This is a genomic window from Nocardia vermiculata NBRC 100427 (assembly GCF_001613265.1).
GTDB classification, from domain to species: domain Bacteria; phylum Actinomycetota; class Actinomycetes; order Mycobacteriales; family Mycobacteriaceae; genus Nocardia; species Nocardia vermiculata.
In genome coordinates this window covers 1-115343 of record NZ_BDCA01000017.1, presented here as the reverse complement: position 1 = coordinate 115343, position 115343 = coordinate 1, and the positions used below count along the sequence as shown (strand labels likewise).

At 67.8% G+C, this 115343-nt stretch carries 104 protein-coding genes and 1 tRNA gene (1 of these 105 running past the window's edge); 71 read left to right on the top strand and 34 right to left on the bottom strand.

Translation table 11 applies throughout. The features are described 5' to 3' along the window. The 4 genes in view from hisD to hisH are tightly spaced (each overlapping or abutting the next) and all read left to right on the top strand, a layout consistent with a single transcriptional unit that may run on beyond the window. Positions 1 to 908: the 3' portion of a histidinol dehydrogenase gene (gene hisD, locus NV2_RS18660; protein ID WP_067875753.1), read on the top strand. The gene continues 430 nt to the left of window position 1, outside the view; 908 of the gene's 1338 nt are visible here — the last part of the coding sequence; its start codon lies beyond the left edge, outside the window; its stop codon occupies positions 906 to 908. Continuing rightward, positions 905 to 2038: a histidinol-phosphate transaminase gene (locus tag NV2_RS18655; protein ID WP_067875751.1), complete on the top strand. Its 1134-nt coding sequence runs from the start codon at positions 905 to 907 to the stop codon at positions 2036 to 2038. The genes hisD and NV2_RS18655 overlap by 4 nt, the downstream gene beginning before the upstream one ends. Next, positions 2035 to 2667 carry an imidazoleglycerol-phosphate dehydratase HisB gene (hisB, locus tag NV2_RS18650; protein WP_067875748.1) on the top strand — a complete coding sequence of 211 codons (633 nt, stop codon included), beginning with the start codon at positions 2035 to 2037 and terminating at the stop codon, positions 2665 to 2667. Before NV2_RS18655 ends, hisB begins: the two co-directional genes overlap by 4 nt. Next, entirely contained in the window at positions 2658 to 3293 is a 636-nt protein-coding gene (gene hisH / locus NV2_RS18645; RefSeq protein ID WP_067875745.1) for an imidazole glycerol phosphate synthase subunit HisH, read from the top strand. Before hisB ends, hisH begins: the two co-directional genes overlap by 10 nt. Positions 3294 to 3322: 29 nt before the next feature. Here hisH and NV2_RS18640 read toward each other — a convergent pair whose 3' ends face one another. Beyond that, complete coding sequence (locus NV2_RS18640) at positions 3323 to 3796, bottom strand: hypothetical protein (RefSeq protein ID WP_067875742.1); 474 nt, start codon at positions 3794 to 3796, stop codon at positions 3323 to 3325. A 230-nt stretch (positions 3797 to 4026) separates the two neighbouring features. Between NV2_RS18640 and priA the strand changes: the two genes are divergently transcribed. The 4 genes from priA to hisI are packed head-to-tail and all read left to right on the top strand — an operon-like array spanning position 4027 to position 6759. Next, entirely contained in the window at positions 4027 to 4758 is a 732-nt protein-coding gene (priA, locus tag NV2_RS18635; RefSeq protein WP_067875739.1) for a bifunctional 1-(5-phosphoribosyl)-5-((5-phosphoribosylamino)methylideneamino)imidazole-4-carboxamide isomerase/phosphoribosylanthranilate isomerase PriA, read from the top strand. A gap of 2 nt (positions 4759 to 4760) precedes the next feature. Then, positions 4761 to 5603, top strand: coding sequence for an inositol monophosphatase family protein (locus tag NV2_RS18630; RefSeq protein ID WP_067875736.1), 843 nt, complete (start codon positions 4761 to 4763; stop codon positions 5601 to 5603). Beyond that, positions 5600 to 6373 carry an imidazole glycerol phosphate synthase subunit HisF gene (gene hisF / locus NV2_RS18625; RefSeq protein WP_067875733.1) on the top strand — a complete coding sequence of 258 codons (774 nt, stop codon included), beginning with the start codon at positions 5600 to 5602 and terminating at the stop codon, positions 6371 to 6373. Before NV2_RS18630 ends, hisF begins: the two co-directional genes overlap by 4 nt. Before the next feature lie 38 nt (positions 6374 to 6411). After that, positions 6412 to 6759 (top strand): phosphoribosyl-AMP cyclohydrolase, encoded by a 348-nt coding sequence (hisI, locus tag NV2_RS18620; protein ID WP_067875730.1) that lies wholly within the window; start codon positions 6412 to 6414, stop codon positions 6757 to 6759. 10 nt (positions 6760 to 6769) lie between these two features. Here the strand turns inward: hisI and NV2_RS18615 are convergent, their stop codons facing one another. Then, entirely contained in the window at positions 6770 to 7279 is a 510-nt protein-coding gene (locus NV2_RS18615) for a MarR family winged helix-turn-helix transcriptional regulator (protein ID WP_157102964.1), read from the bottom strand. A 335-nt stretch (positions 7280 to 7614) separates the two neighbouring features. Then, positions 7615 to 8091, bottom strand: a complete 477-nt coding sequence (locus NV2_RS18610; protein WP_067875724.1) for a peroxiredoxin — start codon at positions 8089 to 8091, stop codon at positions 7615 to 7617. A 158-nt stretch (positions 8092 to 8249) separates the two neighbouring features. Here NV2_RS18610 and NV2_RS18605 point away from each other — a divergent pair, with 158 nt between their 5' ends. The 9 genes from NV2_RS18605 to NV2_RS18565 all read left to right on the top strand — a co-directional run bounded on the left by NV2_RS18605 (position 8250) and on the right by NV2_RS18565 (position 18222). After that, positions 8250 to 9827 carry an anthranilate synthase component I gene (locus NV2_RS18605; protein WP_067875721.1) on the top strand — a complete coding sequence of 526 codons (1578 nt, stop codon included), beginning with the start codon at positions 8250 to 8252 and terminating at the stop codon, positions 9825 to 9827. Next, positions 9824 to 10765, top strand: coding sequence for a TIGR02234 family membrane protein (locus NV2_RS18600; protein WP_084475030.1), 942 nt, complete (start codon positions 9824 to 9826; stop codon positions 10763 to 10765). The genes NV2_RS18605 and NV2_RS18600 overlap by 4 nt, the downstream gene beginning before the upstream one ends. Positions 10766 to 10916: 151 nt before the next feature. Beyond that, a complete protein-coding gene (gene trpC, locus NV2_RS18595; protein ID WP_067875718.1) occupies positions 10917 to 11741 on the top strand; it encodes an indole-3-glycerol phosphate synthase TrpC in 825 nt (274 codons plus the stop codon). Next, positions 11738 to 13015, top strand: a complete 1278-nt coding sequence (trpB, locus tag NV2_RS18590; protein ID WP_067875715.1) for a tryptophan synthase subunit beta — start codon at positions 11738 to 11740, stop codon at positions 13013 to 13015. Before trpC ends, trpB begins: the two co-directional genes overlap by 4 nt. Then, positions 13012 to 13803, top strand: a complete 792-nt coding sequence (gene trpA / locus NV2_RS18585) for a tryptophan synthase subunit alpha (protein ID WP_067875713.1) — start codon at positions 13012 to 13014, stop codon at positions 13801 to 13803. Before trpB ends, trpA begins: the two co-directional genes overlap by 4 nt. Before the next feature lie 63 nt (positions 13804 to 13866). Beyond that, entirely contained in the window at positions 13867 to 15189 is a 1323-nt protein-coding gene (lgt, locus tag NV2_RS32845; RefSeq protein WP_084475049.1) for a prolipoprotein diacylglyceryl transferase, read from the top strand. 31 nt (positions 15190 to 15220) lie between these two features. After that, entirely contained in the window at positions 15221 to 15700 is a 480-nt protein-coding gene (locus NV2_RS32300; protein ID WP_067875709.1) for a TM2 domain-containing protein, read from the top strand. Positions 15701 to 15805: 105 nt separating this feature from the next. Then, positions 15806 to 17227, top strand: a complete 1422-nt coding sequence (gene pyk, locus NV2_RS18570; RefSeq protein WP_084475028.1) for a pyruvate kinase — start codon at positions 15806 to 15808, stop codon at positions 17225 to 17227. 83 nt (positions 17228 to 17310) lie between these two features. Further along, on the top strand, positions 17311 to 18222 hold the full coding sequence (locus tag NV2_RS18565; protein WP_067875706.1) for an acyl-CoA thioesterase: 912 nt from the start codon (positions 17311 to 17313) through the stop codon (positions 18220 to 18222). Positions 18223 to 18264: 42 nt separating this feature from the next. Here the strand turns inward: NV2_RS18565 and NV2_RS18560 are convergent, their stop codons facing one another. Together NV2_RS18560 and NV2_RS18555 are read right to left on the bottom strand one after the other, a co-directional pair. Next, positions 18265 to 18666, bottom strand: a complete 402-nt coding sequence (locus NV2_RS18560; protein ID WP_067875704.1) for a hypothetical protein — start codon at positions 18664 to 18666, stop codon at positions 18265 to 18267. Between the two features lie 221 nt (positions 18667 to 18887). Next, positions 18888 to 18974 (bottom strand) — tRNA-Leu (locus NV2_RS18555). A gap of 196 nt (positions 18975 to 19170) precedes the next feature. Here NV2_RS18555 and NV2_RS18550 point away from each other — a divergent pair. The 4 genes from NV2_RS18550 (at position 19171) to NV2_RS18535 (ending at position 24496) form a co-directional block, all read left to right on the top strand. Continuing rightward, a complete protein-coding gene (locus NV2_RS18550) occupies positions 19171 to 19797 on the top strand; it encodes an ANTAR domain-containing response regulator (RefSeq protein ID WP_067875701.1) in 627 nt (208 codons plus the stop codon). 54 nt (positions 19798 to 19851) lie between these two features. After that, positions 19852 to 22650: a DNA polymerase I gene (polA, locus tag NV2_RS18545; protein WP_084475025.1), complete on the top strand. Its 2799-nt coding sequence runs from the start codon at positions 19852 to 19854 to the stop codon at positions 22648 to 22650. Positions 22651 to 22994: 344 nt separating this feature from the next. Continuing rightward, entirely contained in the window at positions 22995 to 23657 is a 663-nt protein-coding gene (locus tag NV2_RS18540) for a class I SAM-dependent methyltransferase (protein ID WP_067875695.1), read from the top strand. A gap of 410 nt (positions 23658 to 24067) precedes the next feature. Beyond that, a complete protein-coding gene (locus tag NV2_RS18535; protein WP_245662665.1) occupies positions 24068 to 24496 on the top strand; it encodes an alpha-isopropylmalate synthase regulatory domain-containing protein in 429 nt (142 codons plus the stop codon). A 70-nt stretch (positions 24497 to 24566) separates the two neighbouring features. Here NV2_RS18535 and trxA read toward each other — a convergent pair whose 3' ends face one another. Both trxA and NV2_RS30930 read right to left on the bottom strand, forming a co-directional pair. After that, positions 24567 to 24944: a thioredoxin gene (trxA, locus tag NV2_RS18530; protein WP_067875688.1), complete on the bottom strand. Its 378-nt coding sequence runs from the start codon at positions 24942 to 24944 to the stop codon at positions 24567 to 24569. After that, positions 24892 to 25530, bottom strand: a complete 639-nt coding sequence (locus NV2_RS30930) for a 2'-5' RNA ligase family protein (protein WP_245662664.1) — start codon at positions 25528 to 25530, stop codon at positions 24892 to 24894. The genes trxA and NV2_RS30930 overlap by 53 nt, the downstream gene beginning before the upstream one ends. 164 nt (positions 25531 to 25694) lie before the next feature. Between NV2_RS30930 and NV2_RS18515 the strand changes: the two genes are divergently transcribed. The 4 genes from NV2_RS18515 to NV2_RS18500 all read left to right on the top strand — a co-directional run bounded on the left by NV2_RS18515 (position 25695) and on the right by NV2_RS18500 (position 29675). Next, positions 25695 to 26780 (top strand): isocitrate/isopropylmalate dehydrogenase family protein, encoded by a 1086-nt coding sequence (locus NV2_RS18515; RefSeq protein WP_067875904.1) that lies wholly within the window; start codon positions 25695 to 25697, stop codon positions 26778 to 26780. Between the two features lie 238 nt (positions 26781 to 27018). Further along, a complete protein-coding gene (locus tag NV2_RS18510) occupies positions 27019 to 27924 on the top strand; it encodes an ABC transporter substrate-binding protein (protein ID WP_373863584.1) in 906 nt (301 codons plus the stop codon). Between the two features lie 6 nt (positions 27925 to 27930). Next, positions 27931 to 28887, top strand: coding sequence for an amino acid ABC transporter permease (locus tag NV2_RS18505; protein WP_067875679.1), 957 nt, complete (start codon positions 27931 to 27933; stop codon positions 28885 to 28887). Continuing rightward, positions 28884 to 29675: an amino acid ABC transporter ATP-binding protein gene (locus tag NV2_RS18500; protein ID WP_281198545.1), complete on the top strand. Its 792-nt coding sequence runs from the start codon at positions 28884 to 28886 to the stop codon at positions 29673 to 29675. The genes NV2_RS18505 and NV2_RS18500 overlap by 4 nt, the downstream gene beginning before the upstream one ends. A 19-nt stretch (positions 29676 to 29694) precedes the next feature. Here the strand turns inward: NV2_RS18500 and NV2_RS18495 are convergent, their stop codons facing one another. Both NV2_RS18495 and NV2_RS18490 read right to left on the bottom strand, forming a co-directional pair. After that, positions 29695 to 30531, bottom strand: a complete 837-nt coding sequence (locus NV2_RS18495) for an oxidoreductase (RefSeq protein ID WP_067875676.1) — start codon at positions 30529 to 30531, stop codon at positions 29695 to 29697. 129 nt (positions 30532 to 30660) lie between these two features. Next, positions 30661 to 31572 carry a LysR family transcriptional regulator gene (locus NV2_RS18490; protein WP_067875673.1) on the bottom strand — a complete coding sequence of 304 codons (912 nt, stop codon included), beginning with the start codon at positions 31570 to 31572 and terminating at the stop codon, positions 30661 to 30663. A gap of 71 nt (positions 31573 to 31643) precedes the next feature. On the opposite strand from NV2_RS18490, the gene NV2_RS18485 reads away from it, so the two are divergent. From NV2_RS18485 to NV2_RS18470, 4 genes are all read left to right on the top strand, one after another. Beyond that, the gene (locus NV2_RS18485) at positions 31644 to 33023 is read left to right on the top strand and encodes an FAD-binding oxidoreductase (RefSeq protein ID WP_067875894.1); all 1380 of its coding nucleotides are present in this window, start codon (positions 31644 to 31646) and stop codon (positions 33021 to 33023) included. Positions 33024 to 33072: 49 nt separating this feature from the next. Then, positions 33073 to 34014 (top strand): SPFH domain-containing protein, encoded by a 942-nt coding sequence (locus NV2_RS18480; RefSeq protein ID WP_067875670.1) that lies wholly within the window; start codon positions 33073 to 33075, stop codon positions 34012 to 34014. After that, positions 34014 to 34196, top strand: a complete 183-nt coding sequence (locus tag NV2_RS18475; protein ID WP_067875667.1) for a type II toxin-antitoxin system antitoxin — start codon at positions 34014 to 34016, stop codon at positions 34194 to 34196. Before NV2_RS18480 ends, NV2_RS18475 begins: the two co-directional genes overlap by 1 nt. A 97-nt stretch (positions 34197 to 34293) precedes the next feature. Next, a complete protein-coding gene (locus tag NV2_RS18470) occupies positions 34294 to 35049 on the top strand; it encodes a hypothetical protein (RefSeq protein ID WP_174550604.1) in 756 nt (251 codons plus the stop codon). Here NV2_RS18470 and NV2_RS18465 read toward each other — a convergent pair. Next, positions 35024 to 35917: a class I SAM-dependent methyltransferase gene (locus NV2_RS18465; RefSeq protein WP_067875665.1), complete on the bottom strand. Its 894-nt coding sequence runs from the start codon at positions 35915 to 35917 to the stop codon at positions 35024 to 35026. The genes NV2_RS18470 and NV2_RS18465 overlap by 26 nt on opposite strands. A 444-nt stretch (positions 35918 to 36361) precedes the next feature. Between NV2_RS18465 and rpsA the strand changes: the two genes are divergently transcribed. Together rpsA and NV2_RS18455 are read left to right on the top strand one after the other, a co-directional pair. Continuing rightward, positions 36362 to 37831 carry a 30S ribosomal protein S1 gene (rpsA, locus tag NV2_RS18460; protein WP_067875662.1) on the top strand — a complete coding sequence of 490 codons (1470 nt, stop codon included), beginning with the start codon at positions 36362 to 36364 and terminating at the stop codon, positions 37829 to 37831. Between the two features lie 186 nt (positions 37832 to 38017). After that, positions 38018 to 39547 (top strand): phospholipase C, encoded by a 1530-nt coding sequence (locus tag NV2_RS18455; protein ID WP_067875891.1) that lies wholly within the window; start codon positions 38018 to 38020, stop codon positions 39545 to 39547. 14 nt (positions 39548 to 39561) lie between these two features. Here NV2_RS18455 and NV2_RS18450 read toward each other — a convergent pair whose 3' ends face one another. Further along, the gene (locus tag NV2_RS18450; protein WP_067875659.1) at positions 39562 to 39768 is read right to left on the bottom strand and encodes a hypothetical protein; all 207 of its coding nucleotides are present in this window, start codon (positions 39766 to 39768) and stop codon (positions 39562 to 39564) included. A gap of 292 nt (positions 39769 to 40060) precedes the next feature. On the opposite strand from NV2_RS18450, the gene coaE reads away from it, so the two are divergent. Continuing rightward, entirely contained in the window at positions 40061 to 41254 is a 1194-nt protein-coding gene (coaE, locus tag NV2_RS18445; protein WP_067875656.1) for a dephospho-CoA kinase, read from the top strand. 2 nt (positions 41255 to 41256) lie between these two features. On the opposite strand, the gene NV2_RS18440 is transcribed toward coaE, so the two are convergent. Both NV2_RS18440 and NV2_RS18435 read right to left on the bottom strand, forming a co-directional pair. After that, the gene (locus tag NV2_RS18440; RefSeq protein WP_067875653.1) at positions 41257 to 41799 is read right to left on the bottom strand and encodes a ribonuclease FAU-1 family protein; all 543 of its coding nucleotides are present in this window, start codon (positions 41797 to 41799) and stop codon (positions 41257 to 41259) included. 40 nt (positions 41800 to 41839) lie between these two features. Next, entirely contained in the window at positions 41840 to 42394 is a 555-nt protein-coding gene (locus NV2_RS18435; RefSeq protein ID WP_067875888.1) for a DUF402 domain-containing protein, read from the bottom strand. 868 nt (positions 42395 to 43262) lie between these two features. Between NV2_RS18435 and uvrB the strand changes: the two genes are divergently transcribed. The 3 genes from uvrB to NV2_RS18415 all read left to right on the top strand — a co-directional run bounded on the left by uvrB (position 43263) and on the right by NV2_RS18415 (position 47190). Continuing rightward, positions 43263 to 45446, top strand: a complete 2184-nt coding sequence (uvrB, locus tag NV2_RS18425) for an excinuclease ABC subunit UvrB (RefSeq protein WP_067875647.1) — start codon at positions 43263 to 43265, stop codon at positions 45444 to 45446. Beyond that, entirely contained in the window at positions 45443 to 46339 is an 897-nt protein-coding gene (locus tag NV2_RS18420) for an AraC family transcriptional regulator (RefSeq protein ID WP_084475016.1), read from the top strand. Before uvrB ends, NV2_RS18420 begins: the two co-directional genes overlap by 4 nt. 398 nt (positions 46340 to 46737) lie before the next feature. Further along, positions 46738 to 47190 (top strand): universal stress protein, encoded by a 453-nt coding sequence (locus NV2_RS18415; RefSeq protein WP_067875644.1) that lies wholly within the window; start codon positions 46738 to 46740, stop codon positions 47188 to 47190. 22 nt (positions 47191 to 47212) lie between these two features. Here NV2_RS18415 and NV2_RS18410 read toward each other — a convergent pair whose 3' ends face one another. Beyond that, positions 47213 to 49579 (bottom strand): HelD family protein, encoded by a 2367-nt coding sequence (locus NV2_RS18410; RefSeq protein WP_067875641.1) that lies wholly within the window; start codon positions 49577 to 49579, stop codon positions 47213 to 47215. 217 nt (positions 49580 to 49796) lie between these two features. Beyond that, entirely contained in the window at positions 49797 to 51137 is a 1341-nt protein-coding gene (locus NV2_RS18400; protein ID WP_245662663.1) for a diguanylate cyclase domain-containing protein, read from the bottom strand. 198 nt (positions 51138 to 51335) lie between these two features. Here NV2_RS18400 and NV2_RS18395 point away from each other — a divergent pair, with 198 nt between their 5' ends. Both NV2_RS18395 and uvrA read left to right on the top strand, forming a co-directional pair. Next, complete coding sequence (locus tag NV2_RS18395; RefSeq protein WP_067875634.1) at positions 51336 to 52526, top strand: beta-ketoacyl synthase N-terminal-like domain-containing protein; 1191 nt, start codon at positions 51336 to 51338, stop codon at positions 52524 to 52526. Between the two features lie 105 nt (positions 52527 to 52631). Further along, positions 52632 to 55637 carry an excinuclease ABC subunit UvrA gene (uvrA, locus tag NV2_RS18390; protein ID WP_067875632.1) on the top strand — a complete coding sequence of 1002 codons (3006 nt, stop codon included), beginning with the start codon at positions 52632 to 52634 and terminating at the stop codon, positions 55635 to 55637. Between the two features lie 54 nt (positions 55638 to 55691). Here the strand turns inward: uvrA and NV2_RS18385 are convergent, their stop codons facing one another. Next, positions 55692 to 56993 carry a hypothetical protein gene (locus tag NV2_RS18385; protein ID WP_067875629.1) on the bottom strand — a complete coding sequence of 434 codons (1302 nt, stop codon included), beginning with the start codon at positions 56991 to 56993 and terminating at the stop codon, positions 55692 to 55694. After that, positions 56990 to 57217: a hypothetical protein gene (locus NV2_RS18380; protein ID WP_157102963.1), complete on the bottom strand. Its 228-nt coding sequence runs from the start codon at positions 57215 to 57217 to the stop codon at positions 56990 to 56992. The genes NV2_RS18385 and NV2_RS18380 overlap by 4 nt, the downstream gene beginning before the upstream one ends. Positions 57218 to 57429: 212 nt before the next feature. Here NV2_RS18380 and NV2_RS18375 point away from each other — a divergent pair, with 212 nt between their 5' ends. The 3 genes from NV2_RS18375 to NV2_RS18365 all read left to right on the top strand — a co-directional run bounded on the left by NV2_RS18375 (position 57430) and on the right by NV2_RS18365 (position 59985). Beyond that, entirely contained in the window at positions 57430 to 58398 is a 969-nt protein-coding gene (locus NV2_RS18375; protein ID WP_067875623.1) for an NAD(P)H-dependent flavin oxidoreductase, read from the top strand. A 142-nt stretch (positions 58399 to 58540) separates the two neighbouring features. Next, positions 58541 to 59368, top strand: coding sequence for a class I SAM-dependent methyltransferase (locus NV2_RS18370; RefSeq protein WP_067875619.1), 828 nt, complete (start codon positions 58541 to 58543; stop codon positions 59366 to 59368). 5 nt (positions 59369 to 59373) lie between these two features. Further along, positions 59374 to 59985 (top strand): TetR/AcrR family transcriptional regulator, encoded by a 612-nt coding sequence (locus NV2_RS18365; RefSeq protein ID WP_067875616.1) that lies wholly within the window; start codon positions 59374 to 59376, stop codon positions 59983 to 59985. Between the two features lie 37 nt (positions 59986 to 60022). Here NV2_RS18365 and NV2_RS18360 read toward each other — a convergent pair whose 3' ends face one another. After that, entirely contained in the window at positions 60023 to 60397 is a 375-nt protein-coding gene (locus tag NV2_RS18360) for a DUF1844 domain-containing protein (RefSeq protein ID WP_067875613.1), read from the bottom strand. A gap of 404 nt (positions 60398 to 60801) precedes the next feature. Between NV2_RS18360 and infC the strand changes: the two genes are divergently transcribed. The 4 genes from infC to NV2_RS18340 all read left to right on the top strand — a co-directional run bounded on the left by infC (position 60802) and on the right by NV2_RS18340 (position 63110). Further along, positions 60802 to 61458: a translation initiation factor IF-3 gene (infC, locus tag NV2_RS18355; RefSeq protein WP_245662668.1), complete on the top strand. Its 657-nt coding sequence runs from the start codon at positions 60802 to 60804 to the stop codon at positions 61456 to 61458. 69 nt (positions 61459 to 61527) lie between these two features. Then, the gene (gene rpmI, locus NV2_RS18350; protein WP_067875876.1) at positions 61528 to 61722 is read left to right on the top strand and encodes a 50S ribosomal protein L35; all 195 of its coding nucleotides are present in this window, start codon (positions 61528 to 61530) and stop codon (positions 61720 to 61722) included. Positions 61723 to 61811: 89 nt separating this feature from the next. Further along, complete coding sequence (rplT, locus tag NV2_RS18345) at positions 61812 to 62192, top strand: 50S ribosomal protein L20 (RefSeq protein ID WP_067875610.1); 381 nt, start codon at positions 61812 to 61814, stop codon at positions 62190 to 62192. 12 nt (positions 62193 to 62204) lie between these two features. Continuing rightward, positions 62205 to 63110 carry a TrmH family RNA methyltransferase gene (locus NV2_RS18340; RefSeq protein ID WP_373863583.1) on the top strand — a complete coding sequence of 302 codons (906 nt, stop codon included), beginning with the start codon at positions 62205 to 62207 and terminating at the stop codon, positions 63108 to 63110. A gap of 117 nt (positions 63111 to 63227) precedes the next feature. Here NV2_RS18340 and NV2_RS18335 read toward each other — a convergent pair whose 3' ends face one another. Continuing rightward, entirely contained in the window at positions 63228 to 65684 is a 2457-nt protein-coding gene (locus tag NV2_RS18335) for an MFS transporter (protein ID WP_067875607.1), read from the bottom strand. Positions 65685 to 66005: 321 nt separating this feature from the next. Between NV2_RS18335 and pheS the strand changes: the two genes are divergently transcribed. From pheS to NV2_RS18310, 5 genes are all read left to right on the top strand, one after another. Then, positions 66006 to 67109, top strand: coding sequence for a phenylalanine--tRNA ligase subunit alpha (gene pheS, locus NV2_RS18330; protein WP_157102962.1), 1104 nt, complete (start codon positions 66006 to 66008; stop codon positions 67107 to 67109). A 45-nt stretch (positions 67110 to 67154) separates the two neighbouring features. Beyond that, positions 67155 to 69656, top strand: coding sequence for a phenylalanine--tRNA ligase subunit beta (gene pheT, locus NV2_RS18325; RefSeq protein ID WP_067875601.1), 2502 nt, complete (start codon positions 67155 to 67157; stop codon positions 69654 to 69656). A 24-nt stretch (positions 69657 to 69680) separates the two neighbouring features. Then, positions 69681 to 70463 (top strand): alpha/beta hydrolase, encoded by a 783-nt coding sequence (locus tag NV2_RS18320; protein ID WP_067875598.1) that lies wholly within the window; start codon positions 69681 to 69683, stop codon positions 70461 to 70463. 85 nt (positions 70464 to 70548) lie between these two features. After that, positions 70549 to 71052 carry a PspA/IM30 family protein gene (locus NV2_RS31480; protein ID WP_157102961.1) on the top strand — a complete coding sequence of 168 codons (504 nt, stop codon included), beginning with the start codon at positions 70549 to 70551 and terminating at the stop codon, positions 71050 to 71052. Positions 71053 to 71096: 44 nt separating this feature from the next. Next, complete coding sequence (locus tag NV2_RS18310) at positions 71097 to 72137, top strand: hypothetical protein (RefSeq protein WP_067875595.1); 1041 nt, start codon at positions 71097 to 71099, stop codon at positions 72135 to 72137. A 20-nt stretch (positions 72138 to 72157) separates the two neighbouring features. Here NV2_RS18310 and NV2_RS18305 read toward each other — a convergent pair whose 3' ends face one another. Then, on the bottom strand, positions 72158 to 72460 hold the full coding sequence (locus tag NV2_RS18305; protein WP_067875591.1) for a hypothetical protein: 303 nt from the start codon (positions 72458 to 72460) through the stop codon (positions 72158 to 72160). A gap of 198 nt (positions 72461 to 72658) precedes the next feature. Here NV2_RS18305 and NV2_RS18300 point away from each other — a divergent pair, with 198 nt between their 5' ends. Together NV2_RS18300 and NV2_RS18295 are read left to right on the top strand one after the other, a co-directional pair. Continuing rightward, positions 72659 to 74167 carry an amino acid permease gene (locus NV2_RS18300; RefSeq protein ID WP_245662662.1) on the top strand — a complete coding sequence of 503 codons (1509 nt, stop codon included), beginning with the start codon at positions 72659 to 72661 and terminating at the stop codon, positions 74165 to 74167. 99 nt (positions 74168 to 74266) lie between these two features. Then, entirely contained in the window at positions 74267 to 76003 is a 1737-nt protein-coding gene (locus NV2_RS18295) for a pyruvate dehydrogenase (protein ID WP_067875585.1), read from the top strand. Positions 76004 to 76007: 4 nt separating this feature from the next. On the opposite strand, the gene NV2_RS18290 is transcribed toward NV2_RS18295, so the two are convergent. Continuing rightward, a complete protein-coding gene (locus tag NV2_RS18290; protein WP_067875583.1) occupies positions 76008 to 77540 on the bottom strand; it encodes an acyl-CoA synthetase in 1533 nt (510 codons plus the stop codon). 247 nt (positions 77541 to 77787) lie between these two features. Here NV2_RS18290 and argC point away from each other — a divergent pair, with 247 nt between their 5' ends. From argC to NV2_RS18260, 6 genes are read left to right on the top strand one after another with little or no spacing between them, the layout of a single operon-like run. Then, complete coding sequence (argC, locus tag NV2_RS18285; protein ID WP_067875580.1) at positions 77788 to 78885, top strand: N-acetyl-gamma-glutamyl-phosphate reductase; 1098 nt, start codon at positions 77788 to 77790, stop codon at positions 78883 to 78885. After that, a complete protein-coding gene (argJ, locus tag NV2_RS18280; RefSeq protein WP_067875578.1) occupies positions 78882 to 80099 on the top strand; it encodes a bifunctional glutamate N-acetyltransferase/amino-acid acetyltransferase ArgJ in 1218 nt (405 codons plus the stop codon). Before argC ends, argJ begins: the two co-directional genes overlap by 4 nt. After that, on the top strand, positions 80096 to 81031 hold the full coding sequence (gene argB / locus NV2_RS18275; protein ID WP_067875575.1) for an acetylglutamate kinase: 936 nt from the start codon (positions 80096 to 80098) through the stop codon (positions 81029 to 81031). The genes argJ and argB overlap by 4 nt, the downstream gene beginning before the upstream one ends. Continuing rightward, positions 81028 to 82221, top strand: a complete 1194-nt coding sequence (locus tag NV2_RS18270) for an acetylornithine transaminase (RefSeq protein ID WP_067875573.1) — start codon at positions 81028 to 81030, stop codon at positions 82219 to 82221. The genes argB and NV2_RS18270 overlap by 4 nt, the downstream gene beginning before the upstream one ends. Before the next feature lie 2 nt (positions 82222 to 82223). Continuing rightward, complete coding sequence (gene argF, locus NV2_RS18265; RefSeq protein WP_067875571.1) at positions 82224 to 83162, top strand: ornithine carbamoyltransferase; 939 nt, start codon at positions 82224 to 82226, stop codon at positions 83160 to 83162. Beyond that, on the top strand, positions 83159 to 83692 hold the full coding sequence (locus NV2_RS18260) for an arginine repressor (protein WP_067875568.1): 534 nt from the start codon (positions 83159 to 83161) through the stop codon (positions 83690 to 83692). Before argF ends, NV2_RS18260 begins: the two co-directional genes overlap by 4 nt. Before the next feature lie 24 nt (positions 83693 to 83716). On the opposite strand, the gene NV2_RS18255 is transcribed toward NV2_RS18260, so the two are convergent. Continuing rightward, positions 83717 to 84634, bottom strand: a complete 918-nt coding sequence (locus NV2_RS18255; protein WP_067875565.1) for a helix-turn-helix transcriptional regulator — start codon at positions 84632 to 84634, stop codon at positions 83717 to 83719. 146 nt (positions 84635 to 84780) lie between these two features. On the opposite strand from NV2_RS18255, the gene NV2_RS18250 reads away from it, so the two are divergent. Next, complete coding sequence (locus tag NV2_RS18250) at positions 84781 to 85683, top strand: MBL fold metallo-hydrolase (protein WP_067875867.1); 903 nt, start codon at positions 84781 to 84783, stop codon at positions 85681 to 85683. Positions 85684 to 85703: 20 nt separating this feature from the next. Continuing rightward, positions 85704 to 87158: a carboxylesterase/lipase family protein gene (locus tag NV2_RS18245; RefSeq protein ID WP_067875562.1), complete on the top strand. Its 1455-nt coding sequence runs from the start codon at positions 85704 to 85706 to the stop codon at positions 87156 to 87158. Here NV2_RS18245 and NV2_RS18240 read toward each other — a convergent pair. Further along, positions 87131 to 87937, bottom strand: a complete 807-nt coding sequence (locus tag NV2_RS18240; RefSeq protein ID WP_067875559.1) for an SAM-dependent methyltransferase — start codon at positions 87935 to 87937, stop codon at positions 87131 to 87133. The genes NV2_RS18245 and NV2_RS18240 overlap by 28 nt on opposite strands. 369 nt (positions 87938 to 88306) lie before the next feature. Between NV2_RS18240 and NV2_RS18235 the strand changes: the two genes are divergently transcribed. The 3 genes from NV2_RS18235 (at position 88307) to NV2_RS18225 (ending at position 91530) form a co-directional block, all read left to right on the top strand. Then, on the top strand, positions 88307 to 89509 hold the full coding sequence (locus NV2_RS18235; protein WP_067875556.1) for an argininosuccinate synthase: 1203 nt from the start codon (positions 88307 to 88309) through the stop codon (positions 89507 to 89509). A gap of 248 nt (positions 89510 to 89757) precedes the next feature. Further along, positions 89758 to 91173, top strand: a complete 1416-nt coding sequence (argH, locus tag NV2_RS18230; RefSeq protein WP_067875552.1) for an argininosuccinate lyase — start codon at positions 89758 to 89760, stop codon at positions 91171 to 91173. A gap of 33 nt (positions 91174 to 91206) precedes the next feature. Continuing rightward, complete coding sequence (locus NV2_RS18225) at positions 91207 to 91530, top strand: DMT family transporter (RefSeq protein WP_067875549.1); 324 nt, start codon at positions 91207 to 91209, stop codon at positions 91528 to 91530. A 46-nt stretch (positions 91531 to 91576) separates the two neighbouring features. On the opposite strand, the gene ilvA is transcribed toward NV2_RS18225, so the two are convergent. Next, positions 91577 to 92797 carry a threonine ammonia-lyase gene (gene ilvA, locus NV2_RS18220; RefSeq protein ID WP_067875546.1) on the bottom strand — a complete coding sequence of 407 codons (1221 nt, stop codon included), beginning with the start codon at positions 92795 to 92797 and terminating at the stop codon, positions 91577 to 91579. 172 nt (positions 92798 to 92969) lie between these two features. Between ilvA and NV2_RS18215 the strand changes: the two genes are divergently transcribed. Both NV2_RS18215 and NV2_RS18210 read left to right on the top strand, forming a co-directional pair. Further along, complete coding sequence (locus tag NV2_RS18215) at positions 92970 to 93452, top strand: RrF2 family transcriptional regulator (protein WP_067875543.1); 483 nt, start codon at positions 92970 to 92972, stop codon at positions 93450 to 93452. Positions 93453 to 93691: 239 nt separating this feature from the next. Continuing rightward, positions 93692 to 94930 carry a globin domain-containing protein gene (locus tag NV2_RS18210; RefSeq protein ID WP_067875540.1) on the top strand — a complete coding sequence of 413 codons (1239 nt, stop codon included), beginning with the start codon at positions 93692 to 93694 and terminating at the stop codon, positions 94928 to 94930. 9 nt (positions 94931 to 94939) lie between these two features. On the opposite strand, the gene idi is transcribed toward NV2_RS18210, so the two are convergent. After that, positions 94940 to 95503 carry an isopentenyl-diphosphate Delta-isomerase gene (gene idi, locus NV2_RS18205; RefSeq protein WP_245662661.1) on the bottom strand — a complete coding sequence of 188 codons (564 nt, stop codon included), beginning with the start codon at positions 95501 to 95503 and terminating at the stop codon, positions 94940 to 94942. Positions 95504 to 95689: 186 nt separating this feature from the next. On the opposite strand from idi, the gene NV2_RS18200 reads away from it, so the two are divergent. Beyond that, on the top strand, positions 95690 to 98638 hold the full coding sequence (locus NV2_RS18200) for an AMP-binding protein (RefSeq protein WP_067875537.1): 2949 nt from the start codon (positions 95690 to 95692) through the stop codon (positions 98636 to 98638). On the opposite strand, the gene rffA is transcribed toward NV2_RS18200, so the two are convergent. Together rffA and NV2_RS18190 are read right to left on the bottom strand one after the other, a co-directional pair. Continuing rightward, entirely contained in the window at positions 98593 to 99783 is a 1191-nt protein-coding gene (gene rffA / locus NV2_RS18195; protein WP_067875534.1) for a dTDP-4-amino-4,6-dideoxygalactose transaminase, read from the bottom strand. The genes NV2_RS18200 and rffA overlap by 46 nt on opposite strands. Beyond that, positions 99773 to 100858, bottom strand: a complete 1086-nt coding sequence (locus tag NV2_RS18190; protein ID WP_084475010.1) for a glycosyltransferase — start codon at positions 100856 to 100858, stop codon at positions 99773 to 99775. The genes rffA and NV2_RS18190 overlap by 11 nt, the downstream gene beginning before the upstream one ends. Before the next feature lie 287 nt (positions 100859 to 101145). Between NV2_RS18190 and NV2_RS18185 the strand changes: the two genes are divergently transcribed. Genes NV2_RS18185 through NV2_RS18175 form a run of 3 tightly spaced genes read left to right on the top strand, consistent with a single transcriptional unit; the run spans position 101146 to position 104043 of the window. Further along, positions 101146 to 103359, top strand: coding sequence for a putative glycosyltransferase family protein (locus tag NV2_RS18185; RefSeq protein WP_157102965.1), 2214 nt, complete (start codon positions 101146 to 101148; stop codon positions 103357 to 103359). Beyond that, positions 103356 to 103811 carry a GtrA family protein gene (locus NV2_RS18180; protein WP_067875531.1) on the top strand — a complete coding sequence of 152 codons (456 nt, stop codon included), beginning with the start codon at positions 103356 to 103358 and terminating at the stop codon, positions 103809 to 103811. Before NV2_RS18185 ends, NV2_RS18180 begins: the two co-directional genes overlap by 4 nt. Positions 103812 to 103821: 10 nt before the next feature. Then, entirely contained in the window at positions 103822 to 104043 is a 222-nt protein-coding gene (locus tag NV2_RS18175; RefSeq protein WP_067875528.1) for a Trm112 family protein, read from the top strand. Between the two features lie 96 nt (positions 104044 to 104139). Here NV2_RS18175 and NV2_RS18170 read toward each other — a convergent pair whose 3' ends face one another. The 4 genes from NV2_RS18170 to NV2_RS18155 all read right to left on the bottom strand — a co-directional run bounded on the left by NV2_RS18170 (position 104140) and on the right by NV2_RS18155 (position 107888). Then, positions 104140 to 104760 carry a TetR/AcrR family transcriptional regulator gene (locus tag NV2_RS18170; protein ID WP_067875525.1) on the bottom strand — a complete coding sequence of 207 codons (621 nt, stop codon included), beginning with the start codon at positions 104758 to 104760 and terminating at the stop codon, positions 104140 to 104142. Further along, the gene (locus tag NV2_RS18165; RefSeq protein WP_067875522.1) at positions 104757 to 105545 is read right to left on the bottom strand and encodes an ABC transporter permease; all 789 of its coding nucleotides are present in this window, start codon (positions 105543 to 105545) and stop codon (positions 104757 to 104759) included. Before NV2_RS18165 ends, NV2_RS18170 begins: the two co-directional genes overlap by 4 nt. Continuing rightward, positions 105542 to 106270, bottom strand: a complete 729-nt coding sequence (locus tag NV2_RS18160; RefSeq protein ID WP_067875519.1) for an ABC transporter ATP-binding protein — start codon at positions 106268 to 106270, stop codon at positions 105542 to 105544. The genes NV2_RS18165 and NV2_RS18160 overlap by 4 nt, the downstream gene beginning before the upstream one ends. A gap of 109 nt (positions 106271 to 106379) precedes the next feature. Next, positions 106380 to 107888, bottom strand: coding sequence for a multicopper oxidase family protein (locus NV2_RS18155; RefSeq protein ID WP_067875517.1), 1509 nt, complete (start codon positions 107886 to 107888; stop codon positions 106380 to 106382). Positions 107889 to 108048: 160 nt separating this feature from the next. On the opposite strand from NV2_RS18155, the gene NV2_RS18150 reads away from it, so the two are divergent. Next, positions 108049 to 108672: a DNA-3-methyladenine glycosylase gene (locus tag NV2_RS18150; protein WP_084475035.1), complete on the top strand. Its 624-nt coding sequence runs from the start codon at positions 108049 to 108051 to the stop codon at positions 108670 to 108672. A gap of 187 nt (positions 108673 to 108859) precedes the next feature. Here the strand turns inward: NV2_RS18150 and NV2_RS18145 are convergent, their stop codons facing one another. Continuing rightward, entirely contained in the window at positions 108860 to 110605 is a 1746-nt protein-coding gene (locus NV2_RS18145; RefSeq protein WP_084475008.1) for a 2-isopropylmalate synthase, read from the bottom strand. Positions 110606 to 110770: 165 nt separating this feature from the next. Here NV2_RS18145 and NV2_RS18140 point away from each other — a divergent pair, with 165 nt between their 5' ends. Then, positions 110771 to 111475: a FadR/GntR family transcriptional regulator gene (locus tag NV2_RS18140; RefSeq protein ID WP_067875852.1), complete on the top strand. Its 705-nt coding sequence runs from the start codon at positions 110771 to 110773 to the stop codon at positions 111473 to 111475. 63 nt (positions 111476 to 111538) lie between these two features. Here NV2_RS18140 and NV2_RS18135 read toward each other — a convergent pair whose 3' ends face one another. Together NV2_RS18135 and NV2_RS18130 are read right to left on the bottom strand one after the other, a co-directional pair. Continuing rightward, positions 111539 to 112507, bottom strand: coding sequence for an AraC family transcriptional regulator (locus NV2_RS18135; RefSeq protein WP_067875849.1), 969 nt, complete (start codon positions 112505 to 112507; stop codon positions 111539 to 111541). 105 nt (positions 112508 to 112612) lie between these two features. Further along, on the bottom strand, positions 112613 to 113551 hold the full coding sequence (locus NV2_RS18130) for an NAD(P)H-binding protein (protein ID WP_084475005.1): 939 nt from the start codon (positions 113549 to 113551) through the stop codon (positions 112613 to 112615). A 192-nt stretch (positions 113552 to 113743) separates the two neighbouring features. On the opposite strand from NV2_RS18130, the gene tyrS reads away from it, so the two are divergent. Then, positions 113744 to 115027 (top strand): tyrosine--tRNA ligase, encoded by a 1284-nt coding sequence (gene tyrS, locus NV2_RS18125; protein WP_067875511.1) that lies wholly within the window; start codon positions 113744 to 113746, stop codon positions 115025 to 115027. The last annotated feature ends 316 nt before the right edge of the window (positions 115028 to 115343 follow it).

Here is a 115343-nt window from a genome sequence, read left to right as displayed (position 1 = left end):
CCAGCGTCGTGATGAACGTGGTGCCGGCGCAGACCGCCGGGGTGGACTCGCTGGTGGTCGCCTCGCCACCGCAGGCCCAGTTCGGTGGCCTGCCCCACCCGACGATCCTGGCCGCGGCGAAACTGCTCGGTGTCGAGGAGGTGTGGGCGGTCGGCGGTGCGCAGGCGGTCGCCCTGCTGTCCTACGGCGGTACCGATACCGACGGCGCCGCGCTCGCGCCGGTCGACATGATCACCGGCCCGGGCAATATCTACGTCACCGCGGCCAAGCGGCTGTGCCGTGGCCTGGTCGGCATCGACGCCGAGGCCGGCCCGACCGAGATCGCGATTCTGGCCGACGCCACCGCCGATCCGGCGCATGTGGCCGCCGATCTCATCTCGCAGGCCGAACACGATGTGCTCGCGGCCAGTGTCCTGGTCACCGACAGTGTGGCGCTGGCCGATGCCGTCGACACCGCGATCAACACCCAGCTCGGGGTCGTGAAGCACCGGCAGCGGGTGTCGGAGGCGTTGGCGGGCAAGCAATCCGGTGTGGTGCTGGTCGACGACATCGCCCAGGGCCTGCGGGTGGTGAACGCCTACGCGGCCGAACACCTCGAGATCCAGACCGCCGACGCGGCTGCGGTCGCCGCGCGGGTGCGCAGTGCCGGAGCGGTGTTCGTCGGTGCGTGGTCGCCGGTGAGCCTGGGCGATTACTGCGCCGGCTCCAATCACGTGCTGCCCACCGCGGGCTGCGCCCGCCACTCCTCGGGGCTGAGCGTGCAGACCTTCCTGCGCGGTATCCACGTCGTGGAGTACAACCGGGCGGCGCTCGAAGATGTGGCCGGTCATGTGGTTTCGCTGGCGAACGCCGAGGATCTGCCGGCGCACGGTCAGGCCGTGCAGGTGCGCTTCGAGGCGCTGTCATGACCGCGACCGCCCGCATTCCCGGCGCGAACACCACCCTCGCCGAGCTACCGCTACGGGAGAATCTGCGCGGTAAGAGTCCCTACGGTGCGCCGCAACTGAGCGTTCCGGTGCAGCTGAACACCAACGAGAATCCGCATCCGCCGACTCGTGCGCTCGTCGACGACGTGGCCGAATCCATTCGCGCCGCCGCCGCCGATCTGCACCGCTATCCCGACCGTGACGCGGTGGCGCTGCGCACCGATCTCGCCGCCTACCTGAGCGAGCAGACCGGTGTGCAGGTCACCAGTGCGAACGTGTGGGCCGCCAACGGCTCCAACGAGATCCTGCAGCAGTTGCTGCAGGCCTTCGGCGGGCCCGGCCGCAGTGCGCTCGGGTTCGTGCCGTCGTATTCGATGCACCCGATCATCTCCGAGGGCATCGATACCGAATGGGTCGAGGCGAAGCGCGGCGCCGACTTCTCCCTCGATATCGACTACGCGGTGGCCGTGATCGCCGATCGCCGCCCCGACGTGGTGTTCGTGACCAGCCCCAACAATCCGACCGGGCATTCCATCGACCTCGCCGACCTGGAAGTACTACTCGACGCCGCGCCCGGCATCGTGATCGTCGACGAGGCCTACGGCGAATTCTCGGCGGCGCCCAGCGCCCTCGCCCTGATCGATCGCTATCCGGCGAAGCTGGTGGTGAGCCGGACGATGAGCAAGGCGTTCGCCTTCGCGGGCGGCCGGCTCGGTTATCTGGTGGCCGCGCCCGCGGTGATCGAGGCGATGTTGCTGGTGCGGCTCCCGTATCACCTGTCGGTGGTCACCCAGGCCGCGGCCCGCGCCGCGTTGCGGCACGCGGCGGAGACCCTCGCCAGTGTCGCCGAGCTCGCCGCCCAGCGGGAGCGCGTCGCGAAGGCGTTGGGCGAGCTCGGTTTCGAGGTGGTGGCATCGGATGCGAACTTCCTGCTGTTCGGATACTTCGCCGATGCCCCGCGCACCTGGCAGCGGTATCTGGATGCCGGCGTCCTGATCCGGGACGTCGGCATTCCCGGATATCTGCGCGTCACCGTGGGCCTGGCCGCCGAGAACGACGAATTCCTGCGAGTGAGCGCGGAACTGGCGCCCACCGAGGTGATGTCCCGATGAGTACGGAAGCGAGTATGAACCGAACCGCACGGGTGGAACGCACCACCCGCGAATCCAGCATCGTGGTCGAGTTGAATCTCGACGGCACCGGCCGCACCGACATCTCCACCGGTGTGCCGTTCTACGATCACATGCTCACCGCCTTCGGACAGCACGGCAGTTTCGATCTGACGGTGCGGGCCCAGGGCGATATCGAGATCGAAGCGCATCACACCGTCGAGGACACCGCGATCGTGCTCGGTCAGGCGCTGGGTGAGGCATTGGGCGACAAGAAGGGCATCCGCCGCTTCGGTGACTGCTTCATCCCGATGGACGAAACCCTCGCGCATGCGGTGGTGGACGTGTCGGGCCGGCCGTACTGTGTACACGACGGTGAGCCGGAGCGCCTGCTGCACACCGTGATTCCCAGCGCCGGGCCCGGAGCGTCGTATTCGACTGTTCTCAATCGCCATGTCTTCGAGTCGATTTCGCTCAACGCGCGCATCGCGCTGCATGTGCGGGTGCTCTACGGACGCGATCAGCACCACATCACCGAGGCCGAATTCAAGGCCGTCGCACGCGCCCTGCGCGCGGCGGTGGAATCCGATCCGCGGGTCACCGGGGTGCCGTCCACGAAGGGATCGCTGTGACATCGGTCGCGCTGCTGGACTACGGCTCCGGCAATCTGCACTCGGCGGCCCGGGCGCTGGCCCGCACCGGTGCGGAGGTCACCGTCACCGCTGATCCGGCGATCGCACTCGAGGCCGACGGGCTGGTCGTTCCCGGCGTCGGAGCCTTCGCGGCCTGTATGGCGGGGTTGCGTGCCGTGCGCGGGGAACGGATCATCGGTACCCGGCTCGCCGGCGGCCGTCCGGTGCTGGGTATCTGCGTGGGTATGCAGATCATGTTCGATCGCGGTGTCGAGTTCGGTGTCGAAACCGAGGGTTGCGGGCAGTGGCCGGGCACGGTGGATCGGCTCCCGGCCCAGGTACTGCCGCATATGGGCTGGAATACGGTGCAGGCTCCGGCGGACAGCATGCTGTTCGCCGGCATGGATCCCGAGACCCGTTTCTACTTCGTGCACTCCTACGCGGCGCAGAAGTGGGAATGGGAGGACGACGGCCGTCTGGCGCCGGCGAAGCTGATCTGGGCCGAACACGGCGGCCCATTCCTCGCGGCGGTGGAGAACGGGCCGTTGTGTGCCACCCAGTTCCATCCGGAGAAGTCCGGTGACGCCGGTGCGCAGCTGCTGCGCAATTGGGTCGGCTCGCTGTAGCGGCCCGAGTCCGGCGGCGCGGGCGTCGCTCAGCCGGGCGGGAGGATGTCCACCCGCTCGGTCAGCCACCGTCCGTCCACATTGTCGAGGTGCACCCGCAGTACCGCACGCTCCGGTCGCGGTAGGCCCAGGGTGGCGTCGCTGCGAGTGGACTGGTCCACCGTCACCACCAGCTGGGGATGTTCGGGATCCTCGACATCGGTGCGACACTCCACCGTCATGGCTTCCGAACGGGTGTGTGTCGCCGCTACCCGGGCATGCCGGTCGGCCGCGGACGCGGAGAACTGCTCGTGGAACTCGCCGGTCGACAACTCCAGGACCCGGCGGTTGTACTCCTCGTACCCGGCCCAGTCGAACGTGGTGTACTGCCGTCCGAAATCGCAGGCGGCCAACTGGATCGGATCGGTCGGGGTGGCGCCGGCGGAGGGCGTGGGGACGAACGCGGCGCCGACCGCCGCACACGAGAACGCGAAGAGGGCGGGCCGCAACGTGATCGGGGACATGAGATCGGATCCTGTTCGTCGATGGCGTTGGCAGTTCGTGCATCCGCCCTGGGCGCTGCGCCGGGGCCGCAGCGCAGCGGCTCTCCCGCGCACAGTGACACGCGCACTGTTCTGATTTCCCAGTCCGGGCCGGGTCAAACGTGTGACACGCGTCGCCGAAGCCGCGACCGGCGTCCTGCATGCGCCATCCCGGCACCGCGACGCCCACCGGTTGCCAGTAGGCTGCATTCGTGAGTCTTGTGCTGCTACCCGCCGTCGATGTCGCCAATGGTGAGGCCGTGCGCCTGGTTCAAGGGGAGGCCGGCAGTGAAACCGGCTACGGCGCTCCTCGTGAGGCCGCGCTGGCCTGGCAGGAAGCCGGCGCCGAATGGGTGCATCTGGTCGATCTGGATGCGGCCTTCGGCCGCGGATCCAACCGCGACCTGCTCGCCGCGGTGGTCGGTGAGCTGGATGTGAAGGTCGAGCTGTCCGGCGGCATCCGTGACGACGACTCGTTGAAAGCCGCCATGGCCACCGGGTGTGCGCGGGTCAACCTGGGCACCGCGGCGCTGGAGGATCCACAGTGGTGCGCCCGCGCGATCGCCGAATACGGCGACCGGGTCGCGGTCGGCCTGGATGTCCGGCACATCGATGGCAGCTATCGGTTGCGGGGCCGTGGCTGGGTCAGCGACGGTGGCGACCTGTGGGAGGTCCTGGAGCGGCTCGAGCGCGACGGCTGTGCCCGCTACGTGGTCACCGACGTCAGCAAGGACGGCACCCTGCAGGGCCCCAACCTCGACATCCTGCGCGAGGTGAGTGCCGCGACCGAAGCGCCGGTCGTGGCGTCCGGTGGGGTCTCCACACTCGACGATCTGCGTGCCATCGCGAGCCTGGTGCCCGTTGGGGTGGAGGGTGCGATCGTCGGAAAAGCCTTGTACGCCGGGCGTTTCACCTTGCCCGAGGCGCTGGACGCGGTTCGCTGATCGTGAGTGCCGCCGCCTCGGACCCAGCCGCGCTGCTCGCGACGGCGAGTGAGATCTTGGACAGTGCGGCACCACGTTTCGCCGAAGGAGTCGGTGCGCCCAGTGCGGTGCAGAAGGGCCGCGGTGATTTCGCCACCGAACTGGATCTGGAACTCGAGCGCACGCTGTCGCAGGAGTTGGTCGCCCGCACCGGAATCCCGGTGCACGGCGAGGAATTCGGAGGCCCCGAGCTGAGTTCGGGTACCGCGTGGGTACTCGACCCGATCGACGGCACCTTCAATTATTCGGCAGGTCATCCGCTGTCGGGCATGCTGCTGGCGCTGGTTCGTGACGGCCAGCCGGTACTGGGACTGACCTGGCTGCCGCTGCTGGATCGCCGCTATGCGGCGATCGCCGGCGGCCCGCTGCTGTTGAACGGAAAACCGATGCCGGCCTTGGAACGTGGCCGTCTCGCGGAGGCGATGATCGGTTTCGGCGCCTTCAACATCGATGCGCACGGCCGGATCCCGGGCCGGTTCCGGTTCGACCTGCTGGGCGCCCTGAGTCGATTGTCCAGCCGGGTCCGGATGCACGGCTCCACCGGAATCGACCTGGCCTACACCGCATCCGGTGTGCTGGGCGGTGCAGTCGTGTTCGGTCATCATCCGTGGGACAACGCGGCCGGGGTGGCCTTGGTGCGGGCCGCGGGTGGTGTGGTCACCGATCTTCGCGGCGAACCGTGGTCGATAATGTCGCGGTCGGTGCTGGCAGCTGCCCCCGGCGTACACGAGCAACTGCTGGAAATGATCGACAGCGCCGTCGACCGCGCGCAGGAGCACGACGAGAATTCGGAAGGGACGCAATGACTCTGGCGGTACGCGTGATTCCGTGCCTGGATGTCGACGCCGGTCGCGTGGTCAAGGGCGTGAATTTCCAGAATCTGCGCGATGCGGGTGATCCGGTGGAACTGGCCGCCGCCTACGACGCCCAGGGCGCCGACGAACTCACCTTCCTCGACGTCACCGCGTCGAGCGGCGATCGCGGCACCATGATCGACGTGGTCACCCGCACGGCCGAGCAGATCTTCATCCCGTTGACCGTCGGCGGTGGCGTACGCACGGTCGAGGATGTGGACAGGCTGCTGCGCGCGGGTGCGGACAAGGTTTCGGTGAACACCGCCGCGATCGCGAATCCGGAGATCCTGCGCGAGATGTCGCAGCGGTTCGGCTCGCAGTGCATCGTGCTGTCGGTGGATGCGCGCCGGGTGCCCGAATCCGGGACACCGACGCCGTCGGGCTGGGAAGTGACCACGCACGGCGGTAAGCGCGGGACCGGGATCGACGCGGTGCAGTGGGCGGTGCGCGGCGCCGAACTGGGGGTCGGTGAGATCCTGCTCAATTCGATGGACGCCGACGGCACCAAGGGCGGCTTCGATCTGCCCATGATCAGCGAGGTGCGTGCCGCGGTGTCGGTGCCGATCATCGCCAGCGGCGGTGCCGGACAGGTCGATCACTTCCCGCCGGCGGTGCACACCGGTGCTGATGCGGTACTCGCCGCGAGTGTCTTCCACTTCGGCGACCTCACCATCGCGCAGGTGAAATCCGCCATGCGTACCGCGGGCATCACCGTTCGCTGACCGCCGGACCGCACCCGCTGATTGGTATAACGATGAGTATGAGTTTGGATCCCGCTATCGCCGCGCGCCTCAAACGCAACGAGGCGGGCCTGGTTGCCGCGATCGCTCAGGAACGCGGCACCGGTGCCGTGCTGATGATGGCGTGGATGGACGACGAGGCGCTGGCACGGACGCTCGCCACGCGCAAGGCCACCTACTATTCGCGCTCCCGGCAGCAGTACTGGGTCAAGGGGGAGACCTCGGGGCACACCCAGCACGTGCACGAGGTGCGGCTGGACTGCGACGGCGATGCGGTGCTGCTGATCGTGGATCAGGAGGGCGCCGCCTGCCACACCGGTACCCACACCTGCTGGGACGGCGATCTGCTGCTGTCGCCCGCCTCCTGAGCGACCGCGGTCAGGACGGCGCCGGGGCCGGTGGATCGGGGACGCCGTCGGCGCGGCCGATGCCGCGTGACAGGCCCTCGTCCAATTGTGAGACCAGGGTCTCGGTGAGGCTGAGCAGCTGTTCGACCTGCTGGTCGTTGATTCCGTCGAAAACCAGGCCGCGAACGCCCTCCAGATAGGACGGTGTGGCGTGGTCGACCTGGGCGCACCCGGCCTCGGTGAGAACGGCGTAGGCGCCGCGCCGGCCCCGCATCACCTCGCGGCGGGCCCAGCCCAGCCGCTCCATTTTCGTGATCACGTGCGACAGCCGTGACAGCGACGCATTCGCCTTGCCGGCGAGTTCGCTGAGCTGCAGCCGATGGCCGGGTTCCTCGGACAGCAGCGCCATCAGGAGGTATTCGAAATGTGTCATTCCCGCTTCGCGCTGCAGCTGCGTATCCATCGCGGCCGGTAATCGCGTGGTCAATGCGACGAGGGTGCGCCACGCTCGTCGCTCGGTGGGATTGAGCCATTCCGTCACTTCGCGCCCTTTCTGCAACCCAGTGACGTGATCGTTGACTTGGTTGATCGCCCGATTTGAAACTTCAATGCACCGTCACTCGCGATCAATAAGTTTGCCACGACTTCGCTCGCGGGTCACCCTGCCGCCCGGGCGGGGTGATGGTCCTCACGTTCGGCGTGCGTGTGGTATGACGCGATCGGCGCGGTATATCGAGAGGTGGTCAACGGTAGGCGAGGGGTCGGACTGGTTGGTTTGTTGCGGTGAAAACTGAGTGCAATGACCACGGCCGATGGTTTGCGTAGCGGTAGCGCGGGTGTCGCCGGTTGGCGTGCTCGTCCCGATGTGGCGCCGGCTCAGCGCCGCCGTTCACGCAGGGTCCGCAGCGCCGCGTCGGCATGGACCTGGGCGCGCAACTCACCCGAGATCACCGCCAGCACGGTGCGATCGGTATCGATGACGAACGTCTGCCGCTTGACCGGCATGAACCCGGCCAGCAGGCCCCCTATCGGGCCGGAACGCTTCACCCCGAAGCGTTCGGCCACCGCCCCGTCGCGATCGGAGAGCAGCGGATATCCCAGTGACTGCGCCTGCGCGAATCCGGCCTGGGTGTCCACCGCGTCGGTGCTGATCCCCGCGCAGCTCGCTCCCAGTGCGGCGAACTCACCGGTCAGATCGCGGAAATGGCAGGCCTCAGCGGTGCATACGGGTGTATTCGCAGCCGGGAAGAAGAACAGGGCGAGCGGCCCGTCCGTCAGCAGGGAGTCGAGAGACCGAACCGTGCCGTTCTGATCGGGCAGTTCGAACCCGGGAACCCGCTGGCCTTTTTTCACAATCGCGAGCGTACCGGGCGGTGAGTATGTACCGGTCGGAGCGAGCAGGAAAGTTCGAGGACGAGGGGGTCGAAGGACCTGCAGCGAAGCGATGACGACGGACCTGCAGCGAAGCGCAGGCGAAGGACCTGCAGCGAAGCGAAGACGAAGGACCTGCGATGATGGCGGGCATGCACGGCGCTGCCTTCGACCGTCCGGAATCCGCAACCACCACCACCCGTGAGCAGTTCCGCATGCTCGCGGCCCAGCACCGCGTGGTGCCGGTGACGCGCAAGGTGCTGGCGGATTCGGAGACTCCGTTGTCCACCTACCGCAAGCTCGGCGCGGATCGTCCCGGCACATTTCTGCTGGAGTCGGCCGAGAACGGGCGTTCGTGGTCGCGATGGTCGTTCATCGGTGCCGGTAGCCCGACGGCGTTGACAGTGGTGGACGGTGAAGCTGCCTGGCTGGGTGCTACTCCCGCCGGCGCCCCGGCCGGTGGTGATCCACTGACCGCATTGCACGACACTCTGGAGCTGCTGCGAACCGAGCGGCTGCCGGGCCTGCCGCCGCTGACGGGCGGCCTGGTCGGGTATCTGGGGTACGACATCGTGCGCCGGATCGAGCGGCTACCGGAGCTGACCACCGACGATCTGCGGGTTCCGGAGATGGTGATGCTGCTGGCCACGGATCTGGCCGCATTCGATCACCACGAGGGCGCGATCACGTTGATCGCGAACGCCGTGAACTGGAACGGTACCGACGAGCGGGTCGACGAAGCATACGACGATGCGGTGGCCCGGCTGGATCGGATGACTGCGGCGTTGGCGGCACCGGCCGATTCCACGGTGGCGGTGTTCGACCGTCCCGAACCGGACTTCGTGCGCCGCCGATCCAGTGCCGAGTTCGGTGCGGCGATTCGCCGGGTGGTCGGCGAGATCGAGGCCGGCGAGGCGTTTCAGGTGGTGCTGTCGCAGCGGTTCGAGATGGATTACGACGGTGCCCCGGTGGACGTGTACCGGATGCTGCGTGCGTCGAACCCGAGTCCGTACATGTATCTGCTCCATGTCCCCGACGGCGCGGGCGAAACCGCGTTCTCGGTGGTCGGTTCGAGCCCGGAATCGCTGGTGACGGTGCAGGACGGGGTGGCCACGACGCATCCGATCGCGGGCACCCGGTGGCGTGGTGCCACCGAGGAGGAGGATGTGCTGCTCGAGAAGGATCTGCTGGCCGACGAGAAGGAGAACGCCGAGCATCTGATGCTCGTCGATCTGGGTCGCAACGATCTGGGCCGGGTGTGTGAGCCGGGTTCGGTGCGGGTGACCGAGTACCGCCATATCGAGCGCTACAGCCATGTGATGCACCTGGTGTCGACGGTGACGGGCCGGCTGGCGGCCGGGCGGATCGCGCTGGACGCGGTCCGGGCCACTTTTCCGGCCGGCACCTTGTCCGGCGCCCCGAAGGTGCGGGCGATGGAGTTGATCGAGGAGAACGAGCCGACCCGCCGTGGCGTGTATGCCGGTGTGGTGGGCTATCTGGATTTCGCCGGCGATGCCGATACCGCGATCGCGATCCGTACCGGCCTGCTGAAGGACGGTGTCGCCTACGTGCAGGCGGGGGCCGGTATCGTGGCTGATTCCGAGCCCGGATACGAGGACGAGGAGTCGCGCAACAAGGCGATGGCCGTGCTCAAGGCCGTCGCCGCCGCGCGCACTATCCGGACCTTCACCCCACAACCCGACGGCACATTGCTATGACCAATTCGGAATCCGAACCAGTACAACAGAATCCGTCCGAGGTGGCGAAGCCGCACGGTGCGGCCGGCACCGGCTCACCGGTGGTGGTCGGCGGCGCCGCCGACCCCGATCGTTTCGTGCCGGACGCGGACGGCGAGGCGTCCGCCGCGGCGGGACGCACCCGCAGTGCGCGCCCGGTGCTGCCGGTGGTCCTGCTGGCGGTCGGTGCGGCCGCGCTGTGGGGTTCGTCCCGGATGACCTGGGTGACCTTGCACTCCTCGGACGGGCTGACCGAGCCGCGCACGCAGGATCTCAACGGTGGGCTCTGGTTCGGCGCGCTCACTCCGCTGGCGCTGGTGCTGCTGGCGTCGATCGCCGCTGTCTTCGCCACGAAGGGGTGGCTGCGCCGGTTGGTCGGGGTAGTGGTGGCGCTGGTGGCCGCGGTCGCGGCGGTGCCGGGCCTCGCGCTGCTGGCAGACCGCGGCGACGTCGCCGGGCGGGCCGCATCGCTGGCCGAGCTTCCGGCGCGTGCGCACGTGGACGAGGCGCTCGCGGCGACGTTCCCGGCGGTGCTCAGCGTGCTGGGTGCGGTCGCGGCGTTCGTGGCGGGTGTGCTGCTGGCGCGGATGCCGGAGGCGACGGCCCGGATGACGGGGAAATACGACAACCCGGTGTTCCGCCGGGCGGAGGCCGCCGAGCAGGTCGCGGAAATGCGTCGCGCCGATTCCGCGCCGCAGCCGGCCGGGGGCGGCGCAGCGACCGAGCAGCCGGACCCGGGTGAACTCTCCCAGCGGGTGCTGTGGGATGCGCTCGACGCCGGAGCCGATCCGACCGACGACGGTGGCGATCGAGGCGGCGACACCGGGTATCCGGGCGGCAACGGCACGGGTCCGGCCGGTCGCGCCGAGGACGCCGACGGCGCCGGTTCCGATCCGGGCGGCACCGGGCGGGCACGATGACGCGCCCGTGCAGGCCGCGCGGGTGCGCGGCGCCACACCCCGCCGTCGGCGGTGCGAACAGCTCCCTTTACCCTTTAACAGCATCGGTGAGACAGCGCCTGGGGGGATTCTCAGGTAATAAGTCCGTCTCCCCAGAAAGGATTCGAGCCAGATGACGGTACTCGACTCGATTCTCGACGGGGTCCGTGCGGATGTCGCCGCGCGGGAAGCCCTCCTGGATTTCCAGGCCGTCAAGAAGGCCGCCGCGGCGGCGCCCTCGCCGCGCGACGCCCTCGCCGCGCTGCATGCGGACGGGATCGGAGTCATTGCCGAGGTCAAGCGTGCCAGCCCGTCCAAGGGAGAGCTCGCCGATATTCCGGACCCGGCGATCCTGGCGAAGGCGTACGAGGACGGTGGCGCCCGGATCATCAGCGTGCTGACCGAGGGCCGGCGCTTCCACGGTTCGCTTGCCGACCTGGATTCGGTGCGCGCGGTGGTTGACCTGCCGATCCTGCGCAAGGATTTCGTGGTCGGCCCGTACCAGATTCACGAGGCCCGCGCCCACGGCGCGGACGTGATCCTGCTGATCGTGGCCGCGCTGGAGCAGGATGTGCTTGCCTCGCTGATCGATCGCACCGAATCGCTCGGGATGACCGCGCTGGTGGAGGTACATACCGAGGAGGAGGCCGACCGTGCGCTGACCGCGGGCGCCTCCGTGATCGGCGTGAACGCCCGCAATCTGAAGACTCTCGAGGTGGATCGCGACGTGTTCGCGCGCATCGCTCCCGGCCTGCCCACCGAGGTCATCCGGATCGCCGAGTCCGGTGTCAGCGGTACCGCGGACCTGCTCGCCTACGCGGGCGCCGGTGCCGATGCCGTTCTGGTCGGTGAGAGCCTGGTGACCAGTGGAGACCCGCGGGCAGCGGTGTCGGAGCTGGCGACCGCCGGCACACATCCGTCCTGCCCGCGCCCGCTGCGGCGGGGGGTCAACCGATGACCGGTGCGCCCGATACCGCGCTGCCGCAGGCCAGCGAGGGGGTCACCCATCGCAGCCACGAACCCGACCCGGGTGGCCATTTCGGTGTCTACGGTGGCCGGCATGTGCCGGAGGCGTTGATGGCGGTGATCGAGGAGGTCACCGCCGAATACGACAAGTCCCGCGTCGATCCGGATTTCCTGGCCGAGCTCGACCGTCTGCAACGTGACTACGCCGGCCGGCCGTCGCCGGTGTTCGAGTGCACCCGGTTGTCCGAACATGCCGGTGGCGCCCGCATCCTGCTCAAGCGTGAGGATCTGAATCACACCGGTTCCCACAAGATCAACAACGTGCTCGGTCAAGCACTGCTGGCCAAGCGGATGGGCAAGACCCGCGTCATCGCCGAGACCGGCGCCGGTCAGCACGGTGTCGCCACCGCGACGGCGTGCGCGCTGCTCGGGCTGGACTGCGTCATCTACATGGGTGCGGTCGACACGGCCCGCCAGGCGCTCAATGTCGCGCGGATGCGTCTGCTCGGCGCCGAGGTCGTGTCGGTGACCACGGGGTCGCAGACGCTGAAGGACGCGATCAACGAGGCGCTGCGGGACTGGGTCACCAACGCCGAGCAGACCTACTACTGCTTCGGTACCGCCGCGGGGCCGCATCCGTTCCCGCTGATGGTGCGCGACTTCCAGCGCATCGTCGGACTGGAGGCGCGCGTGCAGGTGCGGTCCCACACCGGCCGGCTGCCCGATGCGGTGGTGGCCTGCGTAGGCGGCGGTTCCAACGCGATCGGCATCTTCCACCCGTTCATCGACGACGAAGCGGTCCGGCTGGTCGGTTACGAAGCCGCCGGTGACGGTGTCGAAACAGGTAGGCACGCGGCGACTTTCGCCGGTGGCCGGCCCGGAGCCTTCCAAGGCGCCTACTCGTACCTGCTGCAGGACGAGGACGGTCAGACCATCGACTCGCACTCGGTGTCGGCCGGGTTGGATTATCCGGGCGTGGGCCCCGAGCATGCGTATCTGAAGGATATCGGTCGCGCCGAGTACCGGCCGGTGACCGATGCCGAGGCGATGGACGCGCTGCTGCTGCTCTCGCGCACCGAGGGCATCATTCCCGCGATCGAGTCCGCGCACGCGGTCGCCGGCGCCCTGCAGTTGGGGCGTGAATTGGGCCCGGGCGCAATCATTCTGGTGAATCTGTCCGGACGCGGCGACAAGGATATGGATACCGCGGCGCGCTGGTTCGGGCTGTTCGACGACAACGGATCCGCCGAGGAGAATCGCTCGTGAGCCGTCTGGAATCCACCTTCGCGGCGTGTCGTGACGAAGGGCGAGCGGCGCTGGTCGGGTATATGCCGGCCGGGTATCCGGATCTCGCCGGTTCCATCGAGGTCTGCACCGCGATGGTCGAATCCGGTTGCGACATCGTCGAAGTCGGGGTCGCCTACTCCGATCCGGTGATGGACGGACCGACCATTCAAGCCGCCGCCGATCAGGCCCTGCGCGGCGGGGTGCGGGTCCGCGACGTGTTCTCGGTGGTCGAGGCGATTACCGCGGCCGGTGGTGCGGCAGTGGTGATGACCTATTGGAATCCGGTGCTGCAGTACGGAGTCGACCGGTTCGCCCGCGATCTGTCCGCCGCCGGCGGTAGCGGACTGATCACACCGAATCTGATTCCGGAGGAGGCGGGGGAGTGGCTCGATGCCTCCGCCGCCCATGATCTGGATCGCATCTTCCTGGTCGCGCCGTCGTCCACCGAGGAGCGGCTGGTGCAGACCATCGAGGCCAGCAGCGGCTTCCTCTACGCGGCCTCCACCATGGGAGTCACGGGCGCCCGTGATGCGGTGTCCTCGGCCGCCCCGCAGCTGTGCGCGCGGGTACGCAGCCACTCCGACATTCCGATCGGGGTGGGGCTGGGCGTCCGCAACGGCGCACAGGCCGCCGAGATCGCCTCCTACGCCGACGGTGTGATCGTCGGTTCCGCGCTGGTCACCGCCGCCGGGCAGGGGCTCGATCAGGTGCGTGCGCTGACTTCCGAACTGTCGCAGGGCGTTCGTTCGGCAACCGTCGCCGGGTAGTCGGGGCCGGCGCAACCGACCACCGGGTGGGCGCGGCGAGCGACCTCCGTTACGGTGGGGCGCGTGACCTTTCCAGTCCTGGCAGACGGCGTCGGTGTGCACAGTGGGGCGGTACTGGCCTATATACCCAGTCCGCCGCGCGGAGTATGGGATGTGGGGCCCTTCCCCCTCCGGGCGTACGCGCTGTGCATCATCGTCGGCATCATCGTCGCGATCTGGTGGGGTGAGCGCCGCTGGCGCGAGCGTGGTGGTCAACCGGGCGCGGTGCTGGACGTGGCCATGTTCGCGGTGCCGTTCGGTCTGGTCGGTGGCCGCCTCTATCACGTGGCGACCGACTGGGAGAAGTATTTCGGTGCCGGCGGCCATCCGATCGACGCGCTGAAGATCTGGGAGGGCGGCCTCGGTATCTGGGGTGCGGTGCTGCTCGGCGGCATCGGTGCCTGGATCGGATGCCGGGTGTACCGAATTCCGTTGCCTGCCTTCGGTGATGCCATCGCCCCGGGGATTCTGCTCGCGCAGGCCGTCGGCCGGCTCGGTAACTACTTCAATCAGGAACTCTACGGTCGTGCGACCGATCTGCCGTGGGGACTGGAAATCGACCTGCGGTTCGACTCCAACGGTCAGCTCGACATGATGAACGGTGTCTCGACCGGTGTGGTCGAGAAGGTGGTGCAGCCGACCTTCCTCTACGAACTGATCTGGAACCTGCTCGGCGTCCTGGTGCTGGTGCTGGTGGACCGGCGTTGGAAGGTCGGCCACGGCCGCCTGTTCGCCCTGTACGTCGCGATCTATACCTTCGGGCGGTTCTGGGTCGAGCTGCTGCGCGACGACGATGCCACCCATCTGTTCGGTATCCGCATCAACTCCTACACCTCGGCGATCGTATTCCTGTGCGCGGTGGCGTATTTCATTTTCGCCACCAAGGGACGCGAGACCGCCGCGCAGCTGGCGCCCGCCGGTGACCGGCCGTGGCCGTGGCAGTGGGGCGCGTTGCGTCGCCGCGCTGCTGCCGAGCAGGCCGCCGCGGACAGTGGCGACGCGGTGATCGGGGACGCACCAGCGGCGAACGGGGGCACCACCGGGGTCCCCGGTGGTGATGCGGGCGAGCGGGCTCCCGACGGCGACCCGGCACCGGAGGACGCTGCCGCGGAGAAGGAGGAGACCGAGCCGACCACGGACCGGGACGCCGCATCGGCACCGGTCGACGAGACGGCAGGGGCCGGCGAGCAGGCAGCGGAGGGCACATCGGCAGCGGCGGGGACGACGACCGCCGCGGACACGGGCGCGCCGGCGAGCAGCGCGTCGGAGGCGGACGAGGTCGCGCCCACGGACGCAGCGGGTAAGGGCGCACGCAAGCGGGGCCGCAAGCAGGCGGACAAGAGGTGAGCGGGCATCCGCCCGAACGAGGAGGAGCGTCGTGACCGATCCCTATCAGCCCCATCCGGGCCCGCAATACGGTGCGCCGGGTACCGGCCCCGGTGGGTACGGCCAACCGGGGCCCTACACTCAGCCGGGCTACAGCCAGCCCCAGCCCTACGGCCCGCCCGCCGACCCGTATGCGCAGCCGTACCCCGGTGGCTATCCTCCCAGCGCTCCAGGTCCTTACGGCATGAATGCTCCGGGGCCCTACGGCGCGGATCCGGAGGCACCGTACGGCCGCAACATGTACGGCGAGCCACTGTCGGACAAATCCCAGTTGACCGCGGGACTGCTGGAGTTGTTCCTCGGTGGACTCGGCGTCGGCCGGTTCTACCTCGGCTACACCGGCATCGGCATCGCGCAGCTTCTGGTCACGCTGTTCACCTGCGGATTGGGTGGGATCTGGCCGTTCATCGACGCGATCCTGATCCTCACCGGCAAGGTGCGTGACCCGTACAACCGGCCCTTGCAGGAGTGAGGCCCACTCGACCGCAGCGGCTGTGATATCCGTCATATTTTGGCCGTTTCCCCGGTACGGGTGTGCCGATCGGCGGTGCGTTTCCGGCAGGACTAGGCTCGAGCCGTGATGCGACGGACAAAGATTGTGTGCACCCTCGGGCCGGCGACAGCCACCGAGGACCGGATCCGTGAACTTGTCGACAGTGGCATGGACGTGGCCCGGTTGAATTTCAGCCACGGGGAACACGCCGATCACGCCGAGAACTATCACAAGGTGCGGCACGCGGCCGAGCAGATGAGCCGTGCCGTAGGAATCCTCGCCGACCTGCAGGGGCCCAAGATCCGGCTCGGCAGGTTCATCGAGGGCCGCACCGTGTGGGCGACGGGCGAGGAGGTGCGGATCACGGTCGAGGACGTGGAGGGCACCCACGATCGCGTCTCGACCACCTACACCAAGCTGGCCCGCGACGCCAAGGCCGGTGACCGCCTGCTCGTCGACGACGGCAAGGTCGGGCTGACCGTGCTGCGCGTCGAGGGGCCCGATGTGGTGTGCCGGGTGACCGAGGGCGGCCCGGTATCCAACAACAAGGGCGTATCGCTGCCCGGTATGGACGTGTCCGTGCCGGCGTTGTCCACCAAGGACATCGAAGATCTGGAATTCGCACTGAAGCTGGGCGTCGACTTCATCGCGTTGTCGTTCGTGCGCGCACCCTCGGATGTGGAGCTGGTGCACGATGTGATGGACCGGGTGGGCCGCCGGGTGCCGGTGATCGGCAAACTGGAGAAGCCGGAAGCCATCGACAACCTCGAGGCGATCGTGCTGGCCTTCGACGCGATCATGGTGGCCCGCGGCGATCTCGGCGTAGAACTGCCGCTCGAACAGGTGCCGCTGGTGCAGAAGCGGGCCATTCAGATGGCAAGGGAGAACGCCAAACCCGTCATCGTCGCTACCCAGATGCTGGAGTCGATGATCGGCAATTCCCGCCCCACCCGCGCCGAGGCCTCCGATGTCGCCAATGCGGTACTCGACGGCGCGGACGCGGTGATGCTGTCGGGGGAGACCTCGGTCGGCCAGTACCCGATCGAGACGGTGCGCACCATGGCACGCATCGTGCACGCCGCGGAATCCGAATCCTCCACCCGGGTGCCGCCGCTGACCCACGTGCCGCGGACCAAGCGCGGTGTCATCTCCTACGCCGCCCGCGATATCGGTGAACGACTCAATGCCAAGGCGCTGGTGGCATTCACCCAGTCCGGTGACACGGTGCGCCGGCTGGCCCGGCTGCACACCACGCTGCCGCTGCTGGCGTTCACCCCGCTGCCGGAGGTACGCAGCCAGCTCGCGCTGACCTGGGGCGTCGAAACATTCATCGTGTCCCCGGTCGGCACCACCGACGAGATGATCGGCCAGGTGGACAAGGAACTGTTGTCGCTCAACCGCTACGTCAAGGGGGACCTGGTCGTGATCGTGGCCGGCTCCCCTCCGGGTACGGTCGGGTCCACGAATCTGATTCACGTGCACCGTATCGGCGAGGAGGACCACTGAATCGTGAGTGAGCGCAGCGAGCGAAAGATGAACACAGCCGCTATTGCGGTCATGCTGTGTCCGAGCGTCAGCGAGGATGCAGTATGAGCGCATCACTGGGCGAATCGGTCGAGACCGGCCGCGAGAGCGAGGACCGTGGTGATCTCGCGGTACTGCTCGGCCTGCTCGACCTCGACGAGATCGGTGAGGACGTCTTCCTCGGCCACCACCCGGAGAAGGTGTGGAGCCGCACCTTCGGCGGGCAGTTGGTGGCGCAGGCGATCGTCGCGGCCGGTCGCACCGTCGGCGCCGGCCGCCCGGTGCATGCGGTCAATGCCCATTTCGTCCGCGGTGGCGATGTGCGTAAACCGATCGAATACCGGGTCGAGCGCCATCGTGACGGGCGGAACTTCGCCAATCGCACGGTGACCGCCTATCAGGACGACCAGGAACTGTTCGTCATGCTCGCGGCGTTCCAGGACGGGGCCAAAGGCCTCGAACACTCGGCGGCACAGCCGCAGGTGCCCGATCCCGACGGGCTGCCGCGCGTCGAGGAATCGTTCACCGGCCTCGAGGACCGGCTGCAGATGTTCGTCCAGGCGCCGCATCCGATCGATATGCGTTACACCAACGACCCGGCGTGGGTGCTCAAGGAAACCGGTGGCACCCTCGACCACAATCGGGTCTGGATGAAGGCCGACGGCACCCTCCCCGACGATCCGCTGATTCACGTTGCGACGCTGGGCTATTCGTCGGATACCACGGTGCTGGATTCGATCATCACCACGCACGGGCTGTCGTGGGGCTTCGACCGGATCGTCGCGGCGACGGTGAATCACTCGATCTGGTTCCATCGCCCGTTCCGGTTCGACGACTGGGCGCTGTACGCGACGCAGTCGCCGGTGGCCGCCGGGTCGCGCGGCCTGGCCACCGGACACTTCTACTCGCGAGCGGGTGAGCTGCTCGCGACCGTCGTCCAGGAGGGCGTGATCCGGCACTTCCCGGCCCGCAAGTAGGTGGTGACCATCCGGGAACGCCTCTGAAGCTCTGCACAGAGCTCAGAGGCGTTCCCGGTTCTCGTCGAACTCGTAGCTGTCGCGGTGCAGCGCGTGGATCGAGTAGGGGACGGCGTCGGAGATGGCGATCCCCAGCACCAGGCGGTGTTCGAGTGCGGCCAGACCGGATTCGGTCAGCTGTTCGGGCTCACCGACCAGACTGAGCGCGATCTCGTAGGTGCGCCGGGTTCCGGTGGAGCGCTCGGGATGATCGAGGCGCCACTGGGTTTCCAGCACGGTATGCGCGGGCTGGTCGGGGTCGACGGGCAGGGTGAAACGCCAAGCGAAGATGTCGTGCTCGGCGATGTGGTCGTCGACCACGCGGCGCACGGTGTGCACGACGCGGTCGAGAGTTTCCGGTGTCACGTAAACATGGAGTGAAACATCCGAAATGCGTTTCGGCATGTCTGTGTCCTGTTCCGGTGTCGAACCATCGGCGTCGGCAATTTCCGCGGGGAGTCTAACTCGGCGACGGGATCAACGGGCGCGCGGCATGCCTGTGGCGGAAAACATCGGAATCTTCACGGAAGACCTGGGATTCGCCCGGAACACTCGCAGTGGACGGAAGGCCTGCGGACCGGGTGAACAACAGGTCCCAGGTGGCAGCGACGAAACACTGCCCGAAATGGTGCCGAGTGTGGGACTCGAACCCACACGTCCGTGAGGACAACGGTTTTTGAGACCGTCGCGTCTGCCAGTTCCGCCAACTCGGCGCACCGGGTGCAAATGATAGCGGGTCGGGGCCCTGGTTGCCGAATCGGTGTGATGTCTGCGGGTTCGCGCTGGGTAGATGGGTTGTGAACGCGGTCGACCGGTACGCTTTAGGCACTCTGGTGTGCACGAGCGGCGACGGGTGGGGCCGTGGCGGGTGCGCCGGATATCGGCATCGGAATATCGAGGGGTCTGTCTATGGGAACGAATGCAGGAGGCGCGGGCGCGAACCATGATGCGCCGGCTGCCGCGAAGCGTGTCGTGGTGGCCGAGGACGAGGCGCTGATCCGGATGGACCTTGTGGAGATGCTCTCCGAAGAGGGCTACCAGGTGGTGGGCGAGGCCGGTGACGGTCAGCAGGCCGTCGATCTGGCCGTGGAGTTGCGTCCCGATCTGGTCATCATGGATGTGAAGATGCCGCGGCGTGACGGGATCGACGCCGCCGGTGAGATCGCGACCAAACGTGTTGCGCCGGTGGTGATCCTGACTGCGTTCAGTCAGCGGGACCTGGTCGAGCGGGCTCGCGACGCCGGGGCGATGGCGTATCTGGTGAAACCGTTCACCAAATCGGATCTGGTGCCCGCGATCGAACTGGCGGCGAGCCGCTTCCACGAGATCACGGCACTCGAGCGTGAGGTCGCGAGCCTGTCGGACCGGCTCGAGACCCGCAAGCTCGTCGAGCGGGCGAAGGGGGTGCTGATGCAGACCCAGGGGCTCTCGGAACCGCAGGCGTTCAAATGGATTCAGCGCACCGCCATGGATCGTCGCACGACGATGAAGGCGGTGGCCGAGGTAGTCCTGGAGAATCTGGCGCCGAAGTCCTGATCGGCCGGGGCCGGTGTGCCCCGATCGCCGCGGCGGTGCGCCCCGTGGCCGCGGATGTCGGTGCCTGTCCCTAGACTCTGTGCCGTGACTCCAGCCCCGACCGATCAGCGCCAAGGCAGTGTGTCGACCAGCAAGGGCGCGGGAGCGCCGTCCACGGGTGGCGGTGCCTCCGGGGAGCGCCCCACGCTGCTGCTGCTCGACGGCCATTCGCTGGCCTATCGCGCCTTCTACGCGCTGCCGGCGGAGAATTTCAAGACCGTCACCGGTCAGACCACCAACGCGGTCTACGGCTTCACGTCCATGCTGATCAATCTGTTGCGGGACGAGCGGCCCACCCATGTGGGCGCCGCCTTCGATGTCAGCCGCAAGACGTTCCGTACCGAGGCGTTTCCCGAGTACAAGGCCAACCGCATCACCACACCGGACGAGTTCCGCGGCCAGGTGGACACCACCCAGGAGGTGCTGGGCGCCCTCGGTATCCCGGTGATGGCGCTCGAGGGGTACGAGGCCGACGACATCATCGCCACCCTGGCGACCCAGGCCGTCCCGGAGGGTTTCCGGGTACTGATCGTGACCGGCGACCGTGATTCGCTGCAGCTGGTCAACCCCGATGTGACGGTGCTGTATCCGAAGAAGGGCGTGTCCGAGCTCACCCGTTTCACGCCCGAGGCGGTCGAGGAGAAGTATGGCCTGACCCCGGCGCAGTATCCGGACTTCGCGGCGCTGCGCGGTGACCCGAGCGACAATCTGCCCGGCATTCCGGGGGTGGGCGAGAAGACGGCCACCAAGTGGATCAAGGAGTACGGCGATCTTGCCACCCTGGTCGAGCGGGTGGACGAGGTACGCGGCAAAGTCGGTGACGCACTGCGCGCGAATCTGTCCGGTGTGGTGCTCAATCGGCAGCTCACCGAGATGGTCAAGGACGTCGCGCTGCCCTACACGCCCGAGCAGCTGGCGCTGCAACCGTGGGACCGGGACAAGATCCACCGCCTGTTCGACGATCTCGAGTTCCGGGTGCTGCGGGATCGGCTGTTCGACACCCTGGCCCCGCCCGAACCCGAGGCCGAGGGCGGGTTCGAGATCAACGGTGGCCCGATCGCACCGGGTGCGGTGGCCGATTGGCTGGCCGACCACGCGCCACGCGGTACTCGCCACGGAGTCTCGATCGTCGGCACGACCACCCCCGTGCACGGCGATGTGCAGGCGATCGCGATTGCCGCCGCCGACGGCGAGGGCGGATATTTCGACATCGTGGGGCTGACACCCGAGGACGAGCTGGCGCTGGGGGCCTGGCTGGCCGACGCCGAGGTGTCGAAGGCGGTCCACGAGGCCAAGGCGGCGATCCACGCCCTGCGTGGGCGCAACTGGCGGCTCGCCGGTGTGACCAGCGATACCGCGTTGGCGGCATATCTGGTGCGGCCGGGGCAGCGCAGTTTCAATCTCGACGATCTGTCGCTGCGCTATCTGTCGCGGGAGTTGCGCGTCGAGGCGGCGGCCGATGCTCAGCTGTCGCTGCTGGACGACGAGAATCAGGTGGACACCGAACTCGCCCAGGCGGAGATCCTGCGCGCCAGCGCGGTGGCCGACCTCGCCGGGGCATTCGATACCGAACTCGAGCGCATCGAGTCCACCCCGCTGCTCACCGAGATGGAACTGCCACTGCTGCAGGTGCTGGCCGAACTCGAGCAGGCCGGCATCGCCATCGATACGGCCGAATTGGAGCAGTTGCAGCGCGAGTTCGCCGATCGGGTCGCCGCCGCCGCGAATTCGGCCTACGAGGTGATCGGTAAACAGATCAACCTCGGTTCGCCCAAGCAGCTGCAGGTCGTGCTGTTCGACGAGCTGGACATGCCCAAGACCAAGCGGACCAAGACCGGCTACACCACCGATGCCGATGCCCTCGAGTCGCTGTTCGAGAAGACCCAGCACCCGTTTCTGGAACATCTGCTGGCCCACCGGGACGCGACACGGCTCAAGGTCACCGTCGACGGCCTGCTGAAGTCGGTCGCCGACGACGGGCGCATCCACACCACCTTCAACCAGACCGTCGCCGCGACCGGGCGCCTGTCCTCCACCGAACCGAACCTGCAGAACATCCCGATCCGCACCGATACCGGCCGCCGCATTCGGGATACCTTCGTCGTCGGTCCCGGTTACGAGTCGCTGATGACCGCGGACTACAGCCAGATCGAGATGCGGATCATGGCTCATCTGTCCAAGGACGCCGGGCTGATCGAGGCGTTCAACTCCGGTGAGGACCTGCACAACTTCGTCGCCTCCAAGGCATTCGACATTCCGATCGGCGCGGTCGACCCGGAGCTGCGGCGCCGGATCAAGGCGATGTCCTACGGCCTGGCCTACGGACTGTCCGCCTACGGTCTGTCGCAGCAATTGCGGATCAGCGCGGAGGAGGCGAAGGCACAGATGGAGGTGTACTTCTCTCGTTTCGGCGCGATCCGTGACTATCTGCGCGAGGCCGTGGACGAGGCCCGTAAGGTCGGCTACACGCAGACCTTGTTCGGGCGCCGTCGCTATCTGCCGGACCTGGATTCCAGCAACCGGCAGCGCCGCGAATCCGCCGAGCGGATGGCGCTCAACGCACCCATTCAGGGCACCGCCGCCGACATCATCAAGGTGGCGATGATCAACGTGCAGAACGCGATCGCCGAGGCCGGTCTGCGTTCCCGGATGCTGCTGCAGATCCACGACGAACTCGTCTTCGAAGTCGCCGCCGGGGAACGTGAGGTGCTGGAATCGCTTGCCCGGGAACAGATGTCGAACGCGATCGAGTTGTCGGTGCCGCTGGACGTCTCGGTCGGCGTCGGCCGCAGCTGGGACACCGCCGCGCACTGAGCCCGGACCTTCGGTGCCGGTTGTCCCGAGTGTCGCCGGTGCTACGGCCGCCGGGCGGGAGCCGACTCCGCGCACCGCCCCCTTCCGCTGCGCGACGACCTGGTGCGGATGCTGACCCGTCCGACCGCACCGGCGGCGGGGCCGATCTGCTCGACGCGCATCGAGCAGATCACCCGCACGGTGGGCAATCTGTTCGCCACCGGACCAGCGGCTGAGGCCGCCGGGCATCGTGACGTGGCCGGCAATCCGTCACCCGGTGAGTGTCCGGCGCCCGGCGGGTTGTGCACGCCGAAGGCCGGGGCCGATCGGTCCGTTCGTCCCGGCGGGCCTGGTACTGTGCCGGCATGGGCGCGCTCGACTGGGATCACAATGCCTACTACCATCGGTTGCTGCTTCGGCAACTCCCTTCGCACTGTGAGCGGGTGCTCGAGGTGGGCTGTGGGGCAGGCGCTTTGGCGACCGAGCTGGCTGTGCGCGCCGATCGGGTGGATGCGTTCGATCGTGCGCCGGAGATGATCGCGGCGGCCAGGCAGGTGGTACCCGCGAATGTGACGTGTACCGATGCCGACATCCTCGAGTACGAGTTGCCGGCGGCGGCCTACGACGCGGTGGTCTCGCTCACCGTGCTGCACCACATGCCGCTCGACGAGGTGCTGCCGCGCCTGGAGCGGGCGCTGCGCCCGGGCGGCGTGCTGGCCGTGATCGCGTTGCCTCGTGCCGATCCGGCGCGTGAGTGGCCGGCGGAGATCGCCGCTGCGCTCGGCCACCGGGTCTTCGGCGGGGCCTTCGCCGCTTTGCGGGCGACGAACACCGCCGCCGCCGGGTCGGCCGCGTGGTTCGCTCACGAGCCCACCCACGCCGATATGCCCATGGTTCTCGACCCGCCACTCACTACCCGGGACGTCGCCCGTTGCGCGGCCGCGGTGCTGCCGGGCGCGCGGGTCCGGAGACTGGTGTTCTGGCGCTATCTCCTGCTCTGGCGCAAACCGCCGCAGCCGCACCGATGACACGCCGAGCGCTCGGCATGCACGGCCGTGCCGAGCGGCCGTGGCCTGCGAAAATGTGCCCCCGACCGCGGCACGAGCCGTTGGTTCGCCGTTCACCGGGAAATGTGACGAAGTTACCCATGGGTTCCGCGGCAATAGTGTTGCTATCGCTGCGCGGAGTCCATAGTCTCGTAGACGTGCCGAATCCCGCCACAAGCCACAGCACCACGCGTCGAGTCGCCGACCGCGACCGCATGGTGCTACTTCCGCTTACCGCGATGGTGGCTGCGGCGCGACTTCTCGTAGTACCTCGCCGTAGCGGGAGCTGATTCGGACCGGCCCCCTCGCTGCGGCCGTTGAAGATTGTTTGCGCTGGTCCCCTCTGTCATCCGACCAACGACAAAGCTTCGGGAAGACCTAGTTCAATGACTATGACCATCAATGCCCATGCCTTCATCTCGGCCGCTCCCAAGGGGTTGCGCGCCGAATCCGCCGACCTGTCGCCCGCGGAGTTCTACGACCGCTACTGCGCCGATACCGGCCCCATCAAGCTCAGCGAATGGGTCCCGGCACCGCAGCGGTCGATGCCGAGCTACACCGCGACCCTCGAATTCGCAGGTCACCTGCGTACGGTCGTGGCCGCGGGCAACCCGGTCGCGGCGCTGACCTCCGCGCTCTACGACGAGGGATATCCGCTCGAGATCCTGCAGTTCCATCAGCGCTCCACCGATGCCGGCACCGCCACCTTCGTGCAGTGCGAATGCAACGGCCGCCGTGGCTGGGGCGCGGCATTGGCCGGCGACGGTCCGGAATCGACCATGCGTGCCATGGTCGCGGGCATCAACCAGCTGGGGGACTGACCGCCGAAACATGAGCACCGCATCGTGATTCGTCGTGAATCACGATGCGGCGCTTGTGTGAGCGCGGTGCTCAGCTCTGCTGCTGTTGCTGCTCCTGCTCGGCGAGCTGCTTACGCACGTCGTCCATATCGAGCCCCTTCACCTGGGAGACCAGATCCTCGAGGGCCGCCGGAGGCAACGCGCCCGGCTGCGCGAAGACCAGTACTCCCTCGCGGAAGGCCATGATCGTGGGGATGGAACGGATGTTGGCGGCGGCAGCCAAGCTCTGCTCGGCCTCGGTGTCGACCTTGCCGTGGACGACGTCGGGATGCTGCTCCGAGGATGTCTCGAACGTGGGCGCGAACGCCTTGCAGGGCCCGCACCAATCCGCCCAGAAGTCGACCAGAACGACATCGTTACCGGTGACGATCTCGTCGAAATTCTGTGATGTCAGGGTCTGGGTGGCCATGGGTTCCTCTCGTGTCGTTGTCTGCGGTACAACGCGGGATACTGTGCATATCTTCCGCGGGGCCGGCATCCGCGGGTCGATCGTGGACCCCGCTCCCTCGGGCGATCAGCCGTTCGGTGCGCCGATCGCCGTCCCACCGCCGAATACCCACCACCGTAGCCGCAGAATCCCGGTCGGCCGCCACGGCATCGATCGCGGTCTCGATCTGCCCTGGCTGCAGTCGTCGGGCCAGCGTCACGTGTGGCGTCCAGGCGCCGGGCCGCGTGGTCGCCGGAATTCCCGGGCACCCGGCGACGACCTCGGCGACGTCGCGCTGCAGGGCCAGTAACTCCGCAGTGGGTACCACCAGCCGTACCAGAACGAGCCGGCGGGCGCCGAACACCAGCAACCCACCCAGCCGGACCGGCAGCGGTGGCAGTGACAGCGCGGCCAGTGGCCGGTCCAGCCGCGGCCATACCTCGCGCGCCACCGCGGCAGTGATGTGCGGTCGGTGATCCGGTGCGGGACTATGTATTCCGGCGTTCGCGAGCGAGCGCCACTGCCGGCGGACCTCGGCTTCGGCCGCCTCGTCGAGTATCAGTTCCACCGACTGCACCATGTCGGCGCCAACATACGCCGTGCTCGGCTGCTCGTGGGCCGATCGCGGGTCGCCGGTGTGCCCGGCGGGCGGACCGGCGGTGAAGCCATAGTGTGTGCGCTGTCGGTACGACAGCGGCGGAGGAGCGGATGAACACGGTGGATTCGCGGCGGATGAGCCGGACGAAGCGGACACTTCGGCTCGGGCTGATCGAGGGTGACGGGATCGGGCCGGAAGTGGTGCAGGCCACCCGCGCGGTCGTCGACGAGGCGCTGCAGGCCGCCGGTGCCCCGGCATCGGAGTGGGTCGAGGTTCCGATCGGGCATGCTGCCATCGCCGCGTGTGGTGAACCGCTGCCGGAGTCCACCCTGGCCGCTCTCGACGAGCTCGACGCGTGGATCCTCGGCCCGCACGACAACGCCTCCTATCCGAGCGAACATCGCCTCGGGGCCCCGCCGGGCGGGGCGATCCGCAAGCGCTTCGGCCTGTACGCCAATATCCGTCCGGCTCGTTCCTTCCCGGGCGTGCGTGCCGCGGCACCCGATATCGACCTGGTGATCGTGCGGGAGAACAGCGAGGGCTTCTACGCCGACCGCAACATGTTCGCCGGATCCGGTGAGTTCCGGCCCACCCCGGATGTGGCGATGGCGGTCGGGGTGGTCACCCGGTCGGCATGCGAACGGATCGCGCATCAGGCATGCCGGCTCGCGACCGGCCGGCGCGGCCGGGTGACGATCGTGCACAAGGCCAACGTGCTACCGATGACGATGGGTTTGTTCCGTGACGTCTGTGCCGAGGTGGCCGCCGGATACCCCGGCCTCGAGATCGACGACGAACATGTCGATGCGGCCGCCGCCCATCTGGTGCGGTCGCCGGGCGACTACGACGTCGTGGTCACGGAGAATCTGTTCGGCGACATCCTGTCCGATCTCGCGGGTGAGCTCGCCGGATCATTGGGTTTGGCGGCCTCGCTGAACTGCTCCACGGACCGGGCCATGGCGCAAGCCGTGCACGGTGCCGCGCCCACCCTCGCCGGGCGGAATCGGGCGAATCCGGGCGCCCTGCACCTGTCCGCGGCGATGTTGTTGCGCTGGCTCGGTACCCGTGCCGACGACCGCACGCTGATCGGCGCGGGAGATCGGATCGACCGTGCCGTGGCGGCCACCCTGCAGGCCGGTATCGCTACCGCCGATCTGGGCGGGCTCGCGTCCACCAGCGAATTCACCGAGCAGGTCCGGGCGCGCGTACATCGTCGGTGACGCGAGTGTGCGGGCAGGCCGGGCGGACGGGCCGTGGCGCTGGTGAGCCGCGTGCACAGCGGGTCTCCCTCGTCGCCTGCCGAATCGGCGTGTAAGGCCTTCGACAGGTCGCGGTGCGCATTAATCTTCGATGACCGATCGGTGCCGACCGTACCGATCGAGTGTGTATATCCGCACTCTCGGATCGGTATGTCGCGCCCCGCCGGCGGGGCACGGGGCTGCGGTGGAAGGGGTCGTGGTGTCCGGTCGGCTCGGTGTCCGCGGGATCGTGCTGTGGGCCGCGGTGATCCTGCTCGGGACCACGGTGCTCGCCGGATGTGTGGACAACACCGACGACGAGTCGCCGAAGGTGCCGAAGGTGGCCGTGGCGAAGGTCGAGGCGATCGCGGCGCAGCTACCGCCGCCGATCGCGGCGGCCCGACGGCTGGTGGTGGGCGTGAACGTGCCCTATCAACCGAACGAGTACCGCGATCCGCACACCGGCGAGATCATCGGATTCGATGTGGATCTGATGGATGCGGTGGCGGCGGTACTAGGGGTGCGGGCCGAGTACCGGGAAGCCGATTTCGAGAAGATCATTCCGCAGGTCGAGGCCGGAACCATCGACGTGGGCATGTCCTCGTTCACCGACAACCGCATCCGGGAGGAGACGGTCGATTTCGTCGACTACTTCTCCGCCGGAATCCAATGGGCCCAGCGCAAGGGGCACCCGATCGATCCGAACAACGCGTGCGGCAAGAAGGTCGCCGTACAGCGGACCACGGTCGAGGACATCGAGGAGATTCCGGCCAAATCCCGGGCCTGTGTCGACGCCGGGAAAGCACCGATCCAGAAGATGGCCTACGACGAGCAGAGCGCCGCCGCCACCGCCCTGGTCCTGGGCCAGGTCGACGCCGCATCGGCCGACTCCCCGGTGACCGCCTACGCCGTTAAACGCAATGCCGACACCATCGAGCTCGCCGGCCCGCTGTTCTCGGCCGAACCCTACGGCTGGCCGGTGGCGAAGGGCTCACCGCTGGCGCCGGTTCTGCAGGCCGCGCTGCAACATCTGATCGATTCCGGCGCCTACCTCGATATCGCCCGGAATTGGGGTGTGCAGGACGGCGCGATCACCACCGCCTCGATCAACGGTGCGAAAGGCTGAGTACGTATGGCATCCGCTGTATCCGGCACGGGTGAGACACCCGAGAACCCTCCTCCGCCGTCGGAACCCGAGACGATCGAGGCGGTGCCACTGCGCCGCCCGGGACGCTGGATCGCCGCGGCGGTGCTGCTGGTGCTGCTCGGACTGTTCGTGTACGGCGCCGCCACGAATCCGGCCTATCGCTGGGGCACCTACTGGAAGTACCTGTTCGATCGGCGGATCTCCGAGGGGGCACTGGTCACCCTCGAATTGACGGTGCTGTCGATGGTGATCGGCGTGATCCTCGGCGTACTGCTGGCGATGATGCGGCTGTCACCGAACCCGGTGCTGCGTGCGGTGTCCTGGGTGTATCTGTGGATCTTCCGTGGCACTCCCGTGTATATCCAACTCGTCTTCTGGGGCCTGGTCCCGTCGCTGTATCAGACCGTTCAGCTGGGTATCCCGTTCGGCGGACCCGCTGTCGTGCACTGGGACGTGCAGGACTGGTCGCAGCCGTTCCTGTTCGCGATGATCGGCTTGGGTCTCAACGAGGCCGCGTATATGGCCGAGATCGTGCGTGCCGGGGTGAACTCGGTGGACGAGGGACAGCGCGAGGCGTCGGTGGCGCTGGGGATGTCGTGGGGGCAGACGATGCGGCGCACGGTGCTGCCGCAGGCCATGCGAGTGATCATCCCGCCCACCGGCAACGAGCTGATCTCCATGCTGAAGACGACCTCGCTGGTGGCCGCGATCCCGCTGACCACCGATCTGTACGGCCGCGCCCGCGACATCTACGGCATCAACTTCCAGCCGATTCCGTTGCTGCTGGTCAGCGCCACTTGGTACCTGGCGATCACGAGCATTCTGATGATCGGCCAGTTCTATCTGGAGCGGTACTACTCGCGAGGCGCGACCCGGAATCCGACCCCGCGCCAGTTGCGCGCCCTGGCGACCGCACAGAACATCACGGAGGCGGGGAAATGACCTCGGAAACGGCCACCGCATCGACCGACGTACCGATGATCCGGGCCGAGCAGGTATGCAAGAACTTCGGCGATCTGCGGGTGCTCCGAGGCGTCTCACTGGAGGTGGCGCGCGGGCAGGTGATGTGCCTGGTCGGCCCGTCCGGTTCCGGTAAGTCGACGTTCCTGCGCTGCATCAATCACCTGGAGCAGGTGAACGCCGGACGGCTGTACGTTGACGGCGAACTGGTCGGCTATCGCGAACGAGGCGGCAAACTCTACGAATTGCATCCGCGTGAATCGGCCCGGCAGCGGCGCGATATCGGCATGGTCTTCCAGCACTTCAACCTGTTCCCGCACCGCACCGTCCTGGCGAATGTGATCGAAGCGCCCACCAGGGTGAAGAAGGTCGCCAAGTCGGCGGCGCTGTTGCGAGCGCGAGAACTGCTGGATCGGGTGGGCCTGGCCGACAAGACCGACGCGTATCCGGTGCAGCTGTCGGGTGGTCAGCAGCAGCGGGTCGCGATCGCCCGCGCCCTCGCGATGGACCCCAAGCTGATGCTGTTCGACGAGCCCACCTCGGCACTGGACCCGGAACTGGTCGGTGAGGTGCTGTCGGTGATGCGGGAACTGGCTCGTTCCGGAATGACGATGGTGGTCGTCACCCACGAGATGGGATTCGCCCGTGAGGTCGCCGATCAACTGGTGTTCATGGACGGCGGAGTAGTCGTGGAGGCGGGGCCCCCGGACACGGTGCTGACGAGCCCGCAACACGAGCGCACCCGTGCCTTTCTGTCTCGAATCCTGTGATTGGGGCCGGGGGTCCGTCCTACTCGAACGACGTTGCGCGCGAAACCTTCTCCCAGGTGAGGAGGTCGTGGCGCACGGTGTCGAGATGATCGAGGACAGTGTCGACCGCGTCGGCGCCCAACGGCAGGCGTAGCGGCGTGCGCTCGGCCTCCAGTGCGGCGCGGATGGCCGTGGCCGCCTTGGCCGGATCGCCCGGCTGGGTGCCGTCGCCGCCCTCGATCATGCGCCGGGTCCTGCCCGAGGTGTCGGCGTACACCTCTGACTCGGCGCTGAAATATGCTGCGCCGGTGCCGAACAGGCCGGTGCGGAAGGCTCCGGGTTCCACGACGAGTACTCGGATCCCGAACGGTGCGACCTCGTCGGCCAGGGCCTCCGACAATCCCTCCAGCGCGAATTTGGTAGCGCTGTAGGCGGAGAAGCCCGCAAAGGAGGCCTGCCCACCCACACTGCTCATCATGACTACCGCGCCGCTGCCCTGCGCGCGCATCTGCGGCAGCACTGCGCGGGTCAGCGCGGCGGGCCCGAAGACGTGCAGGTCGAACAGCTCGCGCAGCTCCGCGTCCGTGGTTTCCTCCACCGCACCGACCTGAGTGCGGCCGGCATTGTTCACCAGCACATCGATCCGGCCGTGGCGAGCGATCACCTCGGCGACCACGGCGGAAGTGCGTTCGGTATCGGTGACATCGAGTGCGATCGCCTCGACCCGGCCCGGATGGGCGGTGACCAGGTCGGCCAATGCGGCGGTGCGGCGGGCGACAGCGACGACGATATCGCCGGATGCGGCCGCATCCTCGGCGATGGCACGGCCGAAACCGCTGCTCGCGCCGGTGACCAGCCAAACCTTGGTGGTGCTCATTGCGAATTTCCTCCTGGGACGACGAGGGATGGGTGGTGGAAACGTATTCGATCTTGACGTGCTCCCAGAGGCGGGGATGTGTCGCGGCCTCGATACCGGCCACAGCCGAGCGGCAGGGAGTGCCCCACCTCATTCCGGCGCGGTTGCCCACTGGCCGAGGGCGATACGGAGCTGACCCAGCAGTACTTTCGCCGCCGGCGCCGGCGCCCGGTCGTTGCGCCACACCAGGGCGAGCTGTCCGCGGATCTCGGGGTCGGTGATCTCGACCAGGCGCACTCCGGCCGCCGCGGCGTCGGCATCGGTCAGGGCCGGTACCACGGCGATGCCGAGGCCGCCGGCAGCCAGTTGGATCAACAGCGGGGGTGCGGCGGCTTCGAAGTCGATCCGTGGTTCGAATCCGACGGTGGCACAGGCTCGTTCGAATACGCCGCGAATGCCGGTGCCGCGTGGCAGGCAGATCAGGGGGCGATCGCGCAGCTGTGCCGCCGCGATGCGGGATCCGAATTCCTCGTCGTCACGGGCGACGGCGGCGCACAGTCGGGTGTCGAAGACGATGTCGACGCCGAAGGTCGCATCCAGTGCCGCGCCGGTCAGTCCGACCAGGGCGATATCGAGCGCGCCGCGCGCCACCGCGGCGAGCATCCGATCGGTGGTGTCCTCGGTGAGACTGATACCGACCTGCGGATGATCGTGGTGGAAGGCCGCCAGCACCGTGGCGACGTCGAACTCCTCGGTGGCGGCACCGGAGATGAGCCCGATCCGCACCTGCCCGCGCAGCAGCCCGGTGAATTCGTCCACGGTGTGTGACACACGTTGTGCTGCTTCCAATGCGGCGCGGGCGTGCGGGAGGACGGCGGCGCCCGCCGCCGTCGTGGTGACGGAACGGCCCGAGCGATCCAGGAGCGGCTGGCCCAGTTCGCGTTCCAGCTGCCGGATCTGGGCCGACAGGCCCGGCTGTGCCAGATGCAGCCGCTGTGCGGCCCGGGTGAAATTCGCCTCCTCGACGACCGTGACGAAGTAGCGCAACTGCCGCAGTTCCATAACTGTTGATTCTAGTATCCAGAAGAACTATCTGTTTCACTTCTCGTCATATGAGCGGCAGTGTGGTCGGTATGACGAATTCGACCTTCCCCACCGAACGTCCCGCGGTCACCGGTCCGGTCTTCGAACCCGGCGACCCCGGCTACGACGCCGAAGTTGCCGGCTTCCAGACCGCCTACACCCATCGTCCGGATCTGGTCATCGGTGCCCGGCACGCCGAAGACGTGCGTGCCACCGTGGAATACGCTGCCCGCTACCGGATTCCGATTGCGGTACAGGCCACCGGGCACGGGTTGTCGGTGGCCGCCGACGGCGGGGTGCTGATCAGTACCCGTCGCATGGACGAGGTGCGTATCGATCCGGTGGCCCGGACCGCGCGGGTCGGTGCCGGGGTCCGGGCGGAGGCGCTGATCTCCGCTGCCGTGGCGCATGGGCTCGCACCGCTGAACGGCTCCGCGCCGTCGGTGGGCGTAGTCGGGTACCACCTCGGTGGCGGCCTCGGCATTCTGGCCCGCACCTTCGGCTACGCCGCCGACCATGTGCGCTCGCTGGAACTGGTCACCGCCGACGGGCGCTTGCGAGTACTCGGACCGAAAGACGACTTGTTCGGTGCCGCATTGGGTTCCGGAGGAAACTTCGGAGTGGTCACCGCGATGGAAGTCGACCTGTTTCCGATCACCGAGGTCTACGGGGGAACGCTCGTGTTCGGCAGTGCCCTGGTGGAACCGGCGCTGGAGGCGTGGCGGCAGTGGACCGTCGATGTTCCGGAGGAGATGACCTCGGCGATCACCATGATGACGATGCCCGATGTCGAGGCGCTGCCGGAACCGCTGCGCGGCCGCTACCTCGCGACGATCAATATCGCCTACCTGGGGTCGGCCGAGGCGGGGGCGCACCTGGTCCGGCCGCTGCGCGAGGTCGGCGAGCGCCTCACCGACGATCTGCGCACGATGCCCTACGGCGATACCCACAGCATCTATCGCGATCCGCCGTTCCCGCACGCATACACCGCGACCAACGCGCTGCTGTCGGATCTGACGGCGGATGCGTCCGCGGCCTTCCTGGACAGCACCGGTCCCGAGGCGCCCGTGGCCGCGGTGGCCGGTTTCCGTCATCTCGGCGGTGCGCTGCGCCGGCCCGGTCCGGCCGGAATCGCGGTGGACCACCGCGACGCGGCGTACAACGCGCGGGTGATCACCGCGCCGGACGCACCCGGGGTGCGCGACTGTCACGCACAGGTCGCGAAGACCTTGGCGCCGTGGACGATCGGCCATCACCTCAACTTCCTCTACGGAGCCGGTGACTGGTCGGGCCGAGCGCAGACCCGCGCCGGGTACGCCGCGGACACCTATGCGCGCCTGCGGGACCTGAAAGCGCAGTCGGACCCCGCGAATCTGTTCCGCTACAACCGCAACATCACGCCGTCCCGGACCGGGGGACTCGACGGATAGCCGATCTCGAGCTATCGTCGTGATATCACTTCGATATTGGGAGGATGTCATGACATTGCGTCCGGCCTTCCGGCTGAACGGGTTCTTGATGCTGCTGGTGCTGCTGGTGGTCGGTGCCGCGGGCTTGATCGGCGGTATCGCCGCGGCCGCCTCGGCGAAGCAGGGGGGTGGTGTCGGGGTCGTGGTCGGATGTGTGGCCGGTTTCGTAATTCTGGGCATCGCTGTGGTGCTGCTGACCGGTCTGGTCGCGGTGAGCCCGAACGAAGCCAAGGTGCTGCAGTTCTTCGGCCGCTACATCGGCTCGGTAAGTGAGCCCGGCTTCTTCTGGGTAGTTCCCCTCACCGTGCGCCGTCGAATTTCGTTGCGGGTACGCAACTTCGAGACGCAGAAGCTGAAGGTCAACGATTCCGACGGCAATCCCGTCGAGATCGCGGCCGTGGTCGTCTACCAGGTCGTGGACAGCTTCAAATCCGCGTTCGCCGTGGACGACTACGAGGAGTACGTGCAGACCCAGTCCGAGGCCGCGGTGCGGCATCTGGCCACGGTGCATCCCTACGATGCGACCCCCGACGCGGCGCCCGCGCTGCATGCGGGAACTGCTGGATCCGCCGCCCCGGTCGCCGAGCCGGCCCGCACCAGTCTGCGGGACGGAGCCGAGGTCGCCGAGGAGCTCACCGTCGAACTGCGTGAGCGCACCGCGCTGGCGGGGATCGAGATCATCGAAGCCCGCATCACCCACCTGGCCTACGCGCCCGAGATCGCCCAGGCCATGCTGGTGCGTCAGCAGGCCGCTCAGGTGGTCGCCGCGCGCAGCCGGATCGTCGAGGGTGCGGTCGGCATGGTGGGTATGGCGCTGCAGCGGCTGACCGACGAAGGCATGGTCGAGCTCGACGAGGAACGCCGAGCGGCGATGGTGTCGAACCTGCTGGTGGTGCTGTGCGGGGATCGTTCCACGCAGCCGGTCGTCAACACCGGAACCCTGTACTCCTGATGGTCAAGCGCGAGCCGAAGAAGGTGCTCGTGCGGCTCGATCCGGCCGTCCACGAGGCCGTTGCCAAGTGGGCGGCCGACGATCTGCGCAGCATCAACGCCCAGATCGAGTACGCCCTGCGTAGAGCACTCGAGCAGGCGGGTCGTTCCCCGCGTCGCACCGGGGACGAAGAACAAACCTGACACCCTGTTACCTGGGTATTTATTACCACTCGATCACGCCTTGAATACAAAACGCGACAGGATGTGCGAAAAGATCACAGATGGGTAGCTTGGATGGGTGCCAATCGTGTTCGAAACCGGGGGATTACAGCAGCTCGACCAGTCCACGTGGGGGAATCCCGCCACTCGTGACATCGTCACGTTGAGCTATATCGATCTGGTTCCGGACTTACCCGCCCCGCTCGCCGACATCGACACGATGCGCCGCCGGCTGACCGAACTCCAGGCCGAGTTCGGCTGCCTGATCGAAGCTCACACCCTCACGGTGGACTCCCAGCCCGCGCTGCTGCGCCTGGAGAAGTTCCCACTGGCCGATCAGGAGACCGGCCTGGGCTTCACCGCGGGGATCATCGTGCCCAAGGCGAGCTGCAGTGCGATCGTGAAGATCATGTGCCCCGAGACCGGCCGTTCCGGGGTGCGGGAAGCCGCGGTGGTACCGAAGGTCGGATTCGCCAACATGTTCCCCCCGCACCCCTATGCGCCCGGGGTCAAGGGCAAGCTGCCCTACAACGTCGCCGACGATGCGCGGTGGGATTCGCAGTTCCCCAATCATCCGCTGTCGCGGGCGCGGCGCTGGATCTCGCACCTGAGCCGCACCGCGCGCATCGATCCGCGCTTCGCGGCGCTGCCGCCGTTCACCGGGCCCGCCGGCGCGGTGCGGTCGGCCGGGGCCGCGAAGCCGGCAGCGGTGGCGACCGATCCCGGCGCGACGACCCCGATCCCGGCCCGCCCCGTAGCTGTGCAGCCGGAACCGGTGACCCCGCCGCCGCTGCCGCGAGCTGCGCGAGCTAGCGCCGCGGCGGCTTCTCGGTGACGAAAATCGCTGTGCCGGGGAATATCTCACCGCGTAGCGGGCTCCACTGACCCCATTCGCGTTCCAGCCACTCCGGCCATTCGGGCTCGATGACGTCGAGTAGGACCAGGCCCGCGCCGACGATGTCGCGGACCCGGTCACCGACGGTGCGATGGTGTTCGACGTAGATCGGCTCGTCGTGCTCGTCGAGTTCGACATAGGGGGTGCGGTCGAAGTAGGGAATCGTGGCGTACAGCCCGTCGGGTCCCGGATCGTCGGGGAAGATCCAGCGCATCGGGTGATTGACCGAGAAGACCCAGCGGCCGCCCGGGCGCAGGACCCGCGCCACCTCCCGCATCACGCCCGCGGCGTCGGCGACGAACGGGACGGCCCCGAACGCCGAGCACGCCAGATCGAACGACTCCGCCGCGAAGGGCAGCGCCTCGGCACCGGCCTGCACCAGCGGCACCTGCGGCCCGCCGCGCGCCATGGCGGCGCGGCCACGATCGAGCATGGCGCGCGACACGTCCAGACCGACCGGGTGGGCGCCCTGTCCGGCCAGCCATCGTGAGCACGGGGCCGATCCGCAGCCGATCTCGAGGACCCGCTTGCCGGCCACCTCGCCGAGGAGTCGCCAGTCGCCCTCGTGCAGTCCCTCCGGGCACCAGACGAATTCCCCGGTCTCGGAGTCGACGCCGAGGAAGTCGGCGTGCGTGTCGTGATACTGCCCGGCATCGGCATCCCACCACCGGCGGTTCGCGCGCTCGCTGGCCGCCGAATCGATCGTGGTGCGGGTGACGCGTGCGGTGCCGAGCACGGCTTCGGCGTGGGCATGGCGATCGTCGGCGGCGCTCGGGTGGGCGCCCACCGGGTGCTGGAGGTCGGGCATGCTCGCAGCGTATGGCACCGACGTGAGGTTGCGGCCGAGGCAGTGCAGCCGAAGTGTGGCCGGACGGCGGCCGGAACTTCGGGTGATCGACTTCGGGTGATCGCTGCCACAGCAGCGGAGTTCGGTACTACACTGCACGGGAACGTCGTTCAGCGCCGAACGGGGGATCGGGGTGCGGGCGCGGCCCCGTGTTGCTCGGCGTCAGTCGTGTCGCGTACGCTGTTCCCGCGAGTGTCTTCGGCATTTGCGTAGCCGCTGTCGGTACTGTAGCGCTCGGTACTGCGGAGTCTCTGGTGGTACCCGACCAGGGGACAAGGGCTACGGAGCCTGTCCGGAGGTCACCCGCAGGCTGTGGCCGCACAGCCGAGAGACTGTGAGTTTCTGCCACAACCGAGAGTTCCAATGTCCACTACCGACCACAATCCGTCCGGAGCAACCCAACATATGCCCACCACCGTCACCTCGCCGCAGGTAGCCGTCAACGACATCGGCTCCGCCGAGGACTTCCTCGCCGCCATCGACAAGACGATCAAGTACTTCAACGACGGCGATATCGTCGAAGGCACCATCGTCAAGGTCGATCGCGACGAGGTCCTGCTCGACATCGGTTACAAGACCGAAGGCGTCATCCCTTCCCGTGAGCTGTCCATCAAACACGATGTCGACCCCAACGAGGTCGTTTCCGTGGGCGATGAGGTCGAGGCCCTCGTTCTCACCAAGGAGGACAAGGAAGGCCGCCTGATCCTGTCGAAGAAGCGTGCGCAGTACGAGCGCGCGTGGGGCACGATCGAGGAGCTCAAGGAGAAGGACGAGGCCGTCAAGGGCACCGTCATCGAGGTCGTCAAGGGTGGTCTGATCCTGGACATCGGCCTGCGTGGCTTCCTGCCTGCCTCCCTCGTCGAGATGCGTCGCGTCCGCGATCTGCAGCCGTACGTCGGCAAGGAGATCGAGGCCAAGATCATCGAGCTCGACAAGAACCGCAACAACGTGGTGCTGTCGCGTCGCGCCTGGCTGGAGCAGACCCAGTCCGAGGTCCGCAGCGAGTTCCTGCATCAGCTGCAGAAGGGCCAGGTCCGCAAGGGCGTCGTGTCCTCGATCGTCAACTTCGGTGCGTTCGTCGATCTCGGCGGCGTCGACGGTCTGGTGCACGTCTCCGAGCTGTCCTGGAAGCACATCGACCACCCGTCCGAGGTTGTCGAGGTCGGCATGGAGGTCACCGTCGAGGTTCTCGACGTCGACCTGGACCGCGAGCGGGTTTCGCTGTCGCTCAAGGCGACTCAGGAAGACCCGTGGCGTCAGTTCGCCCGCACCCACGCCATCGGCCAGATCGTGCCCGGCAAGGTCACCAAGCTGGTTCCGTTCGGTGCGTTCGTGCGCGTCGAAGAGGGCATCGAGGGTCTGGTGCACATCTCCGAGCTGGCCGAGCGCCACGTCGAGGTGCCGGACCAGGTCGTCGCCGTCGGCGACGACGCGATGGTCAAGGTCATCGACATCGACCTGGAGCGTCGTCGGATCTCGCTGTCGCTGAAGCAGGCCAACGAGGACTACCACGCCGAGTTCGACCCGTCGAAGTACGGCATGGCCGACAGCTACGACGAGCAGGGCAACTACATCTTCCCCGAGGGCTTCGACCCCGAGACCAACGAATGGCTCGAGGGCTACGACAAGCAGCGGGAAGAGTGGGAGAACCGCTACGCCGAGGCCGAGCGTCGTCACAAGATGCACACCGCTCAGATGGAGAAGATGGCGGCCGACGCCGCCGCCGAGGCCGCCAGTGGTGCCGCCTCCGGCAACTACTCCTCCGAGAGCGGCGCGCAGAGCGCGTCGACCAGCTCCTCCGAGTCGACCGGCGGTTCGCTGGCCAGCGATGCGCAGCTCGCCGCGCTGCGGGAGAAGCTGTCCGGCAACGCGTAAATTCGCCTAGCTGAAACGAAGGCCCCGGTCCGAATGGACCGGGGCCTTCGTTTGCCTTCTGCCTCGGGTCGAGCCACTGCTACCAGCCGCTGCCGCGCGCTGCGCCAGCGCGGCGGGCGCCGGTGCATTATCCTCGGCGAGGATCTGGCAATCCTCCTGGTCATCTACGTGGAAGGTCTCGGCCGCATGGGTCTGTTCGACGGCATCAATAGACGCGATTTCCTGGCCAAGGCCATGGCGGCGGGAGGGGCGGGAGCACTTGCGGCCTGGGCGAATCCGATCATCGAGCGGGCGCACGCCGCCGATCCGGCCGGTATGGGCGGGCTCGGCGATATCGAGCATTTCGTCTTGCTCATGCAGGAGAACCGCTCCTTCGATCACTACTTCGGAACTCTGTCCGGGGTGCGCGGTTTCGGCGATCCGTCCGCGGCCTGGCAGCAGTACGGCTACACGCCGGGGGTGGGGCCCGACCCCGGCGGTTACCAGCTTCCGTTCCGGCTCGACACCACCCGCGGTCCGACTCTCGACGGCGAATGCGTGAACGATCCCGACCACTCGTGGGCGGGTATGCACGAGGCCTGGAACGGTGGCGCCAACGACCGCTGGATGCCGATGTCGATCGCCAGTGTCGGGGCCGCCAACGGGCCGGCCGCCATGGGATATCACACCCGGGCCGATATCCCCGTCCATCACGACCTGGCCGATGCGTTCACCCTGTGCGATCACTATCACTGCTCGGTTCTCGGCCCTACCGACCCGAACCGGCTGTACTGGGTGTCGGCGACCATCGATCCCGACGGCGTGGCCGGTGGCCCGCTGGTCGAAACCCCCACGCTGATACCGCAGAACGTCTACAGCTGGCGCACCTATCCGGAGAACCTCTCGGAGGCGGGGGTCGACTGGAAGATCTACAACAACCGTGACGCCGGGCCGATCTCGTCGGTGATTCTGGACGGCATGATGGGATGTTTCACTCAGGCCGCCGACCCGGCCTCCGAGTTGGCGCGGCGTGGAAAGGCGCCGGTCTACCCGCAGGACTTCGCGGCCGATGTCGCGGCCGATCGGTTGCCGGCCGTGTCGTGGGTGATTCCGCCGCTGTTCAATTGTGAACATCCTGCCCTGCCACCAGCTCTGGGGGCAGTCGGGATCATGCAGGTGCTCGACATCCTGACCTCGAACCCGCGGGTGTGGGAGAAGACGGCGCTCATCGTCAGCTACGACGAGAACGGCGGGTTCTTCGATCACGTCACCCCGCCCACCCCGCCGCCGGGGACGCCCGGAGAGTTCCTGACCGTGGACCTTGCCGGGGTTCCGGCCGCGAAGGGCATCGCCGGACCTATCGGATTGGGTTACCGCGTCCCGTGTTTCGTTATTTCGCCCTATTCACGGGGTGGTCTGGTCGCTTCACAGACCTTCGACCACACCTCGCAATTGCGTTTGCTCGAAAAGCGTTTCGGGGTGGAGGTTCCGAACCTCACAGCATGGCGGCGTGGCGTCACCGGAGATATGACCTCGGCCTTCGATTTCGGCTCCGCACCCGATTCCGTGCCGCCACGAATTACCGACCCGCGGGCGAAAGTGGATGCGGCACTGGCGCAATGTGGCCCGAATATCGCACTCGGCACCGCCGGGGCCGGAGTGCCGTATCCGGTGCCGCCGAATGCGATGCCCGTGCAGGAACCGGGAGTGCGACGTAGTCCGAGTGGCGCAGTGTGAGTGTGCGGTGCCGGTCAGCTCGCGGTGGCCGGCACCCAACGGGTAGCGATACCACGGTTGCGCAGGGCGGCGAGACTGTGCCGGGCCGGGAGCAGCAGCGCGGTCAACCAGGAACGGCGATGTTCGGCCAGTGCGGCGGCGACAGCGGGAATTCGGATGCAGTGCACGGTGCCTGCGGTACCCAGCCGGTGGCGGCCCGACTGGATGGTCGTGGTGCTCAATGAACTTCCTTCGCTAGCTTCGTCGGCCGTGGCTCGCCTGCCGCGAAACTTTAGCGGAAGAAATGGATCGACTACGGATTTTGGGTGTCGTTTTGCCGGGCGTGTCGGAAACTTGTCGATAAAATGCGCCACCCGATCGGAAAAAGTTGCGGATTGATATCGCAGCCGTCACGGAATGGGAAATACCGTCCTGTCGAGGTGAGAAGAGTTCGGATGCTGGGTAATCCCCTCGGTCGTGCGGTCCGGGCGGGGCGCGGGCTCGGTGGGTGCCGGGAAATGCGAGACTGGGGAGATGTTGCGTATCGGTCTCACCGGAGGCATGGGAGCGGGTAAGTCGACGGTGGCGCGGCTGCTGGTGGAGTACGGAGCGGTGCTCGTCGACAGCGACGCCATCGCTCGTGAGGTGGTCGAGCCCGGCACCGAGGGGCTGGCGGCGCTGGTGGAGGCATTCGGATCCGGCATCCTCGCCGCCGACGGCAGTCTCGATCGGCCGGCACTGGCTGCGGTGGCCTTCGCCGACGACGATTCCCGGGCAACCCTCAATGCGATCACCCATCCGTTGGTCGGTCGCCGCACCATGGAACTGATCGGTGCTGCGCCCTCCGATGCTGTTGTGGTGCAGGATGTTCCCCTGCTGGTGGAGAACGGCCTCGGGGCGATGATGAATCTGGTGGTCATCGTCATGGCAGACGAGCAGACCCGGGTGCAGCGACTGGAGGAGTTCCGCGGGGTGAACCGCGCGGACGCCCTGGCCCGGATCAAGGCTCAGGCGAGTGACGAGCAGCGGCGGGCGGCCGCGGATGTGTTGCTGGACAACAATGCCGGCGCCGATGACCTGGCCCCGCAGGTGCGCCGGCTGTGGGAGGAACGTCTGGTCCCCTTCGAACGAAACGTGCGCGACCGGACGCCCGCGCACCGGCCGGGCCCGGTACGGGTGTCCGACCCGGATCCGCGCTGGGCCGATCAGGCGCAGCGGGTGATCGCACGGTTGTGGCTCACCTGCGGTGCGGACGCACGGAGTATCGATCACATCGGCTCCACGGCGGTGCCCGGACTCGCCGCGGTGGATGTGATCGATATTCAGATCACCGTCGCCGACCTCGCGGTCGCCGACGCACTGGCCGATCGACTGGCCGACGCGGGATTCCCGCGCGCGGAATCCGTGCGCGGGGAAGATCCGGAATTCGCCGTGGCGGACCCGAACACGGCGGAACCCGGTGGCGAGCGGCGGCACGGCAGCGCCGATCCCGGGCGGCTCGCCGATATTCGGGTGCGCGTGGAGGGCGCGCCCGAACAACGATTCGCGCTCGCGTTCCGGGACTGGATGCGCACCGACGACCGGGCGCGCGCGGAGTACGCGGCCGTGAAAACGAAGGCCGAAGCCGCGGCTGCCGGTCTGGAGGGTGCGGCGGCGCGCGCTGCGTATCTCGCGGCACGTAATCCGTGGTTCGACGAGGTTCGAGACCGCGTGCCGGGCGGCCGGTAGCGCTATTTTCGGTCGATGTCGATGTCGATGTCGATGTCGATGTCGAGCGAACGCAGCCACGCCACGAAATCGTGGCCGTGTGCGGCGATTCCGTCGATGGTGGTGGTGGCGATCTCGATGGCTCGCTGTGCCTCGGACAGGCTCAGGTAGCCGGCCGTATGTGCGGCGAGAAGTTCGTCGACGTCGAGCAGGGTGGCGTCGCGGCCGGTGCGGACGACGATGTCGAGGTAGTGGTCGACCGATTTCCAGCGCTGTGGTCCGTGCGGACCGAATTCGCCGATGTCGAGGTAGTAGTCCTGATCGCGTTCGTGGGCCGGGCGGAAGTGGAAGATGGTGGCACGCAGCGACAGTCGCGGCAGCAGCCAGGACTGGATGTAGTGGAATTGCGGATGGTCGGCGGTGCGGGCCATGTACAGCCCCCAGGGCTCGACCCGGTACTGCTCGACCGGCCGCACGAACCCCTTCGGGTCGGTGTTCGTCGAACGTGTCAGATCGAAGTATTCGATTTTCGGTCGATGCAGATCGACCACATGCCCCTCGGTCATGCCCCGAATCTACCGTCGGTGCCGCCGCGGTTCGGTCGGATCACAGCCAGTGCAGGGTAACGCCCTCGGCGATGAGCCAGCGTTCGAAGTGGTGGTCGTGGGAGGCGATGCCGTCGACGACGGCAGTGGCATGTTTGAAGGCCCGCTGTGTGGCATCGGAGGAGATGAGCCCGGCGGTCTGTGCGGCGAACAGTTCCTCGACGCCGTCGAGTTCGCAGGGGTGGCCGTTGCGGGCGACGATATCGATGTAGTGGTACTCGGCCCGCCAGCGCTTCGGCCCGGTCCGGGCGAAGTCACCGATATAGATGTGATAGATCGGATCGCGGTCGTGCGCGGCGTTGACGTGATGCATCGTGACCCGTAGCGACTGCTGGGGTAGCAGCCAGGTCTCGGTATAGCGGTACGGCGCGGTGTCGGCGGCCCGCACCAGATACAGCCCCCACGGTTCCACCTTGTAGCTGTCGACGGAATGCACGAAACCGCGCGAATCGGTTCTGGTGAGATCGGCGATATCGAAATATTCCACCCGTGGTTTACGCGGCGCGGCCGGAATATTGTTTTCGTGACCCGCAGGATTGGTGGGATTCGGTGACATGCGGCTGACTCCATTGGATGCGGCAGTGCGCAGACTTCGGGCGACACGATCAGCGAGGAAACCGGCCATGGTACTTGCCCCTCTCGACTCCGATCGATTCAGCCTACACCCGGAGCAACCTCGCGTGCAGGTGTGAAAACGGTACGGAAGCCGCCTGTTTCGGCCGTTTCGTTATCTTCGGACTGTATTGCGCTGCCGGACATTTCGGACAAAGTGCGGGTGTATCGGTGGCCGCGACGAAGGGTTGCCGGTGCAGTGCTCGCACCGATCCGGCAAACGGGATTTCACCGCCGCTCGATGCACTCGGCGCCGGGGTCCGGCATCGGGCGGTGCATGGCATTTGTCGGATCTATACGAAATTCTCCGAACTGCGGATAGCGGGTGTGTGCGGTGGTATCGGTATCCGCGATACTTCGGATTGTTCGAATAGTCCGGCTTTCTGCGATGTGGTGTGCCCGGGCGCCGCGTGCGCGAAAAAGATCGAATTCGGTGCGGTGCAGGCTATTACATTTCACTCGGGTGGCGCTTCGATCTCCGGGGTGTCGGGAGGGGTGTGTGGCGGGGGAAGGGGCCGCCTCGATCGTCGGTGTGGGGCGATGCGGGTGGCAGTGCCGGGTCGGCCTCGGCCGCACTTGCGGCGCGGTTGCCCGGCGCCGAACCGGAGCCGGAGGAGACCGTCCTCCGGTCGTCGCACCGGCCGTCGGGACGCGGTCCATTTCAGTGGCGTGAGTCACAGTGATGTGTGTGGGGTTGTCCTGCGCGTGATCGTCGGGAGTCGTGTTCGAGACCGGATCCGACAGCGCCGGGCGTGTCGCGGCGGGCAACGCGTCGCCGGAACTTGTCGGTGGTCGGGCCTACCCTGGTGACCATGGCTTTCGCAACGGAGATCCCCGCGGACTCGGACGAACCCGGTGGGCAGCCGCTGGCACATTCGGAGTTCCGGCCCATCGGGGCGATCGAGCGCTCCGATGGGCATTTCGAGGTGGTCAGTGAGCACAAGCCCGCCGGTGACCAGCCCACCGCGATCGCAGAGCTGGAACACCGGTTGCGGGTGGGGGAGAAGGATGTGGTGCTGCTCGGCGCCACCGGCACCGGTAAGTCCGCGACGGCCGCGTGGCTGATCGAGAAGGTGCAGCGCCCCACGCTGGTCATGGCACCGAACAAGACCCTTGCGGCGCAGTTGGCCAACGAACTGCGCGAGATGTTGCCGCACAACGCGGTGGAGTACTTCGTCTCCTACTACGACTACTACCAACCCGAGGCCTACATCGCCCAGACCGACACCTATATCGAGAAGGACTCCTCCATCAACGACGATGTGGAGCGGCTGCGGCACTCGGCCACCTCGAGTCTGCTCTCGCGCCGTGACGTGGTGGTGGTGGCCTCGGTGTCGTGTATCTACGGCCTCGGTACCCCGCAGTCCTATCTGGACCGGTCCGTCCAGCTCGAGGTGGGCGCCGAGGTGGACCGCGACCGGCTGCTGCGACTGCTGGTCGACGTGCAGTACACCCGCAACGACATGTCGTTCACCCGCGGGTCGTTCCGGGTCCGCGGCGACACCGTGGAGATCATCCCGTCCTATGAGGAACTCGCCGTCCGCATCGAATTCTTCGGCGACGAGATCGAGGCGTTGTACTACTTGCACCCGCTCACCGGGGATGTGGTGCGTCAGGTCGACACGCTGCGAATCTTCCCCGCCACCCACTATGTGGCCGGACCGGAACGGATGGAGCGCGCGGTCGGCGATATCGAGACCGAACTCGAGGCACGCCTGGCCGAACTGGAACGCCAGGGCAAGCTGCTCGAGGCGCAGCGGCTGCGCATGCGCACCCAGTACGACCTGGAAATGATTCGGCAGGTCGGGTTCTGTTCGGGTATCGAGAACTACTCGCGGCATATCGACGGCCGTGCGGCGGGTTCGGCACCGGCGACCCTGCTGGACTACTTCCCGGAGGACTTCCTGCTGATCGTCGACGAGTCGCATGTGACCGTCCCGCAGATCGGCGGAATGTACGAGGGCGACATGTCGCGCAAGCGCAACCTGGTCGAATACGGTTTCCGGCTCCCGTCCGCGGTCGACAACCGCCCACTGACCTGGGAGGAGTTCGCCGACCGGATCGGCCAGACCGTGTACATGTCGGCGACGCCGGGACCGTACGAACTCGGCAGTACCGGCGGCGAGTTCGTCGAACAGGTGATTCGACCGACGGGGCTGGTCGATCCGCAGGTCGTGGTCAAACCCACCCAGGGGCAGATCGACGATCTCGTCCACGAGATTCGGGCGCGCACCGAACGCGACGAGCGGGTGCTGGTCACCACGCTCACCAAGAAGATGGCCGAGGACCTCACCGACTATCTGCTCGGGCTCGGTGTGCGGGTGCGCTATCTGCATTCCGAAATCGACACGCTGCGCCGCGTCGAACTGCTGCGCCAGCTTCGCCTGGGCGAATACGACGTGCTGGTCGGTATCAACCTGCTGCGTGAGGGGCTCGACCTTCCGGAGGTATCGCTGGTGGCGATTCTGGACGCCGACAAGGAAGGGTTCCTGCGCAGTAGCACCAGCCTGATCCAGACCATCGGCCGCGCCGCCCGCAACGTCTCGGGTGAGGTGCACATGTACGCCGACAAGATCACCGACTCGATGCGTCAAGCGATCGACGAGACCGAACGGCGCCGCGCGAAACAGGTCGCCTACAACGAGGAACACGGGATCGACCCGCAACCGTTGCGCAAGAAGATCGCCGACATCCTGGATCAGGTGTACCGCGAAGCGGACGAGACCGAAGTGGAGATCGGCGGTTCCGGCCGCAATGCCAGCCGGGGCCGCCGTGCCCAGGGTGAACCCGGTCGCGCCGTGAGTGCGGGGGTATACGAAGGTCGCGATCTGGCGAATATGCCGCGCGCGGAACTGGCGGACCTGGTGGCCCAGCTGACCGACCAGATGATGAACGCTGCGCGTGAACTGCAGTTCGAGCTCGCCGGCCGACTGCGTGACGAAATCGCGGACCTGAAGAAGGAGCTGCGCGGAATGGATGCCGCCGGGCTGAAATGAGTACCGCCGGCACCCCCGCTCGCAGCACGGCGCGAGCCGACCCGCTCGGATCGGTTCCGGTGCCGCCACCGGAAGTGACGAAGGGGATTCTGCATCCGGAGGAGCAGGAACGCCATCGCACGCTGACCCGGCTGCCCGCCGGTCCGCTGACCGGCCGATACGTCGAGTGGTACTGGTCCGTCGCGTGGGACCTGCGGGGGCGGGAGAGCTATTGCGCCGAGGTGTTGCCGTATCCATCGGTGAACGTCACCTTCGAACGCAGCACGGTGCGTACCGGTGGATTCGTCAGTGGGGTGTGCACCAGGAAATTCGTCCGTGAGTTGGCGGGGGAGGGGATGACATTCGCCGCCAAGTTCCGGCCGGGCGGATTCGGTGCATTCACCGGTATCGACGTCGGCGCCCTGCAGGATATCGCGGCACCGCTGAGCGAGGTACTGCCCGAGGCGGCCGGCCTGGCCGAGCAGGTGCTGGCCGCCGACGATACGGACCGCCGCCGCGACCTGGTCGATTCGTTCTTCGCGCGGGCGGCGCACCGTCGGGACCCGGATCAGAACTATCGGCTGGTGCTGCGGATCATCGATGCGATGGAGTTCGATTCCGGTCTCACCAGGGTCGACCAGGTCACCGAGCGGTTCGATATCCCGGTCCGCACCCTGCAGCGGCTGTTCCGCCGCTACGTGGGGGCGGGCCCGAAATGGGTGCTGCGCCGCTACCGGCTCCAGGACGGCGCGCACCTGCTCGGCCAGGGCCGCAGCGACGATCTCGCGACCTTGGCACTGGACCTCGGGTATTTCGATCAAGCCCATTTCAGTCGCGAATTCGCGAAGGAGGTCGGAATGGCACCGCTGGAATATGCGCGTGCGGTGATGATGCCGCCGCACTGTGCCCGGTAAATGACTGCCGATCCGCAGTACCGCGATCGATTAGCGGAGGTGGCGAATTGTGAGTTCTCACCAACCCGATCCGGTACGGGTTTTCGGCCGCCGACAGTATGCCTTTCCGGACCCGGGCGCGGTCATTGTGATGAAAATCCCAGGGCCGCAAGAGGGTTCACCGCCGTGTGACCATGTACCGAGAAGTGTCGGACCGGCCCGGATCTTCCCAGGTAGGGCGGGGCCGACCGGGTCATGGGAAGGCGTTTGTGCGTCCGCGGTCACACGGCGCTCCGGTGTGATGTGTTGCGAATTCTGATGATTCCACCGTGCGAGCGGTTATGGTCTAGCGCAGTTGCTCGTGCGGATTCTGCGCGAATTCCGCCGGGCATCCGCCCACTCGGACGTTTGGAGGAAAGATGACCGCCTACCGGTCCATTGTCGTCGGTACCGATGGCTCGGATTCGTCGTATGTCGCTGTAGAGAAGGCTGCGGCGCTGGCCGGCGCTGCGGGAGCGACTCTGATCGTCGCGTGCGCCTACTACCCGACCGACGACCGGGACGTGGCCGCCGCGGCCGACGTGCTCAAGGACGAGGCCTACCAGGTGCGCGGTTCCGCGCCCACCAACGAGATCCTGCGGATCGCGCGGGACAAGGCCGTCGCCGCCGGCGCCGGTGAGATCGTCGAACGTCCCATTGTCGGCGAACCCGTCGAGTCGCTGCTGGATCTGGTGAAGGAGGTCAAGGCGGATCTGCTCGTCGTGGGTAACCGTGGCCTCAATACCCTGACCGGCCGACTGCTCGGCTCGGTGCCCTCCGATGTGGCCCGGAAGTCGCGCGTCGACGTTCTCATCGTGCACACCGTCCGCTGATTCGGCGGCCCCGCCCGGGGCCTCAGCGCAGCGCGCCGAGGACCTCGGGCAGCGTGCCGGTATGCACGACCGCCAGTCGCTGCGTCGCGCGAGTGAGAGCGACGTAGAGATCGTTGAGTCCACGTGGTGACTCGTCCAGGATCGCCTGGGGTTCCACCAGGACCACTGCGTCGAACTCCAGGCCTTTCGCCTCCGACACCGTCAGTACCTGGACCGAATCGCTCGCCAGCGAACTGTATTCGTGCGCCGTGGCGTGCGGGGCGAGCACGGCGGTGATGCCCGGCCGCTCCGCCTCGGCGGCCACGAGATCGGTGACCGCGCTCAGCGAACCCCCGGCCGAGACCCGGACCGCCCGTGGTGCGAAACCGGATTCCCGCACCGAACGCGGGATCGTCGCGCCCGGATCGATCGCGGCCAGCACATCGGCGGCCACCCCCATGATCTCGGCGGGAGTGCGATAGTTGACCGTCAGCTCGGTGAGCTTCCAGCGCTGTGCGACATACGGTTCGAGCATGCGCTGCCAGGACGAGGCACCCGCCGGATCGCCGGTCTGTGCGACATCTCCGACCACCGTCACCCAGCGGTTGGGGATGCGGCGCATCACCATCCGCCAGGCCATCTCCGACAGCTCCTGTGCCTCGTCGATGATGACGTGACCGTAGGTCCAGCTGCGATCCCCGGCGGCACGCTCCGCGGTGGTCTGGCTGTTGCGAACGTGCTGACGTTCGGCCAGCTGCCCCGCGTCGATGAGGTCGTAGGCCATCAGGATCTCCGGATCCAGATCGTCTTCGAGGTCCTGCGGCGCCGACCCGGTGAGAATATCGAGCGCTTCCTGCGCCTCGGCCAACTGCGCGCGCCACCGTCGGCGGGAACGTTCCCGTTCCTCGGCGTCGTCGATGCCGAGCAGCTCGGCCAGTTCGTCCAGCAGCGGTGCGTCCGCGGCGGCGAAGGCGGGCCGATCCCCGGCGGGCGATTCCCGGAACAGCTCCTTGCGGTCTTCCGGGCCGAAACCGCCTGCCGCACGGGCCAGCCGATCAGGGTCGGCCCACAGCTCGGCCAAGACCTGCTGCGGCGTCAGAATCGGCCACAGTCGCGCGATCGCCTGCTGGATGCCCGCGTCGGCGCGCATCTCGTCCCGGATCTCGGTCAGATCGGCCTGGCTCAGCAGATTGCGGGCGTTGTGCGTCGGCCGCCGGCCCGCGGCGGCATCGGCCTCGTCGACGGTATCGGCGAACTGGTCCCGGCCGATGACCTGCGCGAGCTGATCGGTGAGGGCGTCGACCACCGACGCGGCGAAGATCGGGCGCGCCAGATTGTGCGCCCGGCGGGAGGACCGCGCGCGGCCGCGGGCCCGGGTCGCGATCTTGCGGTCCAAGGTCAGTTCGTAGCCGTCGAAATCGAGCCGGATCGGGTCGCCGGGCACCTCCTGGCGGTCACGTACCGCCTTCTTCAGGACGTCGAGCATGTCGAGCGAGCCCTTGAGTTCGCCCGCCCGCAACGAATCCTCCAGTGTCGCTTCCACTCCGGGGTACAGGTTGCCGACGGTGGACAGCAGCACCCCGGTTTCGCCGAGTGACGGCAACACCTGGCCGATGTAGTCGAGGAAGGTGGAGTTGGGGCCGATGATCAGCACGCCGGCCTTGTCCAGCTGCTGCCTGTAGGTGTAGAGCAGATAGGCCGCCCGGTGCAGCGCGACCGCGGTCTTTCCGGTTCCCGGACCGCCCTGCACCACCATCACGCTGCGGTGCTCGGAGCGGATGATCGAATCCTGTTCGCTCTGGATCGTCTCCACGATGTCGGTCATATGCCCGGTCCGGGCGGCGTTGAGCGCGGACAGCAGGGCACTTTCACTGCCCACGCCGACCTCGTCGGACTCCAGCGCGCCGGCCTCCCGTGCCGCCTCCAGATCCAGGTACTCGTCGCTGATTCCGGTGACCGTGCGATTGCGCGAGCGGATGTGACGGCGCCTGGTCAGACCGTCCGGCGCCGCGGTGGTGGCCAGGTAGAACGGGCGCGCCAGCGGTGCGCGCCAGTCCAGCAGCAGCGTGTTGTAGTCGTCGTCCTCGTCCAGGATGCCCAGGCGCCCGATATAGCGGAACCCCTCGTCGTCACCGTCGGTAGCGGTGAGATCGATGCGGCCGAAACACAATCCGTTCTCGGCGGCATCGTATTTGGCCAGATCCTCGTGGTAGAGCTGCGTGAACGATTCCCGCTCGCTACGGGCCTGCGGGGTGCCGCCGTTTTCCAGCAGCACCGTGCGCAGCCTCCGCTGGGCGTATTCGCGCATGGCGTCCAGACGCTGATAGAGCAGGCTCAGATAGGTCTGCTCCCGCTCCAGCTCGGCCGCGCGGTCGCTGGCCGGATGGTCCTCGGTGAGGCGATCGGGCAAGACGGAACTCCTTGTCAGCGCGTGGCCGATCGGGCCCGCGCGGGAAAGAAAACGGAATCGTCGAGTCTAATCCGTGGCCGCCGGACTCGCCGTAGCCGCAGGTGACGGTGTCGTGAATACGGTAGTGAAATGGTGCGGTCGAAGGCTGCCTCGAATTCGGCGGTGCGGTCGATGGCGACGGGGAGCAACGCGTGTTCGGTGATCATGGACCGTGCTTTCAGGAGGCGTGCGTGCTGTTCGGACGGCGTCGCACGCCCGCGCTGTCGCCGCCGGCCGGTTTGGCCCGGTACATCGCGAGATCGGCGTCGTGCAGCACGGCTTCGGGGGTACGGGGATCGGCGGGGCGCAGCGCGGTGGCGCCGATCGAGGCGTCGACGTGGATACGGTGGCCGCGGGCGATGATCGGTTCGGCCATGGTCTGGCGCAGCCGCGCGATGAGGCCCTCCATATCCTCGGGCTGGGTCCGGCCCGACAGCAGTACCAGGAATTCGTCACCGCCGATGCGGCCGACCACGTCATCGCCGCGCAACCCGCGCTGCAGGCGCTGGGCGACGATCTGCAGCACCGTGTCGCCGATGGCGTGGCCAAGGGTGTCGTTGATGGACTTGAACCCGTCGAGATCGATGAACAGCACGTTGGATACCGGCGTGGGCTCGTCGACGCCGAGCGCGGTTGCCAGCCTCGACAACACCAGTGACCGGTTGGCCAGCCCCGTGAGCGGATCGTGGGTGGCTTGATACTCCAGTTGCCGACGGCTGGCCCGGAACTCGGTGACATCGTTGAACGAGGAGACTGCGGGGGAGTCGGGGGCTCCCGGATTCAGCAATCGGCTTGAACCGGACAACCAGCGCCGCTGTCCGTCCGGCCGGTCCACGCCGAACATGTAACGGGAGACGGTTTCCCCGGTGGCCAGGGTCCGGGCCACCGGGTGGTGTGAGGGGGCCAGTGGCGCGGCGTTGGCGTCGAGCAGCACGAGGGGCAGTGAATCGATGCGGCGGCCGACGAGATCGTCGCCCTCGTGGCCGAAGATGCGCAGCGCGGCGGGGTTGATCGACTCGATCCGGCCGCCGCGGTCGATGACGACCACGCCCTCTTCGAGCTGGGACACCACTGCGGTGTAATGCTGTTCGGCCCGGCGCTGCGCGGCCTCGGCCCGGCGCTGCGCGGTGAGATCGTGTAGCACCACCTGATAGGCGAGCCGCCGCTGCCACACGGTGAGTACCGAGACCGTTTCGACGTCGACGGCTTCGCCGTCGCAGCGGACCAGTGTCATCTCCGCGGTCTCTGAGGCGTCGCCGCTGCGGTGCAACCGCGCGATGCGTTCGAACATCGCCGCGACGTCGTGTTCGGCGACGAACTGCGCCACCGGGCGCCCGACCACCTGGTCGACTCCCGTGGCGGCCACCATGCGCACGATCGCCGGATTCGCGTAGACGATGATGCCGTCCTCGTGGACGACGATCCCGTCCGGACTGTGCTCGACCAGGGTGCGGTACCGCTGGGCGAGTTGTTCGGCCTCGATCACTGCATCGGGCCGGTTCTCACCTGCCTCAACCACATGTAACCCCCTGATCATGGACTGTTCAGGTCGCTTGGTGCACGAGACCATTCTGATACTGACAGCCGGTGGATCACAGTGCCGGCGATATTGGTTCTGTCACAGTTCGACTACGGGTTCCACCTGTGAGCAATCATGGCATGATCCGATCATGCAGGTAATGCCGGAGGCATGAGCCGAGCCGGTGTAGGAGCGGGAATGGCCAGCACTAGCCCCAGATCCAATCAACACTATCAAGATCGCATCCCGATCGCAGGCGTGGGTGTGGTGAGCGGTTACGGGTGGGGACGCGAGTCCTTGTGGCAGGGCCTGAACAGCGGAAAGGCGGCGGCGGGCCTGCACCCCGGTTACGGTGCCGACTACGACGAATACGCCTGGGTCGCGCTGGTGCCCGACGGCGGCGACGACGCCGTGAGCCCCGGCCGCTACGGGCGCGCGGTGCAGGAATCGGTGCGGGAGGCGATCGCGGACGCCGAGGCCCGTGGCTGGCGTCCGGGCCGCCGGGTCGGGCTGGTACACGGCATCGTGCTGGGGGATGTGCGCGACTGGGAGGAGTTCTACCGCCGCGACGGCGGACGGCGTCGGTCCCGCGACTATCTGCGGTTGCTGCCGTCCACCCCGGTGTCGATGATCATGCAGGAATTCGGTTTCCACGGCCCGTCGATGAACATCTCTGCGGCCTGCAGTTCGGCGAACGTGGCCCTGATCACCGCGCAGATGTGGCTCGATCAGGGGATCGCCGACGACGTGGTCTGTGTGACCACCGACGTTTCGTCCACCCCGGACATGGTGCACCACTTCGTGGAGATGGGTGCCGCGGTGACCGACACCGAGCCGATGGACGCCTGCCGGCCGTTTCAGCACGGGAGTCGCGGATTCAGCTTCGGTGAGGCCTCGGTGGCATTCGTGCTGTCGCGGTCGGTGCAGCGGCCCTACTGCCGCCTGCTCGGCGGCGCGATGACCAATGACGCTTATCACGTCGTGTCCGTGGACCCCGGTCTGGAGCGGATACTGGACTGTGTACACCAGGGCTTGGAGCGGGCCGGCACGCGTCCCGACCAGGTCGGGTACTACAACGCACACGGCACCGGCACCCGGCAGTGCGATGTGGCGGAGCGGGCCGTGCTGGCACAGATCTTCGACGACCGGCCCCACATCACCTCGGTCAAGCCGCTGACCGGCCATTGCATGGGTGCGGCGGCCGGTGTCGAGATCGCCGCCGCGGCCCTGGGCTACGAGCGCGGTGTCGCGGTGTCGGCGCCGGTGGTGGCCGAGGCGCATCCGCGCCTGCTGGACGGACCCACCCCGTTCGACGGCGGCATCACGGTCAAGACCTCGCTGGGGATGGGAGGCCACAACTCCGTGGTGGTGCTCGGTCAGCCGGACTGAACGCCGGTCCGATCCGGCGCCGCGGCCGAACTTGTCGGTGGGTGTGCTTAGCATGGCGGCTGGGGTGAGTCCGGACGCAGAAATTCGATCGAGAAGGGACAACCGGTGGCGGATCTGTTGACCGTGCGCGGAGCTCGGGAGCACAACCTGAAGGGAGTGGACCTCGACCTGCCACGTGACAGCCTCATCGTGTTCACCGGGTTGTCCGGGTCGGGCAAATCGAGCCTGGCATTCGACACGATCTTCGCCGAGGGCCAGCGGCGTTATGTGGAGTCGCTGTCGGCCTATGCCCGCCAGTTCCTCGGGCAGATGGACAAGCCGGACGTCGACTTCATCGAGGGGCTGTCGCCCGCGGTGTCGATCGACCAGAAGTCGACCAACCGCAACCCGCGCTCGACGGTCGGCACCATCACCGAGGTCTACGACTACCTGCGGTTGCTCTACGCCCGGGCCGGGACGCCGCACTGCCCGGTCTGTGGGGAACTGATCGCCAAGCAGACCCCGCAGCAGATCGTGGACCAGGTGCTGGATATGGAGGCCGGGATCCGCTTCCAGGTCCTCGCGCCGGTGGTACGCACCCGCAAGGGCGAGTTCGTTGATCTGTTCGACCAGCTCAACACCCAGGGGTACTCCCGGGTGCGGGTGGACGGCGTGGTGTATCCGCTGACCGACCCGCCGAAGCTGAAGAAGCAGGAGAAGCACGACATCGAGGTCGTGGTGGACCGGCTGGCGGTGAAGCCGAGCTCCAAACAGCGGCTCACCGATTCGATCGAGACGGCGTTGCGGCTGGCCGACGGCATCGTGGTGCTGGACTTCGTGGACCGTGAGGAGAACGCACACGATCGCGAGCGGCGCTTCTCCGAGAAACTGGCCTGCCCGAATGCGCATCCGCTCGATATCGAGGATCTGGAACCGCGCTCGTTCTCGTTCAACTCGCCCTACGGCGCCTGCCCCGATTGCGCGGGCCTGGGTATCCGCAAGGAGGTCGACCCGGATCTGGTGGTGCCGGATCCGGAGCTGAGCCTTGCCGACGGCGCGATCGCGCCGTGGTCGCGCGGCCAGACGGCCGAATACTTCAACCGGCTGTTGTCCGGTCTGGCGGCGGCGATCGGCTTCTCGATGGACACGCCGTGGAATGCGTTGCCGCTCAAGGCTCGTAAGGCGGTGCTGGAGGGCAGCTCCGACCAGGTGCACGTGTCCTACACCAACCGTTACGGTCGCAAACGCTCCTATTACGCCGACTTCGAGGGCGTCATGCCGTTCCTGCAGCGGCGCCTGGAGAGCACCGAATCCGAGCAGATGAAAGAGCATTACGACGGCTACATGCGCGATGTGCCGTGCCCGGTCTGCCGCGGCGCCCGGTTGCGCCCGGAAATTCTGGCCGTCACCTTGGCCGCCGAGGGCGGCCGCCGGTCCATCGCCGAAGTGTGTGAGCTGTCGATTCGGGACTGTGCGCGCTTCCTCAACTCGCTGCGCCTGGGGGAGCGGGACGCGGCGATCGCCGGCCAGGTACTCAAGGAGATCCAGGCCCGGTTGGGTTTCCTGCTCGATGTCGGTCTGGAATATCTGAGCCTGTCGCGAGCTGCGGCTACTCTATCCGGCGGTGAGGCGCAGCGGATCCGGCTGGCGACCCAGATCGGGTCCGGTCTGGTCGGGGTGCTCTACGTGCTCGACGAGCCCTCCATCGGCCTGCACCAGCGCGACAACCGCCGGTTGATCGAAACCCTTACCCGGCTGCGGGATCTCGGTAACACGCTGATCGTGGTGGAACACGACGAGGACACCATCCATGCCTCGGACTGGGTGGTGGACATCGGGCCGATGGCCGGCGAACACGGCGGCCAGGTCGTCTACAGCGGGCCGTACGGGGGCCTGCTGACCGATCCGAGTTCACTCACCGGCGCGTATCTGGCCCGCCGCGAAGTGATCGAGGTGCCACTGGTGCGGCGCCCGGTGTCGAAGAAGAAGCAACTCACCGTCGTCGGCGCGAACGAGCACAACCTGCGGGGAATCGATGTGGGCTTCCCGCTGGGCGTGCTCACCGCGGTGACCGGCGTCTCGGGTTCCGGTAAGTCGACGCTGGTCAACGACATCCTCGCCACCGTGCTGGCGAACAAACTCAACGGTGCCCGCCAGGTTCCCGGACGGCACACCAGGATCAACGGGCTCGACCATCTCGACAAGCTGGTGCAGGTCGACCAGTCGCCGATCGGCCGGACACCACGCTCGAATCCGGCAACCTACACCGGTGTCTTCGACAAGATTCGGACGCTGTTCGCCGCGACGACCGAGGCGAAGGTGCGTGGCTACCAGCCCGGGCGCTTCTCCTTCAACGTCAAGGGGGGCCGGTGCGAGGCCTGTTCGGGTGACGGCACCCTGAAGATCGAGATGAACTTCCTGCCGGACGTGTATGTCCCCTGCGAGGTATGTCACGGCGCCCGGTACAACCGGGAAACTCTCGAGGTGCACTACAAGGGCAAAACCATTGCGGAGGTACTCGATATGCCCATCGAGGAGGCGGCCGAATTCTTCGAGCCGGTCACCTCGATCCACCGCTACCTCAAGACACTGGTCGATGTAGGACTGGGATACGTGCGGCTGGGACAGAGCGCCCCGACCCTGTCCGGAGGTGAGGCACAGCGGGTGAAGCTGTCCGCCGAACTCCAGAAGCGGTCGACCGGACGGACGGTCTACATCCTGGACGAACCGACCACCGGTCTGCACTTCGAGGACATCCGCAAACTGCTCGCCGTGATCAACGGTCTGGTGGACAAGGGCAATACGGTCATCGTCATCGAACACAACCTGGACGTGATCAAGACCTCGGACTGGGTGATCGATATGGGTCCGGAGGGTGGTTCCGGCGGCGGCACCGTCATTGCGCAGGGCACTCCGGAAGATGTTGCGGCGGTGGCGGAAAGCTACACCGGACAGTTCCTGCGCGGTGTGCTCGATCCTGCCGCGCAGGGCCCGGCGGTCGAACCTGGGAAGGCGGCGCGGAAGCGGAATGCGGCGCCGAAGAGCGGATCGAAGGCTGCTGCGCCGAAGAAGTCGACCGCGAAGAAGTCGACCGCGAAGCCGGCCGCGCGCCGCACCTCGGCCGTCGGCTGACCGAACCGTGCACCGGCTGTCACCGATATCGGGCTGTGCCGGCCCGATATCGGTTCAGCCGATGTCGTCGGCCACGGCCTCCGAGCGTCGTCGGCCGAATTTGCGCCGCCGGTAGAAGATCTCCTCCACCGACGGTGCGCTGGCGGTGACGGCCGTACTCACGGTTGCCAGCATCGGATCGTCGTGCCGTTCGGCCAGATGCCATTGCACACCGGCGCGTCGCTCCGGTGGCAGGCTCGCCCATACCTCGCCGATTCTGGTCTGGATCGGGTAGTCGCCTGCCGCAACGATATCCAGTAACACCGGCCACAGGTTTGCCTCGGTGGCGTGCGAGGGCAGTGCCGCGATCACGGCGTCGGGTTGTTGTGCGAGCATCAGGGCCAAGGCCGGGCGCAGTGCCGGATCGGTACGCTCGAGCACACCGAACAGACCACGCCAGGGTGCCGAATCGGAGCAACCGTCCAGCGCACGCAGTAGTGCGGCGGCGACCGCGGTGTCCCCGAAGATCGGTAGCGCGGCGACCGTCGCGACCGCATGGGGGCGTAGGGAATCGAACAGGATGCACAGATCGTGCACGGCGTTCCCGTGGACCGCGGTGAGGATCAGATCGCTCAGCGCGGCAGGTGTGCCGATACCGACCACGATATCGCCGATCTCCGCGGCCACCTCGGTGTCGCATCGGGCGAAAACCGACAGCGCGGCCACCCGCAACTGTGGTGACCCGCGCAGCACGGTCGTGATCATCCGTGGCATCCGCCCGCCGGAACCGTCCAGCAGCCGCCGCACCACGGAACTGATCGCCGGCGCGGAGAACGCGAACGATGCCGAGAAGATCAGTCCCGCATCGTCGTGCACGCCTTGTTCCACGGCCTCGATCAGCCGAGGGGTGGCATAGGCGAGGAACGGTCCGGCGGTGATGTAGTCGCGCCGGCGCAGGATCTCGTTCACGATGTGCACGATCGGTTCCGGTGGGGCCACCTGCGCCAGTTCGCCCACGGTGCGCGGATCGAGATACGGCGCGCAGTCGGCGGCGTAGCCGACGCCCAGCAGGGCGACGGTGTCGGCCGCCTTCTTCGGATGGTCGATACCCACCGCGCCGGCGGCGCGCCCGGTGAGTCGTGGCGGGACCAGCTTCTGAACCAGTGGCATGGAGATGCCCAGCGGGATCACCGGCACCAGCCTGCTGATCCGCTGGAAGGTTTCGGCGTGCTGGTCGAAGATGACCGCCGCCGCCCGCTGCTGGATCTCGTGCAGATTGTGTGCACCCAGCCGCTCCAGATGTGCGATGCGTTCCGGTGCGACGTGCAGCGTGCGGGCCAACAGGATGAGCTGTGCGCGGGTTACCGGATCCGTCATCGATCGAGCAGTTTTCCGAACATGATCTTCTTGGCCGGAGTGCGCAACGGACGCGGCAGCTCACCGATCATGGCATCGACCGACTGTGACAGGCCCTTCACTTCCTCGGTGCGTGCGTGGGTGAACAGGGCGAGCAGATCGGCGCACTCCCGGTCGGTCATCAGTTCTGTGGCGGTGAGCGGTGGTCCGCCCAGTGCGTTCTCCAGATCACGTCTGGCGGTCAAGATGCACCCCCGATACGAGTTGTGTCCTCCGCCACCGAAGATACCCGCGAAGACATCCGGTGAATCATAGAAAACGGACACCGAACGATGCGTCCGAACCGCGGCGTTTCAGGACAGGTCATCACCGGAGGTGGTGGCCGTTCCTGCGCGGTAACGAGTTCCGGCAGTGGCCGGACGTCTCGGCGGCGTCGTCTCCTGGAACGATCGAGGGTATGACCATCGCAACCAGGTTCACCGAACTCCTGTCCCTGCGACACCCGATCGCATCCGCGCCGATGGGCGGCGAGGCCGGTGGTGCGCTGGCGGCCGCGGTCTCCGACGGCGGCGGCTTGGGGCTCGTCGGCGGTGGGCGTGGCGACCGTGAATGGGTCGAGCGCGAACTGCGACTGGTCACCGAGCGCACGTCCGCCCCGTGGGGGGTGGGGTTCTTGAGCTGGGCGATCGATCGGGCGGTACTCGATCATGCCCTGTCGTTCCGGCCGGCCGCGGTCGTGTTGTCCTTCGGTGATCCCGCGCCGCTGGCGGCGGCGGTCCGGGATTCGGGCGCCGTGCTGATCGTCCAGGTGACCGACACCGAGGAGGCCCGGCGGGCCCTCGATGCGGGGGCGGATGTCCTGGTGGCGCAGGGCAGCGATGCCGGTGGGCACTGCGCGGCGCAGGGCACCGGCACCTTGTCCTTCGTGCCGACGGTGGTCGATCTGGCTGGTGCGGTTCCGGTGCTGGCGGCCGGCGGAATCGCCGACGGCCGGGCCGTGGCTGCGGCTCTCACCCTCGGTGCGTCCGGCGCCATGATCGGCACCCGCTTCGAGGCCACGCGCGAGTCGCTGGTGCTCGACGGGGTCAACCGCGCGTTGCTCGATGCGGTCGGTGCCGATACGGAGGTGGACCGGACCCTGGATATTGCGCGCGATGCACCGTGGCCGCAGGAATATCCGGCGCGCATCCTGCGCAACGCGTTCGTCGACCGTTGGCGTGGTCGTGACGAGGAGCTGCGCGACGACGCCGCCGCACTACGCGAGTACCGCGCGGCCGCCGCCCGTGGTGATCTCGCGGTTCTACCGGTCTGGGCCGGTCAGGCCGTGGACCGGGTCACCGAGATCAGCCCGGCCGCCGATCTGGTCGCCACCCTTGCGGCCGAGGCCGAGGCTGCGCTGCGCCGGATCACGCTGCGCGAGAGCTGAGCTCGACCGGCACCGAAGCTCCCGCGCCGACCCCTGTCCCGGCGGTGCGATCTCCCGCGGTCTTGACGGCCGAACACGCATCGATCATTATGAACGTGGGTTCATGAACGTTTGTTCATAATTATCGGCGAGGGAGACCGTGATGACCGAGATCGTCAATACCGCACAGTCCGAGGCGTGGAACGGCTACGAGGGTGAGCACTGGGCCGACCATGCCGACCGTTACGACGCGGTCAACTCCGGGATCAACGAGCCGCTACTGTCCGCAGCGAAAGTCGGCGCCGGAGATCGGGTCCTCGATATCGGTTGCGGCAACGGGCAGCTGACCAGAGCGGCGGCGCGGCGGGCGGCCGCGGCGACCGGGGTGGACCTGTCCGGGCCGATGCTCGCGCGGGCGCGACTGCTCGCCCGATCCGAGGCCGTGGACAACGTGTCGTTCGAGCAGGGGGATGCGCAGGTCTTCGGCTTCGCGCCCGGTTCCTTCGATGTGGCGGTGAGCCGGTTCGGCATCATGTTCTTCGCCGATCCCGTGGCGGCGTTCACCAATATCGCACGTGCACTGGGCCCCGGCGGGCGCCTCGCGGTGGCCGTACCGGTCACCCCGGAGTCCGATATCGCCGGTGTCTTCGCCGCGGCCGCGGCGCATCTGCCCGGTTTCGAGGCGGGGCACGGGTTCGACGTCTTCGCCGATCCCGAGGCCACCGCGGATCTGCTCGGTGCAGCCGGATTCACCGGTGTGACGAACGAGCTCGTGCTCACCGACAGTGTCTGGGGTGCGGATATCGACGACGCCACCGAATTCGTCGTGGGGTGGGGGCCGGTGCGATATCACCGTCTGTGCAACGACTTCGGGACCGACGCCGAGGTCCGGGCCGCGGTCGCGGGTGCGCTCGAACCGTTCGCCGGTGACGGGCCCGTCCGGTTGCGGGCGGCCTCCCGGCTCGTCACCGCCACCATCGCACTACCGTAGGTCTCATGTCACCCCGACGGGCGGCGGCGCTGCACGACCGCGCCGATCGCGATCTGCGTGCCCATCTGATCGCCACGGCCGAGAAGTTGTTCGCCGAGCAGGGCAGCGCCGGTCTCACCGTGCGTGGCATCGCGCGGGCGGCCGGGGTGTCGGACGGGGTGCTCTACAACCACTTCGCCGACAAGGAGGAGTTACTGGCGGCGGCACTACGCGCGCACCTGGAAACGGTGGATCGCGGTTTCCCGCCGCTCCCGGCCGCGGGCAGCGGAAGTGTCGCAGAGAATCTGGCGGTCTGCCTGCAGCAGGGGTTGGCACTGCATCGCGCGGTGCTGCCCGTGTTCGCGGGGCTGATCACCCAGCCCGCCGTGCTGGCTCGCTTCGCCGAAAGCGAAGGGCCGCGCCGGATCTGGCGCGAGGAACTGGTCGAGTATCTGCGGGCGGAACGGGAGCTGGGGCGGCTGCTGGCCGATGCGGACGTCGATGCCGCGGCCGCCGTCCTCGTCGGCATCTGTCACGATGCGGTGCTGTCGACGCTGTTGTCGGGCGCGCCGCACCCCGCCGCGCCGCCCTCGGTCGAATCCGTTGTCACGACCCTGCTGTCGGGGATCGCGCCGTAACGAACGGGTGAGCGGCCGCTGCCGGTCGGCCCGGTGCTCAGTAGACCGGGCCGGTGTATTTCTCGCCGGGGCCGGCGCCCGGTGCATCCGGATGGGCCGAGGATTCGCGGAAGGCCCGCTGCAACGACTGCAGTCCCTCGCGAATGGGACCGGCATGCGGGCCGAGGTACTCGACCGACGCGGTGACCAGTCCGGCGAGCGCGGTGATCACGCGGCGGGCCTCGTCCAGGTCGCGGCGCGGACTGGAATCGGGGTCCTCGTCGGCGAGGCCGAGTTTTTCCGCGGCCGAGCTCATCAGCATCACCGCGGCGCGGCTGATGACCTCGACCGCGGGGATCTCGGCCAGCTCGCGCACCGCCTCCGGATCGGCGGATTCGCTCAGGACCGACGGGTCACCCGCATGCTCGCTCATATCCGTAGCATGTCATCGGCACGCTCCGGCCGGGTGGCAGGGTCGCCCGATTGGGAGTAGACGCGCGTCCGGTGTAAAGTAGTGCGCGACGACCGCCCCGGTCTCGGACTGGAACCGATCCAGCTCGTCGGCTCGGGGCTCAAGTGGAGCCCGACTCCCACCATCGGCCGGTCACAGTGCCAGGTTCGATGGTCCCGGTCACTCGCCGTGTCGCGGCGGGTTTCTCCCGCGGATCCGTTCGCGGCGAGGTCGAGGTGGCAGTTCACCTGGTGAGCGCCCGCGGCGACCGGTCGACATTCGGGCCCCGTAGCGGTGAAATACCGCGACGGGGCTTTCGTGTTGGTTATGGGGTTGCAGTTGTTGCTCGCGGTCGTTGGACGACACCGCTTGACCTAGGAGGCCCCATCAGCACTGAGACCCGCATCAACGATCGCATTCGCGTACCCGAGGTCCGACTCATCGGACCGGGTGGTGAGCAGGTGGGGATCGTGCGTGTTGAAGATGCACTACGCGTCGCCCAAGAGGCCGACCTCGACCTGGTCGAGGTCGCACCGGACGCGCGTCCACCGGTCTGCAAGATCATGGACTACGGCAAGTTCAAATACGAGACCGCGCAGAAGGCGCGCGAGTCCCGCAAGAACCAGCAGCAGACCGTGATCAAGGAGCAGAAGCTCCGCCCGAAGATCGATGACCACGACTACGCCACCAAACGGGGACACGTGATGCGGTTCCTGGAGGCCGGGTCGAAGGTCAAGGTCACCATCATGTTCCGTGGCCGTGAGCAGTCGCGTCCGGAACTCGGTTTCCGGCTGCTGCAGCGGCTGGCCTCCGACGTCGCCGATCTGGGCTTCGTGGAGACCTCCGCCAAGCAGGACGGCCGGAACATGACGATGGTCCTCGCCCCGCACAAGGGTGCGAAGACTCGGGTCAAGGCACAGACCGCCGCACAGCAGAACGCCGCGCAGCGCAGCGCACCCGCCGGGGGCAGCTCTGCGCCCGCCGGTGGCAGCGCTCCGGCAGCACCGGCGGCTCCGGCGCCCGAAGCAGCCGGTACGCAGTAAACCGATTTCAAGACCGGCGGCATCGCACAGACGGTGATGCCGCCGGAACGAGACAAGATTGAGGAATCCATGCCGAAGATGAAGAGCCACAGCGGCACCTCGAAGCGATTCAAGGTGTCCGGTCGCGGCAAGCTGCTGCGCCAGCAGGCGAACCGTCGCCACCTGCTCGAGCACAAGTCCAGCCGCCGGACTCGTCGTCTGGACGGCAAGGAGGTCGTCGCCCCCGCTGACGTCCGTCGCGTCAAGAAGCTGCTCGGTATCTGACCACGATCCGAGTGCGCTCGCGCACCGTTCCCTCTTCCCAACCTGTGGGCGCCCCGGCGGCGCCCCTTCGATCGAACAAGGACTGATCAGTGGCACGCGTCAAAAGGGCCGTCAACGCTCAGAAGAAGCGCCGTTCCGTGCTCGAGGCCTCCAAGGGCTACCGTGGGCAGCGCTCGCGGCTGTACCGCAAGGCCAAAGAACAGCAGCTGCACTCGCTCACCTACGCCTACCGGGACCGCCGGGCGCGCAAGGGTGATTTCCGTAAGCTGTGGATCGCGCGCATCAACGCCGCGGCCCGCGCCAACGACATCACCTACAACCGCTTCATCCAGGGCCTGAAGGCCGCCGGTGTCGAGGTGGACCGCAAGATCCTCGCCGAGCTCGCGGTCTCCGACGCCGAGGCGTTCGCCGGCCTGGTGGCAGTCGCCCGCGCCGCGCTGCCCGAGGACGTCAACGCTCCGGCCGCCTGAGCCATCGCCTAGGTGACCGATACTTCGAAACGACCCGCGGACCGCGATTCCGGCAGCACCGATCAGGTGCTCTCGGAACGCACCCCGCGGGTCGTTTCCGCTGTCAAGCTGCACCGTTCGGCGACCCGTCGCAAAACCGGTCTGTTCCTGGCCGAGGGCGCCAATTCCGTGGCTGCCGCACTGGATACCGGGCGGGTGGCGGAGCTGTTCTACTCCCCGCGCGCTGCCGAACGCGAACACGAACTGGTGGCCTCGGCCGCGGCCCGCGGGGTGCGGACCAGCCTGGTGAGTGAACGCGCTGCCGCCCAGCTGGGCGAGACCGTCACTCCGCCCGGCCTGGTCGCGGTGTGCCGTCTGGTCGATGTGCCACTGGACCGGGTGGTGCGTGGTGTCGGCGACGAACCCGGCGGTCCCGACCGGCCGGCAGTCTCGCGGACCGGTCGTTCCACGATGCTCGCGGTGCCGGTGCAGATGTCGGACCCCGGTAACGCCGGAACGCTCATCCGCGTCGCCGACGCGGTCGGTGCCGACGGTGTCGTGCTGGCCGGTGATTCGGTGGATCCGCACAACGGCAAATGTGTCCGCGCCTGTGCGGGCAGCCTGTTCCATGTGCCGATCGCCCGCGAACGCGATATCGATGCCGTATTGCAGGCGCTGCGCGCGGACGGGATCACGATTCTGGCGACCACCGCCCGTGGCGAGGTCGAGCTGGACGAGGCCGACGATCTGTTGCGTCGTGCCGGCGAATCCGGCGGCACCGCCTGGTTGTTCGGGAACGAGGCCCACGGCCTGGATCCCGGGATCGCGGCCCGGACCGACCATCGCGTCCGCATTCCCATCCACGGGCGCGCCGAAAGCCTCAACCTGGCCGCGGCCGCGGCCATCTGCCTCTACACCGGGGCTCGTCTGCGCGCCTAGCTCGCGCGGGTGACGGCCGCACGGGGCCCGAGCGCGCGGAGTCGAATTACTGCGGGTGCCCGAACGACACGGAGGGCGCCGGACCCGTAGGTCCGGCGCCCTCCGTCGCGCTGTCCGTCAGTCGCGCGGATGCGCCAGTTCGATCACATGCTCGTCGCCGCCACCGGCTTCCAGGGTCAGGGTCGACGTCGTCGCGGGGTACCCCGCCGCGACCACGGTGTACTCACCGACCGCCAGATTGTCGAAACGGTAGGTGCCCTCGGCGTCGGTGATGGTGCTGTCGAGCACGGTGCCCCCGGCATCGACCAGCGTCACCCGGGCGTCGCGCAGCGGCCCGTGCGGGTGGTGCACCGTACCGCGCAGCTGTGCCCCGCGCGGCAGCACCACATCGAGCTGAGTCATGCCCTGCCCGTCGACCTCTGCCGGTACAGCGACCGGCTGGAAGGTCGCCGCATTCACGGCCACGGTCACCGGGCCGGGAACCAGTTCGGTCAGCGAGTAGCTGCCGTCGGTGCCGGAGGAGCCCGCCGCCAGGACGTCACCACGGCTGTCGGTCACGATGACCATGGCATCGGCCACCGCGGCACCGTTGTCCGCGGCACGGACGGTGCCGACCAGTCCGCTCATACCGGTGAGCCGGATGTCGTGGTCGAGCGCCCGGTCGTGCACGCTGATCGGGGTGGCCTGCGGCTGGTAGCCGTCGGCGGAGGCGATCAGGACGTACGAGCCGGACTCGGGTGCGTCGAGCGCATAGCGTCCGTCACCGTGGGCGATGGCGCGCCCGATCTGGCGCCCGGTGGGGGAGATCAGCGTGAGGGCGGTGCGCGGCACCGGAGTGCCGTCGCCGGCCCGCACATATCCGTGGACCGTGATCCCGGTGCTGACGAATTCCTCCGGCACCAGACCCGACGCGTCCTCGGCCAGCGCCTGCAGCGGGATCGCCGGTTGCGGAGCGGTCGCGGAATCCCCGGCGTGCACCGCGGCGGACTCACCGAGCTTCTCGCTGCTCTCGGTGATCGCGTTGGTGCGCAGTGCGACCTCCTTGACGAACAGTGTCAGCAGGAAGGCGATCAGCGCGAACGGCGCCGCGAAGAGGAAGATGTCGGCGATGCCGTTGCCGTAGGCACTCTCGACGACCGTCCGGACCGGTCCGGGCAGCGCCTGCACGTCCGGGATCTCGCCGGTGTTACCGCCCATGGCCTGTGCCGCGCCCGGACCCAGGTCACTCAGTCCGTCGGTGATGTAGTCCTTGACGCGGGTGGCCATCACGGCGCCCAGCGCCGAGACGCCGACCGCGCCACCGAGGCTGCGGAAGAACGCCACGAGGGAGCTGGCCGAGCCGAGGTCCTGTGCAGCCACCTGGTTCTGCGTGGCCAGCACCAGATTCTGCATCGTCATACCGACGCCCAGTCCCATCATGGCCATGTACACCGCCACCAGCACGTAGTTGGTGTCGTAGGCGATGGTGCCCAGCAGGCCGAGTCCGGCGGTGATGAACAGGGCGCCGACGACCAGCCAGGCCTTCCACCTACCGGTGCGGGTGATGATCTGTCCCGACACCGTGGAGGAGACGAACAGGCCGCCGATCATCGGGATCGTCATGACACCGGACATGGTCGGCGACGCACCGCGCGCCAGCTGGAAGTACTGGCTGAAGAATACGGTGCCGGCGAACATCGCCACACCGACGAACAGCGAGGCCAGCGAGGTCAGCGTGATGGTGCGGTTGGCGAACAGGCGCATCGGCACGATCGGCTCGGACGCGCGCAACTCGGCCAGCACGAACAGCGCCGCCAGCGCCACCGACCCGACAACCATCACCACGGTCTGCCAGGAGGCCCACGCGTACTTGTCACCGGCGAAGGTGACCCACACCAGCAGCAGGCAGACCGCCGCGGTGACCAGGAACGCGCCCAGCCAGTCGACCTTCACGTCGCGCTTGGTGACCGGCAGTTTCAGCGTCCGCTGCAGCACGATCAGCGCGATGATCGCGAACGGCACACCGACGTAGAAGCACCAGCGCCAGCCGAGCCAGCTGGTGTCGGTGATGACGCCACCCAGCAGCGGGCCGCCCACCGTGGCCACGGCGAAGGTCGCGCCCAGATAACCGCTGTAGCGGCCACGTTCGCGCGGCGAAATCATCGCGGCCATGACGATCTGGGCCAGTGCGGACAGACCGCCGGCACCGATGCCCTGGACCGCGCGGCAAGCGATCAGCATGCCCGCGTTCTGCGACAGGCCCGCAACCACGGAGCCGCCGACATAGATCAGCAGGGCGATCTGAACCAGAGCCTTCTTGCTGAACAGGTCGGCCAGTTTGCCCCACAGCGGGGTGGTGGCCGTCATCGCGAGCAGAGATGCGGTGACGACCCAGGTGTAGGCGGATTGCCCGCCGCCCAGCGTGCCGATGATCTTCGGCAGCGCGTTGGTCACGATCGTCGAGGAGATGATCGCGACGAACATGCCCAGCAACAGGCCGGACAGAGCTTGCAGGATCTGCCGATGTGTCATCGGCGCGGCATCCGATATCTCGTCCGGTCTGCGGGCGGTGTCGTTCGCAGAGGTGATTGCCATGTTCTTCTTTCCGGATCTCCGGGACGACGCGGGCCGGGGGAACGCCCACAGCGCCGGTACCCGTGTCAAGAGTGGTTTGGGATCGATCAAATCATTTGATTACCGAAAGTAACTATAAACCCGGAAGGGGCCGCTGCAAAGGTGAAGGGGCCGGTGCCGTCTGTCACAGCGGAAATGCGCGCGCGAGGGGCTGCTGACATCGCCTACGATTCGACCAGCGACAATAGTGTGCAATCCAGACAACTAGTGTGCAAGGCAGACTAGATCGTGTAGGGGTGATCACCCCTGCCCCGAACCAGCCCAGGGGAGAGACGAACCATCGTGGCCGACGAGAAGGATGCAGCCGAGCAGTCAGTGACGCCGGCGGAGGCACTGAGCGAGGAGGCTCTCTCCGGTGCTGCCGCCGCCGCGGAGAAGGCGTTCACCGCAGCGGCCGACCTGGATGCGCTCGCTACAGCCAAGACCGAGCACATGGGTGGCAAATCGCCGATCGCGCTCGCGCAGCGGGCCATGGGCGGTCTGCCCAAACAGGACAAGGCCGATGCCGGTAAGCGGGTCAACGTGGCCCGTTCGCGGGTGGCGGAGGCCTTCGAGGCCCGGCGGTCGCAGCTGCTGGCCGAGCGTGACGCCGCGGTGCTGGTCGCCGAAACCATCGACGTCACCCTCCCGGCGCGCCGGGCCGCGGCCGGTGCCCGGCATCCGATCACGGTGATCTCCGAGCAGATCGAGGACGTCTTCACCGGGATGGGGTGGGAGATCGCCGAGGGGCCCGAGGTCGAGACCGAACACTTCAACTTCGACGCGCTCAACTTCCTGCCCGACCATCCGGCCCGCACCATGCAGGACACCTTCCACATCGCCGCCTACGGGCAGGACGAGACCGGGCCGCAGGCCTCGGGATCACGACAGGTTCTGCGCACGCACACCTCCCCGGTGCAGGTGCGGACCATGCTGTCGCGGGACCTGCCGATCTATGTGGTGTGCCCGGGTCGGACCTTCCGTACCGACGAGCTCGACGCCACCCACACTCCGGTCTTCTCCCAGGTCGAGGGCCTGGCCGTGGACAAGGGGCTGACCATGGCGCATCTGCGTGGCACGCTCGACGCGTTCGCCCGCGCCCTGTTCGGGCCCGAGACCCGCACCCGGATGCGGCCCAACTACTTCCCCTTCACCGAACCCTCGGCCGAGGTCGACGTGTGGTTCCCGGACAAGAAGGGTGGCGCGGGCTGGGTCGAATGGGGCGGCTGCGGCATGGTCAACCCGAAGGTCCTGATCGCCAGCGGTATCGATCCCGAGGTCTACAGCGGCTTCGCCTTCGGTATGGGTCTGGAGCGCACGCTGCAGTTCCGCAACGGCATTCCGGATATGCGCGACATCGTCGAGGGCGATGTGCGCTTCACCCTGCCCTTCGGCGTCCGCGCCTGATCCGCCGCATATCCACCCACTTCATACGAGGAAGCGAAACGTCACGTGCGAGTAGCGCAGTCCTGGCTGACGGAAACCCTGCAGCGGACCACCCCCGGATGGTCGCTGACCCCCGAGGAGCTCGACGCCGGTTTCGTCCGCGTGGGTCTCGAGGTCGAGGACCTCGAGACCCTGCAGCCGGTCACCGGAGACATCGAGCACCCGCTGGTGGTCGGCCGGGTCGCCGAGATCACCGAGCTGACCGAGTTCAAGAAGCCGATCCGCTTCTGCAAGGTCGACGTGGGCCATCCCGAGCTGCAGGAGATCATCTGCGGTGCACGCAATTTCGCCGTCGGTGATCTGGTCGTGGTGGTGTTGCCCGGTGGTGTGCTGCCGGGCGGGTTCACCATCACCTCGCGCAAGACCTACGGCCACGTGTCGCACGGCATGATCTGTTCGGTCGCCGAGCTCGGTATCGGCAAGGATCATTCGGGCATCCTGGTGCTCGAACCCGGCACCGCCGAACCCGGTACCGATGCCAACGAGCTGCTGGGCCTCGACGACACGGTGATCGAACTCAACATCACACCGGACCGCGGCTACTGCTTCTCGGTGCGCGGCCTGGCCCGCGAACTGGCCTGCGGCTTCGACCTCGACTACGCCGACCCCGCGGTCCGCACCCTGCCGGAGACCGACGTCGAGGCTCATTCGGTGACCGTCGAACCCGAGTCGGCCTGCACCCGGTTCGCGATGCGCAAGGTCACCGGTGTCGATCCGAAAGCGGTGAGCCCCTGGTGGTTACAGCGCCGGCTGCTGCTGGCGGGCGTGCGCCCGATCTCGCCCGCGGTGGATGTGACCAACTATGTGATGCTCGAGCTCGGCCAGCCGCTGCACGCGTTCGACGCTGCGAAGGTGAACGGCACGTTGACGATCCGGCGTGCCCATACCGGTGAGACACTGCGCACCCTGGACGACTCGGAGCGAGTGCTCGACGCCGAAGACGTTGTCATCACCGACGAGTCGGGCGTGATCTCACTGGCCGGGATCATGGGCGGAGCGACCACCGAGGTGGGCGAGGACACCACCGACATCCTGCTGGAGGCAGCGACCTGGAATCCGCTGGCCGTCTACCGTTCCGCGCGCCGGCACAAGCTGGTCTCCGAGGCCGGTAAGCGCTTCGAGCGCGTCGTCGACCCGGAGGTCCCGGTCGCGGCACTGGACCGCGCGGCCTCGCTGCTCGCCGAGATCGCCGGTGGCACCGTGGAATCCGCGCTCACCGATGTGCGGTTGCCGGTGCCCGCCACCGAACCGATCCGGATGGACATCGATCTGGCCGATCGGATCGCGGGCATCGTGTACCCCACCGGAACTTCGGCACGGCGGCTGGCGCAGATCGGCTGTTCGGTCGAGGTGAGCGTCAGCGACACCGGTCACGGTCAGCTCGTGGTGACTCCGCCGAGCTGGCGCCCGGATCTGGTACAGCCGGCCGATCTGGTGGAGGAGGTCCTTCGCCTCGAAGGACTCGAACGAATTCCGTCGGTGTTGCCGACCGCACCGGCCGGGCGCGGGCTCACCGCGACCCAGCGCCGCCGCCGGGCGGTGAGCCGAGCACTGGCATTCTCCGGATGTGTGGAGGTCCCGGCCTCGATCTTCATGACCGCGGGAGTCTTCGACACCTGGGGCCTCGACGCCGAGGACCCGCGCCGCGACACCCTACGGGTACTCAATCCGCTGGATGTGGAGAAGGCGGAGCTCGCCACCACCCTGCTGCCGGCCCTGCTCGAGGTGGCCGCCCGCAACATCTCCCGCGGTGAGCGGGACCTGTCCATCTACAGCATCGCGCAAGTGGTGCTGCCCGGTCCCGGAACACATGCGGTGGGTGAGCTGCCTACCGACCGGCGGCCCAGCGACGAGCAGATCCGTGAGCTGATCGAATCGTTGCCGGCGCAACCGGTGCATGTGGGGGCCGTGCTCAGCGGCCGCCGGGAACCGCGCGGCCCGTGGGGTCCGGGCCGGCCGGCCGAGGCCGCCGATGTCTTCGCGCTCGCCGACGCCGTGGCCGATGCCGCCGGCGTGAGCATCGAGCGTCGCGGGGCCACTCATCTGCCCTATCACCCCGGGCGGTGCGCGGAGTTGCTGGTCGAGGGCACCGTCGTCGGATATGCCGGTGAACTGCATCCCGCGGTGCTGGAACGCAGCGGCCTGCCGCCGCGCACCTGCGCCCTGGAACTGGACCTGGACGCCCTGCCGCTACGCGAAACCCGGCCCGCCCCGGTGGTGTCCGCGTTCCCTGCGGTGCTGCAGGACGTGTCGGTCAGTGTCGAGAAGTCCGTGGGTGCGGCGCAGGTGGAGTCGGCGTTGCGTACCGGGGCAGGTGAGCTGCTGGAAGATATCGCGCTGTTCGACGTGTACGAGGGTGCGCAGGCGGGCGCGGGACGCAAATCGCTGACCTACGCGCTGCGTTTCCGTGCCGAAGACCGCACGCTCACCGAGGACGAGGCCAGTGCGGCGCGCCACGCTGCGGTCACTGCTGCCGCCGATGCGGTGGGAGCGGTACTGCGCGGATAGCCTCCGCGCAGAGAGGGAGGTGTTGTGCGACATCCGGCCGAGAGTGTGCTCAACGCGCTGACGTTCCATCCGGAGCGCCCGATCACCATGACTCCCGAGCGGTTCGGGCTCGACTACGAGGACCTGTGGGTCACCGCTGCCGACGGGGCGCGGATCAACGCCTGGTTCGTGCGGGCGGAGCGCCCGATCGGCCACGTGCTCTACGCCCACGGCAACGCCGGCAATATCGGCGGCCGGTCGCCGGTGCTGGCGCTGCTGGCCGCCGCGGGGCTCGATGTGCTGACCTTCGACTATCGCGGGTACGGGCGTAGCTCGGGCCGACCGCACGAACGTGGGCTGTACCTGGACGCTCGCGCCGCGCGCCGGGCATTGCTGGAGCGTCCGGGGGTGGATCCCGAACGCGTTGTCTACCTGGGCAAGTCACTCGGTGGGGGAGTGCTGACCGAACTGGCCGTCACCCACCCGCCCGCCGCGATGGTCCTGATGTCCACGTTCACCGGGCTCCGTGCAGTCGGTCATGCCGTCTACCCGTTCATACCGAAAATGCTGGTGCCGGATGCGTTTCCGAGTGAACGGCGGATCCGGTCGGTGCATGCGCCGGTCTTCGTCATGCACGGTGACGCGGACGAGCTGGTCCCCGTCGAGATGGGCCGTGCCCTGCATGCTGCCGCGCCGGGGCCGAAACGGTTGCTGATCTATCCCGGTGCCGGGCACAACACCCTGATCACCATTCCCGGCTGGTCGGGCACGGTCGCCGGCTGGGTACGCGAAGTGCTCACCGCGGCGGAGCCGATCCCGGGCGAGTGACGCGGCCGATGCCTGCGGAGCAAGCCGGTCACCGGGCCGCGCCGTAATCCGGTCGGGTCCGCGGCGCGGTGGGTAGCCTGGTGGCATGTCCGAAACCGGTGATATGGCGGCACTGCTCGCCGCGCTGCCCGACGCGGAGTTGCTCGAGGTCGTGGCGGCCGCGACCGCGGGCAGGCCGAGCCTGGCCACACTGCATGTGACCGCAGTAGAGATGTCCGGAAAGCCCGCTCCCGCCCCGGCTGTCACGGATGTGAGTCCCGACACCCCGGGCACGGCCGCCGCGGTACCGCCCCCGGTCTCGGGAGGTTTCGGGCAGGTCGCCGTGGGCTCGGGGGTGCCGCTGCCGCCCGAGGGCTTCGGAGTGCCGGGCGGGTATGCCGAGTACTCCGAATCCGGAGTCCCTACTTTCGAGTCGGTTCGCGATAGGGTCGAGCAGCGTTACGGCACCGCCGAGGGGATGGGCGAGTTGGATCGGCAGACGCCGGCGGGCCGCAGCGCGGACGAACAATGGCAGGCGCGGGAGAAGGCCGCGCGGGAACGTCTGGACGCGATCCGGAAGTCGATGCACGGCGGCGACGCAGGGCAGTGATTCCGCACCTGTCTGGTCGTACCGGACAGGTGAAGGGGAATCCCATGACCGCACCGCGCGATATCGCCGCGAAACTTTTGGACGCGCAGGTCGAGTTCCTGCTGGCGGAGGTGACCGGCGAACGCTTCGCCGAGGTCGTCGCGCGTGACGTCGACGACGTGCTGGCGGTGGCCGACACCATCGTCTTTCGCGAGGTCGTCGGCATCGACGATGCGCGCGCCACCGTACGCACCGTCGTGAACCGCATCGGTGGCAGTGCGGTGATCCGGGATTCGGTCGAGGTCTTCGCCGACGCGATCTACGACAACATCGCCGGCAACGACGAATACACCCTCGGTGACGTGGTCGAGCGGGAACCGGTGGAAGCGTTGCTGGAGAAGATCTTCGGTATGCACCAGGCGCAGGAGCGGACCCTCCAGCGGTTGACCGAGAGTCCGCTGGTGGCCACGGCGGCGTCGAAATTCGTCGACAAGCTCATCGACGACGTGATGGAGACCAACCGGCAGATGGCCAGTAAGGTCCCCGGAGTCGGGTCGCTGGTCTCCTTCGGCACCTCGGCTGCCAAATCCGCACGCAAGGCTGCGGAGCGTGCCGGTTCGGCCACCTTCATCGGCGATATGGCGGGCAAGGGTGCGATGTTCGCGCTCAAACGAACCAACAACGCCATTCGGGAGATGCTGCGCGAGGCGCCGGTACACGGTGCGGCCATGCAGTTCTGGGATCTGCATGCCGGTGAACCGGTCAGCGGCCTGCGCGACTACTTGACACAGGCGGATCTGCGTGAACTGGCACTGCTGGTGCATCGCATCGTCGTTACCACGCGCGACAAGGAGTACGTCGGGGTCCTTCTCGACGAATGCGTGGAGGTGTTCTTCGACAAGTACGGTGACCACACCCTGGGCGCCCTGCTGCCCGAACTGGGGGTGTCCGCCGCGGATCTCCGCACCGAGATCCTGCGCTACGGCCCGGGAATCGTCGACGCCGCGAAGCGAAACGGCGTCCTGGACGCACTGATTCGCCAACGCTTGGAGCCCTTCTACACCTCCGATCGGGTCTTGGCGATCCTGGGGGAGACGCAGGACTGAGGGGTGCGGCCGTGCCGCGCTCAGATATCGGAAACCGTTGCCGGGCAGTTGCGTTGGAAGGGATAGCAGGGCGGGTCCGGTGGTGCGTGGGAGACCGAGGTGAAGGCGGGGGCCGACGGGGTCGCATGGGAGGCGCTGTCGTGGCCGAATTCCAGTAACAACAGGCCGCCGATCAGTACCACCGCGAACACCACGAACATACCGATGCCCAGCAGTACGGATTCGAACTCCGTGCCGACATCGGGGTCCAGCAGGCTTTCGTCGTCGGTATCGAGGGTGAAGTAGTCCTCACCGCCGATGAAGTCGCTGAACCGATCCGCCATGAGCCACAGTGTGACAGCAATCTCCGATCGCGTACATGCGGTGCGGCCACGGAGGTTCGGTGTGGCACAGGCAATGTGAGAGCAGACCGCTCCGTATGGCCATATCCCTCCATTGAATGAGCCGTTACATAGCGGTACGTTCTGTGGAGTTCGACCCACCCCATCCGAAAGTTCGCCATGAGTGCAGACCATCGACCCGTGGAACTATCGGCGCTGGCCGGCGCACTGCATATCGAGGATTCCGGCTATCGCCGATCGCTGCGGAACCGCCAATTGCAGATGATCGCGATCGGCGGCGTCATCGGCACCGGATTGTTTCTCGGCGCGGGCGTCCGCCTCGCTGCGGCCGGGCCGGGTCTTTTCCTGGTCTATGCGGTCTGTGCGGTGTTCGTCTTCTTCGTCCTGCGCGCACTCGGTGAATTGGTTGCTTATCGGCCGTCGTCGGGTTCGTTCGTCTCCTATGCGCGCGAGTTCTACGGCGAGAAGCTGGCTTTCGTGGTCGGCTGGATGTATTTCTTCCATTGGTGCATGACCGGCATCGTCGATATCACCGCCATCGCGGCCTATGTGCGGTACTGGGGACCGTTCGCCGTGGTCCCGCAGTGGGTGATCGCGCTCGCGGCGCTACTCGTGGTGGTCGGGACGAATCTGATCTCGGTGCGCTGGTTCGGTGAGCTGGAATTCTGGATCGCTTTGGTGAAAGTGGTTGCGTTGAGCGCATTTCTGATCACCGGACTCGTATTCCTGGCGGGGCGTTTCACGATTCACGGCGAGCAGACCGGTGCAGCGGTGATCGCGGACCACGGCGGGCTGTTTCCCACCGGTGCGTTGCCGTTGGTCATGGTGACAACCGGGGCGGTATTCGCCTATGCGGCCGTGGAATTGGTAGGTATCGCGGCCGGGGAAACGGAGAATCCGGAGCGAACCGTGCCCCGGGCGATCAACTCGGTGATCGCCCGGATCGCGTTGTTCTATGTGGGTTCACTGATTCTTCTCGGACTATTGTTGCCCTACACGGTATTTCGTTCCGGTGAGAGTCCGTTCGTCACCTTTTTCTCCCGGATCGGGGTGCCTGCCGCCGGAACGGTGATGAACGTCATCGTGCTCACCGCCGCTTTCTCGAGTCTCAATGCCGGGCTCTACTCCACCGGGCGGATTCTGCGTTCGATGTCGGTGAACGGCAGCGCACCGGCCGTCGCGACCCGCATGTCCCGCGCGGGTGTCCCGTACGTCGGCATCCTCGCGACCGGTGCGATCGCGCTGCTCGGCGTCGGGTTGGAGGCGGTGATACCGGGCCGGGCCTTCGAGATCGTGCTGAACGTCTCGGCGCTGGGCACCATCACCTCCTGGGCGGTGGTGCTGCTGTGCCAGCTGCGGTTGTGGCGCCGCTGGTACGACGGCGTCTCGCATCGTCCCGCCTACCGGATGCCGGGCGCCCCGTACACCACCGTCGTCACCCTGCTGTTCCTGGTCGCCGTCGTCGTCCTCATGGCGTGCGGCACCGATCCGGTGCAGCGCTACGCGACGCTGGTCACGGTCACCGTGATGGGGCCGGTGCTCGTCGCCGGCTGGTTCCTCGCGCGCCGGAAGGTTCGGCGCATCGCCGCCATCCGGCACGGGCATACCGGGCAGTTCCCGGTCGTCGCGGAGCGGCCGTGGCCGGGGCGCCGCGCCGCACCGGAAGTCATCGTGGACGACGATCGGTAATATCCTCCTCGATCGCGAATCTGTTCATCCGGGAGTGAGCCCTTCGGCTCGGGGCGACGGTGCGATACCGGCGCTCTGCACGGCGATGGAGGAGAGCGCATGGCGAAGACGAATGTGTCCGACCAGTTCGTAGCGGTACTCGTTCAGGCCGGGGTACAGCGGATATACGGGGTGGTAGGCGACAGCCTCAACCCGATCGTCGACGCGGTGCGCCGGCATCCGCAGATCGAATGGGTGCACGTACGCAACGAAGAGGCCGCGGCATTCGCGGCCGCGGCACAGGCGCAGCTGACCGGGCGCCTGGCCGTCTGCGCCGGGAGCTGCGGTCCCGGTAATACGCACCTGATCCAGGGCCTTTATGACGCGAATCGGACCGGTGCGCCGGTGCTGGCGCTGGCCTCCCACATCCCCTCCGATCAGATCGGCACCCAGTTCTTCCAGGAAACCCATCCCGAGCGCCTGTTCGTCGAATGCAGTGGCTACTGCGAGATGATCAGCCGGCCCGAGCAGATGCCGCGCATGCTGCGGATCGCGATCCAGCACGCGCTGGCCCGCGGCGAAGTCTCGGTGATCGTGCTGCCCGGCGATGTCGCGCAGCTCGAGGCCCCGCGCCCGACGGGCGAGTCGAGTTTCGTGTCCGAGCTCGGCCGGGTGATGCCCGCCGAGGATCGGATCCGGGCGCTCGCCGATGCGCTCAATGCCGCGCATTCGGTCACGCTGTTCTGTGGCGCGGGAGTGCGCGATGCCCACCGGGAGGTGGTGCAGCTCGCCGAGTTGCTGCACGCGCCGATCGGACACAGCCTGCGCGGGAAGGAATGGATCCAGTTCGACAATCCCTACGACGTGGGCATGAGCGGGCTGCTCGGTTACGGCGCGTGTTATCAGGCGATGCACGAGGCCGACCTCGTGTTGCTGCTGGGCACCGACTTCCCCTACGACGAGTTCCTGCCCGGTACCAACACCGTCCAGGTCGATCACGACGCGGCGCGCCTGGGCCGCCGGACGCCACTGCAGCTCGCGGTACACGGCGACGTGCGCGAGACGCTGCGGGCGGTGCTGCCGCTGCTGCATGCCAAGTCCGACCGGGAATTCCTGGACCGGATGCTCGCCGAGCACTGCCGGCTACTGGAGCAGGTCGTCGACGCCTATACCCGCAATGTCGCCGACCACACCCCGATACACCCGGAGTACGCCGCCGACATACTCGACGAACTCGCCGCCGACGACGCGATCTTCACCGTGGACACCGGCATGTGCAATGTGTGGGCCGCGCGTTACCTGACCCCGAACGGCCGCCGCCGGGTGATCGGGTCGTTCCTGCACGGGACGATGGCCAATGCGCTGCCACACGCGATCGGTGCGCAGTTCGCCTACCCGGACCGGCAGGTGATCTCGATGTCCGGTGACGGCGGGCTCGGCATGCTGCTCGGGGAATTGCTCACCGTCGCACTGCACCGGCTGCCGGTGAAGATCATCGTGTTCAACAATTCCTCGCTCGGCATGGTGCGGCTGGAGATGCTGGTGGACGGCCTGCCCAATTTCGAGACCGACCATGCGCCGGTGGATTTCGCGGCGGTGGCGCGGGCAGCGGGTATCCACGGCGTGCGCGTGACCGAACCGGCGGCGATCCGGGGTGCGCTCACCGAGGCACTGGCCCATCCCGGGCCGGCGCTGGTCGACCTCGTCACCGATCCCGACGCGCTGTCGCTGCCACCCCACATCACCGCCGCTCAGGTCCGCGGGTTCGCGCTCGCCGCCTCCAAGATCGTGCTCACCGGCGGAGTGGGCCGCATGATCGATATGGCGCGCTCGAATCTGCGCAACGTGCCCCGGTGATCGGTTACGAATAACGTTCGCGCAGTTTACCTTTGACCAGTTTACCGGTGGGGGTCCGCGGGAGCTCGTCGACGAAGTCCACACTGCGGGGCACCTTGTAGTGGGCGATGCGTTCCCGCAGGAATTCGCGCAACCGGGCGGCCAGTTCGGGACCGGGTACCGTCCCGGGTGCCGGCTGCACCACCGCCTTGACCGACTCACCCATCTCCTCGTCGGGGACGCCGATCACCGCCACATCGAAAACGTCCGGATGCAGCGCCAGGGCGTCCTCGATCTCCTGCGGGTAGATGTTCACCCCGCCGGAGATGATCATGAACGCCTTGCGGTCGGTGAGGAACAGGAATCCGTCGGCATCGATGTATCCGATATCGCCGGTGGTGGTCCACGCCGGGTGATCGGGATGTATCGCGCCGGCGGTCTTCTCCGGATCATTGTGATAGGCGAACGGCATGTCCTCGCGTTCGAAATAGAGGGTGCCGATCTCGCCGGCGGGCAGTTCGTGTCCCTCGTCGTCGCAGATGCGCACCGTACCGAGCCCCGCCGGGCCGACCGAACCGGGTTTGCGCAGCCACTGCGCACTGTCGATGAAGGTGGCGCCGTTGCCCTCGGTGGAGGCGTAGTACTCGTGCAGTACCGGTCCCCACCAGTCGATCATGGCCTGCTTCACGTCGATCGGGCACGGCGCGGCCGCGTGGACGGCGACCTTCATACTCGAGACGTCGTAGCGGGCTCGCACACTCTCGTCCAGTTTCAGCATGCGCACGAACATCGTCGGAACCCACTGGCTGTGGGTGGCGCGATAGCGTTCGATCGCGGCCAGGGCCGCCTCGGCCTCGAACCGTTCCAGCACCACCACGGTGCCGCCCAGGGCGTGCACCACACCGCCGAACCGCAGCGGGGCGGCGTGATAGAGCGGCGCCGGCGAGAGATACACGGTGTCGGGGCCGAATCCGTAGAGTGGCCCGAACACGGCGGTGTAGGTATCGCCCGGCGGATCGCCGACCTGCCGATCCGGCAGCGGATGTTTGATGCCCTTCGGCCGGCCGGTGGTGCCCGAGGAATACAGCATGTCGGCCCCGCGCGGCTGATCCGGTAGCGGCTCGGGCGACGAGGCCGCCAGCGCCTGCTCGTAGGATCCGTACCCCGCGACCTCGCCGCCGAAGGCCAATCGGATCCCGGCCTCGGGGCTCAACTCGCGCACCTCGCCGGCGACCTGCGACAGCTCCGCCGCGACGATCAGTGCCCGGGCCCCGCAATCGTTGACGATATAGCTGATCTCCGGCGCCGACAGATGCCGGTTCACCGCCGTGATGTAAAGGCCGGATCGCAACGCTGCCCAATAGACCTCGTAGACCTCCAGCTCGTTGCCGGACAGCAGCGCTACATGGTCCCCGGCCCGCAACCCGGCAGCGTGCAGATGTCGCGCCAGGCGTACCGAGTTGTCCTCCAGCTCCCGATAGGTCAGCGTCTTCCCGCTCCCGGCCAGTACGACAGCCGGTTTATCAGGGAATTCATCGACATGTGCACCGGGATACATACTGCTCCTCCACACCGAGAACGTGGCGATCCGCAACCGCCGAGCCGAACCGGGCCCGCGGCCTCGATACATCCGCCGGCCGCCGGGGCAGTGCCCGGCGAGTGCGACCCTAGCCGAAAGTGAACGGTGATTCGGTGATATCTCCCAAAACCGGTGCCGGTTGCCGCCTACGGGGGGACCGAGGGTTCTGATCCGGTGTGCACCACCCACTGGTGCATGAGATTGCAGAGTCATGCATAATCATCACATGGCGGATACCTCGAGTGGGCCCGTGCTGCGGGTCGCGGTTGCTGGTGCTAGCGGATACGCGGGCGGGGAGGTCCTGCGCGTGCTGTTGGGGCACCCGGAGTACCGAGCCGGGCGCCTCGAGATCGGGGCGCTGACCGCGGGGTCCAATGCCGGGCAGACGCTGGGGCAGCTGCAGCCGCATCTGTTGCCGCTGGCCGATCGGGTGCTGGAGGAGACCACCGCCCAGGTGCTGTCCGGCCACGACGTGGTGTTTCTCGGGCTGCCACACGGGCAGTCCGCAGCGCTGGCGCAGCAGTTGCCGGAGTCCACGGTGATCATCGACTGCGGTGCCGACTTCCGGCTGACCGACGCCCAGGCCTGGCAGGACTACTACCAGTCCCCACATGCCGGCAGCTGGCCCTACGGCCTGCCGGAGCTGCCCGGTGCCCGTGCCCGGCTGCGGGGTGCCACCCGGATCGCGGTGCCGGGCTGCTATCCCACGGTGTCGAGTCTGGCCCTGGCGCCCGCGATCGGCGCGGGCATCGTCGAGCCGGAGGTGACCGTGGTCGCGGTGACCGGAACCTCCGGTGCGGGCCGCAAACTCGATGTGGGACTGCTGGGTTCGGAGGTGATGGGCTCGGTACGCGCCTACAACATCGCCGGCGCGCATCGGCACACTCCGGAGATCGCGCAGAACCTGAACGCGGCCGCGGCCGCCACCGGCGCCGATATCGGCGCTGTCACAGTCTCGTTCACCCCGGTGCTGGCACCGATGCCGCGCGGCATCCTGGCCACCTGCACCGCCCGGCTGCGTCCGGATGCGGCCGGTGCGTTGGCCGACCTCGCCGCCGCGCGGGCGGTGTACGACAAGGCGTATGCCGAGGAGCCGTTTATTCATCTGCTGCCCGAAGGCGCGCTGCCGCAAACGGGTTCGGTGATCGGTTCCAATGCCATCACCCTGCAGGTGGCGGTGGATACCGCCGCGCGGACCCTGGTGGTGATCGGCGCCGTCGACAATCTGACCAAGGGCACTGCGGGCGCCGCGGTGCAATCGATGAACCTCGCTCTCGGTCTCGACGAGACCGCAGGACTTTCCACCGTAGGAGTGGCACCGTGACCGATACCGATATCGCCGGCGGCAAACTGGTCCGCAACCAGGGCGTGACCGCGCCGCTCGGCTACCGGGCCGCGGGTATCGCCGCGGGCCTCAAGGCCAGCGGAAAGCCGGATCTGGCACTGGTGTTCAACGAGGGGCCCGAATACGCCGCGGCCGGGGTGTTCACCCGTAACAAGGTCAAGGCGGCGCCGGTGCTGTGGTCGCAGCAGGTGCTGACCGGCGGCCGGCTGCGCGCGGTGATCCTGAACTCCGGCGGCGCGAACGCATGCACCGGGCCGGGCGGGTTCCAGGACACGCATGCCACCGCCGAGGAACTGGCGAAGGCATTGAGCAACTGGGGTACCGACACCGGTGCGGGGGAAATCGCGGTCTGCTCCACCGGTCTGATCGGTGATCGGCTGCCGATGGACAAACTGCTGCCCGGGGTCACCGAGATCGTGCACGAGATGGCGGGCGGACTGTCCGGCGGTGCCGATGCGGCCCACGCCATCATGACCACCGACACGGTGGCCAAGCAGGCGGCGTTCCATCATCCCGGAAAATGGAACATCGGCGCGATGGCCAAGGGTGCGGGCATGCTGGCGCCCTCGTTGGCGACCATGCTGGTGGTCGTCACCACCGATGCGGTTGCCGGCCCGCAGCAGCTCGACGCCGCGCTGCGCGCCGCCACCGCCCGGACCTTCGACCGGCTCGACATCGACGGTTCCTGCTCGACCAACGACACGGTGCTGCTGCTGGCCAACGGTGCCAGCGGGGTCACTCCGTCCCAGCAGGAGCTGGACGCCGCGGTGCTGGCGGTCTGTGACGATCTGGCCGCGCAGCTGACGGCCGACGCCGAAGGCGTCACCAAACGGGTCGAGATCACGGTCTCGGGTGCGGTCAGCGAGGACGAGGCGCTCATCGGCGCCCGGACGATCGCCCGCGACTCACTGGTCAAGACGGCGTTCTTCGGCTCGGACCCGAACTGGGGCCGGGTGCTGGCGTCGATCGGGATCGCGCCGATCGAACTGGAACCGGATCGGGTGACGGTGTCGTTCAACGGATATCCGGTGTGTGTCAACGGGACCGGGGCTCCCGGTGCCCGCGACGTCGACCTGTCCGGGACCGACATCGAGGTCCTGGTGGAACTGGGCCTGGGCGAGGGCACCGCGACCATCCGCACCACCGATCTGTCGCACGGCTATGTCGAAGAGAATTCGGCCTACAGCTCATGAGTACCGAAGCGACACCGGAGCATCCGGTGCACACCGACGACCTGTCCGCATTGGACAAGGCGCACGTGCTGGCCGGGGCGCTGCCGTGGCTGCAGAAGTTCCGAGACAAGATCGTCGTCGTCAAGTACGGCGGCAACGCGATGATCGACGACGGACTGAAACACGCGTTCGCCGCCGATATGGCCTTCCTGCGTACCGTCGGGGTCCACCCGGTCGTGGTGCACGGCGGCGGCCCGCAGATCAGTGCGATGCTGAAGAAGCTGGGCCTGGAGGGCGAATTCCGCGGCGGCTTCCGCGTCACCACACCCGAGGTGATGGATGTGGTGCGGATGGTGCTGTTCGGTCAGGTGGGCCGGGAACTGGTCGGCCTGATCAACGCGCACGGACCGTATGCGGTCGGGACCTCGGGCGAGGACGCCGGACTGTTCACCGCTACCCGCCGCACCGTCACCGTCGACGGTGCGGCCACCGACATCGGCCTCGTCGGTGATGTCACCGACGTCAACCCGGAGGCGGTGCTGGATCTCATCGGTGCCGGCCGCATCCCGGTGGTGTCGACCATCGCCCCCGACGCGGACGGCGTCGTGCACAACATCAATGCCGACACCGCGGCCGCGGCGCTCGCCGAGGGGATCGGTGCGGAGAAACTCGTCGTCCTCACCGATGTCGAAGGCCTGTACACGAACTGGCCGGACCGGTCCTCGCTGACCAGTCGCATCGACACCGACGCGCTGGCCGCGCTGCTGCCCGGCCTCGACGCCGGCATGGTGCCCAAGATGGAGGCCTGCCTGCGTGCGGTGCAGGCAGGGGTGCCGACCGCACATGTCATCGACGGGCGGGTACCGCACGCGGTCCTGCTGGAACTGTTCACCGGGGAAGGTATCGGAACGATGGTGACCCCACCCGAGACCGTAGGAACGACAACCTCATGAGCACAACACAACTGCAGCAGCGGTGGTCGTCCGCGCTGATGAACAACTACGGCACGCCGAAGGTGGCACTGGTGCGCGGTGCGGGCGCGGTCGTCTACGACGCCGACGGCAACCGGTACACCGATTTCCTCGGCGGTATCGCGGTCAACAGTCTGGGGCATGCGCACCCGGCGATCCTGGAGGCCGTCACCCAGCAACTCGGCACGCTCGGCCACGTCTCGAATCTGTATGTCAGCGAGCCGGTGGTGGAGCTGGCCGAGAAACTCCTCGCGCATTTCGGCGACGGCACCGGTACAGCCAAGGCCTTCTTCTGCAACTCCGGTACCGAGGCCAACGAGGCGGCGTTCAAGATCGCGCGGCTCACCGGCCGCACCAAGATCGTCGCCTGTGAGGAGGCGTTCCACGGCCGCACCATGGGTGCGTTGGCGCTGACCGGGCAGCCGTCGAAGCGGGCGCCGTTCGAGCCGATGCCGCCCGGCGTGGTGCACGTGCCCTATGGCGACGCCGACGCGCTGGCCGCCGTGGTCGATGCCGACACCGCCGCGGTCTTCCTCGAACCCATCATGGGAGAGAGCGGTGTCGTGGTGCCGCCGCTGGACTATCTGGCCCGGGCGCGCGCGATCACCGCCGAGCACGGCGCCCTGCTGATCCTCGACGAGGTGCAGACCGGAATCGGCCGCACCGGAGCGTTTTTCGCCCATCAGAGTGCGGGCGTACTGCCCGATGTGATCACCCTCGCCAAGGGCCTCGGCGGCGGACTGCCGATCGGTGCGGTACTGGCACAGGGGCAGGCGGCGGATCTGCTCACTCCCGGCGTGCACGGCACCACCTTCGGTGGCAATCCGGTCAGTGCCGCTGCCGCGCTGGCGGTGCTGCGGACCATCGACGAGCAGGGGCTGCTCGCCCATGTCGAATCGGTCGGCAAGACACTGATCGACGGCATCGAGGAGCTGGGGCATCCGCTGATCGATCACGTACGCGGCGCCGGACTGCTCATCGGAATCCAGCTGACCCGCGATGTTTCGGCGCAGGTCGAGGCCGCTGCCCGCGCCGCCGGATATCTGATCAACCCACCCAAGCCGAATGTGATCCGGCTGGCCCCGCCGCTGATTCTCACCGAACAGCAGGCGCAGGCCTTCCTCGCCGACCTCCCGGCGATACTCGACACCGCGTCCGAGGAGAGTGAGTGACCATGGTGCGGCATTTCCTGCGTGACGACGATGTCACCCCCGCCGAACAAGCCGAGATCCTCACGCTGGCAGCGGAATTGAAGTCGGCCCCGTTCTCCCGGCGCCCGCTGGAGGGCCCGCGGGGGGTCGGCGTGATCTTCGAGAAGAATTCCACCCGCACCCGATTCTCCTTCGAGATGGGGATCGCTCAGCTCGGTGGGCATGCGGTCGTGGTCGACGGTCGTGACACCCAGCTCGGCCGGGAGGAAACCCTCGCCGACACCGGCCGGGTGCTGTCCCGCTACGTCGACGCGGTGGTGTGGCGGACCTTCGCGCAGCAGCGGCTGGAACAGATGGCCTCGGCGGCAACGGTTCCGCTGGTCAATGCGCTGTCCGACGAATTCCATCCGTGCCAGGTGCTGGCCGATCTGCTGACCCTGCGCGAACGCAAGGGTGAGCTGGCCGGGCGGACGCTGGCCTACTTCGGTGACGGTGCCAACAATATGGCGCATTCGCTGCTGCTGGGCGGTGTCACCGCGGGGCTGAACGTGACGATCGCCGCGCCCGCCGGCTTCCGGCCACTGGACTGGGTGGTCGAGGCCGCACGCGCACGGGCGGCCGAGACCGGTGCGACGATCACGCTCACCGAAGATCCGATCGCCGCCGCCACCGGCGCGGATGCCCTGGTCACCGACACCTGGACGTCGATGGGCCAGGAGAACGACGGGCTCGACCGGGTCGGTCCGTTCCGGCCGTTCCAGATCAACGCCGAACTGCTGGCCCGCGCGGCCGCGGATGCGCTAGTGCTGCACTGCCTTCCGGCTCACCGCGGTGAGGAGATCACCGACGAGGTGCTCGACGGTCCGCACAGTGTGGTCTGGGACGAGGCCGAGAACCGTCTGCACGCCCAGAAGGCGCTGCTGGCGTGGCTGCTGCAGCGACGATCGGGTGGTGTGGTGTGAGTAGTGTCCCGGCCGGAGCGAACGGGTCCCGATCGCCGTCGCGATCCGGTCCCGCGATCGCCCGCACCCGCGCCGGACGGCAGCAGCGCATCGTGGAACTGGTGTCGGCCAACGCGGTCCGCAGCCAGACCGAACTGGCGACGCTGCTCGCGGCCGAGGGGATCGAGACCACCCAGGCCACCCTGTCCCGGGATCTGGACGAGCTCGGCGCGGTGAAATTGCGGGCGGCCGACGGCGGCGCCGGGATCTACGTCGTCCCCGAGGACGGCAGCCCGGTGCGCGGGGTCACCGGTGGTACGTCCCGGCTGTCCAAACTGCTCGGTGACCTGTTGGTCTCCACCGATCACAGTGGCAACCTCGCGGTGTTGCGCACTCCGCCGGGCGCCGCGCAGTTCCTGGCCAGCGCCCTGGACCGGGCCGCCTTGCCCGAGGTCGTGGGCACCATCGCCGGTGACGACACCATCGCCGTGATCGCCCGCGAACCGATGACCGGTGCCGAGCTGGCTTCGAAGATCGAACATCTGGCCTGAACCGGCCGCGGGCGGTGCCCGCTCTCAGGCACCGGGCCGCCGCGCACTCGTCGCTGATTCGAATACCGGTGCGGCGACGTGGTCGTCGCCGGCCCCCAGTTCCCGTATCGACCGGGTGAGCAGCTGCAGGCTGTCCGCCGAGCCGGCGTCGGCGGCGGTGACGACAACCACCGACTGCTCCGGTGACCGTGCCGGAACGAGGATCTGCTGGTAGACCGTGAGCGAACCCAGTACCGGATGCCGCAGCTCATGGCTCTGCCCGGCACACGGGCTCACCCGGTGATCGCTCCACAGGGCAGCGAATTCCGGGCTCTTCATCGACAATTCGCCGATCAACGCGGCGAGCGCCGCATCGTCGGGATGTTGCCCGGCGACCAGGCGCAGATGTCCGACCATGATGCGCGCCTTGCGTGGCCAGTCCGCATACAGCTCGCGCAGATGCGGGTCGAGAAACAACAAACGGGCCTGATTCGGCCGATCGGCCGGCCGATCCACCGCGGTCCGGTCGATATGTCCGGCGAGCAGGGCATGTCCCAGTGCATTCCAGGCCAGGATGTCCGTGCGCCTGCCCAGCACCACCGCCGGCACCGTCTCCAACGGGCGCATCAGGTCGCGGGTCAGCGGATGCAGGCGCTCCGGCGCGGGTCGCCGTGGGGGCCGGGACCGCCGGGTCGCGAGCTGACGCAGATGAGCTCGCTCGTGCTGGTCCAGGCGCAGGGCGTCGGCCAGGGCCTCGAGCACCGAATCGGAGGCGTTGGCCGACTGCCCCTGCTCCAGGCGCGTGTAATACGACACGCTGACCCCGGCCAACTGCGCCAGCTCCTCGCGGCGTAGCCCGCTGACCCGCCGTCGGCCGGGATACCGCGGTAGTCCGACCTCGTCGGGCACCAGGCGTGCCCGACGGGCCCGCAGGAACTCACCCAACTGTCCGTCACCACTCATCTGTCCAGTCTGCACTCCGGCCGATCGCCGAACCTGACCCTGGCGGGGGTACCCACGAGCGGGTCTGGTCCGCCCCCGGTACGCCGCCGCAGGCTGACAGGTGTCGCCGTGCACTCGGCGGAAACAGCGAACGTCCTGGAGTGGATATGCACGAGATCGTGCTGGGTGACGTCACGATCACCCGGGTCATGGAATTCTACGGTTCGGTCGAACTGACCCCGCAGACCTTCTTCCCGAACAGTCCCGACGCTGCCTGGAACGAGCACGAGTCCTGGCTGGCGCCGGATTTCTACGATCCCGCGACCGATATGGTCCATTCGGCGATCCAATCGTGGCTGGTGCGCAGCGAAGGCGCGACGATCCTGGTCGATACCGGCGTCGGCAATCACAAGGAGCGGCCGCACACTCCCGTCTGGCACCATCTGAACACCGATTTCCTCGGCAATCTGGGCCGGGCCGGGGTTCGCCCGGAGGATGTCGATCTGGTGATCAACACCCATCTGCACGTCGACCATGTCGGGTGGAACACCCGGCTCGACGGCGCGGACTGGGTGCCGACCTTCCCCAACGCCACTTACCTGGTGCCGCGCGCCGATTTCGACTTCTGGAATCCTGCCAACGGACACGCTTCGGCCCTGGGGGAAGCCAAGGGGAACGTGTTCGCCGACAGCGTCGCTCCCGTGCACCGCGACGGCCGCACGCTGCTGTGGGACGACGGCTACCGCATCGACCGCAATCTGCGGCTCGAACTCGCGCCCGGGCACACCCCGGGCTCCTCGGTGCTGCACCTCGAATCCGGTACCGATCGCGCCGTGTTCGTCGGCGACATGCTGCACACCCCGCTGCAATTCGTCGAGCCCGACACCAACAGCTGCTTCTGCGAGGACCCGGCGCAGGCGGCCGCCACCCGGCGGCGGCTGCTCGGTCGCGCGGCCGAGCGCAACGCACTCGTGCTGCCGGCGCATCTGGGCGGGCACGGCGGCGCGGAAGTCGTGCGCGAGGGCGACCGGTTCGCCATCAAGAACTGGGCGCCCTTCGCCCGGATATGAACGAGAACAGGAGAATTCGGATGTCCGAACCGATCGTCACCACCACCGAGGGCGCTGTCCGCGGCCGCGCCGACGGCCCCGCGCACGTCTTTCGCGCCATTCCGTACGCCGCGTCGCCGATCGGTGCGGCGAGATTCGCCGCCCCCGCTCCGCACCGGCCCTGGCCGGGTGTCCGGGATGCCACCCGTCCGGGCGCCACTGCCCCGCAGGCTCGCCGCGACGGGTTCGGCGCGCTCGATATGTCTCCCTACTTCGGCCCCGGCTGGATTCGCGGCGAGGACTATCTGACCGTCGACGTGTGGGCGCCGCGGCACGGAAGCGATCACCCCGTCATGGTGTTCGTGCACGGCGGCGGATTCGTCAGCGGTGCCACCCGTGCGCCGGTGTCGGACGGCACCGCATTCGCCCGTGACGATGTGATCCTGGTCAGCGTCGGATACCGGCTGGGCGTCACCGGATTCCTGGATGTGCCCGGGGCACCGGCCAATCGGGGGCTGCTCGACATCATGGCCGCACTCGGCTGGGTGCAGCGCAATATCGCCGCGTTCGGCGGTGATCCGGACAGGGTGACGCTCTTCGGTCAGTCCGCCGGCGCGACCCTCGTGACCGGGGTCCTGGCCGCGCCCGCGGCGGCCGGCCTGGTGCACCGCGCCATCGTGCAGAGCGGAAACGGGCTCGGCGCCTTCACTCCCGAACAGGGCGAGCGCGTCACCCGGGCGGCGGCGGCCGCGCTCGGAATCGAGTCGACCACAGCAGGATTCGGCGCCGTGCCGGACGAAGCGCTGGTCGATCTCGTGCCCGGGCTGACCGGCCTGGACCTGCGCACCGCCACCGATACCGATCCGCTCGTCGGGCTCAGCCCGTTCGGCCTGGTGCTCGAAGAACAACCCGCCCACACCTTTGCCACAGGGGCCGCCGCCGAGGTGGCGCTCATGATCGGCACGAACGCCGAGGAGGGGAATCTCTACCTGGTGCCGCAGGGAAATCTGCTGACCTCGACCCTCGACGATGTGCACGCCCTCGCCGCGCGGCTGCACGACGATCCGCGGGCGTGGGTGGACCGATATCGGTCGGTGCGGCCCGAGGCGACCGTGGGACAGGTGCGCTCGGCGATGCTGGGCGATGCCCTGTTCGTCGAGGGCAGCCGTCGGTCGGCCGATGCGCATCGCGCACATACCCGCGCATCGACCCACACCTACGAATTCGGGTGGCGCTCCCCGGCGGTCGGCGGGCTACTCGGGGCAGCGCACACGGTCGAACTGCCCTTCGTCTTCGACACCGTGACGCTGCCCGAACTCGGAGGGCCGCGTGGCATGCTCGGCCCCACCGCGGCGCCCGCCGAGCTCGCGAACCGGATGCACGCCGCGTGGACGAGGTTCGCCCGCACCGGCGATCCCGGCTGGGAGCCCGAGCAGGTGTACCGATTCACCGCCGGCGACCAGCAGGTTCAGGGCTTGCGCGCCACCACGCCGTAACAGTTGATCTGGGCGTCGAGCCAGGCCGGGGGCTCGATGGGGGGTCGCCACCGGTTCACCGTGACGATGCCGGGGTCCAGGATCTCGAGGCCGTCGAACAGTGCGGCGACCTCGTCGCGGCTGCGGGCCTGGACGTAGACGGCCTGCTGCCGGTACATCTCGAATGCCTGCTCCATACCGTCGGGATCGAGATCGGCGGTGATGTGGGAGGCGACGACGAACGATCCGGGGGCCAGGCCGTCGAGCAGGGTTTTCACGACCCCGGCCGGATCCTGCTCATCGGACAGGAAGTGCAGCACCGCGACCAGGCTCAGTGCGACCGGAGCATTCAGGTCGAGAGTCTCGACCACCTCCGGCACGGCCAGAATGGACTCGGGCCGGTTGAGGTCGGCCTCGACGAAGGCCGTGCGCCCCTCGGGTGCCCCGCCCAGCAGTGCGCGGGCGTGGGCCACCACCACCCGATCGTTGTCGACGTAGACCACCCGGGATTCGGGTGATCGTGCCTGGGCCACCTGATGCAGATTCGGTTCGGTCGGAATACCCGTGCCGATGTCGAGGAACTGCCGGACGCCGGCCTCGGACAGCGTATCCACCGCGCGGTGCATGAACTCCCGGTTGTGCCGGGCCGCGGTCCGCAGTGTCGGAAAGGTCCGCATGACCTTCTCGAGAGCGAGTCGGTCGACCTCGTAATTGTCCTTGCCGCCCAACGCGTAATCGTAGATGCGGGCACTGCTGGGCAGCTCCGGCTCGGCGGCCGACGTGCTACCGAATACGGTCATCACCAGTCCTGTTCGGCGTGAAAGTGGTTGTCGGCGCATTCTACGTCGGACCCTGCCGCACCGTCGACGGTTTCCGCGGATCGAAACATGCTGGAGACCTTGGTAATTGGACGTCGGACCGGCACGGCTCGCGTGCCACGGCGCTCCAGTGGTTCACCGGCGCGTCCAGCCGGGTGGGCGACGCATCGGGAGGGGGTGCCGGGTGCCTGCGCGGCAGCATGCATGCATCCTCTACCCCGGTTATGAATGGGATTGCATCATCATGCATAATCATTTGTAGCTGATACGGGCCGTCCGAGGGCGGGTAGCGGCCCCTATCCTCGCTGGTGACAGCGCACACCATACGTACGAATCTGAGGAGCATGAGTCATGGCCGATCGCGTCGTACTCGCCTATTCGGGCGGGTTGGACACCTCCGTCGCCATCAGCTGGATCGGCAAGGAGACCGGGGCCGAGGTGGTCGCCGTCGCGATCGATCTGGGCCAGGGCGGCGAGGATATGAACCTGGTGCGCCAGCGCGCACTGGACTGCGGCGCCGTCGAGGCCGTCGTCGTGGACGCCCGCGACGAGTTCGCCGACGAGTACTGCCTGCCGACCGTGCAGGCCAACGCCATGTACATGGGTCGCTACCCGCTGGTGTCGGCCATCAGCCGCCCGCTGATCGTCAAGCACCTGGTCGAGGCCGCCGAGTACCACGGTGCCTCCACCGTCGCGCACGGTTGCACCGGTAAGGGCAACGACCAGGTCCGCTTCGAAGTGGGGATCGGTGCGCTCGCACCCGACCTGAACGTCATCGCGCCGGTCCGCGACTACGCCTGGACCCGCGAGAAGGCCATCGCCTTCGCCGAGGAGAACGCGCTGCCGATCACGGTGTCGAAGAAATCGCCGTTCTCGATCGACCAGAACCTGTGGGGCCGCGCGGTCGAAACCGGCTTCCTCGAGGATCTGTGGAATGCGCCGACCAAGGACGTCTACGACTACACCGTCGACCCGACGGTCAACTTCGAGGCACCCGACGAACTGATCGTCACCTTCGACAAGGGGGTGCCGATCGCCATCGACGGCCGCCCGGTCAGCGTGCTCGAAGCCATCACCGAACTCAACACCCGCGCCGGGCGTCAGGGTGTGGGCCGCCTCGACATGGTCGAGGACCGTCTCGTCGGTATCAAGAGCCGCGAGATCTACGAGGCGCCGGGCGCGATCGCCCTGATCAACGCCCATCAGGAACTCGAGGCTGTCACCATCGAGCGGGAACTGGGCCGCTACAAGCGTCAGGTCGAGCAGCGCTGGGGTGAGCTGGTCTACGACGGCCTGTGGTTCTCCCCGCTCAAGCGGGCCCTGGACGCTTTCGTCCGCGACACCCAGCAGCATGTCTCCGGCGAGGTCCGGATGGTGCTGCACGGTGGCAACGTGGTCGTCAACGGCCGCCGCAGCGAGGAGTCGCTCTACGACTTCAACCTGGCCACCTACGACGAGGGCGACAGCTTCGACCAGTCGCTGGCCAAGGGCTTCGTCCAGATCCACGGGCTGTCCTCCAAGGTCGCGGCCCGCCGGGACCTGTCCCAGAAGTAATCGCGCAGCAGACGACGAGCCCGGCCGCGCAGGAGGCCGGGCTCGTTCGCTGCTCCGGTGTGGTGCCGGCCGCCGCACCCGCCCAAAGACTGCAGCGCGCCCGCGGGCGATCACGGAAGGTCGCCGGGACAACGGTGCGGCACCATGCTCGCCCGGCACCGCGGAGTAGCCTGCGACCGAGCCCGGCGCCGCAGGTGAACCGGGCCCGGGCCGCATCACCCGTTCGCGACACGAGGAGAAGAGATCCGATGAGCCATGCCACCAACGAAGGCGCGCTGTGGGGCGGCCGGTTCGCCTCCGGTCCCGCCGAGGCGATGGCGGCGTTGAGCAAATCGACCCACTTCGACTGGGCGCTGGCACCCTACGACGTGCGCGCCTCCAAGGCGCATGCGCGGGTGCTGAACAAGGCCGGACTGCTGTCGGAGACCGATCTGACGGCCATGCTGGCCGGACTGGATCGGCTCGCCGCCGACGTGGCGTCGGGTGCGTTCACCCCGGCCGAATCGGACGAGGATGTGCACGGCGCACTCGAGCGCGGGCTGATCGAGCGGGTGGGCACCGAACTCGGTGGCCGGCTGCGCGCGGGCCGCTCGCGCAACGATCAGGTCGCCACCCTGTTCCGGATGTGGCTGCGGGACGGCGTGCGCCGGGTCGCCTTCGGCGTGCTCGAGGTCGTCGACGCCCTGGTCGCGCAGGCCGCCGCCCATCCGGACGCGGTGATGCCGGGCAAGACCCACCTGCAGGCCGCGCAGCCGGTGCTGCTGGCCCATCATCTGCTCGCGCACGCCCACCCCCTGTTGCGCGATGTGGAACGGCTGCGCGATTTCGACTCCCGGGCCGCGATCTCGCCGTACGGATCCGGTGCGCTCGCGGGATCGTCGCTGGGCCTGGACCCCGAAGCGATCGCCGCCGATCTGGATTTCGATGCCGCGGCCGCCAATTCGATCGACGCCACCTCCGCCCGCGATTTCGCCGCCGAGGCCGCCTTCGTGCTGGCGATGACCGCGGTCGACCTGTCCCGGATGGCCGAGGAGATCATTCTCTGGAGCACACCGGAATTCGGTTACGTCACCCTCGCCGACGCGTGGTCCACCGGTTCGTCGATCATGCCGCAGAAGAAGAATCCGGATGTCTCCGAGCTGACCCGCGGCAAGGCCGGCCGCCTGATCGGTAACCTCACCGGCCTGCTCGCGACGCTCAAGGCGCAACCGCTGGCCTACAACCGGGATCTGCAGGAGGACAAGGAACCCCTGTTCGATTCGGTGGCCCAGCTGGAGTTGTTGCTTCCCGCCATCGCCGGCCTGGTCTCCACGCTGACCTTCCACACCGACCGGATGGCCGACTTGGCGCCCGCCGGGTACACCTTGGCCACCGATATCGCCGAATGGATGGTGCGCCAGGGTGTTCCGTTCCGCGTCGCACACGAGGCCGCGGGTGCGTGCGTGCGTGCGGCCGAGGCGCGCGGAGTCGGCCTCGACGAGCTCACCGACGCCGAATTCGCCGCCGTCGACCCGGCATTGACCCCGCAGGTGCGCGAGGTACTGACCGTGCAGGGCTCGATCGCCTCCCGCAACTCCCGCGGCGGTACCGCCGGTGTCCGCGTCGCCGAACAACTCGCCGAGGTCCGTACCACCGCCGCCGACGCGCGCGCCTGGTTGGCCTGAACCGCGGCGAGGCCACCGCGCTATCGTGCGCGCATGATGTTCGTATTGCTCGGATTGGCCATCGTGTCGGAAGTGTCGGCCACGGTCTCGCTGAAGCTGTCCGAGGGGTTCACCAAACTCGTACCCTCGATCGTGGTGGTGGTCGGCTATGCGGCGGCGTTCGTCTTCCTGTCGCAGGCGCTGAAGCGGGGGATGTCGGTGGGGGTCGCCTATGGGGTGTGGTCGGCGATCGGAGTGGCACTGGTCGCCACCATCGGTGCGCTGTTTCTCGACGAGCGGCTCACGATGGTGCAGATCGGCGGGATAGGCCTGCTGATCGCCGGGGTACTGGCATTGGAACTCGGCGGTTCACACTGATCTGCTCCCGTTTTCGGCAGGTGCGGCACCGCTTCCGCCGGCTGTCTCAGTGATGGACACGCACAGTGTATTTCGCGCCCCGGATCGCCTCGAGCACGTCGTCGCGGTGGGCCGCGCCGCGGGTTTCCAGGGTGACCAGCACCTCGACCTCGTCGATGGCCAGCTCTGCGGCGGTGCGCGCGTGCACCACATCGAGGACGTTTGCCTCGGTTCCGGCGATCGTGTCGAGCAGTGCGCTCAGGCTCCCGGGCCGGTCGGACAGGACGATCCGCACGACGAGATAGCGTCCGGCGGCGCTGAGACCGTGCCCGAGGATACGAGTGAGCAGGATCGGGTCCACATTGCCGCCGGACACGATCGCGCAGACGGGCCCGCGGAGCGCCAATTCGTCGGCCGCGCAACTGAGCAGGGCTGCGACGCCCGCCGCTCCGGCGGGTTCCACCACCAGTTTCGCTCGTTCCAGGCAGACCAGCACCGCTTCGGACAGCGCATCGTCGTCGACGGTGACGATCTCCGGATGGTGGGCGATGACGTGCGCGAAAGGCACCTCGCCGGGCCGGCCCACGGCGATACCGTCGGCGATGGTCGACATGCGTTGCAGGGCTACCGGTTCACCGAAGCGCAGCGAATCCGGCCACGCCGCGGCCAGGGCCGCCTGCACCCCGATCACCCGCACCTGCGGTGCCACCGGATGTAGTGCGGCCGCGATCCCGGCCAGCAGACCACCGCCACCGGTCGGCACCAGGACCGTACCGACCTCGGGGAGTTGTTCGAGCAGTTCGAGCGCGACGGTGGCCTGTCCGGCGACGATGTCCGGATGATCGAACGGATGAATCAGCGTCGCACCGGTGTCGGCGGCGAAATCCTGTGCGGCGAGCAGAGTTTCGTCCACGGTGGCGCCGGCTTGCCGGACGGTGGCGCCGTAGGCGCGGGTGGCGACCACCTTGGGCAGCGGCGCACCGATCGGCATGAACACCGTCGAGGACAATCCGAGTGTCGCCGCGGCCCACGCGACGCCCTGTCCGTGATTGCCCGCGCTGGCTGCCACCACACCGGCCGCCCGTTCCTCCGGCGCCAGATTCGCGATCCGGAAGTAGGCGCCGCGTGGTTTGAACGAACCGGTGCGCTGCAGGTTCTCGCATTTGAGCAGCACCTCGGTACCGGCACGCTCCGACAGGACCCGGGAGGCGACGATCGGGGTGCGCCGTACCACGGGGGCCAGGACCTCGCGTGCCGCGGCGATGCGATCGAACCCGATCAGCTCCATGCGGTCATGTTGCCAGACCCTTGCCCGTCACGGGCGCACCGCCACTGCGAGGTGGCGGTGTGAGTGCCATGGCGCCGGTCGCAAAATCGGTGCTCGGTGGAGTAATTGAGGACACAGGCGTGAATGCGCTTTCCGAAGGCGGAATTAGGGTGGTGATCGGTAACCTGGGTACGTGCAGTTGTCGCGGTTCACCGATCTCGGGCTGCGTGCGATGATGCGGCTCGCGGTCAGTAGCGGAGCCGAGGAGCGGGTGACCGTCAAACTCGTCGCGCGCCAGGTCAACGCCTCGGAACACTATGTCGCCAAGGCCGTGACGAAGCTGTCCGAACTGGGTCTGGTGGCCTCGCAACGGGGCCGCGCCGGTGGCATCTTTCTCACCGACGCCGGCCGCAGCGCCACCGTCGGGCAGATCGTGCGTGGCCTGGAGGAACGGGCCGAGGTCGTCGAATGTGTCGGGGACCATCCATGCCCGCTGGCCGGAGCCTGCCGGCTGCGCCGTATTCTCGCGCAGGCGCAGGAATCGTTCTACTCCGAACTCGATCGATATTCGCTCAGTGATCTGGTCGACCGGAAAACACAGGAATTGCTCCATCTTTCCTCGTTGCCGAGTGTGCCTTTCGGCGGAATATCCGTGGATTCTCCGCTGGATTTCTGACGCGGCTGTTTTCGGGAATTGCGCCGATCTGTTCTCTGTAACTGCTTGGGCACCAACATGTCCAGGAAGTCAGTCGGTTTCGCTATCATCTGAAATAAGTGTGTTCCATGTAACATAAACCGCATTCGAGCCGGTAATTGAACGCACGTCCGGATAATTGGCACCCGCGCGATGGAAATGGCTACCGTGGAATTTGTCCGGCGAGACACCGGAATTGTTGCTCGAAGAGGAGTTCCACCATGACCACCGCCTCGACCTCGGCCCTGGACACCATCGCCGACCTCGAACCGCATCACGTCGAGATCGTCCGCGCCACCCTGCCCGCGATCGGCGCCAACATCGGCGAGATCACCTCCGAGTTCTACCGTCGCCTCTTCGCCGCACATCCGGATCTGCTGCGTAATGTGTTCAACCGCGGCAACCAGGCGCAGGGCGAGCAGCAGCGCGCGCTGGCGGCCTCGATCGCCACCTTCGCCACCCACCTGATCGATCCGGATTTGCCGCATCCCCGTCAGCTGCTGTCCCGCATCGGCCACAAACATGCTTCGCTGGGCGTCCTGCCCGCGCATTACCCGATCGTGCACGAGCATCTGTTCGCCGCCATCGTGCACGTGCTCGGCGATGCCGTCACCGCCGAGGTGGCCGCCGCCTGGGACCGGGTGTACTGGCTGATGGCGGACACGCTGATGGGCTTCGAGGGCGAGCTCTATGCCGGCGCCGGAGTGGAGCCGGGGGAGGTCTTCCGCGAGGTGCGGGTGATCGAGCGAATCGACGATCCGGCCGCCACCGCCACATTCGTCGTCGAGGCCGTCGATGCTGCGACCCCGCTGCCGGATTTCGTTCCGGGACAGTATGTCTCGGTCGGTGTCGATCTGCCCGACGGTGCCCGTCAGCTGCGGCAGTACAGCCTCGTGCAGGCGCCCGGCGCGGGCCGGCTCGCGTTCGCGGTGCGCCGCGTCGACGAGATCGACGGCCGCCCCGAGGGAGAGGTATCGAGTTTCCTGCACACCGACGTCGCCGTCGGTGACCGGCTGCAGATCACGCTCCCGTTCGGCGACCTGACCGTCGACACCGCGGCATCGACCCCACTGGTGCTGGTCTCCGCCGGGATCGGTATCACGCCGATGGTCGGCATCCTCGAGTACCTCGCCGCCACCGGATCACAACGTAAGGTCGTGGTCCTGCACGCCGACCGGGCCGAAGCCACCCATCCGCTGCGCGCCACACAGGCCGATCTGGTCGCCGGACTCCCCGGAGCCGAGCTGATCGTCTGGTACGAGCAGCCGTCGAACGGTGCGGCCCGGACCGGCTTCCTGTCCCTCGACGGGATCGAGGTGCCCGCCGGTGCCGACGTCTACCTGTGCGGTGGCACCGGCTTCCTGCAGGCGACCCGCGCTCAATTGAAGGCGGCCGATATCGCCGACGAACAGATCCACTTCGAACTGTTCGCCCCCAACGACTGGCTTCTGGACCGCTGATCCGGCGAGTCAGCGACCGGCACACGCCGTGGCGAGCACACCCTGCAGCCACGGCGTGAAGTGCTCCGGAGCCGAGGCGATGTCGGCGGTGAGCCGGTCCGGTTCCAGCCGTCGCAGCCCCGCCACCTCGGCCGGATCGGGGTCGCCGGGGAGCTCGGCGAGCTCGCCGATCAGCACGTGGTCCCATTCGTCCTCGACCAGCCCGGTCGCCGGATCGTCGGCCCGATAACGGTAGACGCCGACCTCGCGCAACGGCGCCGCGATCCGCAGTTCCTCGCCGAGCCGCACCGCCGCGGCCTCGGTCACCGATTGCCCCGGCGCCGGATGCCCGCAGCAGGTGTTGGACCAGCGCAGGGGAAACCGGGTCTTCACCGCGGCACGCTGTTGCAGCAGCACGCCGCCGTCCGGGGCGAACAGCAGGACCGAGAATGCGCGATGCAGCCGGCCGGGCGCGGTATGGGCCTCCGACACCGGGCATGCGCCGATCGAGCGACCCTGCTCGTCGACCAGTTCGACGGGCAGCGATTCACGGTCTGCGGAGACTGTGGGGTAGGTGAGGTGGGTGCCGGTCACCACCCCACCTTATCGGCGGCGACCGCCGAAGACCTGCAGCATCGGCCGCGACAGCTCGCACGGTCGGTCTCGCTCCCGGATGGGACCGATCACACCGGTCCCGCAGTAGGCTGAGGATGTGGCAGGCTCGACTCGCACGCAGGGGGCGTGGTGGTGTCAGGCGCAGGGCAAGGGCTGGGAGCGAGCGTGAAATTCGATACGACGACCGTCATCGGGCCGGTGCGGCGGTTGCTGGCGACGGCGCAGAACGGAATCGAGGTCATTCGCTTCGGCGGTCTCGCCCACGACCTGGAGTCCTCGCCCTACGAGGTCGCCGAACGCAAGCGCATGTATCGTCTGCGCCGCTACTTCCCCGACGACGCCCCTGCCGCCGATCGTCCGGTGGCGCTGCTGGTCCCGCCCCTGATGGTGAATGCCGACATCTACGATGTGAATGCCGAGGAGGGGGCGGTAGGAATTCTGCATCGTGCCGGAATCGACTGCTGGGTGGTCGATTTCGGATCTCCGGCCACCGAAGAAGGCGGCTGGCAGCGAGATCTGGCCGATCACGTGCTCGCCGTGTCGAATGCGATCGACACGGTCAACGAGCGGACCGGTCGCGCGGTACACCTGATGGGCTATTCGCAGGGCGGCATGTTCGCCTACCAGACCTCCGCGTTCCGCTACGGCAAGGGCGTGCAGAGCATCGTCACCTTCGGCAGCCCGGTCGATATCGTGGCCGGTCTGCCGTTCGGGTTGCCCTACGGGCTGGTGTCGGAGGCCGCCGACTTCATCGCCGATCATGTGCTCAACCGGCTGCCGATCACCGATTCCATGGTGCGCCTCGGATTCCAGATGCTGGATCCGATGAAGACCGCGAAGGCCCGCATCGACTTTCTGCGCCAGCTGCACGACCGGGAGGCGCTGCTGCCCAGAGAGCGGCAGCGCCGATTCCTGGAACAGGACGGCTGGGTCGCCTACTCCGGGCCGGCTGCCGCCGACCTGCTCAAACAGTTCGTCGCGCACAACCGGCTGATGTCGGGTGGTTTCGTGATCCGGGATCAGCCGGTCTCACTGGCCGAACTGAAATGCCCGATCCTCGCGTTCGTGGGGGAGGTCGACGATATCGGCCAGCCCGGCGCCGTCCGGGGAATCGTGCGCGCCGCTCCCAACGCCGATGTTTACGAGGCCTCCGTGGTCGCGGGACATTTCGGGCTGGTCGCGGGATCGACGGCGACCACCCGGACCTGGCCGCTGGTGCGCGACTGGGTGCGCTGGCTGGAAGGCAGCAGTGATCTGCCCGACGACATCGCCCCCATGGGGGAACATGTCGCCGCCGACCGGCAGACCTCCGCGGTCAACCGGGTCGTGCACACGGCGGCAGGCCTGGCCGAGGCCGGCGCGGGACTCGGTGCGACGCTGGGGGTGCTGGCCGGTAGAACCCTGCGCGGTTCGGTGGAACTCACCGGTGAGGCGGCTCGTGCGCTACCTCGGCTGACCCGGTTGGGGATGATTCAGCCACACACCCGGATTTCGCTGGGCCGCTTGCTGGCCGAGCAGCAGCGCAGCACACCGCAACAGGATCTGTTCCTGTTCGACGACCGGGTTCACACCCACGCCGCGGTGGGGGAGCGCATCGATAACGTGGTGCGCGGGCTGGTATCTGCGGGCGTGCGCCCGGGCGCCCGGGTCGGCGTGCTCATGGAGACCAGGCCGAGCGCGCTGGCGACCGTCGCCGCGCTGTCCCGGATCGGTGCCGTCGCGGTCCTGCTGGCGCCGGGTAGTGAGATCGGCCGGGCGGTCGAATCCACCCGGACCACGGTGATCGTCGCCGATCCGGAGAACCTGCGGGCCGCGGTGCAGACCGCGTGCCGGGTGCTGGTGCTGGGCGGGGGAGCCGCCCGCACCCTGGCCGTCCCGGCCGGGGCCGAGGTGTACGACCTGGAACAGGTCGATCCGGCGACCGTGACGCTGCCGGGGTGGTTCCGCCCAGACCCCGGGCTCGCCCGCGAGCTGGCGTTCATTCTCGTCACCGGTACCGGTGACAAGGTCGAGCTGAAATACATCACCAATCAACGCTGGGCGGTCTCGGCCTTCGGTACCTCCTCCGCCGCCGATCTCGACCGGCACGACACCGTGTACTGCCTTGCCCCGCTGCATCATTCGTCCGGACTGCTGGTCAGCCTCGGTGGGGCGATCGCCGGTGGCAGCCGGATCGCGCTGGCCCGGTCGCTGGATCCGCCGAGCTTCGCCGAAGAGGTGCACCGCTACGGCGTCACCGTGGTCACCTACACCTGGACCATGCTGCGCGACATCCTCGATGCCGGTACCTTCGGCGACGGGCATCCGCATCCGATCCGCTTGTTCATCGGCTCCGGCGTCCCGGCCGGGCTGTGGCGGCGCACCGTCGAACGATTCGCCCCGGCGCGGGTACTCGAGTTCTACGCCTCCATCGAGGGCGACGTGGTGCTGGCCAACGTGGCGGGCGTCAAGATCGGCTGCAAGGGCCGACCCGTACCCGGGACCGCGAAGGTGGAACTGATCTCCTACGACCCGGTTACCGAGCAGATCATCACCGATGCCCGCGGTTTCGCTCGCCGCGCCGCCGACAACGAGGTGGGTCTGTTGATCGGCCGTGCGGGTGGGGCCGCCGATTTCTCGCGCGGTGTGCTGCGGGGCGTCTTCGCGCCCGGCGATGCCTGGACCGCGACCGAGAACCTGTTCCGCCGCGACAGCGACGGGGACTACTGGTTGATGGATCGTCGTGACACCGTCATCGTCACACCGCGCGGACCGGTGTACACCCAGCCGATCGCCGACGCGCTCAACGATATCGCCGCCGTCGATCTGGAGGTGGTGTTCGGACGCCGTACCGCGGCGACCACGCTCGCGGTCGCCGCAGTGAGTGTGCGGGCGGGCCATCGCCTCGAGCCGGCCGACCTCACCGAGGGGCTGCGCGCGTTGGACCGGGCCCAGCGTCCCGACCTCGTCCACGTCGTCGACGAGATCCCCCGCAGCTCCAGCTTCCGTCCTGCCACCGATCGGGTGCAGGCCCGGGTGCGCCCGCAGCCGGGTGCCGGGACCTGGTACTACAACCGCGAGACCGACACCTACGAGGAGCTCACCGAGGCGTCGGCGGCCACCCTGCCGGCCTGACCCGCACGTCGGACCGTGAACCCGCGCACCGCGTCGATCACCCGCTCCACCTGCCGATCCCCGAGATCGGGCCACAGCGGCAGGCGCACCAGCGTCGCGGAGAACTCCACGGTCCGAGGACACGGCACCGTGGTCCGGCCGAGTTTCTGCCCGGCCGGGCTGGAGTGCAGCGGCACATAGTGGAACGGTGCGCAGATTCCGTGCTCGCGCAGGTGGGCGATGAGCCGGTCCCGGCCGGCCTCGGTTGGGGTTCGTAGGTAGAACAGGTGCGCGGTGTGCTCGCGGTCGGCCGGTACCTGCATCAGCCGGATATCGTTGCGCGCGGCCCAGTCCGGCAGTGCCGCGGAGTAGCTGTTCCACACCCGCAGCCGCCCGGCCTGGATCCGATCGAATTCCGACAGTTGCGCATCGAGTACCGCTGCGTTCAGTTCGCTGGGCAGATAACTGGATCCGATGTCCTGCCAGGAGTACTTGTCGACCGCGCCGCGCAGGAAACGTGCCCGGTCGGTGCCCTTCTCCCGGATGATCTCGGCACGATCCATGAGGATGTCGTCGGTGAGCAGCACCGCACCGCCCTCGCCGCAGTGCACGTTCTTGGTGTCGTGGAAGCTCAGCGCCCCGACCGTGCCGATGGTGCCGAGTGGACGTCCCCGCCAGCGACCTCCCAGCCCGTGGGCGGTGTCCTCGATGATGGCGAGCCCGTACGCCCGCGCGAGCGCGAGTAGCCGGTCCATATCGGCGCCGACCCCGCCGTAGTGGATCACGACGATCGCCTTGGTGCGGCGGGTGACCGCGGCCGCCACCGATTCCGGATCGAGATTGCCGCGCTCGTCGATATCGGCGAAAACGCAGGTCGCCCCGCGCACCGCGACGGCGGTCGCGGTGGAGGTGAAGGCGAAACTCGGGACGATGACCTCGTCGTCGGGTCCGAGCTCGAGTAGCAGACCCGCCATCTCCAGTGCATGCGTGCACGAGGTGGTCAGCAGGGCGTGCCGAGCCCGGGTGATCGCGCGCAGCTTCGCGGTCGCCGCGCCGGTGAAGCGGCCGTCGCCGTGGCTGTGGTCGGAGGCCAGTACCGCGGCGAGATTCGCCAGCTCGTTCTCGGCACGATAGGGGCGGCTGAACAGAATCCGCTCAGCAGTCACCGGCACCGTGCCCTGCCTCCACCGCGACCGGGGCCGGCGCGGACGGTCTCGGTGCCGGTGCATCGACGGTGAGATACAGCGGTTTGCCGACCAGCACGTGCAGTGCCAGACCGAGATATTCCGCGATCAACCCCAGCGAGAACAGGATCGCGCCCGAGACCAGCAGCAGCACCACGATCGTCGATGCCCAGCCCTCCGGGTCGCCGCCCGAGCCGATCAGTGCCCGGCAGATCACCACCGCCGCCATCGCCGCGCCCGCGACCGCCAGGCTCACTCCCAGCAGGCTCACCAGCCGCAGACCGCGGGTCCCGCTGCACAGCACCATCTTCCAGAACAGCGAGAACAGGCGACGATAGTTGTACCCCGACTCCGGGCGCCCCTCCGCGCGCAGCCGCACCGGCACCTGCGCGGTATTGTCGACCACCCAGGTCAGTGCCACATCCAGATATACGCCGTTACACGCGATATCGGCGAGCCGGCGAGCGATATCGCCCCGGATGAGCCGGTAGCTTTCGAACCGGGTCGAATCCGGGAAGGCGAACACGGTGGCCAGCGCGAGCTTGGCCCCGCGTGAGCCGAGGTTGCGCAGCACACCGTGCGGGCGGGTGTTCGTCGGCTTCGAATAGACCAGGTCCGCGCGCCGGCTGAGCGCGGTGTCGAGAAATGCGGCGATACATCCCGGATCGTGCTGGCCGTCCTCGTCCATCGTGACGACCCAGTCGCCACCGGCCGCGGCCATTCCGGCGATGGTGGCGGCATCCTGCCCGAAATTTCGGCTGAGCCAGATCGTGCGGACCTGGGGGTACCGCGCCGAGAGCTGTTGCAGGACGACATCGGAACGGTCCGGCCCGTGATCGTGCACGAGCACGATCTCGGTCACCGCGAAGGGAGTTCCCTGCGGGGTGACCGAGGGCAGTGACAGCTCGTGTAGTTCGGCGACGAGGCCGGCGACGGTGTCCTCGCCGCGGTACACCGGAATCACCACCGATACCGAGTGGGCCGGTTCCCCGCCCGGGTGCGGGCCCGGGGCCGGCGCGGTGCCGAGGGCGGGTGCTGTCGCGGACGGAATCGGCATCAGCTGGTTCGACTTTCGATGACGGTACGCACGGGGCTCCCTCGCCGTTATGCAGAACGCAAATCGAATCGGGGGCACTGTAACACGGTGGTTGCTGCGGTTTTCAACTCCTGCGCCCGGACGGCGGCGCGGTGCCGACGTGACTGCCGTCACCGACCGGGTAGGGTCTGACAACCGTGGTGGAAAGTGCAGTGTCGACGGTGACGCTCGCCGATTCCGAGCACGACGGACGGCCGAGTGTGGCTCCGGAGCCCGAACCGGTTGCCGGAAAATCCCCACGGGCGGTCGTGACGCGCTGGGTGCTGATCACCGGCCTGGGGGTGATCGGTGGATATCTTGCGGTGCTGCTTGCCAATTCGCGGCATTTCTATACCGACGACACCGAATCCCAGTACGCACCGCTGTGGGTGATGCTGGGCCGCCACCTGCGCGCCGGTGAGCTGCCACTGATGGTGCCCGAACGGTGGATGGCCGGGAACTACACCATGGAGGAGGCGGGACTGTTCAACCCGCCGCAGTTGCTGATCGATCTGATCGCGCCCTCGGTGGACAATCTGGTCCTGCTGGCCACGGTCGTCAAACTGCTCTTTTCCCTCGTCGCCGCGCTCGGGGTGTACCGGATCTGCCTGGCGTACGGCAGTCGGGCGTCGTGGGCTGCGGTGGCGGGCATCGCCTTTCCGTTCTCGGGCTGGTTCCTGTTCTTCGACGAGGCGAGCTGGGCCACCTCCCTGTCCGGCATCGCCTGGATGTTGCACGCGTGGGCCAGTGCGGTCCGGTATGTTCGCGGCCCGGCGGGCGACCGGTGCCGCTATCGCTGGAGCACTCGCGGCTACGGTCCGATTCCGCTGTTCGTATTCCTGTACCTGACCATCTCGGTCGAATACGTCTTCCCCGCGGTCGAAGCGGCACTGATGCTGGTGGCCGTCGCGGTGGGAGAACTTGTCGCGCAGCGCGGATGGCGTCCGGTCCTACGGCTAGCCGTCGTCGCGGGTGCCGCCGGAATGGCAGGTCTGATGACCTATCTGCCGAGCATGTTGTCGGCCGGGGTGAGCTGGCGGGGCGCCACAGAGATCGTCAACGACAATTTCCTGACCGTGCCGTGGTCGGAATCGCTGAATGCCGGCCTGCCGTCGGCAATGCCGGCGTTCACCTCCTGGTGGGGCTATGTGCAGCCGATGCCGGTCACCTACATAGCGTGGTTCCTGATTCCCGCGACGGCCTTCGTCGACTGGCGTGCCGCCCGCGCGGCCGGACGGGAACTGGTCGGCGTGGCGCTGTTCGCGATCATCTTCCTGATGTGGGCGGCCGGTCCCGGCACGATGGGTCCGTTGCGCTGGCCGGCCCGCGTGCTCCCGATGGTGGCCGTCGGACTGCTGATCCTGGTCTGTGTGCTGCTCGGGCGCTTCGGCACGGTGCGGCAGTGCCGGTCCCGGGTGATCGCGGCGGCGCTGCTCATCGCGGTGCTGTGGGTGCGGACCTGCGCTGCCGATCCGCAGGCCGTGCAGTGGCATGTGCTGTCTGCCGTCGCCGTCGGTGTGCTGGGCGGGGCTGTGGTGTGGCTGGGCATCCGCCGCGGCAGCGCGGCGGCCGCGATGCTGACCGCGGTAGTGATGATTCCGATCGCCTACCTGCAGGTCCATGCGGCACAACCGACCCCGATGGGCTGGAATCTACCGGCCGATCGGGCACAGGCCGAGGCGGCCTTCCCGGAATTCGACGGGCAGACGATCCAGCTCGGCGACCGCGCACTGATCCCGCCCGAGGAGCGCACACTCGAAGGCGCGTACGGCTCCCTGGTTTTCGGCAACTACGCCGCGGACGTGAACCGGAACTACGTCAACGGCTATACGCCCAACGGATACTACTGGTTCGGCGACATGCTCTGTATGCGCTGGGATTCCAGTGTGTGCCCCGATGCGTTCCGGCGGTTGTTCGCTCCCGAGCCGACGACCGGCCAGCCGCCGGTGGATCTGATGAAACTCGACCGGGTCGTGCTGCAACGCGCCTTGTTCCCCGGCGTCGATGCGTGGCACGCGCCACCGGGCTGGAAATGGGTCGACTATCCGGGCCACGAGCGGTACATCCGGGTTCTGGAACGCGAACAGGGCCTGATCTCCACACACAACGGCCGGATTTCCGGCACACAGGGTGTCGAGGCGGCCGCGCAGGCGGAATCGTGGGCGAGCAGCAGGGTGCGCGTGAGTTCGGACGCCGGCGGGCGGGTGGTGTTCGCGCGGCTCGGCTGGCCCGGATACCGGGCCACTCTCGACGGTCATCCGATTCCGATCAGTACCGTCGCGAAAACCTTTGTGGCCGTCGATATTCCGGCCGGGACCAATGCGGCCACCCTGGAGTTGAGCTGGCGGCCACCCGGCTGGAAGGCCGGCATCGGCTCCGCGATCGCCGGACTGCTGGTACTGGGTGTGATGCAGTGGTTGTACCTGCGGTCGCGTCGGCCCGCCCCGGCTGCGTCGGCGCGGGAAGCGGTCGTGGAGTCGTGAAGGCCGCGGCGGGCGATACCCGAGCACCCGTTCTGCTGCGACTGATCCGGCGCCAGGAAGTCGCTTTCGCTGCGGTCGGTGCCAGCAACACACTGCTCGGTATCGCGCTCACCGTGCTGTGGCTGCAGGTGCTGCCCGGCGGATGCCCGCCCGCGGTGGCGGTCGCGCTCGCCTACGTGATCAGTGTCGTGTTCGCCTTCTTCGCCCATCGCACCCTGGTGTTCCGGGTGCGCGGCCGGCCGTGGCGCGACTTCGCCCGGTTCGCGGTGGTCAATTCGGGTGGTCTGGTCCTGAACATGACCGGGGTGCAGTGCGCTGTCGGTGTTCTCGGCCTGCCCGAAACACCTGCCACGGTGAGCGTGATGGGTGTGATCGCGGTGCTCAGCTTCTTCGCCCACCGGCACATCTCGTTTCGCCGGGCGGACCACGGTGTCTATCGGGGCGCCGGGTAGGTTGTCGGATATGGCGGAGCAAACCCTGGATCCCACCCTGCTGAGCCTGCTGGCCTGTCCGCAGGACAAGGGGCCGCTGTCGCTGGTCCACGACGCCGACGGCAGCAGCGTGCTCTACAACCCGCGGCTGCGCTGCGCCTACCCGGTCGACAACGGCATCCCGGTACTGCTGGTGGACGAGGCGCGCCCGGTCGGCGATGCCGAGCACGAGAGCTTTACCGCGCAGAGCTGACCGGGTCTGCACCCGCGGCATTCGGTGCGCCGAATGCGAGCGGCGTCGGCAGGCGCGGTGCCCGAGGCTCGCAGCCGTCGACTGCCTCGCGCCGGTTCAGTCCCTCGGTTCGGTGATCGGCAGATCGTCCAGGAGATAGCGCTGAATGGTCGGCCCGATCGTGGCGGCCAGTTCGTCCAGTGGCATCGAGGCGATCGGTTCGACCCGGAGAATCTTGCGTGCCACCAGAAGTCCGATCATCTGCGATACGGCCAGCACGACGCGGGTGGTGCCGGTTCCGGGTGGTGAATCGACCCGTTCCCGGACGTCTTTGAGCGCCACTTCGAGCAGGAAGGCGCGGGCCAGCGGTGCGTCGCCGCCCGCCAGCACGCCGCGGAACGCCGCCACCGCGTGGACACCGATCGAGGAGTCCCAGGCACCGACCACGGTGCGTACCACCGTTTCCCCGAGATCGGCGTCCGGTGCCGCCCGGATCGGCGCCCGGATCGCCTCCGGGTCGATCGGCAGATTCAGTGTGGCGGCGAACAATTGCTGTTTGCTGCCGAAATAGTGATGCACCAGGGCCGGGTCCACCTGTGCTTCCACCGCGATCGAGCGGATCGACGCCTTGTCGAACCCGACCTCGGCGAAGCGGTTGCGCGCGGACTCCAGGATCGCCTCGCGCGCCCCCGAGTCCCCGGATCGCCGCCCGGTGCGGCGCCGCGCGGCGCCGGTCATGCCGTCCGCCGACGCAGAGTTGCCGCGCCCAGCGCGAGTGCGACGGCGGCGAATGCGGCGACGATACCCAGGTCACGCCACATCGACAGGGTGGCCCCGGGGTGACGGGACACCTCCTGCAGCGCGTCGACCGCATAACTGAGCGGCAGCACATCGCTGATGATCTCCAACCAGCGTGGCAGCTGATCGCGGGGGACCAGCAGTCCACACAGGAAGAACTGCGGCCCCACCACCAACGGCATGAACTGCACCGCTTGGAACTCGGTGCGGGCGAAGGCACTGGCGAGCAGGCCCAGCGCCACTCCCAGCACGGCGTCGACCACGGCGATCAGCAGTACCAGCCAGGCACTGCCGGCCGCTTGCAGATCGAGCAATCCGAACGCGATCAGGCAGGCCAGGCCGGCTTGGGCGGCGGCGGCGACCGAGAAGGCGGTGCCGTATCCGCCCAGCAGATCCAGTTTCGACAGCGGCGTCGTCATCAATCGTTCCAACGTTCCCGAGGTGCGCTCGCGCTGCATGGCGATCGCGGTGATCAGGAACATCACGATGAACGGGAGGATGCCCAGCATGCTGATGCCGACCCGGTCGAACAACGACGGCACACCGGGCACGCTGGGTGTCTCGTGGTACACGAAATACAACAGCACGAGCAGCAACGAGGGCACCAGCAACAACATCGCCACGGTGCGCCGGTCGGCACGTAGCTGGCGCAGGATCCGAGTCGTGGTGGCGGTGTAGCAGGCGAGCGGCCGGGGCCGGGGCCGTGCGAATGCGGTGGTGGTCACGACTCTCCCTTCGTGATCAGAGCGAGAAATGCGTTCTCCAAACTGGTTTCACCGGTGTCGGAGCGCAGTCGATCGGGGCTGAGCTGGGCCAGAAGCTCGCCCTCGCGCATCAGCAGCAGCCGGTCGCAGTGGTCGGCTTCGTCCATGACATGACTCGACACCACCAGTGTCCGGCCCTGTGCGGCCAAGTCGCGGAACTGTTTCCACAGTTCGGCGCGCAGTACCGGATCCAGTCCGACCGTCGGTTCGTCCAGGATCAGCAGTTCGGGGTCCGCGACCAGCGCACAGGCCAGCGAGACCCGGGTGCGTTGTCCGCCGGAGAGCTGGTTGCCCCGGTGGCGCACGTGTGCGCCCATCCCGACCTGTTCGATCGCGGTCCGGACGTCCCCGCCACCGTGTCCGCTGAGGGCGGCGAAGTAGGAGACGTTGTCGTGCACGCTGAGGTCGTCGTAGATACTCGGCGCCTGGGTCACGTAGCCGACGCGCGCTCGCAGCCCGCGGCTGCCCGCCGCCTCGCCGAGTACGCGAACACTGCCGGCCTGGATCAGTTGTGTCCCGACGATGGTGCGCAGCAGCGTGGTCTTGCCGCACCCGGACGGACCCAGCAGTCCGGTGATGCTGCCCGCCGGAACGGTCAGCGAAATATCGTGCAGGACCTCGTGTCCGCCGCGGTGCACCCGCAGGTGCTCGACGGTGATCGCCGGGGACGAATCCGGTTCCGCCACGGTTCACCTCTCCTTCGCACGCCGGTGCAACTTTTCACCAAGCGTTGAATTCATTACCTGATGAATTCTGCCCGCAGTCGCGCGCCGGCGCAAGAGAGGATGTGGTGCGTCAGTGGTGTCCGGATATCCGTGCCGGGGGTGCGGTGCCCGGCTCCACGACGAGGAACTGACCCATCATGCCCTGGTCTTCGTGCCAGAGCAGATGGCAGTGATACATGTACGGATGTTCCGGATCGCCCGGCCCGTCGAACCGCAGCACCAACCGCATCTCACTACCGGGTGCCAGCAGCACGGTGTCCTTCGGCCCACGCAGCGGCGGAGGTGGTGGTGCGCCGTCGACCGCGGCCACCGCGAACTGCACATCGTGGACGTGGAAGTTGTGCGCCATCCCGTCGGTATTGCGGACGATCCAGATCTCGGTGGTACCGCGTTCGACGATCGCGTCGATCCGGTCCATCGCCATCGTGGCGCCGTTGATGCCCGGGAGCCGCATCTCGAAGTGCCGCTCCCGCACCGAATCCGCGGCCCGCGGCAGCGTCGGTGTTGCCAACCGGGTCGGCAGTGCGGCACTTGCGCGCAGCGTATCGGCGGCGCGGAGTTGCAGGACGTCGAAGGTGTCGTCTCCACCGCTGAAACGGCGGTTCCAGAATCCGGTGCCGAGGTCGGTGGGATAGGCCCGGACCGCGACCCGTTCCGAGGGGCGCATCCGCACCACGATCTCGGCCCGTTCCCCCGGGGACAGCCGGATTCGCGTGGCATCGACCGGATGTTCGAGCACGCCGCCGTCGGTGGCGACCAGCGCGAACGAACGGTCGTCGGACAAGCCGAAGGTGAACACCCGCGCGGACGCGGCGTTGAGCAGTCGTAACCGGATCAGCTCGTCGCCGACCGTGCGATAGGGGGCGAGCGTGCCGTTCACCATGGTGCGGTCACCGAGAGTGCCGGTATCGGAAAAGATTCCGCGACCATGGTCCATGGCGGTGCCGCGAAAACGCACATCCTGCACGATCATCGGCAGATCGTCGACGCCGTAGGTGTGCGGCAATCCGGTGACCACGTCGTCGTCGATCAGGAACAGTCCGGCCAGCCCACGCCGCACATGGGATTCGGTGGCGCCGTGCGGATGTGGGTGATACCAGAGCGTGGCGGCGGGTTGATCGACGGTCCACTGCGGAGACCAGGACGCACTCGGCGCGATCATCTGATGCGGCCCACCGTCGGCAACCGCAGGCAGATGCATGCCGTGCCAGTGCACTGTCGAGGCCTCGGGCAGGTGATTGCGAATATCGACACGAACCCGTTCCCCGCGCTGCGCCCGCAGCGTCGGGCCGAGATAGCTGCCGTTGAACCCCCAGGTCGGTGTCTCTCCGTCGGGAAGGAACCGGGTGGTGCCGGCGCGCATGTCGAGTTCGAACACGCGGGTCCCGTCCGGGTCGAGCCGGCTGTCGGCCTGCGGCGGAATCCGTAGTTCGTTGGTGAACGGGGTGCCGACGGTACTCACCTTCGACGATCGGTACGACCACGTGACCCAGATGCCGGTCGCGATGGTGACAGCTACGAGGAATACACTGAGCCACAGCAGTATTCGGCGAAATCTGCCACGTGGAAGCGAAGTCATTGCTCGACGGTAGGCGCGGAGGCGATCCCGCCACATCGGTGAGCGCCCGGATCTTCAGTGTGGATCCACCCTGAACTGTCCCTGAACCGAGTGCCCGGGTCGGCCGCCCGCGGCGATGCCGGTCTCGACGGTGCGAGCGCTCGAGGAACAATGGCTAGCCGTGTCTGCCGAGGAACTCGCCGTCGAACCACTGGCCGCCGCTCGTCGTGTGCTCGGTGCGACGCTGTGGTCGGGGCCGGTCGGCGTCCGCATCGTCGAGGTCGAGGCCTACGGCGGTGACCCGGCGGGGCCGTGGCCCGATCCGGCGGCGCACTCCGGGCGCGGGCGCACGCCACGCAACGCCGTCATGTTCGGGCCGCCCGGAAGGCTGTACGTCTACTTCAGCTACGGCATGCACACCTGTGTGAACGTGACGAGCGGACCCGACGGGGACGCGAGTGCGGTGCTGCTGCGCGGCGGTGAGGTGATCGCGGGGCACGAGATCGCGCGCGCACGCCGCCCCGCTGCCCGCACCGATGCGGCCCTGGCCCGCGGGCCGGGAAATTTCGGGAGCGCACTGGGGATCGAGCTGGGAGATTACGGAACGGATCTGTTCGATCCGCAATCGCGGATCCGGCTGGAACTCGGCCCGAAGATCAGTGATCCCTCGACTCTCGGAGTCGGGCCGCGGGTCGGGGTCAGCCTCGCCGCAGACCGCCCGTGGCGCGTGTGGTTGCGCGATTCGTCCGCAGTGTCGGCCTATCGCCGCAGTCCACGCGCCCCGGAGGTCGGCACCTCGGCCTGACGGTCCGCCTCCGCCCGCGGGGCCGCCTGTCGCCGCGAACGAAACCGCCCAGGCACGGCGTACCGCGAACCGAACCGGCTGGGCGCCGCAGCCGGCACCGGTGGGCGCCGCGGATCGGCGCCTACCGGCAGGCTGAGGCCGCGGCGGGGCGGGAACGGTCCAGGCTCGGCGGAGGTGCGGGAACCCGTCAGCGGCCTAGCGCGGTGGCGACCGGTGCGCGCTGGGCGGCGGCGATGATCGCGGCACGTTCGGCGCCGGCCCCGGTGTCGGCGACACCGACGGCCCATCCGGTCGCACCCGCGCACCGGAATTCGGTGCAGGCGACGACCCTCGCGTCCGGATCGCTCGTCCGGTGCTGCGTGGTGCCCAGGATCTCGATCGTAATACCGTGGTCGGCAAGGACTTTCAGCAGACCACTGGTCGCCGTCTCCGTCTCGGTGTTCGGCTCACCGGCGAGGTCGACCGTGCCGCCCGGCTGCGGTGTGTGCACCGAAACGGTGTCGCCGTCCTGCACCCGGATGCGGCCGAATTCGGTGTCGATCTCCGTCCCGCGCGGGCCGTAGACCGAGCCCAGCAGCTCCCACAACCAGCTCGCGCTGACCTCGCTACCGCTGTCGTCGGTGTGGCGCTGGACATGCCGGGCGAAGTCGATCTGCAGGCGCCGCGGCAATTCCACCCCGTAACCGGTCTGCAGCAGATAGGCGATGCTGCCCTTGCCGGACTGCGAATTCACCCGGATCACGGCATCGTAACTACGTCCGACGTCGGCCGGGTCGATCGGCAGATACGGGATCTCCCAACCGATCTCGGATTCTCCGACGCCGGCTCGAGCGGCTCGGCGGGAGTGCTCGGCGAATCCCTTCTTGATGGCGTCCTGGTGGGTGCCGGAGAACGCGGTGTAGACCAGGTCGCCGACATAGGGATGCCGCTCGGGCACCGGCATCCGGGTGCAGTACTCCACCGTGCGGCGGATTTCGTCGATATCGGAGAAATCGATCATCGGATCCACGCCCTGCGCATGCAGATTCAGCGCCAGTGTCGCGATGTCGACGTTGCCGGTGCGCTCACCGTTGCCGAAGACACAGCCTTCCACCCGTTGGGCGCCGGCCAGCACCGCCAGTTCGGCGCAGGCGATCCCGGTGCCGCGATCGTTGTGCGGATGGACCGACAGGATCACCCCGTCACGTCGGCTCAGGTGGCGATCCATATATTCGATCTGGTCGGCGTAGACGTTGGGCGTCGCGACCTCCACCGTCGCGGGCAGGTTCAGTACCACCGGTCGCTCCGGCGTCGCATCCCACAGTTCGGTCATCGAATCACACACCTGCAGCACGAAATCCGGTTCGGTGAGCATGAAGACCTCGGGGGAGAACTGGAATCGGCGGTCGGGCCGGTCACCGGCCAGCCGGGCGATCTCGCGCCCGCCCGCGGTGATCAACTCCGCCAGTTCGTCGCGCGTGCGGCCCAGCACCACGTCGCGCCACAGCGGGGCGGTGGCGGCGTACATGTGGATCACCACATCGTTGGTGATTCCCTGTACCGATTCCAGGGTCCGCTCGATGAGGTCGGCGCGTGCCGGGGTGAAAACCACCAGGGTGACATCCTCGGGCGCCAGGTCGGCATCGCGGATCAGGCGTACGAAGTCGAAATCGGTCTGCGAGGCGCTCGGGTAGCCGACTTCGATCTCCTTGTATCCGATGTCGACGAGCATCTCGAACATCTTTCGCTTACGCTCCGGATCCATCGGCTCGGCCAGGGCCTGATTGCCGTCGCGCAGATCGACCGGAACCCAGAGCGGGGCCGCGGTGATCCGGTTCGCGGGCCAGCGACGGTCGGTGAGCGGAACCGAAACCCGCTGGTACACATCGCGATAGCGATGCGAGGGCATGGTGGAGCGGCGCTGGCGATTCCAGGTGGGGGTGGGGACGTGCATGAGGGTGCTTTCGCGTCGGAGAGGGCGACCGGCGCAGCTGACAACCCGCGGGCAGGGTGCCGGTCGTTCAGACCCCGCCGCGGCGGCCGAGGAGAAGCAGTTCCTGTCCCATGTCGGCTACGATAGCTGTGCAAAACTCCTCAGACAAGTAGAGAGGTGAGGGCGTTGGTGACGGTGCGCAGGCAACCGCTGGCGGCGCAGGCCGCCGAACTTCTGCTCGACCGCATCCGGGCGGGCGAATGGCAGCTGGGCCACAAACTGCCGGGCGAGACCACCCTCGCGGCGCAACTGGGGGTGGGGCGTTCCACGCTGCGCGAGGCGATTCGCGAGTTGGCCGGACACGGTGTACTCGAAAGCCGGCAGGGCGCGGGTGTTTTCGTCACCGCGCTGGAGGTGGCCGAGGAGTGGGACGAGGTGCTGCGCCGGGCCGACATCGTGGCCGTGGTCGAGGCGCGCATCGCCATCGAGGCCGAGGCAGCGGCGCTGGCCGCCCAACGCCGCACCCCCGCCGATCTGCGCACCATCCGCCGTGCGTTGTCAGCGCGGGCCGGGGCGGGTGCATCGGTCGAAGCGCTGGTCGATGCCGATACCGGGTTCCATCGCACCGTGATCGCGGCAGCACACAACGAGGTGCTGCTCCAATTGTTCGACGCCTTCGTCCCGCGCATCCACCTGACGATGTCGCAGCTCCTGCGGATGCGGCCGATGTCGGATCCGGCCGCCGATCACGAGGCCCACGAGCAACTGTTCGCCGCCATCCGCGAGCGCGCCGCCGATACCGCCGCGACCGTCAGCCGGGTCCACCTGACGGCCTTGAAAACAGCTCTCGGCCCGGCGCCGACGGATTCCGGGGTACCGCTCCGCCGGTAGCGATGAGCGCTCGCCGACCGCGCACGGCGGATCCGGCACGACATCGGCCGGGCGGCCGATCGGTCATCCCTCGGCGCCCGCGTCGCGCACCGTGTCGGTCGCGCCCCGATCCGCGCGCCGATGGACACCGGGGCTCACCCCGTACCGGCGTTTGAACGCTGCGCTGAGACTGAACGCGGTGCCGTAACCCACCTGACGAGCGATCGATTCGATGGTGGCGTCGGTTCCGCGCAGCAGATCCGCGGCCCGGGCCAGACGCCACTCGGTGAGGTAGGCGATCGGCGGATCACCGACGAGGTCGGTGAATCGGCGGGCCAGTGCGGCCCGCGAGGCACCGACGGTTGTCGCCAGTTCCGCGACGGTCCAGTCGTGTGCGGGGTTGTGTTCGAGCAAGCGCAACGCTTGTCCGACCACGGGGTCGGCGTAGGCGCGGTACCACCGTGGCGCATCCTCGCGGGCGAACCATGCCCGTAGCGCCGCGATCGTGAGCAGGTCCAGCAGCCGATCCAGGACCGAGGCCTGACCGGGGATGTCGCGGCCGGCCTCGTCGACGAGCAGTCCCAGCAGGCGCTCGTCGACCGCGTGCCCGTCCAGGATCACCCGGGCGGGCAGCGCGCGCAGCAACCGGTCACTGACACTGCCGGTCACTTCATAGGTCCCGGTGAGCAGTGCGGTGGTGCCGTCCGGATTCGTGCCCCAGCTGCGCACACCCAGATCCCATGTTTCGCAGAGCAGTTCACCTTCCGGTGTGGTCGTCGTCTGACCGGGATGCACCACGGCCTGCGGTGGTGTCGAGGGCTCGTCGGCCACGGTGTACGGATCGGGGCCGCGCACGATGGCGATCGCGCCCTGGTCGAGCCGGGTCGGTTCGCCGTCGTCGGGCACGACGTAGGCATGGCCGCGCGTCACCACCATCACCGTGAGCGGTGCCCGGTCCTGCACCCGTAGCGCCCACGGCGCATCCAGCAGCGAGCGCATGACGAAGGCGCCGCGAGCGCGCGGCCCGTCCAGCAGATCGGCGAGTGCGTCCATGCCTCGACCTTTGCGCAGAACCGGGTGGGCGGCAACCGGGTGCCGATCAGCACCGGGAACCGGTTGCCGCGCCCGGAATTCGTTGCGGAGGATCGGCATCGGAGGCTATCCGGCGGCAGCGACCGGCCAGCCTCCGGCGGCGGCGGTCCGGCGGGCATAGTCGGCGAACGATCGCGGCGGCCGGCCCAGTGCGCGCTGCACCCCGTCCGCGGTGTGGCTGTTGCGGCCGTCGAGCACGGTGCCGAAGACGTGGGTCAGCGCGCCCACGACCTCTGCCGGCACCCCCATATCCGTCAGCGAAGCGGTGTAGTCGCCCAGCGGTATCGGCTGGTACTCGATGTCGCGCCCGGTGGCGGTCGCGATCTCGGCCACCGCCTCGGCGAAGGTCAGTGCCCGCGGCCCGGTGAGTTCGTAGATCTCGCCGGTATGGCCGTCCTCGGTGAGCGCGGCAACCGCGACGTCGGCGATGTCCTCCGCATCGACGAACGGTTCGGTGACCGCATCCACCGGCAACACCACCCGGCCGGCAGCGACCTCCTCGGCCTGCACGTCCTCACTGAAATTCTGGTGGAACCAGGCACACCGCACGACGGTGGTATCGATGCCACTGTGCAGGGCGATCTCCTCGCAGCGTTGTGCCCCGGGCTCCCCGCGACCGGACAACAGCACCAGTTTCCGCACGCCTGCCCGACGTGCGGTCGCCGTCAGTTCGGCGATCGCGTCGTCGGATCCGGGGGCGGCCAGATCCGGCTGATAGGAGATGTAGACGGCTCGAGCGCCTGCCAGGGTGGCAGCCCAGGTGGAACGATCGGTCCAATCGAACCGCGGCGAGGTGGAGCGCGACACCGCGCGCACCTCGACACCACGCTCGGACAACCGCGCCGCTACCCGGCGGCCGGTCTTGCCGGAACCGCCCAGGACGACGACCGGCCCCACGGACGCACCGGTGCCGGCCGCGGCCCCGCCTGTTACGGCAGCGGGTGCCGATGTGGAATGTGATGCAGTGCTTGTTGTTTCGGTGGCATTGTCGCTGTGTTCGATCATGTTTCCAGTACACCCGGTGTGGCCCTCACGCACCATCGTCGTGACGCTCGCGGCCATACGTGAACGTCTACCTCCGGGTGCGGTGCGGGCGGGGCCGGGTGTGCGGTGGTGTACGCCGGTCCGATCGTGGCGAGCGGCACACCGGCCGACCCAGCACAGCCCGGCGGCGGGAGTGGGGAAAGATGGGGGAGCGTGAGCGCAGACATCATCGATGAACTGACCTGGCGTGGGCTGATCGCACAGTCCACCGATCTGGACGCCCTGCGGGCCGAGGCGGCGAAGGGTCCCATCACGCTCTATTCCGGTTTCGATCCCACCGCGGCGAGCCTGCACGCCGGGCACCTGGTGCCGCTGCTCACCCTCAAGCGGTTCCAGCAGGCCGGACATCGCCCGGTGGTGCTGGCCGGTGGTGCCACCGGTCTGATCGGGGACCCGCGCGAGGTCGGCGAGCGGGCGATGAACTCGACCGACACGGTCGCCGAGTGGTCCGAGCGCATTCGCGGCCAGCTCTCGCGCTTCGTCGACCTCGACGATTCGTCCACCGGGGCGATCATCGTGAACAACATGGACTGGACCGGCAACCTCAGCGCGGTCGATTTCCTGCGCGACATCGGCAAACACTTCTCGGTCAACGTGATGCTCGCGCGCGAGACGGTCAAGCGCCGCCTGGAGACCGACGGCATCTCCTACACGGAGTTCAGCTACATGCTGCTGCAGGCGAACGATTTCGTGCAGTTGCGGCGTACGCACGAGTGCCGACTGCAGATCGGCGGCTCGGATCAGTGGGGCAACATCATCGCCGGCGTCGAACTCAATCGCCGGCTCGACGGGGAACAGGTACACGCACTGACCACGCCGCTGGTCACCTCCGCCGACGGTAAGAAGTTCGGCAAGTCGACCGGGGGTGGCAGCCTGTGGCTGGACCCGGAGATGACCAGCCCCTACGCCTGGTACCAGTACTTCGTGAACACCGGCGATGCCGACGTCGTGCGGTATCTGCGCTGGTTCACCTTCCTCGACCGCGATGAGCTCGCGGAACTGGAGACCGCGACCGCGGAACGGCCGCATGCCCGCGAAGCGCAGAAGCGACTGGCCGCCGAGATGACCACCCTGGTGCACGGCGCCGAGCAGACCCGGGCGGTGCAGTTGGCCAGTCAGGCATTGTTCGGTCGCGGGGAACTGCGCGAACTGGACGAGCCCACGCTGTCGGCCGCACTGTCGGAGGCGGCGGGTGAGGGCGCCATCGCCGAGGCCGGCGCGGCATCGACCATCGTCGACCTCCTGGTGGACGCGGGACTGTCCGACGGCCGCAAAGCCGCGCGACGTGCGGTCGCCGACGGTGGGGCGTCGGTGAACAACATCCGCATCTCCGACCCGGAATGGGTGCCCGGCGAGGACGACTACCTGCACGGACGCTGGCTGGTCCTGCGGCGCGGCAAGAAGAACTTCGCCGGTGTCCGCAAGGCCGATCGCTGATCTTGGTCATGACCTGAGTCACATCTGTGTGATTCAGGTCGGGCCGAGGCCGATTCGGCTGTCGGTGACCTGCGTTGATGCTGAGCGACCTGGCGATTTGACCTTCCGTTCGGCGGCACGTAACTTAGTTCAAGTCAGAGCGACACGGACACCGACCCGGAGCCGAGAGCCCCGGGACAACGAGGTTGGACGATGAGCGCCTGGCAGCCAGTAAGGCCTAGCGGGATCGCAGTTTGACTTTGCGAGATCCGATGGTTAGGCTGGAAAACCTGCCTCTCAATAAGGCCAGTGAAACTGGCCGGATTGTTTGTGCGCC

What these genes read in the sequence shown, in the direction of transcription:
- NV2_RS18655 (WP_067875751.1), top strand. Translation starts at nt 905, where the DNA reads ATGACCGCGACCGCCCGCATTCCCGGCGCGAACACCACCCTCGCCGAG.
- hisB (WP_067875748.1), top strand. Translation starts at nt 2,035, where the DNA reads ATGAGTACGGAAGCGAGTATGAACCGAACCGCACGGGTGGAACGCACC.
- NV2_RS18640 (WP_067875742.1), bottom strand. Translation starts at nt 3,796, where the DNA reads ATGTCCCCGATCACGTTGCGGCCCGCCCTCTTCGCGTTCTCGTGTGCG.
- hisF (WP_067875733.1), top strand. Translation starts at nt 5,600, where the DNA reads ATGACTCTGGCGGTACGCGTGATTCCGTGCCTGGATGTCGACGCCGGT.
- hisI (WP_067875730.1), top strand. Translation starts at nt 6,412, where the DNA reads ATGAGTTTGGATCCCGCTATCGCCGCGCGCCTCAAACGCAACGAGGCG.
- NV2_RS18605 (WP_067875721.1), top strand. Translation starts at nt 8,250, where the DNA reads ATGATGGCGGGCATGCACGGCGCTGCCTTCGACCGTCCGGAATCCGCA.
- NV2_RS18600 (WP_084475030.1), top strand. Translation starts at nt 9,824, where the DNA reads ATGACCAATTCGGAATCCGAACCAGTACAACAGAATCCGTCCGAGGTG.
- trpC (WP_067875718.1), top strand. Translation starts at nt 10,917, where the DNA reads ATGACGGTACTCGACTCGATTCTCGACGGGGTCCGTGCGGATGTCGCC.
- trpB (WP_067875715.1), top strand. Translation starts at nt 11,738, where the DNA reads ATGACCGGTGCGCCCGATACCGCGCTGCCGCAGGCCAGCGAGGGGGTC.
- NV2_RS18565 (WP_067875706.1), top strand. Translation starts at nt 17,311, where the DNA reads ATGAGCGCATCACTGGGCGAATCGGTCGAGACCGGCCGCGAGAGCGAG.
- NV2_RS18560 (WP_067875704.1), bottom strand. Translation starts at nt 18,666, where the DNA reads ATGCCGAAACGCATTTCGGATGTTTCACTCCATGTTTACGTGACACCG.
- NV2_RS18550 (WP_067875701.1), top strand. Translation starts at nt 19,171, where the DNA reads ATGGGAACGAATGCAGGAGGCGCGGGCGCGAACCATGATGCGCCGGCT.
- polA (WP_084475025.1), top strand. Translation starts at nt 19,852, where the DNA reads ATGTCGGTGCCTGTCCCTAGACTCTGTGCCGTGACTCCAGCCCCGACC.
- NV2_RS18540 (WP_067875695.1), top strand. Translation starts at nt 22,995, where the DNA reads ATGGGCGCGCTCGACTGGGATCACAATGCCTACTACCATCGGTTGCTG.
- NV2_RS18535 (WP_245662665.1), top strand. Translation starts at nt 24,068, where the DNA reads ATGACCATCAATGCCCATGCCTTCATCTCGGCCGCTCCCAAGGGGTTG.
- trxA (WP_067875688.1), bottom strand. Translation starts at nt 24,944, where the DNA reads ATGGCCACCCAGACCCTGACATCACAGAATTTCGACGAGATCGTCACC.
- NV2_RS18515 (WP_067875904.1), top strand. Translation starts at nt 25,695, where the DNA reads ATGAGCCGGACGAAGCGGACACTTCGGCTCGGGCTGATCGAGGGTGAC.
- NV2_RS18505 (WP_067875679.1), top strand. Translation starts at nt 27,931, where the DNA reads ATGGCATCCGCTGTATCCGGCACGGGTGAGACACCCGAGAACCCTCCT.
- NV2_RS18500 (WP_281198545.1), top strand. Translation starts at nt 28,884, where the DNA reads ATGACCTCGGAAACGGCCACCGCATCGACCGACGTACCGATGATCCGG.
- NV2_RS18495 (WP_067875676.1), bottom strand. Translation starts at nt 30,531, where the DNA reads ATGAGCACCACCAAGGTTTGGCTGGTCACCGGCGCGAGCAGCGGTTTC.
- NV2_RS18490 (WP_067875673.1), bottom strand. Translation starts at nt 31,572, where the DNA reads ATGGAACTGCGGCAGTTGCGCTACTTCGTCACGGTCGTCGAGGAGGCG.
- NV2_RS18485 (WP_067875894.1), top strand. Translation starts at nt 31,644, where the DNA reads ATGACGAATTCGACCTTCCCCACCGAACGTCCCGCGGTCACCGGTCCG.
- NV2_RS18480 (WP_067875670.1), top strand. Translation starts at nt 33,073, where the DNA reads ATGACATTGCGTCCGGCCTTCCGGCTGAACGGGTTCTTGATGCTGCTG.
- NV2_RS18475 (WP_067875667.1), top strand. Translation starts at nt 34,014, where the DNA reads ATGGTCAAGCGCGAGCCGAAGAAGGTGCTCGTGCGGCTCGATCCGGCC.
- NV2_RS18465 (WP_067875665.1), bottom strand. Translation starts at nt 35,917, where the DNA reads ATGCCCGACCTCCAGCACCCGGTGGGCGCCCACCCGAGCGCCGCCGAC.
- rpsA (WP_067875662.1), top strand. Translation starts at nt 36,362, where the DNA reads ATGCCCACCACCGTCACCTCGCCGCAGGTAGCCGTCAACGACATCGGC.
- NV2_RS18455 (WP_067875891.1), top strand. Translation starts at nt 38,018, where the DNA reads ATGGGTCTGTTCGACGGCATCAATAGACGCGATTTCCTGGCCAAGGCC.
- coaE (WP_067875656.1), top strand. Translation starts at nt 40,061, where the DNA reads ATGTTGCGTATCGGTCTCACCGGAGGCATGGGAGCGGGTAAGTCGACG.
- NV2_RS18440 (WP_067875653.1), bottom strand. Translation starts at nt 41,799, where the DNA reads ATGACCGAGGGGCATGTGGTCGATCTGCATCGACCGAAAATCGAATAC.
- NV2_RS18435 (WP_067875888.1), bottom strand. Translation starts at nt 42,394, where the DNA reads ATGTCACCGAATCCCACCAATCCTGCGGGTCACGAAAACAATATTCCG.
- uvrB (WP_067875647.1), top strand. Translation starts at nt 43,263, where the DNA reads ATGGCTTTCGCAACGGAGATCCCCGCGGACTCGGACGAACCCGGTGGG.
- NV2_RS18420 (WP_084475016.1), top strand. Translation starts at nt 45,443, where the DNA reads ATGAGTACCGCCGGCACCCCCGCTCGCAGCACGGCGCGAGCCGACCCG.
- NV2_RS18415 (WP_067875644.1), top strand. Translation starts at nt 46,738, where the DNA reads ATGACCGCCTACCGGTCCATTGTCGTCGGTACCGATGGCTCGGATTCG.
- NV2_RS18395 (WP_067875634.1), top strand. Translation starts at nt 51,336, where the DNA reads ATGGCCAGCACTAGCCCCAGATCCAATCAACACTATCAAGATCGCATC.
- NV2_RS18385 (WP_067875629.1), bottom strand. Translation starts at nt 56,993, where the DNA reads ATGACGGATCCGGTAACCCGCGCACAGCTCATCCTGTTGGCCCGCACG.
- NV2_RS18375 (WP_067875623.1), top strand. Translation starts at nt 57,430, where the DNA reads ATGACCATCGCAACCAGGTTCACCGAACTCCTGTCCCTGCGACACCCG.
- NV2_RS18370 (WP_067875619.1), top strand. Translation starts at nt 58,541, where the DNA reads ATGACCGAGATCGTCAATACCGCACAGTCCGAGGCGTGGAACGGCTAC.
- NV2_RS18365 (WP_067875616.1), top strand. Translation starts at nt 59,374, where the DNA reads ATGTCACCCCGACGGGCGGCGGCGCTGCACGACCGCGCCGATCGCGAT.
- NV2_RS18360 (WP_067875613.1), bottom strand. Translation starts at nt 60,397, where the DNA reads ATGAGCGAGCATGCGGGTGACCCGTCGGTCCTGAGCGAATCCGCCGAT.
- rpmI (WP_067875876.1), top strand. Translation starts at nt 61,528, where the DNA reads ATGCCGAAGATGAAGAGCCACAGCGGCACCTCGAAGCGATTCAAGGTG.
- NV2_RS18335 (WP_067875607.1), bottom strand. Translation starts at nt 65,684, where the DNA reads ATGGCAATCACCTCTGCGAACGACACCGCCCGCAGACCGGACGAGATA.
- NV2_RS31480 (WP_157102961.1), top strand. Translation starts at nt 70,549, where the DNA reads ATGTCCGAAACCGGTGATATGGCGGCACTGCTCGCCGCGCTGCCCGAC.
- NV2_RS18310 (WP_067875595.1), top strand. Translation starts at nt 71,097, where the DNA reads ATGACCGCACCGCGCGATATCGCCGCGAAACTTTTGGACGCGCAGGTC.
- NV2_RS18305 (WP_067875591.1), bottom strand. Translation starts at nt 72,460, where the DNA reads ATGGCGGATCGGTTCAGCGACTTCATCGGCGGTGAGGACTACTTCACC.
- NV2_RS18295 (WP_067875585.1), top strand. Translation starts at nt 74,267, where the DNA reads ATGGCGAAGACGAATGTGTCCGACCAGTTCGTAGCGGTACTCGTTCAG.
- NV2_RS18290 (WP_067875583.1), bottom strand. Translation starts at nt 77,540, where the DNA reads ATGTATCCCGGTGCACATGTCGATGAATTCCCTGATAAACCGGCTGTC.
- argC (WP_067875580.1), top strand. Translation starts at nt 77,788, where the DNA reads ATGGCGGATACCTCGAGTGGGCCCGTGCTGCGGGTCGCGGTTGCTGGT.
- argB (WP_067875575.1), top strand. Translation starts at nt 80,096, where the DNA reads ATGAGTACCGAAGCGACACCGGAGCATCCGGTGCACACCGACGACCTG.
- NV2_RS18270 (WP_067875573.1), top strand. Translation starts at nt 81,028, where the DNA reads ATGAGCACAACACAACTGCAGCAGCGGTGGTCGTCCGCGCTGATGAAC.
- argF (WP_067875571.1), top strand. Translation starts at nt 82,224, where the DNA reads ATGGTGCGGCATTTCCTGCGTGACGACGATGTCACCCCCGCCGAACAA.
- NV2_RS18255 (WP_067875565.1), bottom strand. Translation starts at nt 84,634, where the DNA reads ATGAGTGGTGACGGACAGTTGGGTGAGTTCCTGCGGGCCCGTCGGGCA.
- NV2_RS18250 (WP_067875867.1), top strand. Translation starts at nt 84,781, where the DNA reads ATGCACGAGATCGTGCTGGGTGACGTCACGATCACCCGGGTCATGGAA.
- NV2_RS18245 (WP_067875562.1), top strand. Translation starts at nt 85,704, where the DNA reads ATGTCCGAACCGATCGTCACCACCACCGAGGGCGCTGTCCGCGGCCGC.
- NV2_RS18240 (WP_067875559.1), bottom strand. Translation starts at nt 87,937, where the DNA reads ATGACCGTATTCGGTAGCACGTCGGCCGCCGAGCCGGAGCTGCCCAGC.
- NV2_RS18235 (WP_067875556.1), top strand. Translation starts at nt 88,307, where the DNA reads ATGGCCGATCGCGTCGTACTCGCCTATTCGGGCGGGTTGGACACCTCC.
- argH (WP_067875552.1), top strand. Translation starts at nt 89,758, where the DNA reads ATGAGCCATGCCACCAACGAAGGCGCGCTGTGGGGCGGCCGGTTCGCC.
- NV2_RS18225 (WP_067875549.1), top strand. Translation starts at nt 91,207, where the DNA reads ATGATGTTCGTATTGCTCGGATTGGCCATCGTGTCGGAAGTGTCGGCC.
- ilvA (WP_067875546.1), bottom strand. Translation starts at nt 92,797, where the DNA reads ATGGAGCTGATCGGGTTCGATCGCATCGCCGCGGCACGCGAGGTCCTG.
- NV2_RS18210 (WP_067875540.1), top strand. Translation starts at nt 93,692, where the DNA reads ATGACCACCGCCTCGACCTCGGCCCTGGACACCATCGCCGACCTCGAA.
- NV2_RS18190 (WP_084475010.1), bottom strand. Translation starts at nt 100,858, where the DNA reads ATGCCGATTCCGTCCGCGACAGCACCCGCCCTCGGCACCGCGCCGGCC.
- NV2_RS18175 (WP_067875528.1), top strand. Translation starts at nt 103,822, where the DNA reads ATGGCGGAGCAAACCCTGGATCCCACCCTGCTGAGCCTGCTGGCCTGT.
- NV2_RS18170 (WP_067875525.1), bottom strand. Translation starts at nt 104,760, where the DNA reads ATGACCGGCGCCGCGCGGCGCCGCACCGGGCGGCGATCCGGGGACTCG.
- NV2_RS18155 (WP_067875517.1), bottom strand. Translation starts at nt 107,888, where the DNA reads ATGACTTCGCTTCCACGTGGCAGATTTCGCCGAATACTGCTGTGGCTC.
- NV2_RS18145 (WP_084475008.1), bottom strand. Translation starts at nt 110,605, where the DNA reads ATGCACGTCCCCACCCCCACCTGGAATCGCCAGCGCCGCTCCACCATG.
- NV2_RS18135 (WP_067875849.1), bottom strand. Translation starts at nt 112,507, where the DNA reads ATGGACGCACTCGCCGATCTGCTGGACGGGCCGCGCGCTCGCGGCGCC.
- NV2_RS18130 (WP_084475005.1), bottom strand. Translation starts at nt 113,551, where the DNA reads ATGATCGAACACAGCGACAATGCCACCGAAACAACAAGCACTGCATCA.